Raw genomic sequence first — 115,343 nt, forward strand, 5'->3', positions numbered from 1 at the left:
AATTTTTCTCAGTTTGATTCCGTATTCCTTGCCAGTGTTTCAGTGAACGTCTTTCGTTGTTGCGGGTGCAAAAGTAGCACCTTTATCCAGTTATACAAGCTTTTTTATCCTCTTTTTTTGATCTTTTTTCCATCTTTTTCCTAACTCGCTGATAACCGTTTCTTTACAATAAAGGCTTTTTTGCCTGTTCGTGGCTTTTTTCTGAGTTTCGTTATGATTTCCTTGTTTTTCGGCGCTTTCAGCATGCCGGTTTTGCAGAGTTTTTATTCTTTGAAGCTACTTTTTGAAGATAAATCAAGGTCCGAAGCTTGTTTTCAAAGCGCTTTTTAGTCTCGCAGAGGCGCAAAGGCGCAGAGTTTTTCTGCTTTTCGCTCTCTTTTCTTCCAAAATCATCTTTATTCCACATCATCTCTTTCTGGAAACCGGCCCCATAGCCCCGATAGGAGCGGAAATCCTTTTGTGCCGGGGTTCGGCACAAAAGATTGCAGCGGATAGCGGGATCAGCTCCTGATTAAAAACAAACTCCTAATCTCGAAATTCAAAATTCCTATCAAAAAATCTTCTTCCTTCCCGAATCTTACGGATCGGGACACTCGACCTGGCATCTTATACATATATATATAGGAGAATTGAATTCTCCGAAGCGTCTGCGTTACACAGGAGACGCACTGCTGTGCGCCTCTACGGAAAATTGGAATGTAAATCTTACCCTATACATATATGTATAAAAGCAAACCCGACAGGTTGTGGAAACCTATCGGGTTTGCTTGAGTATAATCTACTTATATTATATATGTATCGTTTAAACTTTCTATTACTCCTTTGTGAAGCTATTATTTATATCTTTAATATATTTGCTTCAATAAATTGTTTTATAAGAACCAAGAAATTCATTATTCTTTGTTTCTTAAATTGTACCTAATATATAATGACCACACAAGATTTAATAGGCAAATATGCTATTTCTGGAAGCAACCAAGAAGAAAACAACGTAATCAGCTATAAAGGGATTTTGACTCTATCCTTAGATAAGAACAACCGAATTATTGCAAACTGGCTTATTAACGATACTCAAAAGCAAAAAGGCACCGGTTTCTTTAAGGACAATATTCTAGTAATTAATTTTAGCTATAAGGGTGATGATCATAAAATTTATAAAGGAGTTGTCGTATACCGCTGTATTACCAAAGATTTTCTTGATGGATTTTGGTCTGAAAAACATGGCAATCCTCTATATCTTGGAACAGAACAATGTTTACGATTGGAAAGTACCGAAGCACTCAACTAAATAAACATTTTATTAAAAACTAAATCACCCCTTGAAGTATGCAGTTTTTAATAAGTTCTGCGGTGTTTTTAGAATTGGATTTTGTCAATATATTATTGCGGTGTTTTTTTACTGTCAAAGGGCTTATGAAAAGTTTTTCAGCAATTTCAGTATTATTTAAACCATTTCCGATCAACTTAATAATGTCAATTTCTCTTTTAGAAAATTCCGTGGATTCATTATTAATTTCGTCAAGACTCAAATTCATAAAAGAGGGTTCGCCATTTAAGCCTATAAGAGATATTTTATAAGTATTAAAACTGCTCAAATGATCAATTCGTGTGTGAATGTTTAACGATTTTCCATAACCACCATTATCATCCATGGTCAACATTAATGCTTGATGGTTAAATAAAGCGTATTCCCCACTTTCCATACGGCATCTGTGACTGTAACTAATCTTATAAGTTAAAAGCTTTTCGCGCCCAATGTTTTCATAAAAGAATTTGGTCAAAAAGGCTTCTGCTTTTATTACAAACTCAATATCTTCAGGATGAATTGCTCCCAATACATCATTAAAAGTTATAGTTTCTGGATCAAACCCATGCATTGTAAACAAGGAAGGACTGATGTGTGAAAGCGACATATCGAAAAAATCAATTATGTAGAACGAAAATGGTCCTGTACTGATAATTGAATTCGTAAGATCATCAAATGAAATTTGATGCTGATTAGTACTTTTAACAGTACGATTGGTTTCCCATACATCGTGAAGGCTTTGGATCTCAGAAAGCATAAATAATTTACTTTAAACGTTTGTTAAAACAAATAAACATAAAAAATTTGAATTGAATATACTTACTCAATTAAAGTTAAGTTACATTTAAATTGCTTTAAATATTACCCTACAGATTTTTTTATGCAATGTGTTTATTGATTTTTTTTCCATTCAAAATTCCCATTTTGACTTACATTAAATTTTGTAACCTTCCCATTTTCCTTTATAAATTCGCATTCTGCACCTAGAATATTCTTAAACTGGAATTTAGTATCAGATTGAAAAATTAAAGGAACTGTTCCTTGTCCTGAAATTTCAGCAATTAAATGCTCATTTTCTCTTTTGATTGTTATTGTTCTTTTAGTATTTATCGATAATGTATAAGTACCTATATATTCATTTAGTAAGGCGACATCTACTTTTACTTCATTTTGAAATGTTTTTCCCAATGCAAGACTGGCAATATCAACTGATAATTCGTCCTTCGGAGCACATTCGCAATTAAACAATGCGGCAACAAACACGTCCTCTTCGGGGTAATATATTTCATTAGTTAGAAAACCTGTTATGGCGCCGCCATGCTCTATGGATTTTATTCCATTTAGATTTTTTAGTATCCAGCCATATCCATATTCTGTTACGCTTCCATCTTTTAACTTAAAAGGTACAAATGCTTTCTCTAGAGTTTCTTTTTTGAGGATTTTATAAGAATACAACCCAATGTTCCATTTAAATAAATCTTCAACATTTGAAATTAATTCACCTGCAGCATATGCAATAGTCATGCTCCAGTAATCAGCGTTTTTAAATGTTGTGCCTTCTTTTCGGTATCCATTAACTCGGTTTGGGATAAGATTATTCGAAGTGTCAAAATAGACATGATTTAAATCTAATGGTTTTAAGATATTTTCCTGCACATATGTTTTATAACTTTTACCTGATGCTTTTTCAATAATATATCCCAACAGAAAATAGCCCGAATTACTGTATTTATATTTAGTTCCAGGCTCAAACTCTAATGGAACATTTTTAAAGAGATTTATAATTTCCGTAGGATTAAAGTCTCTCCTTTCTAAATTAGGTTCCTGATAATCAATCTGCATATAATCTTTTATTCCAGAGGTATGAGTCAGGAGATTTTCAATAGTTATCGTTTTGGACTTTGATGGAAAATCAGCAACAAATTTCTGCAGGCTGTCTTGTAAAGAAATTTTACCTTGCTCTACTAATTGCAAAATTGCAACAGCTGTAAATTGTTTTGTAATAGACCCCAGCTTAAAAACCATTTCAGGAGTAATAGGTACATTTAATTCTAGGTTTGCGCTTCCAAATGCTTTTTTATAAACGATTTTTCCCTTTTTTGCAACCAATACTTCGCAACCAGGTTCCAATTTGCTGAATTTCGAAGAAAGCAGTTCATCTAATTTTTTTTCTAATTGTTTATCTTGTGCAGATTGCCCATAAGTACTAACCAAACATAAAAGGCTGAGAAGAAAATATAATTTATTCATCTGTCAATTAATTAGATATTATGAAATGGGTTAAGATAATCTGATTGTATTCAATACCCTATTTGGCTATTTTTCATTAAAATTAACCAATTTCTTTGTTCCATTATTAAACTCTACACTAACAGTTCCGTTTTTTTCTTGAATTTTTACAGGAACTAACTCTTTATTCTTCCATTTTTCGCCTGACTTCTTCCAAAGCATCAAAACTGAAAAAATATTAGAGTTTTTTGTTTCACAATTAGCAACAACATTAATCACTGTACTTTCACTGCTTTCTGGATGCAATCCTTTAGCCTTTACAATTTCAGTCTTATTCCATCCTAAAAGTGGAATTACTGCAAGCTGGTATTTTCCGTTATCAATAATGGTAACCTCGTATCCTTCGACTTTCTTTTTAGTTGTAATAATTTCTTTGTCTAATTTTGGAAGCGCATAATGACCTAAACGCATTGAAACTGGTTTATCGCTATTATTTTTATCCACTCTCAAAATTCCGTTAGGTAAAGGAATGTCGGTCAAGTCGAACTGTATGCTTTCATCTGTTTCTAAAACAGCATTTCTATAATAAATGTTGTTTTCAAATTTTTTAAAAGTGTATAATCTAAAAGCTTCCCATTGATCCTTTTTATTTTTGATTACATAGTTCATGGCAACTTCACCATTTTCGCCATCGGCTTGCCATGGAAAAGCGCTGTTATAAGATAATCTGTTATAGTTTTCTGTTGATCTAAATTTTTGCCAGTCGCTACTTACCTTTTCATGGCACCACGCTCTAACTTCTGAAGCACCAATATTAGGATAATCTGTAATTAAGATTTTTGAGTCTCCTTGATACTTATTGTAAACCTCGTTTTTTTTGAATTTTTTTTCCCAATCTCCGTTGTTTTCCTTGCTTTTCCAAAACGGATTATCATCAGGAACTAGTAAACCCAAAAAGATTTTCCCCATCCAATATACACTTCCGCGACAGCTGTAATTTTGAACTGCTGGCTCGAAAGCACCATAAAACCCAAGCGTAGGCACATTGTCTTTCATAAAATCAGGATGCGTTAAAAATTGTTTTATTACACCCGATGAAATTCTGCGCATCCATCCGTAATTTGTATTTGGATCGTTTTGAAATCCCATTAAAGGAAAAGGAACTACGGCACCTGTTCTATAACTGATGCTTCTTCCCCACATAATCATTTCACCATCTTTGCTGAATAAATATGGATAATTGTCTTTTAGATCACTAAAATTGGATGCAAACTTAGATGCATATTCAGGATAATGTTTTCTTCCGAAGAACTCTGACCAGATTGTTCCATACATCTGAAAAGCCCACATACTGTAATAATCAAAAGCCGGAGCGTCATTGTACCAACCATTGCCTCGATAATGTTTGAGTGATTTTTCTAAATACTCAACAAGCAATTTTTCATTGACCTCATAACCTTGTTCTTTATAAAAACTTAAGACAAAAATGTTGAAAAATTTCCAGTTTGAATCAACTGTTGGACCGTCGCCGTAACTCAACATTATTTTGGCTAGATCGTCTTTCTGTTTTTGCGGAAGCGGTTTCCATAAAACATCTGGATTTGTCATTAATGAAAGTGCCAAAGCTCCAAATTCGACTAATTTTTGGCTTGGACCTCCATTTTTCCCTCGTGGTTCAATATATGATGAACTTTTTGGATCAGTTAATTTTCCGATTTGATAACGATAATAATCGGCAACTTTAATGTTGTTGATTACTAAATTTGGATTTTCTTTTAATAAAGGTGAAGCAATAAATAAAGTTCTGCAAAGACCTTCTAATTTTTCTGTTGGAACCTGAGATTCATTTGCTGGATAACTTTTTCCTTCCTGTTTTGGGAATTTCATCGGATCATCAATTGAATGAACATAGCTGAATGCACCTTCTAATAAATAAAGTGCTGCATCTTTCCAATGTTGTTTTGTCATTCCTGTATAAGGACTTGTATTAAAATCAGGATTTTTTATCTGAAATATATTCTCAGTATTTTCTTTTTGTTGTGAAAATAACAATTGCCCGAAAATAACAGCCAAAAACAAGAATGTTCTTAATTTATTCATTTTAAAAATTTTGTAATTCTTTTAATACTACTAACTTATCTCCAGATAAATCAACCTCAAAAAATTTCGGAATCCTAACTGTTTTTCCTTCCACTTTTTTATGACTATGAACCGACATCAACCATTTGCCTTCAAATGTTTTAAATAGCATGCCATGACCAAAGTTTGGCGGCGTGATAGGATCTTTTTCCTGAATCCACGGACCATCTAAAGTGCCACTTTTAGAATATGCTACCCCTTGAGTATAAACATCATAAATCCAGCTCGTCCAAATCATTCCTAAACGTCCTGAACCAGTTGTAAACAAATATGGGCCATCTGTAACTTTATTTGGTTTGTCATTTCCTTTTGCGTCTTTTTCTCTGCTCCAAGGTGAATCGCTTGCTTTAAAAAGCAATTTTCCCTCTCCTATTGATCCGCTTAAATCTGGTTTAAGCTCAATTTTTTCAATAGTTCCATTGCCGTTTTGCAACCATTCATAACAATAGATCATATACGGTTTTTCATTTTTATCAACCCAAAATGTACCGTCTAAAGTTGGTTTATTGGGAGGCAAATAAATATCATCTTTCATTGGCACGTATGGACCTTCAGCATTATCGCTGACCAAAATATGACTTGCGCGACGCTCAATAGTATTACCGTCAACTTTGTCTATTATTTTATCTCTATTTGTAAAAGTGGCGAAGTAGTAATATTTATTTTTAAACTGATGAAATTCTGCGGCCCAAATCATTGGGTTTGATCCCATCCAAGAATTTGGGTCTGTTTTGGCAATTTCATAAGGACCGCTCCATAATTTTAAATCTTTGCTTTTCCAAAGTAATCCACCTGTACCCGTCATGTAATACATATTGGTTTTCTTATCTGCTAAAATAGCTGGGTCGCTCAATCGAATTGAGTCTAATGGAACAGCTTCTTTTATTGTTCTCTTTTTTTGAGCATGCGCCGTTGAAAAATATAAAAAGCATATAACCATAGAAAAGACAAGACGTGATTTCTGTTTAAAATAATTTTGCTGTGTTTTCATTTTCCTGATCTTTTAAATAATATACTTATTTAGAAACTTCTAATTTATCAATTTACAGATGTTTACAACTATTTATTTTATTGCTTTTCTGCAAAAGAGTTCAAATTCCATTTATCAGCCCATTCCAAAATGGGTTTTTCGTTGGAAATTTTTATTGGCAACCAAATATATCCTCCGTCAATAGGGTTTTCAGGTTTCCAGCGATCTGCCATAAAAATGAATTGCTCCTTTTTTCCAGAAACAGGAAGAATATACGTGCTTTGCGAATGAAAAGTAAGTTCCGAATCCTTACCCACACATGGATTTCCTAAAGATTTCCATGGTCCTAAAACTGATTTAGACGAAAAAGATCGAGCCTCATTTGGATCCCAGCCCGTACATCCAGAAGTTATCATATAATAAATGCCTTCTTTTTTAAAAATAGCAGGCGCTTCATTATGGCCAGCAGGCGCCATTCGGGTCCATTTTTCGGTAAAATCTAAATAGTCATCTGTAAGTTCTGAAATATGAAGCGTCAAATTATCTTCAGAAGAATGAATCAGATATGCTTTTTCATCATCATCAACATAAACTGTCATGTCTCTGGACATTTGACCTTTATTAAAATCTCGGCGAACAAGCAGACCATTGTTGATAGCTGTCAACCATTCAGGACTCCATGATTTTAACTGATTTTCATTGGCAGAAGCAATTTTGAATTCCTCTTTATAACCCATTGGCCAAACCCTTTTATTTGGACGATAGGATTTTAGAAATTTGAAAGGGCCTTTTGGGTTGTCACTTACAGCAACGGCCGCTTTTGCCGCATTATAACCCTGGCCTTTTAGTTCTAAGTGAAACCACATTATATACTTGCCCGATTTTTTATTGAAAATAACTTTTGGACGTTCCATTACGCATCCTTTTGTTATTTCAGAATTTGGGTCGCTTTCTATTTTTAATACAATTCCCTCATTTTTCCAATTGTATAAATCTTTAGAAGAATAACAACTGAAACCAATTAAAGATGTATTTCCAGACTTTCCACTTGTTTTGTATTCGCCATACCAATAATAAGTTCCAGCATCAAATAAAATTCCGCCACCGTGTGCGTTTATGTGAACGCCATCAGTATCTTTCCATTCTTTTCCTGGCGCAAATTCTTTATTTTGACTGAACATTATAATGCTGATTAAACTTATAATGATTGAATATTGTAATCTCATTTTTTAATTATTTTTTTGATAAACCCTGATATAATCTATTATGTATTTTGACGGAAAACTGTTTTCTGTTAGCTCCCCTCCATTTATGCCGCCAACAGCCAGATTGACCAATAAATAATGCGGCTGTTGAAACGGAAGTGTTTTTTGATCTGAATATTTAGCCTCTTTCACATCAATTTCATTTAACAACTGATCGTCAACATATAATCTGATCCAGTCGGCATCCCAATCCATTCGCCAAATGTGAAATTTATCTGCCCACGAATTATCTTTAAAATCACTCAGTTTTACTGTTTGGCTGTCCCAAGCAACATCACGTTGGTTTGATTTCCAAGCGGCGTTTGCTAAAATTTTTCCGGTATAATATTCCATAATATCAATTTCTCCATTTGCGGGCCAGTTTCCTTCAATGCCCAAAGTCCAAAAGGCCGGCCACATTCCGTTTTTTACCGGAATTTTAGCCCGCATTTCGAATCGGCCATATTGCCAGGAATACTTTCCGCGAGTAATTAAACATGAAGAAGTGACTTTTATAGAATCTCTTTGTTTTTTCCAGTCATGATGATTTTTGGAAATAAAATTTGGGTTTGCTCTATTTTCTTCTCTCGCTTCAATAATCAAAAATCCATCTTTGCAGTAGGCATTTTCTTTTTGATACCATTGGTTTTCTTCATTTCTCACAAAACCCGATTCGTAATTCCAATTCTTTTCATTTGGAACTCCGTTTTTCGAAAATTCATCACTCCAAACTAATTTGTATTCTTTATCTCTAAGCGCTTTTTCTGCATTTGAAACAAATCCAGAAATCACTGTCAGAACAGCAATTACAAGCACAAACCTTAAAAGGTAAAATTTCATTTCTTATTTTTTTTAATTGAAAAAGCGACGTTTAAATTTTGCTTGATTTATTCCAATAAAAAGCTCTGACATTATCTCTATTGATGAAATAATGCGTTACAAATAAATATTAAATCTATTATTTGGAAATAAATCAGCAGTAGCAAATTGCTTAAAAAGCAGATTGCTGATTATATAAACTTTGGCAATACTAATAAACAATACCTCTGCTGCATTTACAGCAGAGATATTATTTAAGTCCAAAACATGACAACCTAATCTAAATAGGTAAAAAACATTTTTTTAAAGCTGACTTTCATTTGCAACAGCATCTTGCCATTTATCCCAAACCTTAACATTAGGATCATAGCCATCATAACCGTAGTTCTGACTCAATTTACCTTTAATATTTGCCGTTATAGCACTGTTTGGAATTGGCCAGTAGTTATTACGTTTATCCATCGTATAAAACTTAGTACCATTTGGAACCACAATTCCGCTTGGGTATTTGTTATATAACGTGTAATGCGCAATACGTTGATACCAATAACTACCACCCGCTGCATCAGTTCCCGATTGTTTATCCCAATTGGCTTTATTGTAAGTCTGACCCCATTCGTCTGGTTTTCCACTCAGTGCTAAACAGTGCGAAATACGTTTTAACTCGACATTTCTCCATTCTTCCAAATAAAGTTCTCTTCCTCTTTCTGCGCAAATATCACCAATCGTTACTGTACCATACATTTGTGATGCGCCTGCTCTAGCTCTAACTGCATTTACATCCTGCGCTGCTCCACCAACATTACCTTGATAAAAACGTGCTTCGGCTCTTAATAAATAAGTTTCAGCCAAACGATATAAGTACCAATGTGCTTTACTTCCAGTACTAGCGCCTTGGAAATCAGTAGCATTTGGATTTGTTTCATTTACAACATCATGCAGATATATTTTATATAACGGAAAATCAAACCATTCACGCAGCGTATCTTTTGACAATAAAGTGGTGCCATTTCTTAATCTAAAATTTTGACCATAAAATGTAGAAGTTCTATCACTATATTTAAGATCTTCCATATTTACCCAGTTACCTACTGTGCTGTTATGTCTAAGATCTTGTTTGTCTTCAACACCATTTACAACCCACATAGGATGTTGTGAATAGTAAGAAGCACTAATTGTAGCAATACCACGCCCAAGCGCTCTTGCGTAATCGTATTTAGCTTGATAATTTGCAGTGTTGTTTGAGGCAAAACGATTTGCTGCTTGTTTTCCATCTGGAGTTGTAACAGTTGCAGAATTCCAGTTAGGTCCAAAAATTCTCATTGAAGCGAATGGCAAAAATGACTGTACTCCACCATTTGGCATTACCATAATAGCTTCTCTATTACCTGCAATAACCTTATTTTCAGGTCGGTGTAAATCCCAGATCACATTTCTATTAATTGTCCATGTTGTCGGATTTCCACCCGGATCAAAAGTTCCAAAACTAGCTTGCATTAAAGAATAGCCAGATGAATTAATCAGTATATCTGCCTGATTTTCTGCATCTTTAAATCTGCCTGAAGCCAAGTAACATTTAATCAATAACTGACGGCATGCTCCTTTGTTCACCACGCCTAAATAAGGCAATTTTGCTTGATCTGGCACCCACTCTACAGCTTTTTCCATATCGGCTGTAATCATTTCAATAATGGCTTCTTTTTTAGTAGAATAATAACTCTGCTTCGGAACTTCTAAAATTTTTGTAATCAACGGAATGTCTCCAAATTGATAAACCAAATTAAGATAACGATAAGCTCTATGGAAATAAGCCTGACCAATATATTTACGTTTAACTTCTTCTGTTAAACTTGTCACATTATCAATATAAGTCAATACAGTATTAGCATGTTTAATACCTGTGTAAGCTTCATCCCAGTAAAATCCCAGGTAAAAATCATCATTTGTTGCTGTTTTAAAACTTCCCGTTGGAACTATCGTATTAGCAAAATCAGAAATCGTACTGCTATTATCTGTTTTTCCATATTTTGCCATATCCGAGAAAACATATTCTGTTCCAATAGGCACACTGTTGCTTGCACTATTATAGTGAATGTAGTTGTTACGAAGTTGTTTATCGGCACTTGCTAAAACCGCCTGCAATCCAGATTCAGTACTAAATGTAGTTTCTGGTTCGTAAAACGAAAGCGGATCTGGCTCCAGAAAATCCTCTGAACAAGAAACCAAAAGAGCGGAAGCCACTACTAAAGGCGCAAGGATTGAAATTTTATTTTTTATATATTTTTTCATTGTTGAATAATTTTTTAAAGTGAAACGTTAAATCCTAAATTAAACATTCGCGTTGCAAGCCCACCTGTTTCCGGATCACCATAATATTTCCATTCACCAGAAGCTGACCATGTTGCAGCGTTCTGAACAGAAGCATAAATTTTGAAATTTCTCACATGCAAACGATCAATAAGATCTTTGGGAAGTGAGTAAGCCAACGAAATATTGTCTAAACGAATGAAACTGCGATCGTATAATTTTGCTACTCCAGCTCCCGCAGGTCCTCTGGCGTCAAGACGCGCCCAGTCATTCGTTGGATTGTCAATTGTCCAATATGGATTTACAAATGGATTGTAGTTGTTTGTATACAAACTTCCATCATTATAATTATTCATATAACGTCCATCAAGTGATTTGTGTCCCATGTACGAATACATATTGATTGCCAAATTCCAATTTTTGTAAATTTTGAATTCGTTGCGCAACGACCAGTTGATTGGAGGCGCTGTTTGTCCTAAAAACTGTTTGTCTTTTTCATTATAAGTTGGTTTTCCATTAACATCATCAGCAGTGTAGCTATTTTCAACTTTTGGGTCACCAGGACGTTGTCCGTATTTTGCAGCTTCTACAGCTTCATCTTTCTGCCAAATTCCGATTACTTTATAATCCCAGATTTGAGAAATCGGTCTTCCAATAAACCAACCATTTGTTTTGTCATCAGCTTCTTTGGTGTCAACGACATTTCCATTGGCATCTTTAACATCTTCCATGTTGCCATACAATCTTTTAATAATATTCTTGTTGTATGAAAAAGCGACCATCGTCGTCCATTCAAAGTTTGGTTTCTTGATGTTTAAAGTAGTAAGGCTTATTTCAATACCTTTGTTTTCAACCTCTCCAAGATTAGTTGCAATTGATGAAAACCCAGTAAACACAGGCAAACGCTGGCTCATGATCATATCATTCGTAACCGATCTGTAAACATCGATTGTACTTGTAATTCGGTCATTTAAGAAACCTAAATCAAGACCAATATTTGTTGCTGTTGTTTTTTCCCATTGCAAATTAGGATTTGCCATACGGTCGATTCCCAGATATTTCATATCAACAATATTTCCTGAAGCATCAAGATATCCCATTGTCGCTCCCGTACCAGAACTTAAGTTTGCTAAAGCCAAGTATGGATCTGCAAGCGATCTGTTTCCATTTTTACCCCATGACAAACGTAATTTACCAGTACTTAGTGGTTCCCATTTAAACCAGCTTTCTTTATTAAAGCTCCATCCTAATGCTACAGAAGGAAACGTTGCGTAAGGATAAGAAGCACCAAATGCCGAATATCCATCACGACGTACCGTTCCTGTTATCATGTAACGATTGTCATAAGAATAGAAAAGCCTTCCCATTAATGCATCTGCTGTTTGGTGTGTATCTGTAGATGTAAACGTACTATTTGCTAGTGTTGCATTAGCAATATTGTGATATCCTAAGGCATCTGAAGGCTGAATATTATTTGCATCAATACGATCTGACCATGTTTTTAGATCTTCGGCTTCTTGAACAAAAGTTGCTATAATATGGTGTTTTCCATTAAATGTGTGATCCCACGCTACTGTATTGTTTATGTTCCAAGTGAATTTTTTACCGTTTTCTCTATCTACTCCTATATTAGCAGCACTCCAGTTTTTATTCCCAGCCGACTGAAAATAGCGGTTGTAAAAAAATTCATAACGCGGTGAAGCATTAAATGAATACGTAATATCGAAAGGCAACGTTACTTTTGTATTAAAAATGGTATTCAGTACAGTATACCCTCTATCAAGGTCCATATACTGGCGATCATAGTAATAATTGTATCCACCTATTGTTGGTCCCATTGGCTGTCTAGCATAATCGCCATTTGCTTCTTTAAAATTAGCAAACGGGCTGTTTCTTAACATATTTGCATCCCAATAATTTGTTCCTGTACCTACAGAAATATCTCCATCTGAACGATCTTGAAAATTTACGTTTGCTCCAAATTCAAGCCAATCTGTAATTTTAGCATCCACTTTCATATTGGCACGAACTGAAGTATAATCATTACCTTGAATAGCTCCCTCTGAAGATAAATAACCCAAAGACATGTAGTAATTTACTTTGTCACTTGCTCCAGAAACACTTAAATTATTATCGCGATTGATTCCAGTTCTAAAAGTACTGTCATACCAATCGTGCGTTTTTCCATCTGTAAAATTCTTCAAAAGCGTAGCATCAGTAATACCTAAACGAAGTCCCCAAACTTCATTTAAACTTTTTCCTGCTATTTGAGCTGCTGGTTGATACGCTAACCATTGCGCCTCAGTAATACCGTACTGACTTAATTGACTAGGATTTGTGTAATAGCCAGGTTTTCCTGCTGCAGTTCCTGTAACCCACGCCTCATAATTTCCAGTTGCAGTATTTGTACCATAGGTTTTAGCAGTTTCCCAATCTTCACGATATTTTACATATCCTTCTGGAGAATACACATTACGATAAGCACTTTCATTTACAATTGTCATGTTTGTAGTCAAATTAATAATAGGCTTACCTGTTTTTCCTTTTTTAGTTGAAATAACGATAACTCCCGCCGCCGCTTTTGATCCATAAACAGCTGTTGCCGATGCATCTTTTAAAACATCAATCTGACCAACATCATCCGGATTAATTTCTGAAAGCTCACCGTAGAACTGCATTCCGTCTAAAATAATAAGCGGTGAATTATGACCCGCACCATCAGGATTGTATACAGAAGTTTGCCCACGAATCTGCAAAGATCCTCCTCCTTTTGCAGCAGGATCATAACCTACTTTTAAACCCGGAACTCCCCTTAATAAATCTTGAACCGTCTGTGGATTTTGGTTTGCTAAAGCATCTGGTTTAACCTGAACAATTGCGCCCGTTAAATCGCTTTTTTTCATTTTACCGTATCCAACAACGACAACTTCATTTAATGAAGCAGCATCTTCTATAAGCTGAATTGTAATATTTGATTTATTTTTTACTTGAACTTCCTGAGTCACAAATCCAATATAAGAAACCACTAAAATTGCGTTTTGATCTCCCTTTAAATTAAATTTTCCGTCAAAATCTGTAATGGTACTAATCTTCGTTCCTTTAATCGAAACTGTAGCTCCTGGAAGCGGCACTCCTTTTTGGTCTTTAACTTGTCCGCTTATTCCATCTTGCTGTTCAATTTTTTCCAGCGCATTTGTTGCTGAAGGTTCACCTGCGTATACCTGTACTTGAGTTAATGAAACCAGCACACAAAAAATGGCAAGTCTCTTTTTAAAATCAAATCCAGATACATAATCAGGAGTCTTCATCTTCCTAATAAAGTTTTTCATTTTCTTGGTTGTAATTTTGGTTAAATAATTAGTTTGGTTTAAATCGAAGTTGTTATGAATTACAGCATTCGATTTGAGCTACAAATCTAACAGAACACTGCTGTTGCAGAGGGGGGATTTATGATAATAAAGAAGGGGCAAATTGGTATATGACCGCTAAAACACTAAGTTTTTAAGACATTCCTAAAAAAATCCACAGCATAAATCAAAAATTCATAAATATATATTCTCTTTTTATCGGAAGTAATATTTGAAGGAAGCACAAAATTTTATATAAATATTAGCAGATTTCATTTTTTAAAAAGCAACTTTTTTGAAGTTTAAAGGGCCCAATGTCTTTTTCTTTTTAGTTAGAATTTATCTCTTTTAAAACTTCTTTTTGTGCATTTTGACAAAAGAAAATCGGCTTAATTTCATTGAAGAAATCAAGCCGATTTAATCATTCTTTTACTGAAGATTATTTCACAAAACGATACATTTCTGAAGCTGCTAATAAAAAAGCGCCCACACCAAAATCGGCTGTAGAATTTTTATCGACCACTTGTCCCGGAATTGCTTTTTCGCCAATAGGCTGTACGTAACCCACAGTTCCATCTGTCTGAAGTGCAAAAGTGGTTAAGTAGTTCCAAGATTTTTCTGCTACTGGCAAATAAGTTTTTTTATCTAAAATTCCATTGTTGATTCCCCATAAAAAACCGTAAGTAAAAAAAGCAGTTCCGCTCGTTTCAGGTCCTGGTGCATGTTCTGGATCCAAAATACTTCTGGTCCAATAGCCGTCTTTTTGTTGCTGTGCCGCCAATGCCTGCGCCATCTCTTTAAAACGAGCGATATATTCATTTCTATGTTTGGCTGATTTTGGCAAATCCTGAATAATTTTAGCATAACCAGCAAAAATCCATCCGTCACCTCTCGCCCAAAAGTCTTTTTTGCCGTTTGCACTTTTATGTTTTGGATACACATATTTAGCATCACGGAAATATAATTTTGACTCCGAATCGTACATTATACTGTCAGCATATTGCAAATAAGAATGTAATTTTTCAAGGTACATTTCATTTCCAGTAACGTTGTACAGCTTCGTCATTACTGGCATTACCATATACAAGCCATCAACCCACCACCAATAATCATTTGCTGGAGTGCTCATTTCATACTCCATAACTTCTTTTGCGCGTGCAATTTTATTCGGATCCTTTTTTCCTGTAAAATTGTATAAATCAATATACGTCTGGAAACAAATCTGCCAATCCCCAAATAATACATGTTTGTCTGTTTCTCCGTAATTGTATTTCCATTCTGATTTATCAGTTGATTTAGCACCCATCCACTGGTTTTTCTCGGCCCAAGCCATCGAATAATCCAAATATTTTTTGTTTTTAGTTACCTTGTAAGCTTCCATATTTCCAGTATGATACGCCGAAACATGCCAAAAAGAATTTCCTTGTTCCGGATGTGTACTTTGCCAGCGGTTATTTACTTTATCGATAATGGCAACAACATCTTTTTTTGATTCTTTTATTGCAGATTGCTGTTTTACTGCGCTGCTTTTACAGCCAACAACTGCAATTGAAATAGCAGATAAAGCAATAAAAATTGATTTTTTAAAATACATAATTATAGTAAGATTAGGCGTTTAGTTATTTTGAAGCGTGGTCAATCGAGATTTCCAGACCACACCATATTTTCTTTTGTGTCCAAGGCTGATAAGCGTCAGCCCAAAACGGGTCAGAAACTGGCAGACCCAGAACTAAAAAGGCTTCTGTACACAAATACAAACTTCCGGTTGAAATATAGCCTTCGCCAATATTTTGCTGATGACCGTATAAACCAATCTGAAGCCAGCCATTTTTATCAAAAGTTCCCTTTGCATTTATCTGATTATTAATCATAAAATAAAGTGCCGAACGAACTTGAGCTGGAGCAATTTCTTTTGGCAATTCCTTCCAAAGTGCAATCTGAGAAAGCAATTGAAATGCACCAAAACGATAGGCCAACGATCTGCCAATTGGCGGATAAGTTCCTTCAGGAGAAATTAATCGTTCCTGAATTGCAGCATATCTTCTAGCTCTATTTAGTTCTATTCCAAAGTCTTTTTTGTACTCTTCACTTTTTTCTTTTAGAAGATTTAAAATATCCAATTGCATTGGGTGAATTACAAAACTGTTATAATAATCCCAGTGAAAATCAGGTCCGTCGCCATAAGTTCCGTCTCCCAAATACCATTTTTTATGTTCTGATAAAGCATAATTCAAACGGTTTGCATCTTCATCTTTATCAAATTTAATAATGGCTGCCTCGATTATTCCGGCAAAAAGAAGCCAATTGCTTTTATAGGGTTCAATTACTCTTGTTGATTTCAAAGCCTTAATCACATTTTCTTTTGTAACGGCATCAAGCGGTTCCCAAAGCTGTTTTGGCGCGCGCATCAAAGCTTGAGCAAAAAAAGCAGCATCTACCAATGGTTGTTTGTCTTTTACAAAATTCATAAAATCTGCTCCGTTTGGATCTGTTGCATTATGAATTGATTTTTGTGCCAAAGCAATATACTTTGCTCTTAATTTTCCTTCCGGAGTATTGTCTGGGCCTAATTCCAACCACGGAGCCATTCCAGAAAGTGTTCTTCCAAAAGCTTCTAAATATGTTACATGCGTTCTATCATCCCACGCTCCTGGCGATTTTTCAACTGGCATCAGCGTTTTCAACTGATTATTGCTCAAAGCAGTCAAAACTGGATCTCCAATTTTAACTAAAGAAGCCACAAAAAACTCCCTAACTTTTTCTGGAGAATCTTTTTCGGGTTTCTTTGATTGTGCTTGAACATTTAGAGCTAGCAAACAAATAAACACTGCTAAAACAGCATTTTTAAAACGATGACTCATATATTTTCTTTTATATTTTCTTTCTTCTTGCTTCTTACTTCTACGTTGATTTCCAAAAACTTTCATTCAGAATATATTTGTTATCCTTCACGTTTTGGTACTTCTTTTTAAATTCTGACGGATTCAGATTGTAAAACTGCTGGAAATGTTTTCTGAAATATTTTATATCACCAAAACCAGCAATTGAAGCCGCTTGGCTTATTTGCAAATCGGTTGTAATTAATAATGTTGCGACTTTTCGAAGACGCACATTTCGGGTAAATTCTAAAACTGATTTTCCTGTAATTTTTTTGATTTTTTTGTAAACCAAAGAATGACTCATTCCTAACTCACTTGCCAAATCTTTAATATTAAAATTATCCACATCCAAATTAGAATCAATGAGTTCGATAATTTTATCGAGCAGTTTTTTATCCTCATCAGAGAGTTTTGGTCCGGCAACATTTTTTGTAACCGAATTAAGCAGGTAATTCTGTTCACTGTCACGGCGGGTCAGGATTCCATTAATTCTCGCCAATAAATAATCGTTGTCAAATGGTTTTGTGATGTAATCATCGGCACCAACTTCGGCACCTTTCAATTTCACATCTTCAGAGGTTCCTCCCGTTAAAAGAATTACGGGAATATGTTTTAAATCGGGATCGGTTTTTATGTGTTTACAGAATGCTACGCCGTTCATTTCGCCCATTACAACATCCGAAATAATTAAATCGGGCTGTACTTTTTTGACAATACTTAAAGCCATTTCAGCATTTTCAGCCGCAGTTACATGGTATTTAGACGTTAATATTCTCTTTAAATAATTTCTGATTTGAACATTGTCATCAACAATTAAAATACTTTTTGCATCCTTAATTAAATCATGTACATTTTCTGGTTCTTCAACAGTTGGCAAAACATTTTCGCGAATTACAGTATCTTCCAAAGCTTCATCTAAAAATAAAGTTCGGTCACTTAAATCCTCACGAATTTCAATATCTCCAAAATGTTCTTTTCCAAGAAGCAGTTTCATTTCAAAAACAGAACCTCCATTTTCATTATCACGACAACTTACTTTTCCGTGATGCTGTTCTATAAACTGTTTTACGAGATACAAACCAATACCGAATCCTTTGCGGTTATTCTTGATGTTTTTACCCGACTGATAAAACAAGTTGAAAATTTTGTCTTTGTCAGCATCTACAACTCCTTCTCCGTTATCAATAACATTTATAATAATCTCATTTTCTGTGCAACGCAAATTGACAGCAACTTTTCCATTTTCTTTTTCAGTGAACTTTAAAGCATTCGAAATCAAATTAAACAAAGCCATTTCTATCTTTTCCCGATCGACATAAACCATCAAGTTTTCTTCTGAAATACTAAAACTGTAATCTATTTTTTTTGATTTAGCATGATGCACAAAACAACTGAAAACCTCTTTGCACAATTCAACAATATCAATTTGTCCTACTTTTAATTTTCCTGTTTCAGTTTCCGTTTTTCTAAAAAGAAGCAACTGATCTACTAAACTCAATAATCTTCTTGAATTGCTGTACACCATTTCAATTGCTGCGGGATCAATCTGCTGTTCAGCGCCATAAATAATATCTTTCAGCGGATTGATAATCATGGTTAATGGCGACCTGAATTCATGAGAAATATTGGTAAAAAAAGTTAGTTTTTTCTCGTTCAGTTCTTTTTCCTGTTTTGCCAAATCCTGAGAAAGTCGAACTTCGTATTTTAATCGCGCCTGTTGACGCTGATATTTATCTACTACATAAATTGCAAGAACAAGTGCCACAAAATAAAAGAAATAAGCCCAACCACTTCTGTACCAAGGAGGTAAAATTGTAATAGGCATTGAAATAGCTTTTGTATTCCAGACACCTTCCGCATTTGTTGATTTAATTTTTAGGACATAATCACCTTCTGTAATTCTAGAATAATTGGCGCTTCTGATATTATCTACATAATGCCACTGCGAATCCCATCCTTCTAAAAAATAAGCGTATGAAATTTTCTCTGGAAGGCTGTATTCCAGCGCAGCAAAATCGATATTCAACATCGATTCATCAAACGACAATTTTAATTTATCAATTCCAAATGCGCCTAAACCCGCTTGATCATAAACTTTGTTATTTACTTTAATCGAAGTGATAACCACCTTTGGAAAAGCGTGAACCTGGCTGTTGACGTTTGTATTGATAATATTAAAACCTTTAATGCCTCCAAATACGATTTCACCAGTAGAAAGTCGCAACGCCGCATTGTAATTAAACTGATTGCTCTGAAGTCCGTCAGCATCATGATAACTTGTGATTTTTCCGGTGTCAACATTATATACAAATATTCCGTTGTAAGTGCTGCACCAATAAGCGCCTTGTTTATCGCGGACAATATTTAAAATGGAGTTATTTGGAAGACCATTTCGCTGTGTCAGAAATTTTCGTTCAAAAGTTTTCGGATTAAAAAGCATCAATCCACCGCCTTCTGTCCCAACCAACATTTTTGTTTCTGAATGGGAAACTATAGAACGAACAGGATACTTTACATCAACTTCTCGTCGTTGCAATGTTTTTGGATCGAACTGAAATAACTTCGAAAAATTCCCAATCCAAAGATTGCTTTTATCTTCTGCCATCGAAATGATACCACGAATTCCGGCATCGACAAAATCAAATTGATCCGTTTTTTCATTGTAGCGATACAAACCTTCTTCGTCTGGAGAAGCAACCCACAAAACATTATTTTTACTTCGAAATAATACCCAAATATTCTTTTGAACTGCTTTGATTTTAGGATTAAAAAGATTGTATTTCTTAAAATTATGTGTCTGTGAATTAAAGAGACAAACTCCTCCTCCGTAGGTTCCAAACCAAGTTCCTTTAGCATCTTTTAAAATAACAGATACGAAATTATTGCTTAGTGAATTTGAGCTATTTGAGTTGTATGAATAATTAGTAAATGTATTCGTTTTTCTATTCCACAAACTTGCGCCCGCGCCATCTGTCCCAACCCAAAGATTTTCTGAATCTTGTTCACATAAAGAAAGAATAAAATCACTCGGAAGGGTGTTTTTTGATTTGTCGTTTTTAGAAATCGTCACAAACGGACTTTTTGTTTCTTCGATCGTATTTACGCCTCCTCTCAAAGTTCCAATCCAAACTCTGTTTTCATTGTCTAAATACAAAGATGAAATCGCATTACTGTTTAGTTTTTCGTCATCAAGACAAGCACTTAAAAGCGAAAAAGAATCTGTGTTGTATTTGTATTTTACAACTCCATTTCCGTTTGTAGCGATCCAAAGTTCATTGGCAGAAGCCTTAAACATTAAGTCAGAAATTGGATATTGAATTTCCTGATTGGTGTAAAGTTGATGCGTTTTATTTTTTATATTGTATTTTAAAAGGCCTTCCTCTGCTGCTAACCAAATATTTGAAAACTTGTCGAATAAAATACAACCACTGCCTACAGTACTCGAAAAAACAACCGAAAGTTGTTTTCCTCCAGATTCCATTGCCACTAAACCTACTCCGGCAACAGAACAATATAATTTGCCTGACGGGTCAAAATCCATTTCTTGTACGTGGAAATCCCATTGCAGTTTCCCGTTTGCCAAAAGCGGAATCTGAAAAATTTTTTCTTGTTCGCCTGTCGCATAAAGCAAACCTTTTCCAGCGGTCGCGATATACATTTTTGATTGATAATCGCGAATTTGATTGACCACAAAATCAATCTTTTCGCTTTTAGAAGTCTTGGCGTTTATGTAACTTTTTGTGATGAACTTATTTCCAAGATAATCGTAAACACTTATTCCTCCTTTTGTTCCAATCCAAATTTCATTTTGAGTACCACAAATACTTACAATTCTATTGTTTACTAAGGAATTAACGTCGTTTGGTTCGTTCCTAAAACTCAGAAAATTATAACCATCATAACGGCTGATTCCGTCATAGGTTCCAAACCACATTAAACCTCTTTTGTCTTTGTAAACTGAAGTTACAGCATTATTTGCAAGCCCATTTTTGATTCCGAGATAACCAATATCATATTTTTTTTGTCCAAATTTTGGAATAGAATTCCCTACAGTCTGTGAATTAGCTGTGAAATAAACTATAAACGCTAAAAAAAATAGAATTTTGGTTTTCAAAATTTCGGATTTGAGATTAAGTATATTTTTTTCTGAATAGTATTATTTCCTTTAAAAAATCAGAATCATAAATTATTCGTGTGAAAAATACAATTATTAAATTAATCTTAAAAAAAAACTATGAAAATAAATCATAGGTTTTTCATGTAAAAAAAACACTTACAATACAATTCTTATCAATTAACCAATGAAATTATATAAGAGTAAGTATATTGTTTATCTGTTAAACGATATTGATCGTGAGGCAAACGTCCCCAACTGTCATCGCCACCAACACCTCTTTGTTTGTAATCTAAATGAAGATAAACTGCTTGTGTAGAATCTAAATCCAAATCAGATGGATGACGTTGCGCCTTTGTTTTTCCTGGGTCCAGCATTTCTGTCGAAATATTCAATGCACTAAAACCAAGTGGCTGTAATCCTTCGATTTTTAAACCTTGGCCTTTTGCATTTTTTAAAGCCAGCCAGCGAACATCCGTTTTATAACCGCCTTCTTGTGGACGAATATAACTTTTAGTGTACTGATTGATAACCTTATCTGAATATTCACCAATGAATGCCGCCGAATTTCTATCTGAATAATTTTCCCACGGACCTCTTCCGTAATAACTCAAATTATCAAAACTTCCGTTTAATTGCGCACGCATTCCAAAACGAGGCATTTCTGGCAATTCTTTCCCAGCCAAATCAATAGAAGCAGTAACTTTTATTTCACCATTATTCTGAATCAAATAAGCTACTGTGTAAGGAACATCAACTGTTGCTAATTTGTAAACAGCTTTTATTGCTAAACCATTAGTATTTTTTTTGTCTAAAACAACACTTACAACTGTTGCATTTTTTGAAGCTTCTTTCCAAACTACTAATTTATTTTCCATGTTGCTTCCAAAGTCATTATCTGTTGGAGCACGCCAGAAATATGGAGTTGGGAAATTCGTGAAAATAACATCTGCATTATTCTTCAAATTGTATTTTAAGATTTCTCCTTTTTGAAGATCAAATTCTCCTGCAACACTTTCTGTTTCAAACGAAACAATATTATTTTTAACCGTATATTTTAATTTTGATTCGCTTTTTTGAATTGCATTATTTTTAAAATAAGAACCTTTTCCTATTGCAAATTGCTCTCTGGCAAATTCATGTCCTTTAGCAACCAATGGAGCATCATTTTTTGAAACCGCATAAACATTCACAAAATACTCCGAATCAGAATCGATTGAACCTAAATTTAAAGCTACTTTTTTGTTTTCTTCAGGCGCAACATCGAGATTAAATTCTCCTGATTTTGCAACAACACCGTTTTTAACCAATTCCCATTTAAAGTTAAAATCAGAAAGATTGGTAAAATTATAAAGGTTTGTCACCGTTAAATCTGTTTCATTACTAAGCTGAAAATGAATATTTTGATATACTTTTTTAATTTCGCTTAAAGCTGGTTTTGGAGTTCTGTTTGAAAAAATTACACCGTCAGCACAACCATTTTCATCATTTTGAAGTTTAGAAGCACCTAAATCACCACCGTAAGCCCAAAATGTTTTTCCGTTTGCATCTTTCGTTTTTATTCCTTGGTCTACCCAATCCCAAATAAAACCGCCCTGCATGTGTTTACTGCTGTTGATGATGTCCCAATATTCCTGAAAATTTCCACCGCTGTTCCCCATTGCATGAGCGTATTCACACATAATATAAGGACGCTTTTTATCTGCCGATGCATAACTTTTCATACTTTTTATTCCTGGATACATTGGGCAAACAATATCTGTATTTCTGTTTTCGCCAGCTTGCTCAAATTGAACTGGACGCGTTGAATCAACTTGTTTTAACCAATCGTAAGCATCGTAAAAAACGGGGCCGTTTCCACACTCATTTCCTAAAGACCAAATAATAATTGACGGATGATTTTTATCAAAAGCAAACATTCTTTTAATACGGTCTAAATGCGCCGGTGCCCATTCTGGCAAATACGCAGGATGTTTTTTCTGGTCAAACCAGTTTTGCCATTCTGCTCCCATTGCGTGTGATTCGATATTCGCTTCATCAACTACATAAAAACCATATTCATCACATAAATCATAAAAATGTGTGTCGTGCGGATAATGACTCATTCTAATTGCATTGATATTGAATTCCTTCATTAACTGCAAGTCTTTCAGCATCAATTCAGGACTTGGCACGTGTCCGTTTACATCATCATGTTCGTGAATGTTTACCCCTTTTACCATCACTGCTTTTCCATTAACCAAAAGCTGTGCATCTTTAATTTCTACTTTTCTGAAACCTGTTTTTTTAGAAACGGCTTCAAGCACATTTCCTTTATTATCTAATAATGTAATGGTGTAACGATATAAATTTGGTGTTTCAGCATTCCATTGTTTTACGTTTTCAATTGTTTTTGAAAAGCTGATTTGCTGTTCTTTAGCATTTACTTTTTTGCTTTCAGAATAAACTGTTTTTCCTTCTTTATCAAACAATTCAACTTTAACCGATGGGTTTTTAATTTTATTATTTTCGAAATATTTCAAAGTAATATCAAGGTTGAAAATTCCGTTTTTGTATTGATTGTCCAAATCACTTTTTACAAAATAATCCCAAACAGCCGTTTTAGGCATTGCTTGTAAATAAACATCACGTTCAATACCACTTAATCGCCAGAAATCCTGATCTTCTAAATAACTTCCATCGTGCCAGCGAAAAACCTGAACCGCAATTAAATTTTCTCCTTTCTTTAAAAAAGAAGTAATATTAAATTCAGCCGGAGTTTTAGACGCTTTGGTCATTCCGACTTCTTTTCCGTTTAAAAAAACTCTGGCATAACCAGAAATAGAACCAAAATGAAGTATAATTTCTTTATCGTTCCAAGAATCAGCAACTGTAAAATTGCGTCTGTAACTTGCTACCGGATTATAATCTCCTGCGATAAAAGGCGGATTTTTAGGAAACGGATAGGTAATATTTGTATAAATTGGAATATCATAGCCTTGCAATTCCCAGTTTGAAGGCACCTGAATTTCTTTCCATTTACTGACATCAAAAGCAGGTTCAAAAAAATCCGTTGGTCTTTGTGATGGCGTTTTTACAATATCGAATTTCCAAGTTCCGTTAAGACTTTGGTACAATGCCGATTTTTTAGGATTGTTATCCTTTAATTCATCTGCATTGCTGAACAAAAGAAATGAGCTTCTTCCTAGTTCTTTTCCTCTATCTAATATTTGAGGATTTTCCCATTCATTTGTTTGTGCAAAATTAATCTGGGCACTTAAAAAAAGTGTCGCTGCTAAAAAAATTTTCTTCATCTAACTATTTTTGATTGTCTAAATTTTAATATTGGAAACAGAAAAAAATTGTCATTCCAAATTGGTTCAAAGCATTTCTTTATAACAAAATCATAAAAAAAGGACCTTCCTAACACTAACCAAATTTTAAAAACGTGTGCCTTAAATAAATAAGGAATGACAAATTCTGGAAGACAAATTTAGATAATCAGCTAAAAGACATGAGGGCCATTTAGATATACTAAAAGGGGCATTTTAGTATGTAGAGCAGTTTTGGACAAATTTACCCCCTTTATTAATGCGTTTTTTGCATCACATGATAAAAAAATAGCATTTTATATCATTACTCGTGTTTTTATCTTTGAGAAAAAATAAAGCACTATTTAAATGAATTACAGCTATACCATTAAATCATTTGATGAATTTACAAACCATGAACTTTATCAGATGCTCCGACTGCGAAGCGAAGTTTTTGTGGTGGAACAAAATTGTCCTTATCTCGATTTAGATAATAAAGACCAGAAGAGTTTTCATCTTTTATATTATGTAAATAATGAATTGGCGGGCTGTACAAGATTACTTCCAGCCGGATTATCCTATTCTGAAATTGCTATTGGAAGAGTTGTAATTGCCCCATCGCATCGCGGATTAGGCTTAGGAAAAAATATTATGGAAGCTTCCATAACGGGCTGTCAGGAAAAATTTGGTGAAGGCCCAATTCGGATTAGTGCGCAATATCATTTATCCAAATTTTATCAATCAGTAGGTTTTATTGAACAAGGTGAAGTATATGATGAAGATGGAATTCCGCATATTGAAATGCTGAAAGCTTAAAAACTAAGGAATTATCAGTTTTAAAACATTGGCCAAAACAGGATTATGATCTTCTGTTCTCCAATTAATATATAAATCCGTTTCCAGAGGCAATTTTATAAATCGGATACCTGAAATTTCATGAAAAAGATAAGAATCTGGCAGAATTGCGATTCCAAGTCCTTTTCGAACCAAAGCTATAATCGCTGATCCGAATTCAGAATGAAGATACGCTTCAGGTGCATTTTCATAAGAATTGAACAATCGCTGAATAAGATCGCTGTAACTGCTGCCTTCATCATTTGTTGGTAATATGAATTTTTGAGAAGCAAGCGTTTCTTTAGTCAGATCTTCGGGCGTTTTATACGGATGATTTTCGGGAACAACAATTGCTAAATTATCGGTATGGATTTTTTTTGATGTAATATCTTTGGCATTATTTATATCTCTGGTTATTGCCAAATCGATTTTATAATTGCGTAGAAAATCTTGCTGATGCTCATAAAGAACTTGAACCAGTTTGATTTTAAGTTTTGGGAAAGCAGCAGAAATTCGGGATAAAATATCTGGCATTAATGAAGCAGAAATAGAATCTGGATGCGCAATAGTAATAGTACCGCTTTCGCCAAGTTGAATCTGACGCGCTGATTGATGAATGAATTCTAATTTGCTTAGCTCGACTTCCCATTTTTCTTTTAGAAAATGGCCCGCAGCAGTAAGTTTGACATTGCGTTTATTGCGTTCAAAAAGCTGAACGCCCAATTGGCTTTCCAAAGATTGAATTTGTCGGCTCAATGCCGATTGTGTAATATTCATCTTTCCGGCAGTGTTCCAGAAATGAAGTTCCTTGGCCAAAGCCAAAAAATATTTGATTTGCTGTAAGTCCATTGATGCAATTTACGCATTTATTAAGAAGAAAAACAGTTTTTAACGCATTAAAAAGAATAAAAAATGAGTACCCTAAAAATAACAAAAGCAACTCTTGCTGCTATTTCAAAGCTCCAAGATATAGGCAGACAAACGTTTTCTGAAACTTTTGCAGAAGTCAATTCAGAGGAAAATATGACCAAATATCTAGAGGAAAGTTTTGCAACGGAAAAGTTGACATCTGAACTTAAAAATGAATTTTCATATTTCTATTTGGCCGAAATCGATGAAAAAGTTATTGGTTATCTGAAATTGAATACAGGCGAAGCGCAAACCGAAATCCAAGAAAAAAATGCATTGGAAATCGAGCGTATTTACGTCGCAAAAGAATTTCATGGCAAAAATGTGGGACAAGAACTATATGTTCAAGCTTTGAAAATTGCTGAAGAATTAAATGTTTCTTATATCTGGCTGGGCGTTTGGGAAAAGAATTTCAGAGCGGTTAGCTTTTATACCAAAAATGGTTTTGTGCAGTTTGACACACATATTTTCCGCTTAGGCGATGATGAGCAAACCGATTTGATGATGAAAAAAATCCTTAGATATTAAGATTTCAAAATGGAAAGGAAACGACTTTTATTATTTTTATTGATTATTGGAACTGCTTTTTGGGGCATTTCCTATTCGATTACAAAACTGGCAATTGGCAATTATTCTCCAGCAACATTTTTGTTCTACCGTTTTTTGATGGCTGTAATCGTTTTGACTATCATTTTTTGGAAATATGTCAGAGAAACAAATTTTGAAGCCATTAAAACTGGTTTTATTCTGGCTGTTCCTATGTTTTTGGGAATTCATTTGCAAACTATTGGATTGAAACATACGGATGCATCACAATGTTCTTTTATTGCCGGATTAACCGTTATTATTATTCCTTTGCTAAAATTGACCATTTATAGAACTAATATCTCTTTAAAGATTTGGCTTGCCGCTTTGACCGCTTTATCTGGTCTGTTTATCATTGCATTAAAGGACAAATTCACTATTAATATTGGCGATTTGTATACCATTGCTGGAGCATTTGCTTTTGCCGTTTATTTGATTACGGTCGAAAAACATTCGGTTGCAAAAAATCTACTGTTTTCTATAGTTCCCATGTTTGCATTTTGCGCCTTATTTACTTTTTGCCTTGCCATTACAGACAGTCACGCCGATTGGTTTCCTACTACTAATACATTTTGGCTCGGCGTAATTTATTGTGCTTTATTTTCTACCGCATATATGTACACGATTTCAAATATTTCGCAACGTTATTTATCAGCGGAAAAAGTAGCGGTAATTTATTTGTTTGAACCTGTATTTGGAGCTATTGGAGCCTTTTTTATTTTAGGAGAAAATCTTTCGTGGCGACTTCTTTTGGGCGGAAGCCTAATTTTTGCCGGAACTATTATTTCTGAAGTAAATTTCAAAAACAATAAGCCAAAACTTTTAGCGAAAAAAATCTGAAATTAAACAAAAAACGCCAATCTGATTATAAATTCAGATTGGCGGTTTTCTTTACTCTTTACTCTTTACTCTTTACTCTTTACTCTTTACTCTTTACTCTTTACTCTTTACTCTTTACTGAAAATCAGAAAGTTTATAATAATTCTGAAGATTTACAATAAACAATCCTCCAGCAAAAAACTCTTTATTTATTCTCGACATAACAGGACTGATTCCTGTACTGACATTATTTATAGTTTTTGGATATGTCATGCTTGAATCGTGATTAAAACCAACGCAATGCCCAATTTCATGTGAAGTAATATCACCGGCATCTTTGCTTATGTAATCACGTAAAATATGTTCGGCGTAGCCCAATGTTGCACCGCCTCCTAAACCTGATACTTTATCGACTTTGCCACAATTAAAACGTGCATGATTTAAAATATCATTATAAACCTTTTCTTTTTCTGCCAAAGTCAATTCAGTCTTTCCATCATTCCCAATAATTGGCTCATTTAAGAAAGCCTGTTTGAATTTATCCGAAACAAAAACGATTCCCATATTAAGCATCAATCCAGAAAAACGACGAATATCTTTGGCGGTTGTAGGCATCCAGTTATTATTCGGGTCATTATTTGGATCATAATTATGGTATTTGATTGTCCATTTTAATGCTTTCAGTTTTTTAAGCTTTAAAATGGTTTCATTTTCTCCAGTAAAATCAAATGTAATTTTGTCTAGCGATATTCCAGTCGTTTTATATTTTGAAAGATCTACTTTTTTATTTTCATTGTCTAGAAATAAAGAAGTTCCGTCAACAAAAGGATATTTCATTTTTTGTGTTGCATGACCTCTAATTTTTTTGATTTTGAAAAGCTGTACCTGGGTAGTGCCTTCAATTGTGGCTAAAATAACAGCATCTTCAATATCAAATGGAGCAAAATTAGAAACTTCAAATGTTTTTTCGTCGATTGGTTTTATTCGTATAACTTGGGCTATACTGTAAGTTCTGGCTTCTGAAGTCATCACTTCTAAAGCTTCATCGTCCTGAAACATTAAAGAAGAATTCTGATTCGTATCAAATGAAACTTCTTTTGGAGTAATTTTTTCTTCTGGTTTGTCATCATCATCTGCTTTACTACAGGCAATGAACAAACTGACAACAATGGCAAGGCTAAAAATTCTTTTAAACATAAAAATAACAAGGATTTAGGTTAAACAGCAGATTGGAATGCGATGTTAATTTAGCATTTTTCCTGCTTTAAATCCTCAAATAGGTAAGATTTTTTTTAACTTGTTTTTCTGTAATTATAAATCGTAAGTCCGTTTAAAACAATAGCAAAAATAACTAGATAGAATAATTCTTGTCCTACTTCATTCAATCCGCTTCCTTTTAAAACAATAAGGCGAACTACTTTTATAAAATGGGTTACGGGAGTAAATTCCGACATTGTTTTGGCCCAATCTGGCATGCTGTCGGTACTTGTGAAAAGACCACTCATGAGCATGAAAATCATCATAAAGAAAAAAGCAATAAACATGGCTTGCAATTGGGTATCAGCAAAAGTGGAAATCAAAAGTCCTAATCCTAAAACCGCGATCAAATAAACTCCGGCAAAAAGATAAAGTACGGCAAGACTTCCTAGCGGAAAAATGCCATAAACCAAATACATCACAGTTAAACCAACCGTAAAAACTATTATTCCGACAATCCAAAACGGTATCAATTTTCCTAAAATGAATTGCCATTTTTGAATAGGTGTTACATTAATTTGTTCTATGGTTCCTATTTCTTTTTCTTTCACAATGTTTAGCGAAGTAATAAAACCGCCGATTAATGTCAACAGCAAAACTAAAATTCCCGGAACCATATAATATTTATATTCGGCTCTTGGATTGTACCAATTTGTACTTGTCAGCGTAATTAAAGAAGGTGAAATTGAAGCCGATTGTTGTGGTAATTTAAATCGTATATCGAGATCACGGCTAAAATCATTTAATACAACATTTAAATAAGCATTTCCAATATTTGATTTTGTTCCGTTAATGGCATCTGCAGCAATATTTACTTTCTGGCTTCCTTCTCGAACTAAGTTTCGTTCAAATCCAGAAGGAATTTCTAAAATTAAATCGGCGTCACCGGTTTCGATCCATTTTAAGCCTTCTAAATAAGAAGCGGGAGTCGCTTTAATATGAAAATATCCTGAAGAACTTATTTTGTTTATCAGTTTTTGAGAATACGAACTGTGGTCATGATCAACATAAACGACATTCACATTTTTAACTTCAAAATTGGCCGCCAAAGGCAAAATAATCAACTGAATCGTAGGAACAAAAAACATCATTGCCAAGATGGTTTTGTCCCGAAATATTTGGCGAAACTCTTTCTGCAATATAAAACGAAGCACTTTCATGACAATCTTATTTTAAATTTTTTCAAAGCAACGGTCAGTAAAAGCAAAGCCATTCCGGCTAATACTAACGTTTCTTTCCACACATACGAAAATCCTAAACCTTTAAGCATAACAGCTTTGACAATAATATAATAATAGTGTGAAGGAAGCAAATGCGAAATCGCTTGAAAAATCCATGGCATATTTTCTAGCGGAAACATAAAACCGGTAAGCAATAACGTGGGCAACATCATTCCCATCATTGAAATCAACATTGCTGTTTGCTGTGAATCGGTGACATTTGAAATTAGTAATCCCAGAGAAAGACAAGTGATGATAAACAAAATGCTTTCGGCTAAAAGCAATATAAAACTTCCTTTTATTTCGACATCGAGAAGATATACGGAAAGAAAAATAATGATTACAAAATTAATTAAGGACAACACTAAATACGGAATTGCCTTTGCAATCAAAACCATTATAGGTTTAAAAGGCGATACAAGCAAAATTTCCATTGTACCAAGTTCCTTTTCTCGAACCACAGAAACAGAGGTTAATGCGGTGCAGACAATCATAAATATCAAAGCGATTACACCCGGAATAAAATTGAGCGAACCATTTTGCTGTTCGTTGTAAAGCTGTCTTAATTCGGGAACAATTTGGTAATTTGGCTTAGCTGACGGATTTAATTCATGCTGATAATCATTGACAATTGCAGTTAAATAATTGGTTACAATTGTAGCTGTGTTAGGATCAGAAGCGTCTGCAATTACTTGAATTTTTGCTCCGCCAATGCGCTGCAAATCCGAACCGAAATTGGCTGGGAAAATAACCGCACATTTTATGCTTCCATCTTTAAACCTGTTCTCAATATCTTTATAATCAAGAATTGGATCAGCGTTATTAAAATAAGAACTTGATTGTATTTTTCTGATAATCTTCTCCGTATGAACATCATGCGAATTGTCTTGCATCGCAATTCCGATATTTTTGACTTCACTGCTCAGTGCATATCCAAATAGAATAATCTGCGCAACAGGAAGTCCAAAGAGAATCAACAACGTTCTTTGATCCCTAAAGACATGATAAAATTCTTTCCGAATGAAAACCAATAATCTTTTCATACTAATCTGCTGCTCTTTTGGCATTTCGTGCCAATTCATAAAAAACTTCATCCATCGAACCCGTATTGAAACGATTTTTTAATTCAGATGGCGAGTCAATTGCTTCAATTTTTCCGTCAACCATAATACTGATTCGGTTACAATATTCGGCTTCATCCATATAATGTGTGGTCACAAATACCGTAATTCCATTGGCAGCAGCCTGATAAATCATGTCCCAAAACTGTCTGCGGGTTATAGGATCAACGCCTCCTGTAGGTTCATCCAAAAAAACAATTTTTGGCCGATGAAAAACCGCTACCGAAAAAGCCAGTTTTTGTTTCCAGCCCAAAGGCAGTCCGCCTACTAATTTTTTAGCTTCTTTTTCTAAACCTAAAGTCGCAACCAATTCATTGCTTCTTTCCTTGATTTCAGCTCGGGAAACGCCATAAACACCGCCATAAAATTCAATATTTTCAAGAATCGTCAAGTTGTCGTACAACGAAAACTTCTGACTCATATAACCAATATTCTTTTTGATTTTCTCCTGTTGTTTGTAAACATCAAATCCTGCAACGCTGGCTTCTCCCGAAGTCGGATAAGAAAGTCCGCAGAGGATTCGCATTGCAGTCGTTTTTCCGGCTCCATTAGCTCCTAAAAAACCAAATATTTCGCCTTCACTGACCTCAAAACTGATTTTATCGACAGCTTTGAAATCGCCGAATTGCTTGGTCAAATCTTTACAAACTATTGCTTTATTTTGCATTTGGAGTTTCTTTTAATTCTTTTAAATCACTTTGCTCGCGCATCAAACGAATAAAACTATCCTCAATTGTCGGTTCTATTTTTTTCACTTCGAAATTTTCTGGATTGTATTTTTCTGCAATAGAATGAACCAATTCTATATTTGCTTCTTCTGACACAAAAGTTACGTGAAGAAACTCTCCAAAAGCATCACAACTTTCAATTGCTTCATCATTTCTTAGATCTTGTAAGAGTTTATAAATATTCTTCGCTTTTACGGCAAAAAGTGGTTTTGGGAAACTGTTTATAATTTGTTGAGGCGTATCGACAGTCATAATTTTGCCGTTTTGCATGAGCGCAATACGATCGCATAATTTTGCTTCATCCATATAAGGTGTTGAGACAATTATGGTAATATGCTGTTCTTTAAGTTTTTCCAGCATTTCCCAAAATTCGCTTCGTGAAACTACATCAACTCCTGTTGTAGGTTCGTCTAAAAACAAAACTTCAGGTTTATGAATCAAGGCGCAGCATAAAGCCAATTTTTGTTTCATTCCGCCCGAAAGTTTTCCGGCACGTCGGTCACTGAAAGGTTTTATCTGATCGTAAATATCTTTAATCAATTCATAATTTTCCTCAATTGTGGTTCCAAAAATGGTTGCAAAAAAGTTTAGATTTTCCTGTACAGTCAAATCCTGATACAATGAAAATTTTCCAGGCATATACCCTACTTTATTTCTAATCTTCTGAAACTCTTTTACAACATCATGCCCTTGAACAGTTGCAGTTCCGCCATCTGCAAGCAGTAATGTTGTCAAAATTCGGAAAATAGAAGTTTTTCCTGCGCCATCAGGACCAATCAATCCGAAGAGTTCGCCTTTCTGCACCTCAAACGACACGTTGTCTACGGCAACAAAATCACCATACTTTTTAGTACTATTTTTTAATGTAACTGCAGGCATAGCATTATTTTATTTTGACCAAAGCACCTCTCCGTACATACCAATTTTCAAAAATCCATCGTTCTTTACCTTAACTTTTATAGCATAAACTAGATTTGCTCTTTCGTCTTTGGTCGGAATTGTCTTTGGCGAAAACTCTGATTTATCTGAAATCCAACTGATTGTTCCTTGATATTCTTTGTATTTTTTTTCACCTTGATCAATTCGCACTTTAACTTGTTGTCCTATTTTAATTTGAGGCAATTGCGTTCCCGTAATATAAGCTCTAAGATTCAATGATTCCAGATTTGCAATTTTGTAAAGCGGTTTTCCAATAACTGCCATTTCATATTGTTCAGCATATTTCGTCAACACAGTTCCTTTAATTGGGTTTACAATGATGCTTTTATTTAACTGATCTTCTACTCCTTTTAACTGAACACCAACTGTATTTCCTTGTTCTGTCAGGTTTTCATTTGTAATTTCTAAAGTATTTTTCTGCGCACTAATTTGAGACTGCAGCGTCGCCACTTTTGCATTGGCATCGTCTAATTGTTTTTGCGAAGCAACTCCTCCTTTTACCAGCTTTTCAGTTCGGTTGCGGTCAAGAAGCGCATTGGCAAGCTGCTTTTTAAGCGCATCTGTCTGAATTTGTTCTTGAGGTCTTCCGCTCAAAATTGCTTTTTTGTTTTGCTTCAACTGCATTTTATTGATCGCCAGCTGTGTACTGTCAATATATCCAACCTTTTGCCCGGCTTCTAATTGCTGTCCTTCCTCAACATTCAATTGTAAAATCCGACCATTTGATTCGGCTGCAAGAATAGTTTCGACAGCTTCAAAAGTTCCCGAAGCGTCAAAATCATTTTCTTTATTATGGCAAGAAACCATGCAAATCATTGGCATAAGAAAATAGAAAAGCTTTATCTTTTTCATAATATATGGTAATTAATTTCCTTTGATTATTTGATACTCATAAGCCGTCATGAGCAATTGAATTTCGTGTAGTGCTTTCTCCGCTCTTGCAGTTCCTTCTTTTTCGGTGGCATTCAGCAAATCGATTAATGGACCAGCGCCAGTGTCGTATTTCAACTGATATCCTTCGCGTATTGTTTGGCGAAGTTTTACAAGGTTATCATCATCTTTCAAAATTGCCGTTTGTCTGTCGATATCTGTTTTCTTCTGATTCATTTGAAACCTCGTATTGAATAAAAAAGTCTCTTCTTGAACTTCAATTTTTTTCAATTCTTGTTGTGTAAGTTCTTTTTCGTTTGAATTCTTATACAAACCTTTTATATCCCAGCCAACACTTAATCCGGCAACGCCAACGGTAGAAATTTTATTTGGTCCTAAATTGACACCGGGAGCAAGTATAACGCCAGCGCCAAGCAATCCAACCTTTGGCATTAAATTAACTTTCTGCATATCGGATTGTGCATTTACAAGATTTCTCTGGCTTTCAAATCGCTTCTGTTCTGGACGATTGATTAAGGTATCAATTCCCATAACATTTACAGGTTTTTCCAGTTGAGTCTGGCTGATATTTTTGCCTGTCAAATACGAAAGCATAGTTTGATAACCCTTTCTCGTATATTGGAAATCTGTTTTTTGTCTGCTGAGATTTAATTGCTCTGCTTTTATTTCATCGACATCTGTTTTGTAGGCAAGTCCATTTTCATGAAGTTTTTTTACTTTATCAATATTATTGGAAAGAATCTTATTTTGTATTTCCAATTGTTTCAGCTGTTCGTCAATCAAAAGCATTCCGAAATAAAGCTGATTCACTCTTGAACGCAAATCATAAAGTGAAACTTCAACAGAAGCTTTATCAACATTTGAAGAAGCCTCAATAATTTTCTTCTGAGTTTTGGTCGCACCTCCATCCCAAATTACCTGATTCACTTGCCCGAGTCCAATAAACTTAAACTTGCTGTCACTTCCTGAACTTCCCATACTCGGAAAATCGCCAAAAACATAACCTTCAATTGCAGTCAAGCTTACTTGTGGCAAATAAGCTTTATTGGCATTGCTTATCGTATATTCTTTGCTTTTGTCAATCAGTTCGTATTGTTTGATTAGAGGGTAATTTTCAAACGCCAACTGGTAACTTTGATCAATTGTCAGGTTCTGAGCCTGAACACTTATAAAGGACAGAATTCCAATATATTTAAGTAAGTATAATTTTCTCATTTTATACAAATAATTAAACTTCTGATTACACATTGCTGAACATCATATTAATCCACATTGGGATTTTCTTCTTGCGCTCTTGCATCAATTCGTTAAACTGCTCCATTTGTAAATTTCTGCTTCCCATAATAATAGGTTTTGCTATAAAAGGAAAAACCACCAATCCTAAAAGGTTCATCAAAAAATGAAGCGGATTTGGTTCTGTTATTACTTTCTTTTCTACCAATTCCTGAAACTGTTTTATGAAAACTGATTCGTTTATAATTTCTCTAATTGGCAATCTTTTTAAAAGTCCCTCAGGATTATTTCGAATTTCAGTAAGGATAAAGGTTGGGATTTCTGGTTCTGCAGTAATGAAATCAATATATCGATCCGCAATAATTTCAACTTTTTGCTGTAAGGAAGTGGTATCGTCATTCAGTATTACTTTCATGCTGCCTATAAAACCGGCAAAAGTTTCAGACATTATTATTTCAAAAAGTTTGGCCTTGCTTCTAAAGTAATAATTGAGCAAAGCAAGATTCAAACCAGCTTCTTCCGCAATATCTCTAGTTCTTGTTGCCGTAAAACCTTTTTTATAAAAGACTGTTTTTGCTGCCGCTTTTATCTTTTCTTCTGTAGTTGTGTCCTTCTTTTTAGACTCTGAAACACTCATCTTTAATAATTTACATGCAAATATAAAATATTTCTAAATACGTTAAACAAATATTTTAATCAAATGATTAAATATTTTGATTAATACCTAATTATAAATAAACGCTGTCATTCTTTTTGAAATAACAGCGCCTCTTTTTATTTTGTTTTAATTTCTTTTACTTTCTTCATTACCTCAATAAATCGGTACTGCATCACTTCTTTTTTTCCATCAGGCATTTCGTTATATGCCCCATAAAATATTTTGGTTTTTCCTTTATCGATTCCATAAAACGTTTTTGCTACTTCAATTTTAACTTTTTCATTTTCTTTTTTCAGAGCTACAGTATCAGCCAATTTAATACTAGAAACATAGCAAATCTCCGGCATAAAACCGTCTTTTGTCATTTGAGGAAAAATTCGAAATACTTTAGGTTTACTTTCAACATTTTCTAGTGTCAAAGGCAAAATAAACTTTGCTTTCGCTTCAGCAAGGACTTTATCATAAAAATTGTTGATTTCCTGTTCTTTCTCATATTTAAAGAATTCACCAGCCGGATTTAAGCATTGTTTAGCCACAGTTATATCGTTCACAGCATCAATCAAGTAACCTTTTTTATAGTTTTCTTGAGCCAATTTATAATAATCTGATGCAGTTTTTTTCAATAAAGTATATTGTCCAAACTGTAAAATATTAATCTTCCACTCGTTGCCGTACTTACCATAAATTACGGTTATCAATGCATCATTGTGTGTAGTTGTAGGCATAAATAACACAGTAAACATCTCTTTATTCAAGGCTTTGTAACTAATAACATAGTCATTGTCTCCCGAAACTCCCGATATCAAAGTATTAGGAATATTTATGTTTGTATTTGAAACATAATATTGATCAAGAATTGTATAGCTTTTAGACGGATAATTAGCGCTCATCGTACCAACTAGATTATTTAAATCAGAACTTGCAACTGTTGTAAGTAATTTATCCGAAAGCAGCGCTTTTACGCCTGGAATATCATTACTCATTATAGCTTTGAATAATTTATCATTTACGACCTTAATTTCTTGAACCTTACTTGCTTCAATATCTTCATTTTTTTGTGTTCCACTTGATCCAAAATTACAGCTTTGAAAAATTACTGCTGTTAAAATAATTAGTAAAATTTTACGCATTGGCTTTGATTATTTGATAGTTTTCTAATTTATAAAACACCTTATTTTTCTTAATAAAGAGAAAAGCGAATATAGCTTTTATTGAAAAATAAATAAGTATTTAATAAAAATAAATTTATCAAAAACAGTTGCTGCTATAAGAGCAAAGTCCAATTAAATGGCGATTCAAAAAACACATTTAAAACATTAATAACAAACAAATTACACATTTTAAAACAACCTTAATTTCTATAAAAAAGAGTATCTTTACTTCACATTGTTTTAATTATTGCCTTTTACCGATTCTAAAGAAATTTATTGTTTAAACTAATTTCTATCGCATATATGAAGAACAATTTTATTTGGATTTTTATCTTTTTGTTTCCAATTTGGATGCTAGCACAAACCGATCAAAAAAAGGAAATCAACCAGCAGCTTCAAACCTGGGTTTCTATAAATACGGTAACAAAATTTGCAGATCACTGGGCTGTTATTGGAGATTTTCACATTCGCCGAAACGATTTTGTGTCTGACCCCAGCTTTTATTTTATACGAGGAGGCGTTAGTTATATTCCTAATTCAAATGTTTCGTTAAACTTAGGATATGCGCATATGTGGCTGGCACCTTCAAATGAAGATTGGAGTACTTTTGCCGATGAAAACAGAATTTACCAGCAAGCACAATTAAATGTAAAAGTGTCAAAAGTGAGTATTTTGCAACGCATCAGAAACGAACAACGCTGGCAGGAAAAAATAGTTAACGATTTACCAAGTGGCGACTGGCGTTTTACCAACAGAGTACGATATTTAATGAGTTTTACTTTCCCGATTTCTGATAAAAAATCTTGGCCTCAGATGGTTCTTTCAGATGAAATTCTTTTACAATTTGGCGAAGAAGCTGTTTATAACACTTTTGATCAGAATCGCTTTTTCATCGGAATAAAAAAACAAATCAATCCAAAATGGAGTTATGATTTTGGGTATATGAATGTGTATCAGCAAAAATATTCTGGTTATCAATATGATATGAATCATACTATTAGATTGTTTTTCTATCTAAGTACCAGCATTCGGAAAAAAGTGCCTTCAACTACTGAAAATTCAGGAGACGAATAATTTTTTTTAACACATAGAAGCATAGAATTTTATTTAAAAAGAGTGTTGAAAGAAACTAGTTTCTAACACATAGCCAAGTATGTTTCTTTAAAACAAATGAAACGGCTTTTTTAAGTATCTCAAATCTATATTTCCATGTGTTAAAATAATTACGTACAAAAGATTTATTTCAAGAAATAATCAGCATCAATTAAACGGTTTCCTGTTTCATCATAAACGGCATAATTAAAACCGCCTTGAACGCAATACGAACCATATTCGCCATTTTTATTCAAAGCAATAAACCCAACCTGAATATCTTTTAAATCTTTATTTCTGTTTTTGGTCAATTTCACGATTCTGGCAACCGCTTCTTCACAGGCTTTTTGAGGCGATTTCCCGTGACGCATCAATTCAACAACCAAATGACAGCCAGCAATTCTGATTACTTCTTCTCCATGGCCTGTTGCAGTTGCGGCGCCAATTTCGTTATCGACATATAAACCTGCTCCAATAATTGGCGAATCACCTACACGTCCGTGCATTTTAAACGCCATTCCACTTGTTGTACAGGCACCGGAAAGATTTCCATCAGCATCTAAAGCAATCATTCCAATCGTATCGTGGTTTTCAATATTAGCAATTGGCTTGTATTTACTGTCTTTCAGCCATTCCTTCCATTCTTTTTCCGATTCTTCTAATAGCAGATTTTCTTTTTTAAAGCCTTGTTCCAATGCAAATTGCAAAGCTCCATCGCCAACAAGCATGACATGAGGTGTTTTTTCCATCACGGCTCTTGCAACAGAAATAGGATGTTTAATATATTCTAAACAAGCAACAGAACCAATATTGGCATTTTCATCCATAATACAAGCATCAAGCGTTACGCGTCCGTCTCTGTCTGGGCGTCCGCCGTAACCAACGCTTCTTTCTTTTGGATCAGCTTCCGGAATTTTTACACCGGCTTCAACAGCATCTAAAGCTTTGCCGTTTTTCTTTAAAACTTCCCAAGCGGCTTCATTTGCAGGTATTCCAAATCGCCATGTAGAAAGTACAATTGGTTTCTTTCCTTTTTTTGAAGGTTCCTTTTCTTCTTTTTCTGAATTAGATTGAAAAGATTGCAATGCCACAGCAACTGAAGCAATTGCGGTTGTTTTTATAAAATTTCTACGATTTGAGTTTGCCATATTTGATAAAATTTAAACCATATAAGGTATGTAAGGACATTAAAGAGTTTTGCATAATTTCTACAAACCAAATAAATAAGAACATTTAAAAGCGATAATTAAATAAACTTATATTACTTATATGGTTCAAAAAATCCTAGTAAATTTAGAAAAACTATGCTTCATATAACATACTTGCAGCGCCTAATAAAGCTGCAATTTCGTTATCTGTAGAAACAGAAACATTAATGTCAATTCCTGATTGTTTTATTCTTTTATTGAAAGCATCCAAGAAGAATTCGCTAGCATTTGCAATTTTTCCGCCAATAATAAATCCGTTTGCTCCAAATTTTTCCAGCCAAGGAATTGCGACTTCAGCTAAGTCTTCTCCCATTTCTTCAAAAACTTTTACTGCGATTTCGTCACCGCTTAAAGCAAGATTATAAAGTTCTAACCCGCTGTTGATTTTTTTTCCTGCCAAAGTTTTATAATTCGCCAAAAGACCTCGTGCTGAAACATAATCTTCAGCCATCCCATCTTTAAAAGCAAGATTCCAAATTTCTCCATCTTGAGGAACTGATTCTCCCGATGAAATTGAAATTCCTTTATCAATAAAACAAGCGCCAAGTCCAGTGCCCAATGTAACTGCCATCACTTTTTTAGAAAGATTATTGGAGTTTTTAAAAACCTCGCCTTTTCCAAAACAAACAGCATCATTTTCAAAAAGAATAGGAAATTCACTTGAAAGATTTAATGTTCCCTGAAATAAATAGCGCACATTCAGTCCGTAAAAATGTTCGTATTTTGACTGGTCTTTTATCCAGCAAAGTCCGTTAGTGTAATCAAAAGGTCCAGGCATACAAATTGTAAGTCCTTTTATTGCTTCAACTTTTGAATTTTCCACCGAAGTTCGGATCACTTTTTCCCAAATCGACATAACTTCATTTACAGGTAAATTGGAGTCGAAAGTTTCTTTTTGCAATGATAAATCAATCACTTTCATGCTTAAAAGATCTATAATTGCTGCGGTAATATGTGTTCCTCCTATGTCAATTCCAACGGCATATTCTTTATTCATTCTTTTGTATTTTGAACCATTAAATCTCTAATGGTATATTTTTTTTTATTCTAGATATTCTTGTCTTTTAAAATCTGCGGATATTTTATGCTTGTATGAACAATCATTTCTCCAAAGAGTGTATTTGCCCATGCAAACCATTTTCGGGTAAATTTTGCAACATCATCTTTATGAAAAGATTCGTGCATAAAACCAGTATCTGCATTGGTTTTAATCAAATTGCTGATACATGATTTGATCTCATTTTCATCAACACTTGTAATGGCTCTCAGTACAATACTCATTGGCCAAATCGTATCGGCTCCAGTGTGTGGGCCTCCAATTCCTTCTCCTGCTTTTCCTTTGTAGAAAAACGGATTATTTTCTGAAAGAACTACTTTACGCGTATTCAAATAAAGCGGACTGTCTGGCGCAATGGCACCTAAATAAGGAAGTGATAATAATGAAGGAACATTTGCATCATCCATCATATGAAAACTGCCGTATCCGTTAACTTCAAAAGCAATTATCTTTCCGAATTTTGGGTGTTCAATGATTCCGTTTTCTTCTAATCCCTTTTGAACTTGATTTCTTAATTCAGTCGCTTTGGCAACTAAATCTTTGTCAGATAAAGCCGGTAAAGAGAAAATTTCGATCAAATAACCTAAAACTTCAATCGCAAACATATTGCTCGGAATTAAAAAACCAAATAAAGTGCTGTCGTCGCTTGGTCTGAAAGTTGAAACAATTAATCCGCAAGGTTTTACAGGATATCCGTAACCGCTCAACGGAACTCCGTCTGTCGCCCAAGCCGTTTCTCTTTGAAAACTGTAAGGTCCTTTTCCGTTAAAACGCTGTTGTTCTTTAAAAGTCTGCAATACTAAAAGCATCGCTTCTTTCCATTTACTGTCAAATAAACTTATGTCTCCGGTTTCCTTCCAATAACCATGTGCTAGCCTAATTGGGTAACACAAACTGTCAATTTCCCATTTACGTTCGTGAATTCCCGGTTGCATTTTTGTTAGGTCATTTTTCCATTCGCTTATTTTGGTAAAATCTTTATAAAAAGCATTGGCATAAGGATCAAGCAAAATACATTTTGTCTGGCGGTTGATCACACCTTTTACCAATTCGGCTAATTTTTTATCTTCTTTTACAAACGGAATATAAGGCCAAATCTGAGCTGTACTGTCGCGAAGCCACATTGCATCAATATCGCCCGTAATTACATACGTATCAGGTTTTCCGTCGATAATTTCGAAATCGACTGTGGTGTCTAAAGTATTTGGGAAGCAATTTTCAAAAAGCCAAGCCAACTCTGGATTTGCAATTTGTTTTTTGATTCTGACAATCGCCGCTTCAATGGCTGGACTTGTAAATTTCCTTTCTTTTAAAGGAGGTCTTTTGCTGATAAAATCTTTAAGTGCAAAATTAAAACTGTCTGAATTCATTGCAAAAACATCGGTTTGAAGCGCTAATAATCCTGCTGAAAAAATGCCTGTATTTCTTATAAATTTTCTACGTGACTGCATAGTATTATTTTGAAGTTGAGTAAGAATATGGAAAAGCGTCTTTAGAAGTTCCTCTTTGTAAATTAGGCTCTGCTGACATATCAAAATTTAATTCGCCTCCTTTTAAAACATCAAAATGATTGATGTAATTTTTTGAATACGAAGCGTTATTCCATTTTAAATCATTTACATATTTATTGGTTTCTGAATTTTTTGAAGCGTTGATGATAAGCTGTTTTCCATTTTCTAAATTCAAAGTCAGTTTTTTAAACAACGGTGCGCCCAAAACATATTCATCAGTCGCTGGACAAACAGGATAAAATCCCATCGCAGAAAAAATATACCAAGCCGAAGTCTGTCCGTTATCTTCGTCTCCGCAATAACCATCTGGAGTTGGTTTGTACAAACGATTCATCACTTCTCTTGACCAATACTGCGTTTTCCAAGGTTCGCCTGCATAATTATACAAATAAATCATGTGCTGGATTGGCTGATTTCCGTGCGCATATTGTCCCATATTCATGATCTGCATTTCGCGAATTTCATGAATAACAGCACCATAATAACTGTCATCAAAAATAGGAGGTGTTGTAAAAACGCCATCTAATTTATCTGTAAATTTCTTTTGCCCGCCCATTAAATCAATCAAACCTTGCACATCATGAAAAACACTCCAGCTGTAATGCAATGCATTTCCTTCTGTAAAAGCATCTCCCCATTTAAACGGATTAAAATTCGCAGGAAAACTTCCATCTTTATTTCTGCCGCTCATCCAGCCAATTGACGGATTATAAAGATTTTTATAATTCATCATTCGTTTCTCAAATAAACTGATTTCTTTTTTTGGACGATTTAAGGCTTTCGCCAATTTCCAAATCGCGAAATCATCATATGCATATTCTAAAGTTCTAGCCGCATTTTCATTAATTTTCACATCATAAGGAACGTAACCAAGTGTATTGTAATAGGAAACTCCTTTTCTTCCAACAGCTTCCAGAGGACCTTCATTATTTGCTCCGTGAACTAAAGCTTCATACAAAGTATTGATGTCGTAACCACGTAATCCTTTAATGCAAGCCTCTGAAACTACAGAAGCCGAATTATTCCCAACCATTACATTTCGAAACCCAGGACTTGACCATTCTGGCAAAAACCCGCCTTCTTTATAATCGTTGATCAAACCTTCCTGCATTTCTTTATTTATCGAAGGATAAACCAAATTCAATAGTGGATATAACGCTCGGAAAGTATCCCAAAAACCAGTTCCTGCATACATATATCCCGGCACAACATTTCCGTTATACGGACTGTAATGTACCGTTTCTCCTTTGGCATTTATTTCATATTGCTTTTGAGGGAAACAAGTCGCGCGGTACAAACAAGAATAAAAAGTTTTTAATTGATCTTCATTACTGCTTTCTACAGTAAGTTTTCCTAAAACTTTATTCCATTCATTTTTAGAAGTTGCAACGGTTTCATTAAAAGAAGCATTTCCTAATTCTTTTAAATTAAGTTCTGCTTGTTCTGGATTTATAAATGATGAAGCGACTTTTACGTTGACAATTTCTCCTTTTTTAGTTTTAAAACCTACAACCGCTCCTGCATGATTATCCTGTAATTCTAGTTTGTCTTTTTCTAAACCTTTATCATTCCACGTCGAATTTGATGCAAAAGGTTTGTCGAAAACCAAAACAAAATAATTCTTAAAATTAGCTGGAACGCCACCGCTGTTGCGTGTTGTGTAACCTATAATTTTATTTTCTGAAGGAATAATTTTGATATATGAACCTTTATCAAAAGCGTCAATTACGATAGAAGATTGCTCATTTTCTGGAAATGTAATTTGAAAATATGCTGCTCTTTCTGTTGCTGTAATTTCTGTTGTAACATCATAATCTGCCAAATAAACGCTATAATAATAGGGTTTTGAAACTTCGGCTTTATGACTAAACCAACTTGCTCTATCCGCTTCCGCAAAAGCCAATTTTCCTGTTACCGGCATAATCGAAAACTGACCGTAATCGTTCATCCAAGGCGATGGCTGATGCGTTTGTTTAAATCCTCTAATTTTCTCGGCGGTATAAATATATGCCCATCCGTCGCCCATTTTTCCAGTTTGAGGCGTCCAGAAATTCATTCCCCAAGGCCTGCAGATTGCCGGATAAGTATTCCCGTTAGAAAGACTGTGCAACGATTGTGTACCCATTAACGGATTTACATATTCTGCCGGATCTAAAGTTTTAACTTGTGCATTTCCTGCAACAAAGCATTGCATTAATCCTAAAAAAATTAAACTTTTTATTTTCATATTATTGTTATTATCCTGCAAGGTTTAAAAAACCTTGTAGGTCTTTATTTTCTTTTGTAAAATTGAAACCTAAAATCATACCTACAAGGTTTTTTAAACCTTGCAGGATCAAAAACTAAAGCGGTCTGTCTACTTTTTTCACTCCAAAAGTTGCCGATGGTTTGCTTCCCATAAACAATTTCAGTTCTCCTCCTTTTACAATCATTTCTTGTGTGATGTATGATTTTGTATAAGGTTTTCCGTTGTATTCCGCTTTTTGAATATAGATGTTTGTTGCGCTGTTATCAATTGCTTTTATTGAAAATGAAATTCCCGCTTTATGATGAATTACTGCCGAATTTACCAACGGGCTTCCTAAAACGTAAACGCCATTTGCAGGATTAACCGAATAAAATCCCATTGATGACAACACATACCAAGCCGACATTTGCCCTAAATCTTCATTACCACACAATCCATCTGGTTTTGTTGAGTAGAATTTATCATCGATTTCTCGGATTAATTTTGCCGTTTTCCAAGGCTGTCCGGCAAATGCATACAAATACGGAATATGATGATTTGGTTCATTTCCTTGCGCATATTGACCAATCAAACCACTGATGTCTGGCGAAATTTCTTCTCCTTCTACTTTATCTGTAATTTGAAAAAGCGAATCTAATTTAGCCAAAAATTTACTTTCACTTCCAAATAATTCAATTAAGCCGTAAGGATCTTGTGGAACAAGCCACGTATATTGCCAAGCATTTCCTTCTACATAATCATCTTTACGGTGCGCCGATGAAAGCGGATTAAATGGCGTTCTCCAATTTCCATCAGTCAATTTACCACGCATAAAAGTGGTTTCTTTATCAAAATAAAGTTTGTACAAATTGGCTCTTTTTGTGAAGTAATTATAATCTTCCGTCTTATTTAAAGCTTTTGCCATTTGTGCAATACAATAATCATCAATCGCATATTCTAAAGCATTTCCAACAGTCTCCAGCATTTTGTCTGCAGGAATGTATTGCAGTTTTTGAACATAATCCATTCCGTCTCGCGTTTGCATGGCTGTTTTTTTCATTGCTTCATAAGCCAATTCCACATCATAATCGCGGTATCCTTTTAAATAGGCATCAGCAATTACAGCTATCGAATGATTTCCATTCATTGTATTGGTTTCGTTGCCCATTAAATGCCAAACTGGTAATCTTCCCTGTTGTTGGTAAATTGCCAAAAATGATTTTACAATATCATTAATTTTATCTGGCTGTGTTAATGTATATAATGGATGAAGTCCGCGGTACGTATCCCAAAGCGAGAAAGTCGTGTAGTTGGTGAAGTTTGCTTTTTCGTACACTTTTTTATCCGTTCCTCTATAATCGCCGTTGGCATCATTAAAAATGGAAGGCGCAAACATGGTGTGATATAAGGAAGTATAAAAAACTTTCATTGTTTTATCATTTCCTGTAATCTGGATTTTATTTAATTCTTTGTTCCATTTTGAAGAAGCCGTTTTAGCCGTTTGATCAAAATCCCAATTCGGAATCTCGGCTTTTATATTTGCAGCAGCGTTTTCAGCACTTACAGGAGAAATTCCAACTTTTACTAAAACTTGTTTGTTTTTTAAAGCTGCAAAATCCAGAACTGCTTTCATTTTCAAGCCTTCGCCTTCATTTCCGTTTACAGCAGTTTTATCATCGTATAAAGCTAAATTCGAAATTGGTTCAGAAAATTCAATTGTAAAATAAACACGTTGATCTGTCGCCCATCCAGCTGAAAAACGGTATCCCGCTAAAGTAGTTTCATTTATCTTTTTGATAAATGTTTTTACAGGTTTGTCCCATCCAATTCCGTCAGCAAGGTCTAATAAAACGTGATTATCATTGGCTGAATTAAAAGTGTATTTATGAAAACCAACTCTTTCGCTGGCAGTTAATTCGGCTTTGATTTTGTATTTATCCAATAAAACGCTGTAATATCCCGGTTTGCTGACTTCATTTTCATGTGAAAAATAAGAACCATAACCGTTTACCATATCTTCTTTTGTTCCTTTAAACAAAGGCACTTTTCCAGAAACCGGAAGCAACAAAATATCATTTAAATCGCCAATTCCGGTACCGCTTAAATGTGTGTGTGTAAATCCTAAAATCGTATTGCTCGCATAATTATAACCGCTGCACCAATCCCAGCCTTCAAAGATATTTACAGGCCCTAATTGAACGGCTCCAAAAGGCACATTGGCACCCACAAAAACGTGGCCGTGACCCGCTGATCCAATCAACGGATTTACATATTGAGTATAATCTGGAATTGCTTGTTTTGCTTTCTTTTCCTGTGAAATTGCAGGATTAGCAAAAAATAGATTTAAAGCTAAGAAACCGCTAAAAGCTATTTTGTTGTATTTTGTAATCATATTATTTTTATTTGACTTGCGTAATTGGCCACAGATGAAACGGGTTGAACTGATTTACGCTGGTATTTTTTTAATCTTTGAATATAAAATTTAATCGCAAAGAGCGCTAAGATTTACGCAAGGTTCGCAAAGTTTTTCCCTTTAGGGAGACGCACTGCTGTGCGCCTCTACGGAAAACCTTTGTCTCTTTGTTACTCTGAACCTTTGTCCCTAAAAATCTTAGAACCTCAGTAACTTAGAACCTTAGTACCTTTGTAAAACCTCATAAAGAGAATAAACCTTCAAAACTGGTTTCTCCATATTTCCTTCAAAAGTGATTGTTTTTTGTTCTCCGGGTTTTAAATCGAAATAATTATCGCTCCATTTTCCTGTGTAGCCTTTTATGGAAACATTTACATATTTAGCCAACTTTGAAGCTTTTAAAACTATTTTATTTCCTTTTATTTCCCAAGTGATTTTTGGGTCTTCCAATTTTAAATTAATCGGGCGCGTTAAATCTATTTCTGGTGTTTTATCATCTCTGTAGGCTTCTTTCATAGCGTACCAAGCCGCTTTTGGCTGACGATCATAATAATCGGTTACGCTCCAGCTTGCTACCGGCCAGCAATCATTAAGCTGCCAAACTAAAGTTCCCATATTATAAGGCGCTTTTGAACGATGAATTCCGATAATATTTTTCAGCGAATAATATTGCAAACATTGTGTGAGGTAGGTATAATCCTCGACATTCATCTTTTTTATTTTGGTCGAATCGATAAAATAACGATTCAAATACGAATCTAATTTCATGAATCCTTTACCCGCTTTTTGATGTGCTTCTAAAATATCCGAATATAAATATCGGTCTTCTGGCAAAGTAATTCTTTCCATTGAAGAATAATTTGGCATTGCCTGCATTCCGTATTCACTCACAAAACGACCAGTTTTTTTCTGAACCGCCTCGACATCTTCTAATCCCCACCAAGTTCCCCAATAATGGCTGTCGCCTTCTGTTAGACTTTCAGGTCTTGACCAGTGAAATCGTGGCGAAGAACTAATATACGGACGTTTATTATCGACTTCTTTTACCCATTTTGGAATACTGTCTTGAAACAAACGAACATAATCTTTCCATAAACGAATCGAATCTTGTTTGGACATGTTCATGCTTTTTTGCCATCCCCAGTTTTTAAAAGCTTCGTCGGCTTCGTTGTTACCACACCACAAAACAATACTTTTATGATGACGAAGGCGCTTTACCTGATACTGAACTTCTTTTTTTACATTGTCAAAAAAGGCATCATCTCCTGGTACCATTGTTCCGGCGAACATAAAATCCTGCCAAACATAAATTCCGTTTTTATCACATAAATCATAGAAATAATCATCTTCATAAATTCCGCCTCCCCAAACACGAAGCATATTCATGTTGGCATCTTTAGCCATGCCAATTACTTTTTCATATTCTTTTTTAGTTACTCTTGAAAGAAAAGCATCTGACGGAATATAATTGGCACCTTTCATGTAAACAGGCTTTCCATCAATTTTAAAAAAGAAAGTTTTTCCGAGATCGTCCGGCTGTTGTACCAATTCAATTTTTCGATCCAAAACATACGGTTTCTCAGGAGTTTTTTCGTCGTAAACTTCTAAACGAGGCGTTTTCCAGATACCACAAGTGGTGAATTTTGGTCCCCAATCCCATCCAAAATGATATTGTGCTTTACGTACATAAGCACGAGGATTGTCCGGAATTACAAAAGGAAGATCTTTTTTTGCCAAAGAATCCACAACATTTTGTGCCGATTTAAATATGACAACCAAATCATTATTTCCAGATTTCAAAAGTTTTTTAACATCAACTCGCCATTGACGAAACATATTATCTGCCTTTAAAATCAATTGATTATTCAGATAAACTGTTGCGTACGTATCTAATCCGTCAAAAACTAATTCGGCGTTTTTCTTTTTTAAAAGTGTTGGCGAAACCTGAAAAGTGGTTTTGTATTCCCAATCTTTTTTCTCAATCCAAACCAGTTTTTTTTCATTGTCTCTATAAAATGGATCTGGAATTGTTTTATTGTTCAACAAATCAGTATGGACTTCACCAGGAACTGTTGCTGGAAACCATTTTGTTGTTTTGGTTTCGCGAAATTGCCAATCTGTTTTTATATTTATATTTTGGGCATTGGCAACAAATGAAAAACTTGCTGCACAAATGCCCAAACACCAATAAACTCTCTTTAAATGTTTCATTTTTACTGAATACTAAATTATTATCGAATCAAATTGATCGCCGGCAGAGCAAGAAGTGCAATCGACCGCAATTGCGCTTCTCTTTTAGGTTTGCATTTTAGAATAAAAGTAACTAACAAAAATATCCAGAAACAATTTCCCTTTTTACGGCTGCCAAGCTTAGTTTATTTTAGATTTCTGATTTCAGATTCATAACTCTTAAAATCTTGATCATTCAATTATATTCTTTTGAAAATAATCTCATCTTTTTCAGCAAACTTTTATCGTCTGCGAAAAAAATGATTTTTAAAACTGGAGAATAAACGAATGATAAAACTCTTCTAATTTAATGAAAATCAAAATAGAAATAAAAAAATAAGCCGGGAGGTACAGGTATTCCTACCCGGCTTAATTCAACTAACTAACCAATATTTAAAAACTATTGCTTATCCCACCAAATTCTGGTTGTCATTAAATCCAAACCTTGGCGCGAAATTGCTTCTTTATAATTTGCAGCGTTTGTAATTAATTCTGATTGATCATAAATTAATCTTCTCGGAATTGTTCCTTTAGTTTCTCCAGTAGGATCATTTACAGGAACTAAAACAGGAAATCCAGTTCTTCTGTATTCAGAAAATGCTTCAAAACCATTAAATAATAATACAATCCATTTTTGAGTAATAATCTGCTCGATTTTTTGTGCTTCAGTTCCGGCAGCTTTAAACGGATTTGCCGTTATGTAAGTGTTATATTCAGCAAGTGAAACAGCAGGTACTTTGTCTCCAAAAATTACCAAAACTTCCATTGCCGCTCGCACTCCATCTTCATATAATTTTTGAGCTGTTCCGCCAACATTCCAGCCTTTTACTGCTGCTTCTGCCAAGATGAATTTTACTTCGGCATATGACATAATCAAAGTTGGAGCATCTAAACGCAATACTGTAGAAGTATTTGGATCTGAAAACAGTTTTTTGTCTCCTCCAGGAAATTCTTTCGCATCATTTGCAAGACCTTGTTGACTAGCAGGATTATTATTTCCAGTCGCTTCCAATTTTGCATAAATTCTCAAACGAGGATCATTTGTGTTTTTCAATAAATCAATAAAGGTTTTGCTGTATTTTGTATTTGCATCTCCTCCATTCAAATCATTTCTAACCCAAGATGACGTAATTGGATTTGTTTTAACTCCTTGTGGTCCTGCATCATGTTTTAAAACAAGGCTGTCATCATTTGAAGTAAAAACACCTTTTGCAACTGCTTTTTCAACATACTGTTTTGCTTTTGCAGGGTTAACTTTAGACAAACGCATTGCTACTCTTAACATTAAAGAGTTTGCAAGTTTTTTCCATTTTGCAACATCACTTTGGTAGTACAAATCGGCGTTGCCTACAAATGGTTTGTTCGCGTCTAATGCATCTCCAGCTTCATCTAATTCTTTTAAAAGGTCATTGTAGATAGCTTCTTGCGTGTCATATTTTGGGGCAAAAACATTTCCATTATATCCTTTTCCAGCTTCAAAATAAGGAATTTCACCGTAAGTATCTGTCAATTTTTGGAACAAGAAAACCTTCATGATTCGGCATGCCTGAGTTGCATTTGAGTTTTCTGGCGCATCTTTTATAACCGACATCAATTGAAAAATCTGGTTCAGTCCTTTTCCATATGATTCTCCAAAAAGAGAACCTGAATACTCAGAAGAATAAGTGTATTTAGAACCTGGTCCTCCTAATGAAGAAAAGTGCTGTACAATTTGAGCTGCATAAGCATTGTTTCCTCTTGTGTTTGAGTAATCCTGACCATCAACATAAATTTCAGCAAGTGTGAACATTGATTTTACAGCCGGATCAGTCAAAGCATTTGGATTCGTATTCATTTCTTCGAATCCTTTATCGCAACCAGTTAATGTCATTGCACTAACAATTGCGACACAAAATATTTTTATATATCTATTTTTCATCTTTCAATTTTTATGATTAGAATTTGACATTAAGCGTTAAGCCATAATTTCTTGTCAAAGGCATAGAAGCTCTTTCAAGACCTTGAGCATTACTGTTAGAGTAGTTAGACTCAGGATCGATGTTAGGCACTTTGTCATAAATTGTCCATAAGTTATGAGCAGAAAATGCTAAACTGATAGATTGAAATGGTGTTTTTTGCAAATATGTTTTTGGGAAATTGTAAGCAAAAGAAATCGCTCTAAGCTTAACAAAATCAGCATCGTAAACAACATTTGATGTTACATCACTGTAGCTTCTCCAGTAATCGTAAGCCGAAACTGTTGTATTTACAGCATTTCCATTCACATCTTTACCGCTTACTGCAATTCCTCCTTCACGTCCTGGAAGTGTGATTTCTGATAATCCGTAACGAGTTCCTAACTGATTTGTAGCCGAATAGATTTCGCCTCCAAATTTCGCATCAACAAAAACAGAAAGTGTAAAGTTTTTATAAGAGAAATCATTTGAAAGTCCCATTGAAGTTGGCGCAACACCTTGACCAGCAATGATTAGATTTCCTCTCATGAATTTACCATTTGTATCAAGAACAATGTTTCCGCTTGCATCTCTTAAATAATCATATGCTTTGATTACTCCAAAAGGTTGTCCTTTTTCTAAAACTACAGATGCTCTAGAATCTCTGTTTCCTTCTAATGATTTTGTTGTGATTTTATCAGAAAGACTAATTACTTCACTGTCGTTGTAAGCAAAATTATATCCAACACTCCAAGAGAAACTTGGTGTTTTCACTGCTTTTACATTCACAGCAAACTCCACCCCTTTGTTCAAGATTTCTCCAACATTGATTTTTGTTGTTCTGTAACCAGAAGCCTGAGAAATATCGGCATCAGCAATATCGTTTGTTGTTCTTTTTTGGTAAAAAGTCAAATCTGTACTTAATCTGTTATTGAAGAAAGTATTCTCAAAACCAAATTCGATTGTACTTACATTATAAGGTTTCAGGAATTTGTTTGGAACTGTTTCTCCGTTAACACCTAAAATTGGTTGTCCTTGAGAATCTGTTTGTCCGTCTGGCGCAGTATATGTCAATGACAACGCATAAGCATCTGGCAATGCACCTCCTACGTTACCCCAACCTGCTCTGAATTTACCGTAAGACATCCATTCTGGCAAATCAATAACTTCAGAATAAATAAAACTTGAACTTACAGATGGATAAAATGTACTATTGTTTGATGGGTCTAAAGTTGAAAACCAATCTTCACGACCAGTTAAACTTACATATAAGAAATCTTTGTATCCAATATCAGCTGAATAGAAAAGAGAGTTTACTTCACTTTCAGAAAACAATTTTTCTGTTTTATCTGGCTGTGTATTTCCGTAGAAATATTTGAACGGAACAATAAAATTATTCCCTTTCATTTTAATACCGCTATATCTGTTGTGTTGACGGTTTGCTCCAATGAAAGCATCTAAAGAAAGATTTTTTGCGATATCGCCTTTGTATCCTAAATAACCAGAAGCATTGTACTCAGTACGTCCTTCTACTCTGTTTTCATAAGATCCACCTGGATTGTAGTTTATTCCAGTAGGCTCAATTTCAGTATATTCATAATTAATATCATCAATACCAATAACACCTTTAGCATAAATTTTTTCTGTAATGTTATAATTTACTTTTGCAGAACCAATGAAACGCTTTCTAAGATCATCATTTAAAGGTTCTTGAGTTGCAAAATATGGGTTTGTATGATAGGTGTTTGCACCAAAATAATCTGCCTCACCTCCATTTTCGTCATAACCATTACTTATCCATCTAATATCTGTACCCGGAGTCATAAAAGTAGTTGGGAAAGAAGGATTTCTAGGAGAATCATTCAAATAAGGTCTGTTATGACTTTTCTCTGTAATATATTGAGCGTTTGTCTCTACACTAATTTTTTTATTTGGAGCCGAATTCAAACTTAATGCCACGTTGTTTCTTGCGAAATTTGTTCCCGGCATAATAGACTCATCTTTAGTATTTCCGAAAGATAATCTGAAATTAGTTGTTTCATTTCCTCCAGAAACTGCTAAAGTATTGCTGAAAGAATATCCGTTTCTGTAAAAATTTTCAACGTTGTCTTTTCCGTATGCTTGGTACGGTCTTGTTTTTCCGTCAAGCGAAAGAGAAGGCGTTCCGTCATATTTATCTCCCCATGCAAAATAGTAAGAATCTCTAAGTTCTTGCAAATCGCTGAATCGTGTAGCAACCCCATTTACAGGTGCTCCCGCTCCATATTGATCTTGCCAATGCAAAAGACTTGCCGGTGTATTAAAAGTAGAGTTTGTACTGAAATCTACTCCTAAACCTGTTCCGTTTTTACCTTTTTTGGTCGTAATCAAGATAACACCATTTGATCCTCTGTATCCATAAAGAGCAGAAGCAGCACTACCTTTTAATACCGACATCGAAGCGATATCATCTGGATTGAATGAAGACATTCCGTCTCCTTTATCAGCTCCACCCCACATATTCGCGTTTCCTTGCTGGCTGTTGTCAATTGGAATACCATCAACAACATACAAAGGCTGGTTTAATCCTGAAGCCGAAGTTGCTCCACGAATTACCACACGACTCGAGCCAGACGGACCAGTAACCGGAGCAGAAACGTTAACCCCAGCAATTTTGCCTTGAAGTGCATTTCCTAAATTAATCTCTTTATTTTTTGTAAGCTCGTCACCTTTCAGTTCTCCAACTGCGTAACCTAAAGCTTTCTTTTGTTTTTTAACTCCAAATGAAGTTACTACTACATCTTTTAATTCTTGTGCATTTTCGATTAATACAACCGAAACTCTGTTTTCGTTTTCCTGAAGCACTACTGATTTTGATACAAAACCGATAGAAGATACATTAAGTGTAACTTTACCTTCTGGAACATTCATTTTAAATCTCCCTTCAGCATCAGTAACTGCGCTAAATGGTTTTCCTTGAACCTCAATGGATGCAGCAACAATTCCCTTGTTCTCTGCATCAGCAACTATGCCTGTTATTAATCGGTTTTGCGCCACAGCTCCCAGACTGCTTAACAATACCATTCCTAACACTGCTAAAATTCGTTTCATAAGCATTTTTTTTGGTTATTTGTTTTGATTTTTGTTTGTTTTAACGTGATTGTTTTTTTAAAATAATTAGTAATAAATTCGAACTCAATTGTAATATGGCACTTAAAGATCTCCACCTTTAAATACTATGCTTCATAATTTTTTGCTACTCTCCAAAAAATCAATATTCTCTATCTAAAAAATAAATTCTACTTCTATTTATTTTTCTAAAATTTTACTAAAACGATTTAGTAAAGTGGGTAAAAAAAAACGTAACGTTTTCTTTCCTTTTTTCTTCATTATCAATCTTATAACTAAACTGATTCTCTAATAATCAAGTTTCCTTTTTTTAGACTTTTTTCAACCTTAAATGTTTCCATATCGGTCATTTGGCTCATCAACAATTGTATCGATTTAATTGCAATATCCTCAATTGGTTGTGCAATAACAGTAATTGTTGGCGTGTGCAGTTTAAAACTGTCATGATCATCAAAACTAATTACCGAAATATCTTCAGGAATACTAATTCCCATTCCTCTAAAGGCCTGAAGACCCGCAAGTCCCATATAATTCGCTAAAAATAAGACCGCATCAATATTTGGATTTATCTGAAAAAAATTCACAATCGCAGTTATTCTAGTTTCTTCATTGCTGTGGTAATCAATATGAAGAACAAGATCTTCATTGTAAATTCCGTTTTCTTTCAAAGCATCTCTGTAACCATCTTCCCTTAATTTCATCTGAACCATTTCAGACGTATTATTGACAACAGCAATGTTTTTACAGCCTTTGTTAATCAAGAATTTTGTTGCCGAATTTGATGCTTCGTAATTATCCATTACCACATGACTCACGCGCTGTCCAGGAAAATACCTATCAATTAATACAACCGGTTTTTTCAGTTTTAAAAGAAGATCAATTTTCTCTTCTAAATTTTGAGTTGGTGTAATTATAAAACCGTCAACATTGGCTTGCAATAAACTATGAATCAATTCTTCTGATCGATCATCATCATCACCCGTACTGCAATAGAAAACCCTGTAATCAATATTTTTAGCTTCATCTTCAATCACACGCGCTAAATCAGAAAAAAACTGATTCGAAATATCTTCTACTATAAGTCCAATTGATCTTGTTTTCCCGGTTCTTAAACTGGTGGCGATCATACTTGGCCTATAATTCAAACTTTCAGCAACGTCCTGAACTTTTTTAATAACCGCCGCACTAATTCCCATTTTCTCGCCTTTTCCATTAATCACAAAAGATACTGTCGATATCGAAACCTCGGCTTCTGTAGCAATATCTTTAATAGTAATTTTTTTCATTTAGCGGGTTAATTTTTTATTAAGCTGTTATTAATTATGTCACAAATATATATTAAAAACAATTACTAAAACGATTTTGTAAATATTTTTTTGAACAAATCATTTTTTTAGAGTTAATATTAAACAATATCCTCAGTAATTACAGGTGTTTGGCTAGAAATTAATTATTTAAAGCTTGCTTTTTCAGCCAAATTTCTGCTAAAACTACTTTATTTTAGGAAACAGAAATATTTTCTTTGCTATTTAAATTGCAAAAAAAAAAGCCGTTGAGTTTTGATTCTCAACGGCTTTTTGAAGTTCTTATTTCTTGTCAATTTTATAGAGTCGGCCTTGATCGGTAACGGCATAAAGTGCGCCATCACTTCCTTGTGTAATATCCCTGAAACGTTGACCTTCAGAAGCTAAAAGCCTTTCTTCTCCAACAACTTTATTATTTTCAATGGCTAATCTAACAATATGCATGCCGCTTAAAGCTCCAATGAATAAATTGTTTTCCCATTCTGGAACACGATTGCCTGTATAAAATGTCATTCCACTTGGCGAAACCACTGGATCCCAATAATAAACTGGTTGCTCTAGTCCACTTTGTTGTTGAATTCCTGCGCCTACCTTTTCGCCGCTGTACTCAATTCCGTATGTAATTGTTGGCCAGCCAAAATTTGCGCCAGCTTTTAATCTGTTGATTTCATCACCTCCTCGAGGACCATGTTCACTTTCCCAAATTTCTCCTGTAACTGGATGAAGTGCCAATCCTTGAGGATTTCTATGACCAATAGAATATAATTCTGCCAATGCTCCACTTCCTGTAAAAACAGGATTCCCAGATGCAGGCTGACCTTCTTTTGTCAATCGTACTACTTTTCCAAGACCAGAAGAAACAGATTGTGCCAAAGGTCTAGTTTCTAAAACCGAACGTTCACCAGTACTTACAACAAGATTTCCTGTTTTATCAAAAAGAATTCGGCCTCCATAATGAAGGTTGCTTGGATTTGCAGGTTTTGCACGATAAATTACTGTTGCTCCTTCAATGTTTTTTTCGTCTGCAGAAAGTTTTCCTTTGGCTACAGCCGTATTATTTCCGCCTGTTGTGGCTTCTGCAAAAACCCAATAAATCATTTTATTTGTTGCATATTCAGGATCAAGACATAATCCTAGCAAACCGCCTTGCCCTGAAGCATTCACAGCAGGAATTCCGGTAATTGGACTACTAACAACTCCAGCGGTAGTCACAATTCGCATTTGTCCTGCTTTTTCAGTAACTAAAAGTCGGCCGTCAGGAAGTGTTTTCACACCCCACGGGCTTGCCAAAGCACTTGTAATCACAACACCTTCAAAACTAGTATTTGTTTTAACGCCGTTAATACGGGTTTGGCCTTCAAATGCAGGCTTGTATGCACTATTTGGAGCATTTGTTTCTACTGGATCAGTTACTGTTCCAGGATCCGCTGGCGAATCTTTGTCATTGGAACAACTAAAAGACATTAAAAGTAAAGCAGAAAATGCGAGAAAGCAGGTTGTATTTTTCATCTTATTTGATTATTTAAAATTTAAAAAATAGTTTGGGTTATTGTAATCAAAGTTCAGAAATTAGAATTGGGTTGAATTACATAATTTCTTTTAGAACTTACAGAATTACATATTATAACGCTGAAAATGTGCAATGTATTTTAAGAACACAGATAAATTCAAATGATTTTACAACTAATCGTTTTATTTTCTAAATTAGATCTAAAATTTAAAAGCTATGGACAAAATTACCAAAGAAGATATAAGTCAGGAAGTATTTGATTTGTATGATGATTATGCACACAATAAAATTGACCGCCGAATATTTATTGAAAAATTATCCATTTTTGCCGTTGGAACCTTGACACTTCCATCGCTTTTAAGTTTTATGACGCCAAATTATGTTGACAGTATTTTGGTTCAACCGACAGATCCAAGATTAAAAACAGGCTACATCAATTATGATTCTCCAAAAGGTGGCGGAAGCATTAAAGGTCTGTTATCACAGCCATCAGATAGTAAAAAGAAACTGCCGGGAATAATTGTTGTCCATGAAAACCGAGGCCTAAATCCTTATATTGAAGATGTTGGACGAAGAGCTGCTGTTGAAGGTTTCATTACGCTTGCACCAGATGCACTATCTCCTCTTGGCGGTTATCCAGGCAATGATGACGCAGGAAGAGAGCTTCAAAAAAAACGTACCCGTGAAGAAATGCTCGAAGATTTTATCGCTGCTTATGAATATTTAAAATCACATAAAGACTGCAACGGCTATGTAGGCGTTGTTGGGTTTTGTTTTGGTGGCTGGATTGCAAATATGATGGCCGTAAAAATACCAAGTTTGTCGGCTGCGGTTCCTTATTATGGCGGACAGCCAACCAAAGAAGAAGCCGAAAAAATCACAACTCCTTTACTGCTGCATTACGCGGGTCTTGATACACGAGTAAATGAGGGCTGGCCAGCTTTTGAAGAAGTACTTACAAAAAATAAAGTTGAAAATACTGCCTATTTTTATCCCGGAGTAAATCATGGTTTTCATAACAATACAACTCCTAGATACGACGAAGCGGCTGCAACTTTATCTTGGACAAGAACAATTGATTTTTTCAAATTAAAACTGAAAAAGAAGTAAATTTGGACTGCTTTTTTAATCCTTTTTTAATTAAAACCGCTGGTCCAGATGTTACGTCCTTGGCAATTCGAAATTCAATTAGACAAAAAATCAGATAAAGCACTTTATCTGCAAATTGCTGATGCGATTATAAGCGCCATACAATCTGGAAATTTAAGCGCTGGCAACGCTTTACCCGGAAGTCGGAAACTTGCGGAATTATTGAATGTAAATCGAAATACGGTTGTTGAAGCTTTAGATGTTTTAATTGCCGAAGGCTGGCTCGTATCAATAGACAGAAAAGGTACTTTTATTGCCGAAGTACAAACTAATATATCTTCTGCAAAACCAGAAAAAAAAGCGAATATAAACAAAGAGGAACTCAAGCCTCATCTCGCTTTTGATGACGGACTTCCGGATAGCCGTCTGGCTCCCATGAACGATTTAGCACGCGCCTATAGAGAAATATTCAATAGAAAATCACGCTGGCAAATAATGGGTTACAGCAATGAACTCGGTGATATCGAATTTAGAAAAGCAATTGTTCAAATGCTGAATTTTAAAAGAGGACTTAATATTTCATCAGATCAAATTTGCATAACACGAGGAAGCCAAATGGCAATGTATCTCACTTCGCATTGTCTTTTTTCAAAAGGAGATTTTGTTATGGTCGAAAATCCTGGCTATAAACCCGCTTGGGAAACTTTTGAAAATGCAGGTGCTACTTTGCTCCCAGTAAATGTGGAAAACGACGGCCTGGCCATTGATGAAGTAGAAAACTATCTCAAAAAATACAAGTCAATAAAAGCAATTTACGTTACGCCTCACCACCAGTTTCCTACTACAGTTACGATGAGTTTGAAGAAACGGTTAAAGCTTGTTGAATTATCGAATCAATATGGTTTTACTATTATTGAAGATGATTATGATAATGAATTTCATTTTGGACAACGCCCTATTCTGCCCATTTCAAGCTACGGCAACGTTCAAAATTTCGTTTATATTGGTACGCTGAGCAAAATTGTCGCGCCGGCATTGCGTATTGGTTATCTCGCCACTTCTATCACAAATATCGAAAAAGTAGCCAAACACCGAAAAATAATTGATGTTCAAGGCGATAACATCATGGAAGAAGCTGTTTTAAATCTCATTAATGAAGGTCAAATCAAACGACATCTTAAAAAAGCGAATCTCATTTATAAATCTAAAAGAGATTTTTTTGAAAAGCTTTGTAAGCAGTATCTCGAAGATAAAATTACCTATACAAAACCTGAAGGCGGACTAGCTTATTGGATTGTTCCAAAGTCAGAAATTGACTTGCAGGAAGTTTGCGAAAATTTACTGCAGAAAGGAATCAAGATAATGAGTCCAGAAAAATTCAGTTTCAAAACTCCTGTTTCTGGTTTACGACTTGGTTATGCTTCGCTTACAGAAAAGCAAATGGAAGAAGGCATTATTGCGCTTTCTAAACTTTTATAATTAATAGTATAAAGACTGAAATCCCCACATTTACAGCCTTTATACCTTTAAAATTAGTTAATTGCAGTTTTCCATTTCAATAATAGAAAAACCGTTTTCTCTAATCTGATTTTCAATTTCAATTGGAGCTTTATCAATATGGCAAAAATTACATTCTTTTGATGTTAAAGGCTGTCCTTCCTGTGCAACTGATTTAAGATAGGTTCTTCCAAATTCAAAAACCTGTTCAGCATCATCCGTATTTTCATCAACCAAAATATCAAAATGCATAATTTTACCGTCTTTTCGGGTTACATAAGTATCCCACACTGCTACTTTCATAATTGTATGTTTTAAACTTTTTTTTATTACTTTTTAATACTGCAAATTTATTGTGGCTTTCAGTTTTGCAGCTCATCCAGTTTTTTGATTTATATGTGATTACTGGTCCAGCTGCTACTTGCAGTTAATAACTGGACTATTCATAATAACAAAAACTGGATCTTTTCCCTGAACCAGTTAATTGTAATTTTGTACTTATGAAAGAGGATATTATTTTTAATTTGAAACAGGTTCACGATCGTATCGAAAATGCCTGCAAACTTTCTGGCAGAAACTCGGCAGATGTGAAACTTTTATTAGCAACCAAAACCGTCTCAGCAGAAAAAATCAAGATTGCAATTGAGACTGGCGAAAATCTGATTGGTGAAAACAAAATGCAGGAACTTCGCGATAAAGATTATGATTTAAAAAATCTCAACATAGAGCGCCATTTTATTGGTCATTTACAAACTAATAAAATCAAAGATGTTTTAAAATATGCTACTTGCATTCAATCAATTGATCGTCTTACTCTTGCTGAAGAATTAGACAAACAATTGAAAAAGGAAGGCCGAAAACTTGATATTTATATCCAGGTTAATACTTCTTTTGAAGAAAGCAAATTTGGTCTTCCTCCCTCTGAAGTGATTTCTTTTATAAATAAAATAAAACACTATGATTCATTGAATATTAAAGGTTTAATGACGATTGGTTTGTTAGATGTTGAAAAAGAAAAAATGAGACCTTCCCTCCGATTATTGCGAGAAATTCGAGATGAAATTTATGGTGCAAAAATAGAAGGAATCAATGATTTGAAACTTTCTATGGGAATGTCGCAGGACTTAGAATTGGCTATAGCCGAAGGTTCAAACTTAGTTAGAATAGGAACTTCGATCTTTGGAAATCGATTTTTAGGGAAAGAAATTTGGAACGAAAATATTGCAGAATAAACTTTAATTTTGCAGCAAATAATTTTCAGATGAATCTACACGAGCTTATCATACACGACACCGAAAAAATTGCGATTGAAAATCTTTTTTTCAGCGAAGAAAACAAAGCTGTTTTAGAGCAGACGATCAAAGAGCATAAATATATTGAGGAATTAAAAAAATACAATCTTCCGGTTGACAATAAAATTTTGCTTCACGGTCATTCTGGCTGTGGCAAAACGACTACCGCAAAAGCGATCGCAACTGCTTTGAACAAAGAAATTATCATTGTAAACCTCAGCACGATTATCAATGCCAAAATTGGAGAAACTTCTAAAAACGTGAAAGCCCTTTTTGACAAAGCAGCGAGAGAAAATGCCGTTTTGTTTTTAGATGAATTTGACCAAATTGCCAAAAGCCGTGAAAATGACGATAAAGATGTTGCCGAAATGAAACGTCTTGTCAATACCATTATTCAATTAATCGATTATTATCCAACGAATTCGCTGTTGATTTGTGCAACTAATTTTTTCAATAGTATAGATACAGCTTTACTGCGAAGATTTCAAATTAAACTTAAATTTGAAATGCCTGATAAAAATCAATTAGATCTTTACTACGATAATATTTTAAATTCGTTCCCGATTCATTTGCAAGACATTGCAAGAAAATATAACCTTTCTTACGCTGAAGCAAAAGATTATGTGCACACGACAATGAAAGGATTGATTATTGCCGAATTAGAATTACAGCAAAAACAATTTTAGATTGTAAGCTGTTGTAATTATATCACAATTTAACCCAAAAAATTGAATTAAAACCAAGACATTTTCATCATTTTGTAGTACTTTTAACCGCTAATTGCAAATTTTACAATTTCTTTTAAATCCCAAATTTACAAGACTTTAACCTTGCTCTTTTATCAGAGCACAAATTAAAATTATGGCAGTTTATTTTAAAAGACTTTACATCTTGATGTTCTTGTTTATTTCCTTTTCTGCGCTGGCTCAGCTTGAAAATGGAAAGAAGAAACTCGTACATAAAAATACTGTCGTTAGCCCAGAAGAAAAAGCGATTAAAGATTTGTATGCTTTATACAATAAAGGCGACGAAAAAAAAGCGTACCGCAAAGCGCATTCACTATTAAAAAATCCTGCGAATAACCGCTCGACAGCCTGCGCCGATTTACTTTTGGCTTATTATTTCAATAAAAGAGCACTTGTCGATTCTTCGCTTTATTACACCAGACAGGCTTTAAAATTTAATACTACTGTAAATGATTCGCTAAAAAACAGGCTTTTTGGACTGAGTTATAATTTAATGGCAATCAATTACAAAAAACGTGGTTTATTAGAAGAAAGCAAAAAATGGCATATTAAAGGAATTGAAGTTTCTCAAAAATACAACGAAAAAAATCTGTATTACACGCACACGCACGGTTTAGCAAAAACATACAGCGATCTAGGCGATTATAAAAAAGCACTTGAACTCTTTAAAAAATGTCTGGAATATAAAGAAGATGAAGAAATTATTCTAGGAAGCTATATCAATATTGGTGATATTTATTCGGAGTTGAAAGAATATGACAATGCGAATTCGTATTACAAAAAAGGAAAAACACTCTGCGAAAAAACCAATAATAATCAAGGTCGAGCAATTATTTTGCTTGGTTTAGGTGCTAATTATCAACTGCAAAACAAACCGGACGAAGCGTTAAAAATGTACCAAGAAGCAATTGTGATCGCTGATAAAAGTGAACTAAATCAAATTGCAGTAATTGCCCGAGGTAATATTGCTGACATTTATATTGATCAAAAAAAATATAACGAAGCCAAACTTATCTTTTCTGAAGGAATCCAAAAAGCAACTCAATTTGGTTTTCTGCAGGATCAAATTCATTTTTATGATGAACTTCGAAAAATTGCAGTTGCTCAAGAGGATTATAAAAATGCTTATACATATTTAGGAAAATCAAATCAGATTAAGGATTCTATTAATAAACTTCAGAAAATAAAAGAGATTAACGAGCTCGAAATCAAATACAATACATCTGAAAAAGAAAAAGCCATAAAGCTTTTGGAGTTTGAAAATGAAACTAAAAAACTAAGTCTTGCCAATCAGGCCGAAGCGATAAAAAATATGAGTCTTCGCGAGGAGATTACGAAGAAAATAAACGAGAATACGATTTTGGGTTTTCAGAATTCAGAAGACAAAAAACGCAATGAAATTTCGCTTCTCAAAAAAGACAAACAAGTAAAAACGCTCGAAATTTCGCAACAAAAGAAAAACAGAGCTTTTACAATTTTAGCCTTTTTGATTATTCTTGTTCCAATTGCTTGGGTTTTATTTCAGTACAGAAGCCGTTTAAAAAATCAGCGTTTACTGAATGCAAAGCAAATTGAAATCAGTACACAAAGAATCAGCGGTATTCTAAAAGATCAGGAATTAAAATTAATAAAAGCCTCAATAAGCGGTCAGGATAAAGAGCGCGAACGCATCTCGCAGGAACTTCATGACAGCATTGGCGGTAATCTTGCAGCGATAAAACTGCAACTGAATAATTTAAATAAATCAAACTTAAATACGGTTGAAAACCTCAGCGCACAACTTGATGAAACGTATCAGCAAGTTCGGAATTTAGCGCATAATCTGATTCCGAAGAAATTCAGCAATCATAAATTCTGTGAGGTTTTAGAATCGTATTTGAAAAATATCAGTGAAGCCAGCAAAATTGAAATAGCATTTACAACATATCCTAAATCTGCAATAAATGAAATGGATGAAACGGTCCAAATTGAAACTTTTAAAATTGTTCAGGAACTTTTGACTAATACTATAAAACATGCAAGAGCGACAAAAATAGAAGTACAATTGAACCTCATCGAAAATTATTTAAACATTTTATTTGAAGATAACGGCGTTGGTTTTAATGTTGAAAATTATGCTCCTGGCATCGGAATTATTAATTTAGAAGCCCGAATTGAGAAACTGAACGGCACTTTTGCTTTAGATTCAAAACCAAAAAGAGGAACAATTGCAAATATTGAAATTCCGGTTTTAGAGGAATCAATTAAGAAGAAATCTGTTGTTCAGGGAATTCAAATAAAAAATCAGCTGGACCAATTGAACAGCCGATTTTAACCCCATAATAATGCTACCAAAATGAAAAAAATAAACCTGCTGATTGCCGATGATCATACGATGTTTCTACAAGGAATTGTTTCTTTATTGGAACAAGAAACCGAAATCAACATTATTGGAAAGGCTGTAAACGGAATTGAAGCTTTGGAAATTATAAAAGCCAAAAATCCTGATTTAGTAATTCTTGATATCAGTATGCCAGAAATGGACGGAATTGAACTCAGCAAAATTCTGAAAAAAGATTTTCCTGAAGTAAAAATTTTAGTAGTCAGCACGCACAGCAATGTCAAGATTATTTCAAGATTAATCCGAATTGGCGTGAACGGTTATTTGCTGAAAAATGCTGAAAAATCAGAATTATTGAAAGCGATTCATACAATTGCTTCGGGTGAAAATTATTTTTCGGAAGAAACAGAGGAAAAACATTTGGCGAATCATTTAAAAATTGAAAAACAAGTTTCTATTTTAACTGAACTGAGTTCACGTGAAAAAGAGATTTTAGTATTGATTGCACACGAATACAATACTGCCGAAATTGCTGAGAAAACTTTTATTAGCTTGAATACCGTAAATACGCATCGTCGAAATTTACTTTCAAAACTAAATGCAAAAAATACAGCCGGACTTGTAAAATATGCGGTTGAAAATGGTTTGGTGGATTAATTTTTAAATTGTTATTTTTTTATTAACCACAAAGTTTTGTCCTTTCGACGAAGGAGAAATCACACACGAAACTCGCCAAAGATTGTCGACATTCTTTACGGAAATACTAGTGTGATTTCTCATTTCAGTCGAAATGACAATATTGCCCTTAAGATGATTCTTTACGAGCACAACGATTTAATTCTATTCAAATCCATTCCCAAATCTATAATTCAAAACAAGACCGAATGTATCTGGAATTACCACATTTTCAAATGATTTATTATACGTGCAAATCACTCTGAATTTTTCACTTAAATGAAAACCTGCTAGAAAATTTACAGTATTTGAAGAACGGTAACCGCCTCCAAATTCCAGTTTATTTTTATAATTGATCAAGATATTAAAATCGGCTTGAAAAGGTGCGCCTTCAACATATTTAAGCAATACACTTGGGTTTATAAGTACTTCTTCAAATCGGTTGGTGAAAAATCGATAACCAAAATAACTGTAATACACATTCTGCAAATTGGTATTATTTTTTGAATTGAAAGTGCTGCTTAACACATTTGGTACCGAAACTCCGAAGTAAATAGCATCTTTATTATACAAAAAACCAAGTCCGACAGTAGGCGTAAAACTATGAACGTTTTCCTGAAATTCGGGATCATTTTCTAAACCCAATTGCGTCAGATTTTCATTGTAGATCATTGCTCCTGCAGAAATTCCGAAGGAAATCACATTTGGGTCGTACGCCCACCATTTTCCATATTTATAATCAGAATCAAATTTAATTTTATAGGAATACGAAGTAAAAAAAGAAGTCGTATTTGTCACCCCAATCTGATCGTGAGATATTCCTGCCGCCAAACCTACTTTTTCCGTCCACGACAATGTATTGACCGAAATATCGAAATTCTTCGGACTTCCGTCAACTGAATTAAAATAACCATTCGTTGTCATCACAATATCAGTATCTGGATAATAACCTGCATGTGCCGGATTTATTAAAACCGCATTGTAATTATAACTTGAAAACACGGGAGTCTGTTGACCGTAAGCGCCATCTATAAATATAATTATGATTACTAATGCAACTAATGCATTCAATTTATTTTTCATGAATTAACGTTTTAAAACAAGGTAACCCTTGAGTTTTTTAAAGTGATGAGGCTGATTAACGCGGATTTCAAAAAAGTACGTTCCTTCTGGAAGTTCATTGGCTCCTAATTTTCGGCTTCGGTTAGCAATTCCGCTGAAGACGTTTGTGGTGTTATTGTAATTTTCGATTTGAAAAACCAAATCGCCCCAACGACTGTAAATCAAAACCTGATTCTGCGGATATTGCGTAATGTCATCAATTTCCCAAAAATCATTTATCCCATCGTTATTTGGCGAAAAGCCGTATTTAGTTTCGTCTTTTTCGAGCGGTTTTACTTCTATTGTTACTTCATCTGTAGCTTCACAACCTTGAGCATTTTTAAATGTGACAGTGTAAGTTGTCGTTTCTGTAGCAAAAAATGACGGATTTGCGATTTTGCTATTACTTAATCCCTTTGCAGGCGACCAAGAATACGTTCCCGTTTCTAAAGCAATTGCATCAAGTTGTACCATTTCTCCTTCGGTTATTTGCTGCTCTTCTCCGGCATCGACAACAACAGGATTTGACTGCACTTTAAAAGAGCATTTTTTAAGATTATTGCTTTTATCGACAGCTTTGATTTCCACAGTCATTCCTTCTGTAAAAAGACTTCCAGCCACTGGCAACTGCGTGACTTCCGGAGTTAGATCATAGTTATCTTTAACTGTAATCATTTTAGTGAAATCGGGAATCGTTTTAGTGTTACAAGCTACCAATTGATCTGCCAAACAAGTAAAATCTGGCGCTTGATTATCTGATGTGACGTTGATACTAAAAGAACACTCTTTTGTGTTTCCGCTATTGTCTTTTGTTGACATCGTTACGGTCATTCCGTTTGTTGCAGGACTTCCGGGAAATGGCGTTTGTGTGACTGTCAAATTTGAGTCGCAATTATCCGTTACCGTTATCATCGAACGATAATCTGGCAGAAGTGCTCCAAAATTTAAATTCTGATTTCCAATGCACGTTATAATCGGTGCCGTAACATCTGCGGAAGCATTAACTACAAAACTGCAATCGGAATAATTTCCTGAAATATCGGTTGCAGTGATTTTAACTGTCATTCCGGATGTAAAAACACTTCCCGCAGCTGGACTTTGTGTAAGTACGGGTTTGGTATCGCAATTATCATTTGCTGTAACTAAAGGCGTATAATCTGGAATTACACTACCACATGATAATAACTGATCTCCAATACAAGCAATTACAGGTTTTGTCAAATCTGCGGAAGCGTTAATTATAAAACTGCAATCAGCATAATTTCCTGAAATATCTGTTGCGGTAATTGTTACGGTCATTCCATCAACAAACGGAATTCCCGCTGTTGGATTCTGAGTAATTACAGGCGATGCGTCGCAGTTATCAGTTACTGAAATTAAATTTCTGTAATCTGGAATTGTGCTGTTACAAAATAATGTCTGATTTCCAATACAAGTTATAACTGGCTTTACAACATCTGCGGAAGCGTTAATTATAAAACTGCAATCTTCATAATTTCCTGAAATATCAGTTGCCGTAATTGTTACTGTCATTCCGTCAACGAAAGCAGTTCCTGATGGCGGATTTTGAGTAATTACGGGCGACACATCACAATTGTCTGTTACTGAACTTAAATTTCTATAATCTGGAATTGTAGCGTTGCACGATAAAGTTTGATTTCCAATACATGTTATAACTGGCTTTACAACATCTGCGGAAGCGTTAATTATAAAACTACAATCGGCATAATTTCCTGAAATATCTGTTGCTGTAATTTTGATTGTCATTCCGTCAACAAAAGGAGTTCCTGCTGTTGGATTTTGAGTAATTACAGGCGATGCGTCGCAATTATCAGTTACGGAAATTAGATTTCTATAATCTGGAATTGTGCTGTTGCAAGATAATGTCTGATTTCCAATACACGTTATAACTGGCTTTGTTACATCTGTGGAAGCGTTGATTATAAAACTGCAATCTGCATAATTTCCTGAAATATCAGTTGCCGTAATTGTTACTGTCATTCCATCAACAAAAGGAGTTCCTGCTGTTGGATTTTGAGTAATTACAGGCGATACGTCGCAATTATCAGTTACGGAAATTAGATTTCTGTAATCTGGAATTGTGCTGTTGCAAGATAATGTCTGATTTGCGATGCACGTTATAATCGGTTTTGTAACATCCGCGGAAGCGTTAATTATAAAATTGCAATCTTCATAATTTCCTGAAATATCTGTTGCTGTAATTTTGATTGTCATTCCGTCAACGAAAGCAGTTCCTGATGGCGGATTTTGAGTAATTACGGGCGATGCATCACAATTATCGGTTACTGAAATTAAGTTTCTATAATCTGGAATTGTACTATTACAAGACAAAGTTTGATTTCCAATACAAGTAATAACCGGCTTAACAATATCTGCAGAAGCGTTAATTATAAAACTGCAATCGGCATAATTTCCTGAAACGTCTGTTGCTCTAATTGTAACCGTCATTCCTGCTGTAAAAGGAGTTCCGACAGCTGGATTTTGAATGAAAGTAACTGTTCCTGCGCAATTATCTGTTGCGGTTACAAAACTTCTATAATCTGGCAAAAGACTTCCGCAGGCCAAAATTTTATTGCCTGTACAACTAATTACTGGTTTGGTAATATCGGGAGTTGCGTTATGAACAATGAAATCACAAAAGGATTCATTTCCAGATTCGTCAGTGTATTTTATATGAATTGGAATTCCGTCATAAAATGGAGTTCCGTCTGCGGGTGTCATTTCGTAATGTACAATGTCGCTGCAATTATCGGCAAGATTCATTATAGGATCAATCGCGTAATTGGGAATTACATCGCCACAATTCAAAGTTACGTTTGTTGGACAAGTAAATGTTGGCGGTTCAGTATCAGCGCCCGAAGCATGAAGAATAATACTGCAATTGCTTTCATTTCCAGCATCATCTTTTGCGGTAAAATCAATCTGCATTCCGTCAAAAAAAGTAGAGCCGGCGCCAGGAAATTGAGTAACATCTATACTTAAATCAGTATCATCTGAAACTATTAATTGGCTTAAATAATTTGGCACCAAAGATCCACAAGCCAACTGCTGATCTGCTGGGCAAGTTATTTGAGGTGCTTGTGTATCAGTACCTACAGAAACTGTAAAACTGCAAGTCTGAAAATTCGTTTTGGCATCAGTTGCTTTCAACGTTATGATTTGCGTTCCTCCGGCATAAATCGTTCCGGGAAGCGGTGTTTGCTCAATCAACGGATTTGTATCGCAATTATCCGTAACCGTTATAACCGTTTTGTAATCTGGAATTGCATCTCCAATGTTTAAATTTTGATTAGAAGGACAATTTGTAATTACTGGTTTTTCTGTGTCTTCTATTTTTTTTCCGAATATAACATAAGCATTACCCGGCGAATAATTTGGAGCAATGTCATAATAATGTACTCCTCTTCCCGCAATCACATCGTCAATTCCGTCATGATTGATGTCTCCCGCAAAATTCAAAGCATCGGGATAAAACGAATACATTCTCATACAGTCTTTTTCTGTCAGCGTATTAATATCAACTGTTGCTGTCCATGTACTTTTTCCGTAATAAATTGCAAAACCGTTTCCGAATCGGTATAAAAAATCATCAAAACCATCTTTGTTAAAATCCCCGTCTCCGCCAAAAACTTCTGAAAAACCGTTATTTAGGAATTTAGTTCCGTTTGTTCCGTTTAAGTTTTTTAAATCGACTAAGGCAGAAAAAGAATTTTTTCCGAATAAAATATAGCTTCCTGTAATTGCAATATCATTTAATCCATCGCCATTTACATCTCCGGCGGTATCGATTCCAATACTTTCATACAAAGGATCAGCAGAATTTTCAATTGCGAATCCGTTTGTACCATTTAAATCTAAAGTACTGAGAGAAGCCGGAAAATTGGAAGAACGCCCAAAAACAACAAATTTTCTAATTAATGAAGAATCATCACCGCTTCCTACTCCAATATCTGGAATTCCATCACCATTCACATCGCCTAAACCAGCAATTTGCCTTCCAGTTGTTCCTGCGGTTGCATCTCCTTTTATAATAAAACCATTGGTACCATTTATCTGATTGGTTCTTACTACTGCCGGAAAAGCCGAATGTGATCCATAAATCACAAAAACATTTCCTGCCAGCCAGCCGTTTCCATTATCAACTGTTCCCAAATCATCAATTCCGTCGCCATTGATGTCGCCTAGTTTGGCAACATTAATTCCAACTGCCGAATAACCTGTAGTTCCAATTAAAGCAAATCCGTTTGTACCGTTTAGAGAAGACAAAAAGAATTCGGCTGGAAAACCACCTGATTTCCCAAAAACCACATAAACATGGCCAACTTCATTTCCGTAAGTTGTATGTCGGTACGGATCGCTGATCATAAAATCTCCAATTCCGTCGCCGTTAATATCTCCTGCAGCGCTCACATCGTAACCCGTTACAGGAAAATTAGTCTGAGGCAAATCGTTTCTGATGATAAAACCATTTGTACCATTTAGCAAAGCCAAGTCAACATTTGGAGGAAAACCTGCAGAAGTTCCATACACAACATATCCTGCACCATTTATAGTTCTATAAATATTTTCATATTTACCGCTGGTACTATCATAAGTTCCCGGTGCACCAATAATAAAATCGGTTATTCCGTCACCATTTACATCGCCTGCTGTGTTAACGCTTGCACCTGCTCCACCTGCCGCTTTTTCTCCGTAAACTGCAAAACCAATTGTTCCGTTTAAATCGGTTGTTCTTAAATATGGTGTTCTACAATCTAAAACGGGAGTATTCGTTTTCAATTTTACTAAAAAGGAACATGAATTTGTATTTCCAGATTCATCTTTAATAGTTATCGTAACATTTGTATCGGCTGTAAATAGAGTTCCTTCGGGAGGATTTTGAGTAAAAAGCAAATCGTTGACATCTGTACAATTATCTGAAATTGTTACCAAAGAATGAACGTAATTTGGTAAAGTAGAATTCGCGTACAATTCTATTCCTGACGGGCAGTTTATTATGGGCTTAACAGCATCTGTTCGATCTGATTTTTCTCCGTAAAAAACATATGCTTTCCCTTTGATATTGTAAATCGAATTTGAGCCAATTGATCCTACGGCAAAATCGTTGGTTCCATCCGCATTAAAATCACCTAGACCGGTTACGTCGGTTCCGAAATTATAGAACGAATAATAACTTTCATCATTAAAAACCTGATAACCTTTTGTACCTGTAATTTGATTTGCGCCAATAATGCCTGCCGCTGTTGTTCCCCTAAAAACAACATATGCGGCACCATTATTTGCCCGACCACCTTTTTTGGCCGAAATTATAATATCATTTTTTCCATCGTTATTTACATCTCTAACCGAATTTACCTTGTATCCAAAATTCTCATAAGTGTTTTTTCCTTGAAAAATCACCGAATTAGTAGCATTTAAAGTGCTATTAGAAAACAGAGCTGGAAAAGGCGTATTTCTGCCAAAAAGCACAAAGGCTTCTCCTGCTTGTGTTGCACCATTTACGGTTCTTCCCTGTCCTGAAATCAGAACATCATCGATTCCATCATTATTAAAATCACGCACTCCTGCAGCAGAAGCACCTAAATAATTATAATCTCCGGTTCCTGTAACGGCAAAACCTTCTGTGGGTCCCATCGTATCTAAACTATATAAAGATGCGTAGGCTGTATTTTTTCCGAACCATACAACTGCCCTTCCATTGCTTGTAAATCCTCCGTCACTAAAACTCGGAATTCCAAAAAGCAAATCGTCAATTCCGTCATTATTGATATCTCCAGCGTTTCTACCAATTGCAGATGTTCCTAAAAAAGTAATATGATAACCTCCAATGATAAATCCGTTAGAACCATTTAGCGTACTTGTATTAAGATTTGTCAATCCGGCTTTTCCAAAAATGACAACATAATGAGCGTAGAAACCACCATCAATAGTTAAAAGGACATCGCTTATTCCGTCATGATTTAAATCTCCAGCTTTACTGACATCAACAACATCTGTATACAGAGCAGAATCAACTAGAAAAGCGGCACTATTTGAAGTATTTAAATCGGTTCTGTTATAAAGCGCCAGAAATGGCGAAGAAGATCCGTAAACCACATATGCAGTGGCTTGTGTTCCAAGATCACTCCCAATAACGATATCGTCAATTCCGTCGTTATTTAAATCCCCCGCATCGCTAATTACACCTCCCAATTTTTCATTAGCAGCAACACCTCTAATTACAAAACCATTAGTTCCGTTAAGCGTTGTAACATCAAAATTGCTAATCGAAAGTCCTGATTTTCCGAAAATAATGTAGATTTCACCCACATTTGCCACACCACCAAAATCAGCATTTGGAGCGCCAATCATTAAATCATCAATTCCGTCATTATTGATATCTCCGGCACTTTTTACACTTTTTCCAAAATCATCTGCGCCGGCTTTTCCTTCTGAAGAAAAACCGTTAAAACCATTTAAAGCCGACTGTGGTATTTGCGGACAGCCATTTTGACTGTAAGAAGTTATAATTCCTAAAAAGAAAATTATGTATACAAATTGGGTCGTTTTTTTGAAAACAGTTTTGTTATTTTTCATTCTACTGCTATATGTTTTACCTCTTTTCATAAGTGGCAAAACTATAATTCGAATACATTTTACACATCACTATAAATAGTGATTTTTGCTTGCGAACTTCTTTTCGCTTTTAACAATTATTCCAATGTAAGCAACTGTTAATTATGCAGCTATAACAACAATTTGTGTAAGGTCTTCCTGTGATTTGCTTGGTAAATTTGTAAATCACAACTTTTAATAACTAAACATAAACGTTATGAAAAATGAACACAACCTAGATAATTATCAGAACGATCCTGATTATATCGATCAAAATATTCTTGTTGATGGGACTTCAATTGAAGATCAATACAAACAAGATTTAAAACCGCATACTAATCTCGAATTTGGCGAAAGCGATCCAGATTATATCGATCAAAATACATTGGTCGACAATGATAATTATGCCAAAGATGAAGATCCATATCAATATCAAGAAGAATTTATTGGAGATCCACAGCATCATGTAACCGATTTTGAAAGCAATACGAATATACGTGCTGAAAACATTCCGAATCAGGAACGCATTGTAAACGAGGATGATGCCATTACAAACGATGATCGAAAAAACGATTTTGACGAAGATTATAATCCTGATTTGGATTATGAGAATGATGTAGAAAAAGATGGCGATCTGGACGATGATGACACAAAAGATCTAAATGATTTTGACGCAGAGCATTTTCCTGAAAATCATCCAAGAGAATAATCAATTTCTTGCACATGGATTTGACCACACAAATTATCTGGCTTTTTGTTTTAGCTCTTCCAATTTCTTGTATCAGCTGGACTGTTACGCATGAGGAAATTTTTAGAGAGCCTAGAGAATGGTGTATCAAACATTCCAAATTTGACAAGACAATTTTGTCAAGAAAAGTATTTTATCTCTTTACTTGCGAATATTGTTTCAGTCACTATGTCACAATTGCATTTTTAGTGCTTTGTAATTATAAACTTTTGTTAAATGACTGGCGGGGCTACATTTTGGCAGGATTCTCGCTGGTTTTTATGGCAAATATTTACATGAGTCTTTTTGCTTTGCTCCGGCAAGCAATTAAAAAAGAAAAGGCAGAAATTGAAAAAATTGAAAGTGATACGGACACTGAAAAATCGTCCAATTAAATACAAACAAGTTTAAACAAATAAATTATTATAATTATGGAAAATTTGAATTTTATAGATCCTTTATTGCATGGAATAACGCCAAATCCGGCGTCAAAATTATCAGTGAAAAATTTAGTTTGCGCAGGACTAGGCGCATTGTTTGTTGGTGCCGTTTTGAAAAAAACAGGACATACTAAATCGGCAGCAGTGGTTGGAAGTCTTGCATTACCATTGTTAACCTCAGCATGCTACAAACAAATTTCAAAATCATACAAAGCAAAAAAAGAATTAACTGAAAGTAGCGGAATCGAATATAATCACTAATTTTTTGTTTCAGGTTTCAAGTTTCAAGTTGAAATGCGATAATTCCTGTGCTGTTTTTAACCGCAAAGTTCGCAAGGTTTTTTGTCAAGTTTTATATTTACAAACGCAAAGTTCGCAAGGCTTTGCGTTCTTTAGCGTTTTTAAAACACAGTCTGAACAAAAAACCTTGCGAACTTCGCGGTTAAATTTACAACGAACTTGAAACCTGAAACAAAAATCAAGAAAGATTAATATTCCCCTCAACCCAATTTAAAGCTTTATTGAAATTTTCTTTTTTAAATCCGTGGAATTCTCCTGGAACTACAAAACTGAAACCGTTTGTGAACTTGATAATTTCTTCAGAATCTGTAATTATTGCGGCGCGGTTCCATTTTCCTAAATGTTTTAATCCGAGTAATGCGTCTTCGAGCCACGCTCCTGCTGTAAAATTTTCAAGATCAGTATCAAGAACTAGCAAAAAATTAATTTCATGAGTCTGATTCACCAAGTGTTCAACTGCTGGAACAACTACTTTTAAAAAATCATCTTTTGTTACTTCTGCCAATGCTCTAAATGCGACTACATTATCTGTTGTGTCAATTTGATGTATCATGATAGTATTAGTTTTGAATGTTATTTAATAGTGAGATTATACAGAAAAAAGCTTGCATAAAACTCCAATCAAAAATACTTCTCGAATACTGTTTTTGTCTTATAGCATCTCTTGCTATTTTTACAAAATAACAATGTTATTCATTTAAATATTAATTAGTTGAAAAGCTATTAAAGACAAAAAAGCGACAATTCGTTATCTGAATTATCGCTTTTTAAATATTAAATCTTACTATTGATTTTTGTTTTATCAATTTCATCAATAAAAGGAATTGAATTTTGAATTTCGCCTCTTATTGTTACTTGCAGATATTGTTCTAACTGAACAAATTTTGCTGCGTTGCGTCCGCCGATTGCTTTTTTGACTTTGCCATAAGTCTTGGTTAAAAGTTTATCATAATCGGTAACGTTTTTTAAACTTGCTTCGGTTAATGATGCCGCTTTTGTATCATCAAGTGTTGCATAATTATTTCCGTAATCATTTATTATTTGCACTTTTTGTTGTCCTAATGCTTTACGAGAAACTTCATATTCATCATATATCTTTTGAAATTCTGTTGCCTGAGGTTCTGACAAATTCATGTATTGTCTAACCAAATCAGCTTTTGATTTCCCATAAATAGATTGTATAACTTCTACATCTTCTTTTAAACTCGATTGAGCAAATGAATGTGCAGAAAAAAGTACAAGCGCTAATAAAACTACTTTTTTCATAATTTAAATTTTAAGAATTAAGGTGTTTTACCGCGATTTTACTTTTTAAAATCATAACTTAAAACAGCTCCTAAACCAAATTGAAAAGTAGAGGCATAATCAGTAACTGCGATTGGTCCCCAATAGTAATCCCAGTAGTAGTCATATCCAACAGCTGCTGACATCGATTGCAAATAAGCATTCAGATTTATTGAGAAAGCAGAATCTGTTTTTATTTTTACACCACCTTTGATTTCCCATGCAAAATAAGTTCCGTTACCGCTTTGTGGAGATTCAAGAATTGAAATACCAGCACCAGCTCCTAAGAATGGTAGGGCTTTTTGAGAACTTGATCCGAAATAATACGTATAATCTGCCAATATATAATTGATCGCACCTTTATCATCTCCAGCATTAACCTGGCCTCCAGCAGGAATACCGTAAGCAGGTATAGGTGCTTTTGTGTATAAAGGCATATTTGTATCAAGCCTGTTATATTTTAATTCTATAGAAGCGTTATCCATAATAAAATATTCTAAACCTGCACCATACTCAAAACCATCTTCCACTTTAGCATATGAGGCATCAAAATCTACTTTATCCGAAAAGGTATAACCTCCATACAGATTAAGCAAAAATGAACCTTGACTTTGCGCTGAAATTGTCAGCGAAAACAAAAAAACAACGAATAATAAGTGATACTTTTTCATAATTTGATTCTTTAATTTGTTTGTAATTTGGTTTCTTAACTAATAGATTTTGAGACAAATAAAAAGGATTTCACTGCTCTCTCTGTTACAAGAGTAGTTTCTTATTATCAACAGTTTTAAACTGTTATTTTGATTGAGCTCAAAATTATCTAAATTGGTAAAGACAGCTCAAATTTTGGTGGCGATAATGGTTTCAAATTATAATTTGAAACCAAAAAATACTACAAAAATTAAATAACGAAACCAACTTTTTTTCAAAAACAAATTTACATCTATCTGATTTTCATATATTTACACACAAAACTATTCAAAAAAGCTTTATATATCATTAAATAAGCGAAAATCCGTAAATCTTAAACAAAAATAATATGGCAGACCTTTATAAAGTAGTAATTAGTCTTTATGCCGATGTTTATAAAAGCATTGGTACTGATGGAAAACCAAAGGGAAAAAACAATACCATCCTGATGGGATCATTTGTGAAAATTTTACCCGAAGAAACTGGAAATTGGCAAAAAATTTTAGCTTTTGGAAAAGAAAGCTGGATTGACAAAACCTGTTTAGGACTTTCGGCAGCTTTAAAATGTTTTTATGTTGATGTTGGTCAGGGCGACGGTGCCTTACTTGAAGTAGGAAATGACGAAAACGGACTTAAAATAATTATTGATGGCGGTCCAAATGATAATTTAAGTCATTATTTGAGCAAATGGCAGTACAAATACTATTTTGACAAAAACCAAAAAGTGCATCTTGATTATATTTTTATCAGTCATTTTGATAAAGATCATTATCAGGGATTAATTGATATTATTAATGATAGTCACTATACCATTGGCACCATTTATCATAACGGAATTGCAAAATTCAATAATAAGAAAATCAATTTTCCCAAAACAGAATACAATACCGAATTAGGAAAGAAGTCAAAACACAACGGTGAGTATTATCTGGAAACTTCTTTCAATACTTTGGCCGAGTTTAATGCGCTCCAAGTGAAAGGCGGTATGCTTGATTTACAAGAAAAATTTCTGAATGCGGTTAATACAGCAACCAGCCAAGGGCGTCTGGGTGATTTTGTTCGTATAGATCACACTAATGGCATAATTTCTAACAAATCAATAAATAACAGAGATTTCAAGATTGAAGTTTTAGGACCTGTAACATCTAAAATCGATAATAAAACGGCTTATAAATATTTTGATGACGAAGCGCATACTATAAATGGACATAGCATAGTTTTGAAAATAACTTACGGAAATCGTTCTTTTTTATACGGAGGAGATTTGAATATTCCTGCCGAAGATCATTTATTGGAACATTACAGCAATTCAAATCCGTTTGAGGTTGATGTTGCAAAATCCTGCCATCATGGAGCATCTGAATTTACGACCGATTTTATGGCAAAAGTAAATCCGTATGCGACAGTTATTTCATCGGGCGATAATGAAACCTATTCACATCCGCGTGCAGATGCTATTGGCTGTGCCGGAAAATATACAAAATCAAAAAGACCTTTAGTTTTCTCCACCGAACTCGCTCGTTCAACTGCCGAAGGAAGCACCAGAATTAAATACGGAATGATCAATATGCGCTGTGACGGCGACAATATTATCATGGCGCAAATGAAAGAAGCGGTCAGCAGCGGAAGTGTCTGGGATTTGTACGAGCAGAGTTTTTTTAATGTTTGATTTGTTACAGGTTTCAAGTTGAAATGTAACTTTTGGATTGGGCTGAATCTAACCGCAAAGGTCGCAAGGTTTTTTTATCTCAGTTTGTCTACAATAAACGCAAAGTTCGCAAAGCTTTGCGTTCTTTGCGTTTGTAAACACAATCTATGCAAAAAACCTTGCGACCTTTGCGGTTAAACTACAACGAACAGGAAACCTGAAACTTGAAACAAAAAATAGAAGCCTGTCTTTTGCAAGACAGGCTTTTCTAATAAAAAATAAATAAAAAAATAAACTAACTAACACAACTTAGTTATACCCTTGATTCTGTGTAAATTGTTTCGTTACGTCGATCGTTGACTGCGGAATTGGAAATACTCTTCTAAATGGTTGTGAAGCTGCTTTAGCAGTTCCTGGCAAGTCAAATTTCCCGAAACGAATCATTTGTGGCCTTCTGTATAATTCCCAATACAATTCGAAACCTATTTCGTTATACAATTGTGTTGCATCAAGTGAAGTAAGTGCTTTTCCTGACACACCTCCAAACAAAGCTTCTCTCTTTCTGCTTGTACGCAATTTGTTTAAATCATCCATTGCTAATCCTGCGCTTCCTTTTCTGAAGTAAGCCTCAGCTCTCATCGTGTAAATTCCTCCTAAACGGAATAACGGAATATCAACATTACTGTTTCCATTTCCTCCTTCTGGATCAAATTCATATTTAAAAATACGCGCTCCTTGATTGATTTCATTTTGAGCAAAAACCGCCTGAGCTGGATTTTTAAACGTTAATGACGGCGTAAAATCCATTCTTGTAGTTGTACTTTTTTCCATGAATAAAGGCGAAACTTTTATACGACCGTTGATCATTTCTAAAGAACCTGACGATAATAAAATTGGTCCGTATTGAGGCCCATATTCAATTCCTCTGTTAAAGTGGAACCAAGGTAAATTAGCACTTTTCGGAACAATATCAGTTGCTGGAACACTTACATCTGTACCGTCATTTTTAAACCATGTTCCATCTGAATATTGGTATTTTTGTTGGAATCTTGGGTCATCATGATTTCCATCCCATGTAGCGAAAAATTCAGGAGTAGTACACGCCGCATTTGTTCCTCTGTTTGCTGCAGAAGTTCTCTGATTACGCTCCATACATACATAAGCAAAACTGTTTGAACCGTTACGGATGTAATCTATCTTTTGAGTAATCGCAAAAATAAGCTCTTTCCCTTTGCTATTGTCTCTTGCAAAGTTTTTGAAATAATCACTTTCTAGAGAATATTTCCCAGAATTAATCAATAATGAAGTATAATAAATTACACGATCCATATCGGTTCCACCTCCTGAAACTGCAGCTTCGCTAAAATTAAAGTTCGAAGATGCATTGTAGCGGTCTTTAAAAACAGCACGGTTCAAATACATTGTTGCTAAAAAACCATAAGCAGCTTCTTTTGTAAAACGCCCATTGTGTGTTTGTTGTTCGCCCATGCTTGCCAAATCAGGAATTAAAGCTTCAACATCTGTAATTAATTTATCAATTTGAGTATCGGCTTTTAAAATCTGTAAAGGCGCATTTGGATTCATTGGATCTCTAAAAGGCGCTTGTCCGTACAAATCTAAAGTCGTGTACAAATAATACGCTAAAAGTCCTTTAGCTTCTGCCAAAAACAATTTCTTTTCCGGAATTGAGCTTTCTTCAACTGATTGAATTGCAGTTAACGAACGCGTAATTCCATTTGTCAATTTGTTCCAGTTGTCCCCTACAATCGCGTTATCCGATTTCCAAGTAAATTCATGCATATCTCTCCATTTTCCACCATCACCCCAGTCACTTCCACGCGTTGGTAAAATAGCCTCATCTGTTGTGTATTCCTGCAGAGAAAAAACACCGCCATGATCTACAAAAGTTCCGTCTCCTAGCCTATCATAAGCTGCCGCAAGTGCTCCCGCAGGATTTGATGTATTTCCTCCCAAAACCTCATCTAATACAACTTCATCAAGATCTGTACAGCTGGCAAAAAGCCAAATAAACGAGAACAATGCGATTAATTTTATACTAAAAAATGTATTTGTCTTCATAATAAATTATAGTTTTAAAGTTGCTCCAAAACTGAACGTTCTAGAAGTTGGGTAAGCCGCATAATCAATACCTATTGACTGGTTTCCTCCGTTTGATTTTGGACTATTGATTAATGGATCGTAACCTGAATAATTTGTAATTGTAATTAAGTTTTGTCCTGTTACATACAATGTCAATCCGTTGATCCAGTTGATTCCTTTTAGATCAAAATTGTAACCTACACGCGCAGTATTCAATCGGATAAAATCAGATTTTTCTAAGAAAAGTGTCGATAAAATTGGTGAATTTGTTGGGTTTGCTCCCGACTCATAATAACCTGTTGCTACATTTCGGTCAGAAGCCAAGTTGTTAATGTTTAATGCATTTAATCCTGTGTTATTCAACAAATAACCACCTGTTTGCCCGATAATAGAGAATGAAAACGTAAAGTTTTTGTATCTCATATCACTATTAAATCCGTAGTAAAAAGTTGGCAAAGCGCCTTCGATAATAATTCTGTCGCTATTATCAATTTTACCATCTCCGTTTTGATCTTTAAAAATATTACCTCCATTTGCATCAAAACCAATGTGTTGCAATAAATAGAAAGATCCCGCTGCATAACCGCTTTTGTAGATATTTGCATTAACTCCAGATTGTCCAGGTCCTGAAATAGTTCCCGTTAAAATTTCTGAAACTGGCAAATCTTCAATTTTATTATTCAAAGTCGCACCGTTCATATCAATGTTCCAAGAGAAATCTTTATGGTCAATCAATTTTGAACCTAACATAAATTCAAAACCTTTATTGATAATTTTTCCGTCAATATTGGTCCAAATTGTAGTTGTTGGACTTAAAGCTTGAGATGGAACATTCAAAATTGCATCCGTTGTAGTTTTGTTGAAATAATCAAAAGTTCCGTACAATTTATCTTTCCACAAATTAAAATCTAAACCTAAATTGTATTGCGTCACAACTTCCCATTTTAAATCAGGATTTGGGGTTCTGTTCACTGAAACTCCGTTTACCAAGTTTAAATCATTGTATAAATAGTATCCATCAGCACCAGAAAGTGAATAACTTGCCTGTGTAATTTTGTTCTCAACTTCTTGATTTCCTGTTTGTCCCCAGCTCGCTCTTAATTTTAAGTTGTCAACTGCAGTTACATCTTCTAAGAATTGTTCTTTAGAAATATTCCATCCTAAAGCAGCTGACGGAAAATAACCGTATTTGTTGTTTTCTCCAAAACGAGTCGAACCATCGGCTCTCATCGAAGCTGTCAAAAGATATTTGTTGTTGAAAGTATAATTTACTCTTCCAAAATAAGACTGAAGCTCATTTTCCTGCGCATATCCAGAAACTCCAGATTGTGTTCCTGCAAAACCAGGATTAATTGCTGGCGGTACACCAACTCCTTGATTTGAGATTCCGTCAACGCTGAAAGCAGTTCCAGATCTTTCAAATTTTTGATATGAAAATCCGCCTAAAGCTTCAATTTTATGTTTATCCAAATTCAAGTTATACGTCAAGTAATGCTCAATCAATGAATTTCTTGAATCTAAATTATTCTGAACATATTTCCCTTTCGGATTCAAATCGGTTAAGTTTGGAAAAATAGTCGTATTTCTTTCAGCTGCTGAACGATCAAAACCAATGTTCAGTTTATATTCCAATCCGTCAACAATTCTTAACGACGCTTCTAAATTTCCTAAAACTCTCAACGTGCGCGTTACGTCATCATAAATGCTTAATAAATAAGCTGGATTGTAATGCGCATTCATGTTGAAGTTGGTGTAATTTCCTTTTGAATCAAAAACCGGTCTTGTAGGGTTTGCCATTAAAGTATGAACGATAAGCTGTCCGTTCGAACCTCCATCATCACTTGTAGGAACGCCATCGTCTTTCGTTTCACTCGCCGTAAGATTCATTTTTACTTTCAAACGTTTGTTATCCAAAAACGATTCAGCTGCATTAATTCTCCCCGACATACGTTTGAAATTACTTGTTCTAATTACACCTTCTTGATTCATTTGTGCCACAGAAGCATAGTAATTTCCAGTTTCTGTTTGTTTAGAAAAGGCTAGTGAGTTATTTGTAGTAATTGCAGTTCTATAAATTACATCTTGCCAATCTGTATTTCCGCCGTGGTCAAAAGCTGGATCTTTAATTGCTTTTCTATATTGATCTGCGCTTAAAACGTCTAATTTATTAGCGACAGTCGAAACTCCCGTGTACGAATCAAAAGTTAAAGTTCCTTCGCCTTTTGAACCTTTTTTAGTTGTAACCAAAACCACTCCGTTTGATCCTCTCGCACCATAAATTGCTGCTGCCGAAGCATCTTTCAAAACGGTAATCGATTCGATATCACTTGTATTCAAGAAGTTCAATGGATTTTTAGCCGATGAATTTCCGAAACCAACATTACTTCCAGACGGACTAACATCATCATTTGACAAAGGCACACCATCAACAACGAACAAAGGCGTACTTCCACTTCTGATCGATCCAACTCCTCTAATCGTAACGTTTACTCCCGCTCCCGGCTCACCGCTTGTATTTACTACACGAACTCCGGCAATTTTCCCTTGCATTAAATTGTCTACAGAAATATTTACACCTTGCTTAAAACTTGCTGCTTCAAGTTGTGTAACAGCTCCAGTAACATCTTTTTTAGACTGTTTTCCGTAACCTACAACTAAAACTTCGCTTAATTCAGCAGTATTTGGTTCCAATTGAATCGTCATAAAACCTTTTTGTACAGCAACAACTTTAGTTTTATATCCTAAATACGCTACTTCAATTGTTTTTCCTTCTCCAACAGTAATTTCAAATTCACCATCAAAATTCGAAACTGCACTGTTTGATGAACTTGTTTCAGTAATTGTTGCACCTGGAATAGGCAATTTGTTTTCGTCAATTACTTTTCCTTTTACTTTAACTCTGTCTACAGCAATGTTTGTTGCCACTTTTGGCGAAGCTGTTTTCTGAATCAGAACTAATTTTCCGTTAATGTTGTAATTAAAATTTGCTTTTTTTGAAAGATCATTCAAAATGGCCGAAACGGTTTCGCCAGCAAAATTTACTGTATAAGTTGTGTTATCAGCAATTACAGCTTGTCCGTAGCTGAATTTATAATCAGTTTGCTGACTTAATTTTGAAAAAATAGAAACAAGAGTTGCTTTTTCTATTTTATTTTCTATTTTTGATTTTTTTACTAAAACTGTTTTACTAAAACCGGTCTGAAAGGTCAGTAAAGCCAGAACTAAAAAGAAAATATTCTTTAGGTTTAAATAAGAATTTTTAAAATACATGATTTAAGTTATTGGTTTTTTTACGATACTTAATTTATTCAAAGGCAGTTGTTCTCAGCAACTGCTTTTTTGTTTTAATCCACTTTTACTATTTCGCCATAAACTTTGAATTTTAGGTTTGTGATATAATTAATTTGCTCTAAAACATTCTCTAATGTTGCGTCTTTCTTGATGAATACCGTTAACGGCGTTGCTAATACGTGCTCATTATCATATTGAAATGAAACTCCATATTTATATTGTAAAATGGTAATTACCTGTTTAAGAGTAGTTTCGTTTAAAGTCACATCGGTTGTATACCAATTCACTAAAAGCGATTTGTCTGCCAATTGTTTCGTTAGTTTATTTGATTCGAATAAAGCTTCGTCATTTGGAACCAAATCCACACTCTGCCCTTTCGAGCTCACATTCACTTTTCCGGTTACCACAATCACTTCACATTTTGATTTTGACAACTGAATGTGAAATGATGTTCCTACTACTCTAGTTTTAATTTCTCGAGACGTGATTATAAAAGGATGTTTTTTGTCTTTGGCAATTTCAAAAAATGCATTTCCTTTTAGAAGAGTTACTTTTCTTTCATCTCCTTCAAATTTTTCAGGATATTGAAATAATGAGTTTGCTGCCAGATAAATCTTCGAGCCGTCACTTAATTGGATAGATTTGGGAATCGATGACGTTTTAAACGATAATTGCTTGTCGACAGCAATTTCTGGTTTAAACAAAAAGCCTAAACCGGCAAGAAAAAGAATACTGGCAGCTGCTATATATTTTAAGTAAGGAGTAAAGGTTTTCTTTTTTCCTATGTGAAGTTGAATATTGTCATATATATCTTGAGAAACTTCTTCAGAATTTCCCATCGAAAGTTCATCCCATTTTGATTTTTGATACTGCGTAAAAGCGAAATCATTTAGCAGATTTTCTTCTGCAATTGAAGTTTTATTTCTCGAACTTTTATCGATAAGATGTTCTAAACTATGCTTGATTCTTTTTATCATAATACTTATTGTTACCTATAAGTACCAGAATCTTGAAATCGTACTATCCAGAAATATTATGAAAACATCAACAGAAAGTTATCTTAAAAGTTTTTGTAAAAAATGATAAAAGGCGCCAGCCAAGCCAAGTCTTTCAAGCCTTCGCGCAATTGTTTTATTGCCGATGAAATTTGGTTTTTCACCGTTTGTTTCGAAATTCCAAGTTCATCTGCAATCTGATCGATCGACATATCTTGAAATTTATACATTAATAAAACTTCTTTTCTTTTCTCTGGAAGTTTATCCAATAAGGAATAAAGCAAATCCATTAATTCTGGATCAATCGACGCAAAATTGTCAATAATGTAATCTTCAAACTGATCTTCCAAAATCGTCTTGTCAAACCGATTATTTTGATAATGTTTAAAAACCTGATTTTTTACCGCGCGAAATAAATACGGTTCAATTGCATTGATGTTCAAATCGTCTTTTCGTTCCCATAAATCGATAAAAACATCTTGAACTATGTTCTGAGCCAAGTCTTTATCCTGAGTCATCGTATACGAAAAAGCATTAAGCTTTTTCCAGTATTGAGTATACGTTTGTTCAAAAATTTCAGGGTTCTTCATGGTGATTTCTGGTAGTATTTGGTGATGTAAAATAATGAAATACGACACCAATACTTTTTGTTTGAAAGTTATCTTTAAATTAAATTTCGAATACACTTGTTTTATTAATACTACTATTTTCGACTAAAAATGACATTTGTTTTGCGATTTCTTTTACTTTAGCTAACATAAAAACGAACTACCAAGTTTACTTTAGTAACCTCTAAAAAAGCAATTTCTCTTTTGCTGCGTCTCCTTAATTCAATAATCCTAATTTCATTCAAAATCATGAAACAAATTTTGTTTACATTATTATTTGCTGGAACTTTTCAATTGAGCCATGCGCAAGATGACAATTTAAAAATCAACCAAATACAAGTTATCGGTTCACACAACAGTTACCGTCACGCCATTGAAACTGATTTATACAATACGATTCAGGCAAAAGATACTACGCGTTCGTTAAAAGGACTTCAATACACGCACATCAGCCTTACAGATCAATTAAATAAAGGTTTGCGCAATTTAGAAATTGATGTTCAAGGCGATACTCAAGGTGGAAAATTTATACACCCAAAAGGTCTTGACATTGCAAAATCACAAGAAGCTTACGACCCAAACGGAGAAATGAAAAAACCGGGTTTTAAAGTTTTTCATATGATTGATATCGATTTTAGAACTTCTTGCTACACACTTCAAGGTTGTCTTGCTGAACTAAAAAAATGGTCTGACGCAAATCCTGATCATATTCCGGTTTTTATCACTTTAGAACCAAAAGACGATGACAGTTTCTTGGGGACAAAAGCAGAGAAATTTACACCTGAACTTTTTGATGCTTTAGACAAAGAGCTTCGTAAAGGATTAGGAAATAAACTAATTACACCCGACATGGTGCGCGGAAAATACAAAACACTTGAAGAAGCTGTTTTAAACAATAACTGGCCAACGCTGAAAAAAGCAAGAGGAAAATTCTTGTTTCTTCTGGATAATAACGGCGCAAAAAGAGATTTGTACGCATTAAATCATCCGTCTTTAAAAGGGCGCGCCGTTTTTATAAATGCTGAACCTGGAAAACCAGAAGCAGCGTGGCTATTTAGAAATAATTCTGAAGATGCATCAATTACTGATTTGGTTAAAAAAGGCTATTTAATAAGAACTCGCGCCGATTCTGATACGAAAGAAGCCAGAGCAAATGATTATTCGCATTTTGAAGCAGCAAAAAAATCAGGAGCGCAAATCATCTCAACCGATTATTATTTACCGAGTACTTTCTTTACTTCTCCTTATCAAATTAAATATGATGATGGAACTTATGTGAGAGTTGATCCGGTAACTGCACCTTAAATTTTTAACCGCAAAGAACGCAAGGTTTTTTTTCAAAGATTGCGCACATAAACGCGAAGTTCGCAAAGCTAAATGGATAAGCTTTGCGAACTTTGCTACTTAAATTTGCTCGCAAAGACGCAGAGTCGCAAAGATTATAAAAACTTTGCGACTCTGCGTCTTTGCGAGATTAAAAAAACTTAGCGTGCTTTGCGTAAATCTTAGCGCTCCTTGCGGTTAAGCTCGCCCGTTTTCAAATCAACTGTAAAATGATCTGCAGGAACTTCATGCATAAATTTATTGAAGATAGTCAAAAACAATTTCATCTGTTTTTTCAAAAGAGTTTCATTTGAAGTGGCAGCATTTTCTAAAAACAATTTCGATAAAACTTTATATTGTTTTGCTCTTTCCAAACCAACATCGGCAAGAGCCAATTCATCGGCGCTTCTAAAACGGTAAAAATCAATTAAAAGATCATTTCCTCTCCAATTAAAATCTTCTTTTTTGAGATTATTTTGAGCTAAAATTTGTTCCGATTTTGTTTCAGCTTCACTCCATTCTTTCTGAAACTCTGATTTATTTTTCAGAATAAAATCAAAATCTTTATCTGATTGGATATTTGCCAAAACCAATAAATCTTGAGCCGAAACATTCAAAATAAAAGAGGCAAAATCAGCAGGCCAATCGTCTTTTAAAAAGCGAAGACGCACTAATTCTTTTAAATGTAAATCTGTAAAATCGTGATAATTTTTGGTTTCTAAAATAGCTTTATTCCAAATATCCTTCGTATTCTGACTTTCCAAAAACTGATATTCCATTTTATACAAATCAAAAAGTTCATCAAATCTCGGAACATTATCAATTGTGATCGTTTGAATATCGACCAGATTATCTTTTTTGATCGTCAATAATTTATAAGCCGGAATATAAGCTGCAAGTGATGGCGTTTGAATATTAACCAAAGTATTGCCTTTTGCAGTCGTTCGCATTCCCGTATCATTGATGTGCATATGACCGCCAAAATGAATTTTCAAACCGGCATCAGCAAAAACCTGCGCAACTTCTTCAACAGGAACTCGGTTCAATTGCCATTTATTCGGGCCTAACAATTCTTTAATTTCCGCGGAAGCGTCATCATTAAAATCAATCATCGGAAAATGACTGAAAGCAACTAACGTTTTGCCTCGTAGTTTGGCTTCCGCCGAAATATCCTGAACCCATTTTATAAGATGCTTTTTGTTTGAAAGTACGTTATTATAACCCGTACTAGCTTCAGAATAATTTTTAGGATCTTTAGGATCACCATCTGTTTTCTTCGGAATATAAACATTCCCGTCAATTGCCATTAACCAAAGTCCGTCAATTGGTTCAACGACATAACTTACATCTGGAACTTCGAACCCAGGTGCAACATTATAAACTCTATTTGTTAATTTTGAAGCTTCAACAGCTTTTTTGAAATCGTAATTCTGAGAAGTGTAATTGGCGAAAGGAGTTGACCAAAACTTGTATTTTTTATTTGGATAAAAACCGAAATTTTTAAGATCTTCTGTGATGCCAAAATAACCCATTTTAGCAATATCGGCTGTTATGACAACTGGCTGTTCGATATTCATGTTTGGCTTATACATGCCTTCTTTGCTAAAAATGGGTTGGCTTTTTCCTTCTTTTCCTAAAAAATCTTCTTTACCCGATTCCTGAGCAAATGGTCCAACCGGATCGTGATTTCCAGTGGTTATAAAAAATTCAATTCTGTATTTCTTTTGGTATTGATCTAAAATTTTCTGTAATCCTTTCACGTGAATTGGCTGACCGTCATCCGTGTAATCACCCGGAAGCGCAACGTATTTTATCTTTCTTTTTGCAATATCTTCAAGAGCGGCGATGAAGGCAAAATAATTTTCATTGAAAATTCTCGTCGAGTGCAACTGCGAGGCCATCGTTCTTATTAACGCATATTTTCCGGTTTTGGTATTCAGAATTCCTTTAAAATCGTTGTCTGAGAATGTTCCGAATAAATCCTGCAAATGAACATCAGATAAAAAAGCGACTTGAACACCATCAAGATTCTTAGTTTTTTGTGCCGAAATGGTATAATTGAAGAAAATAAAAACCAGAACTGCCAAGCAGGTTTTATATTGAGTAAAGAATTTAAAATTCATGCTAAAATTCAGATTTTAGGGAGTTTAAAATGATGCACAATTTTAAGCATTAAAAGCCTTATTATCTTTAATTTATTGTTACCGAATAATAATTTTAGTGGTTTAACCGCAAAGGACGCAAAGGTTGACGCAAGGTTCGCTAAGTTAAAAAAACAATGCCACAAATTATAAGCATTTGCACAGATTTTAAAAATCCTTTTAATCTGTGGCAAAAAAAAACTTGCGTCCTTTGCGTCCTTTGCGGTTAAATTTTCATTATAAAAAAAGGCTGTCATATCTGACAGCCTTCCACCACATTAAAACCAAAAAATGTAATGTATCTAAAACCATTATGGCGAATGGATTAGAATTACTTTTTAATAAAACGTCTTACTGTTTTTATTCCATCTTTTTCCAATGAAATCAGGTAAATTCCACTTTTTAAACTAGAAACATCGATACTGTTGTTGTTTACAGTTTGAGAAGAAACTGTTGCGCCACCTTCAGAATTGATAACACTTACATTTGCTCCAGAAACCTCAGAACTAAAGAAAAGTGTTTCTTGTGTTGGGTTTGGATAAATCGTAACGCTTGCAATATCTGCGGGAGTTTCTGCGGGAGCAGCTGATTTTGCAGCTAAACCTGAAGCCGATTTAGTAATTCTGAACCAATTAATATTGGCTCCTGAAGCTTGAATATAAATTCCGAAATTATACGTTCCTGCATTTACATTTACGGTTTGAGAAACCGTTTGCCAGTTTTGCCAGCCTCCAGTATTTGGTACATTAACAGCTCCTAACTGAATTGTTCCTGCATTTAAATCAGATGAAATCCTTGCTCCATTAACAGCACTTGCAACTCTATATTCAATAACATAATTTCCAGAAGTTGGGAAATTAATATTGTAATATGCCATCCAGTCTCCTGTGTCACAATATCCAACATTTAATCCGCCGCCAGTATCGGTAGTAGCTTCTGTTTGAACACCGCTCATAGTATTGTAACTTTCAGCCTGAATTAAAGTTCCTGTTCCCGGAGGATTACTTCCGGTAATAACTTGATTAATTGCAGTTAGTAATGATTTAGAACCTGTTGCATCCTGAGATAATTCCCAAATCATAACGCCTCCTGCGTTTTGAATCGCAAAAGTTGTTTTTGCTTTGATTGTTGGAATTCCGTTATAATAAATCGTATTTCCAACCTGATCCTGATTTTCTGCTCCCGGATATTGCGCTACGATATTAGCATAAGAAATTCCCTGATTTGCTGATGCTCCAAAACCGTATCCGTAAAAAGGCAATCCAATAATGGCTTTGCTTGCAGGTAAACCTCTTCCTGTCCAGTAATTAAATTGATTTACAGCCATACTGTATGGAGAATGCTGACCAGGATTGTTTGGTGCCCAAGGTCCTGTTGCATCATAAGCCATGATATTGATCCAGTCGTAAGCAGCAAAAGTAGATGAAGGTACATTTGCACCACCATATCCTTCTGAAAGCGCTGCTGAGATCAGTTTACCATTGGCATGCAACTTATTTGCCAAGGCAATAACAAACCCGCCATAATCGCCATTGATTGCCGGACCTTCTAAATCTACATCAATTCCATCAAAGTTGTGAGCCACAACATAATCGTAGAGTTTTTGAATAAAAGCCGTTCGGTTTGCGGGTGTAATGAGATTAAAATAATTGTCGCGAATGGCGCCTCCTTCTGAAACAGAACCTCCTCCAAGTGAAACAAAAACTTTAATGTTTTGTGCATGTGCAGCATTGATGATAGCATTGCTTCCAGAATTAAAAGTTAAATATCCGTTGGCATCAGGATTTTCAAACGCAATATTAATATGCGTTAATTTACTGTACTGAATTGTACTTGAAAAAGCATTTAAGTCTATCCAATTTGGAATGTAGGCTATCACTTTTTTTTGTTGAGCTGTCGCTAAGTTAAAAACGCCCAACGCTAAAATAATCACGCATTTCTGCAGCATTCTTTGGTAATTGTTTTTCATAATAATTGTTTTAATAGATTAATAAACTCGTAAATAAGGGACGGTTATTTGAGTTGTATTTTTTTTGTCCCGAAGCCTCGGGATAGATTTCAGACTTTAAATTTTAGATTTGACTGTCTATGCGATCTAATTTCGTAGAACTAACACTACCAAATTATTATCTAAAACCTAAAGCCTGAAATTGCAGATTTACATGAAGTTATTTGCTCAATTTTAATCTAAACTCTAAAATTTGAAATCTAAAATTATTTTTTTATGAAACGTTTGATCGTTTGTTTGCCATCTTTTTCAAAAACAATAAAATAGATTCCTTGTCTCAAATGCGAAACATCAAAACTGTTATTACTGATTTTTTGAGAAGCAACAGTAGATCCCGTTTGTGAATCGACAATTTTTACACTTCCGCCAGAAAGATCTGTAGTTACATAAAGTGTATTTTCAACCGGGCTAGGGTAAACATTTAAAACTGTTTCTACTGGAGCTTCTTCTTCTGGAGCTTTCGCTAAAGCAGTTTTTGCTGTTGAACCTGTTTTTGTAATTCTTATCCAGTTGATGTTCATTCCGGTATTTTGAATGTAGATTCCGAAATTATAGGTTCCCGCATTTACATTTACTGTTTGAGAAACTGTCTGCCAGTTTTGCCAACCGCCTGTGTTTGGAATATCAACATTTCCTAACTGAATTGCGCCTGCATTTAAATCAGAAGATAATTTTCCGCCGGTAACAGCACTTGCCACTCGGTATTCCATTAAATAAGAACCTGTTGTTGGGAAATTGATGTTGTTATATGCTAACCAATCGCCAGTTTCTGTGTAACCTACGTTTGATCCTCCACCAGTATCTGTAGTAGTTTCAACCTGAATGCCATTCATTGCTGAATAATCTTCTGCCTGAATTAAAACTGAAGTTTGAGAACTTGTAGCAGGAATCAGTTTCCATTGTCCGCAAGTTTGGTTGTTGTTATCCCATTGCTGAATAATAGCTCCAGAAGCTGTGCTTGCTCCGGCAACTTCTACAATTCTTCCGCTGTGTCTTGCAACGATTTTGTAATATCCATCTCCAGTTGAAACCAATACAAACTGTTGATTTGTAGTTGCATTATATGGATATTGCTCTAAACGTGCTCCGTTTGCTTTATTGAAATTGTTGATATCTAAAGATTGTCCGCTATGATTAGCAATGATTTTATATAATCCATCACCTAAATGCGTAAATACAAATTTTTGGTTATTACCAGAATTCAATGCACCTTGATTGATTCCCGCAGCATTTGCCATACTTGAATTCCAAACATCCATGTATAAACCGCTGTTTCTGTTTTGTAAAAAGAAAGTCTGATTTCCTAAAGTCGTAGTTCCGTTTGCAATAACTCTGATAGAACTTACTTTGTCATTCCATGTTGTGTTTAAACAAGAATTATCAGAATTAATTACGGTTGAAGTTCCTGTAAAATTATCATCTTGGTATAAAATCGCCTGATAACCTTGAGTAATTTTTAATGAAGAAATATCATCATTTAAAACTCCTAAAGAATTTAAACGAGCCAGATTATAATCTCCAATAGTTAATCCACCTGAGAAACCTGTGTAGTTGCAATCTTTATAAACCGTAATAACATCTGTCGAAGCTGGAACCGAAGGCGTAGTAAGTCCGTAATAACCTCCAAAAGTAGCAATGACTTTTGTTGGTTGCGGCGAATGTAAAGATGGCGACTGATCTGCAACATCATCATAAGCAAAACCATAAGCCAGATTATCAACATTAATTCCCGGTAAATGCCAGAATTTAGAATAATGATTTGTTGGGTTTACCTGATAATATTTTGATGCATCATACCAGTTTTGCTGTCCAGGATTTGTTGTTGTAACATTTACAACATGTCGGTTAATTGCCGCCGTTAATTGTGCCTGAATCACAAGATCTAAATCTCCATCGACCAATCTTCTGTCTAAAACACCTTTTCCTTCAAGAGCTTCCTGAGTACTTGGTCTGTACTGAACTCTTCCTGTACGGCCAACAAATCCTCCAGATTGTCCAACCATTTCAAGCTGTTCGCCAATAACTTTTCCTTTAAAAACGCCTGCATCTCCGGCATAAAATATTAAATCTTCATTTTTGTATTTGTTCCAAATCGCATCGATATACGATTTTAAGTAGTTTTCGTATGGGCCTCCTTGTGCATAAGCTGGTGTTTTAGATGGCGCTGTAATTTCGCCTGTTGCATCGTTTACACAACCTTGAAATTCTGCCGGAACATTGGCTTTAAAAGCAGCAACGATATCAGCATGTTTTTTTAAATCTCCAACTCTTTTTTGGTAACCGTTTGCACCAAATAATTCTAATCCCATTGGATATTTATAGGAATCTACGCGTGTTGGATTTCCGAAGAAACCATATTGATTGTTAGTCAATTCGATCATTTCATATAAAATTCCCTGATTAGGATCTGTAGCATTCTGCGGATTTGGCGAAGCATATCCGGACGGAGCGCCGTTTGCACCAAAAAAGTAAAAATACAACTGCGAACCTTTAGAAATAAAAACTCTACAACCTGCAATTAAAGGCAGTGTAAAAGTTTTATTCGGAATTTCGCTCAGCTTTGTAAAACACGTTGCATACTTTGAGTTTTGTCCCGGTCCGGTATTTCCTCCATAAGTTGGACCTGTAACCGTATTGTAAGAAGCACTCATTGGTAAAACCTGGCTTGTTTTGGCATTTACCCAAACATGGTTTCCGGTTGTATAATCGATCCCTACAATCGCAACATACAAATCGCTATCGGCGAAAGTTGAATTATTACTAATTGTAAAAGGAATAGCACCTTGTCCGTACATTAAAACAGATAGGAATGTCAGCATTACTGCTAAAAAAAACTTCTTTTGTAACTTAAAATTTCTCATTGTTTAGATTTTTTGATTAATAAAATTTGTTTCTAATTAGTAAGAATGAGAAAATAAAATGTGTAAAAAATTGGGTGCAACTATTTAGGATCATCACACCCAATTTGTTTTTAATTATTTCTTAATTAGCTTTTTAGTCCAGATTTTTTGATCTGATTTGAAATTAAGAATATAAATTCCTTCTCTCAGTCTGCTCAAATCAATTACACTTTCATTGGCTTCTTTTTCCAAATTATTCTGAATAACTAATACTCCTGAATTATCATAAATTGTAATAATTTTGTTGTCTAAATTTTCAGGAATTGCAACCTGAATATAGTCACTGGCCGGATTTGGATAAATAGCAAAAACAACATTTTCAGGAGTACTTTCTTCAACTGTAACATTAGCTTTTTTAGCCGATGATGCTGAACCGTAAGCTTCAATTTCATACAATGAATATCCGTAAGGAGCCAAAGCTTTTGCTGTACACAAAATTCTAAGATATCTACCAGTCCCGCTTACGGCTAAATCATCAGTTCCTCCGTCGCTAGCTGTTTGTGTATTAATAGTTTCATTTTCTGTGAAAACATTATCAGTAGAAAGCTGTACTTTGTATTGCGTTGCATAAGCTGCTTCCCATTTCAATACGACGCGGTTTAGGTTGTAATTACTTCCCAAATCAACATAAATCCATTCTGTAGCATTTGCAAAAGAACTCGCCCATCTTGAAACTGTTCCGTCTCCGTCAGTTGCTTTACCAGCTGATAACGTTGGATTTTCTTCTGTAGAAGCCGTTGCAGTTTTAGCTAAAGCCAAATTCACATTAGGATTTGGTGTAATATTTCTAACAATAACATCACTGAAAACTCCTGTTCCTAAAGTTCCGTTTGCGTGAGACGTAATCGCCATTCCAACATAAATGGTATTTGCCATTGCAATTGTTTTTGGAGTTCCAAGCTGTGTCCAAGTTGTTCCATTATCAGACGTGTAAGATGTAAATACATTTCCTGCACGAACTACACGAACCCATTTTGGCGCCGTTCCTGCTGCAACATCTGCAACTGTTACTCCTGACGTCGCATTTCTTGATAAAAATTCAACTCCTGCAGCTGGTGTAACATCGGTCATCGCATGTTTAGAAGTTGGTGTAAGCGTTTCACGAAACATTACTCCAGCTTTTGCATAAGTATTTGTATTAGTAAGCGAATTTACTTTGGCAATAATTTCAGCATCACCTGTAATGGATTGATTTACAAATTGAAATTGATCGCTTGTTTCCCAAATATCTGTTCCAGAACCTTTAATGGTGAAAGTTCCGTTAGAATGTGTTGCTTCTCCCGCTGGGGTTACTGCACCTAAATCTGTACTAACCCACGGCGAAGGCAATCCTGCTGGAGTTTCTGTAGAAACTAAGTTTAAAGCTCTCAGATTATCAAAATAATACGTGTTTCCAGAATTTGTTCCCGGCTCGTATAAGAAAACAAAACGGTTTACTTCATTATCTGCAGTAGATGCATCTGGCGTACTTACATAGGTAAAAGTTACTGTATACCAAGTATTCGTTTGTTTTACAACTCCCTGATAAATACTGTGTCTTCCAACAGGATAGTTTGACGGAACTGAAGCACTGCTTTCTGCCTGCCATGAAATAATTGATCCAACCGGAGCTGATGTATAAACATCCATAGCAAATTTTTTAGTTCCCGCTTTGAAATCTCCAATGTTTGTTATAGTTGTATTGAATGAGAAATTATCATACATTTCTGTTGATTTACGAACATATCTTCCAACGTTTGCTGAAGTATTAATTCCCGTTGCGCTTGGATTTGCTACGTTTGCTGTATAAGTTCCGATAGCATCTCTAAACGTAATATTGTGAACCATTTGATAATCTTCGAAAACAACTCCAGGCGTATAAGTGTCTGGAAGTTTTGTCGACCCAATTCTGATGTTATCAATATAATACGTATCGCTTGTGTAAGAACCAGAGTTAAACAATAGAACCATTTGGTTAATTGCTAAATTCGAAGTTCCTGCATCTGGACTAGAATTATAGTAGAATGTCAGCGTTTCCCATTGATTTTGTTTCGTTGTAATCGCTACATAATTACTATTTCTTCCCGTTGGATAATTTGCCGGAAGCGAAGTCGCGCTATTTTCAAAATTCATACTTACAACCGTTCCAACCGGAGCTGTTGTATAAACATCAATCATGATTTTATTGGTTTGATTTTTGAATAAACCAGCATCTTCAATCGAAGTTTGTGTATTAAAGAAAAGTACATCGTATTGCTCGGTTACATTTCGAACATACTTCGCCACATTTGCAGACGAGTTAACAGAATTTGAACCCGGATTTGCAACAACAGTATAAGTTCCTGTCGTAGTTCCTTTTATAATTTTATTGATGCCATCGTAGTTCTGTAATACATCTGTGGCAACAATTGGTTTTTCTGGTGTAGCTCTTGTCAACAAATTATCAAAATAATAAGTTGCACCAGAGTTTGAATTCGATTCAAAAAGTAGCGCCACATTATTGATCGTCAAAGCACTTGTGTTTGGATCAATAATTTTTTCAAATTCAAATTCAATTGTTTCCCATTTATTCTGAACTGTTGTAGTTGCTTTATAACCGCTGTGTCTTCCTGATGGATAATTTGTAGCCGTTGTAACATTACTATTTTCTAACTGCATAGAAATTTTTGTTCCAACCGGTGCCGAAGTATACAAATCAAAAGAGATTCTTTTTCTTCCTGACACATAATCATTTGCATTGCTGATTACGATATTCTTAATATTGAAAACATCGTATAATTCAGAAGAATTGCGAACATATCTTCCAACCAAAGCCGAAGTATTAATTCCAGTTGCAGATGGATTGGCAATTGCTTCTGTTAAAACTCCCGTTTTATTTCCGTAAACAACATTTCTGTTCGTTTGAAAATCTTCCTGAATTTTCTCAACCGGAATTGCAGCTTCAGTCGCTACAGTCAATTTATAAGTATTTGCAGTACAGCCAGAAGTTGTTGCCGTTACCGAAACATCTCCGCCTGCAGTTCCCCAATTTACTGTTACAGCATTTGTTCCCTGTCCAGCCGTAATTGTAGCTGCCGGAGGAACAGTCCAGTTGTAAGTTGCTCCTGCAATAGCATTAATAGAATACGTTTTGCTAGTTTCGTTTTGATACACTTTTGCGTCACCTGCAACCGCATATTTATAACTTCCGTCATAAACACGAACGTAATCCACTTGTAATTTTGCAGGGAAATCTCCAGGAATTGGCGCAACGCCCGCACCATTTACACTTGTATAAGGCGTTCCTGCACTACCTACAGCAAGATTTAAAATGATATAAAACTGACTATCGTTAAAAGGCCATCCGCCGTTTACAGTAGTATTTGGAGTTGCGGTGTGAAATAAAACATCATCAACATACCATTTTATAAAATTTGGTCCCCATTCTACCGCATAAATGTGAAAGTCTGTAGATAAATCTGTTGGTGAACTATAACTTCTACCTGTAAAATGATATCCGTTTCCGTCATAATGAATCGTTCCGTCTACAGATTGCGGGTTTCTATGTTTGGCTTCCATGATATCAATTTCACCTGTATACGGCCAATTTCCGTTAACCGGAAGCATCCAAAATGACGGCCATGCGCCTTGTCCGTTTGATAACTTCATACGAGCTTCAACTCTACCGTATTTAAGGGAATACTTTCCTTCTGTCGTTAATTTTGAAGAAGCATAAGGCTGATCTGGAAAAGATCCGTTTGGCTGATATTTAGCCTCAATGTTTAAGTAACTGTTTGTTCCTTCTTTTACAATTGTTGCTTGATTTGGATCGTAACGCTGCGCTTCGGCATTTCCGAATCCGCATAGTGAAGGACAACCGTTTCCTGAAATACTCTGCCATTTGGTTAAGTCGACCGTAGTACCGTTAAATTCATCAGACCAAACCAATGTTTTACATTGTGCCTGAACTTTTAAAGATGGAAGCAGCACAAATAATGCTACAGCCAAAAATTGCTTAAAATAATAGAAATTGTCTTTCGGTGGTCGGCCGAAAAAAGAGTCATTTTGTTTCATTTTTTTTAGTTTTTTGTTAGTAAAGCTTATCACCATAATAAAACCCGTTTTGCAGTAAACAGGTTATTATCTTAATAATAATCCGACAATATTAACAAATAAATCAGGCTAGACTTACATTTTTGAGTACGGTTTGACTACGGTGATTTTAAAAAAATGAAGAAAAAAATCGTAAAACTACTTAGGATTTTACATCATAATTAAAAATTAAAAATTTAGAATGAATTCTGTGATATTTGCGTCAGAAGGAAGCTGAAGTTTTTTTCTAATTCGGTATCGAGTATCTTCAACGCCACGAACAGAAATTCCTAAAAGTGGAGCAATTTCTTTTGTATTAAAGTTCATTCGCAGGTAAGCACACAATCGCATATCGCGAGGAGTCAGTTCCGGATAAGTTGTTTTCATCCTCTGCATAAAATTATCATGAAGCTGATTGAAGATTTCTTCAAATTCGTTCCAGTGTTTATCGCCCTGCAATTCGTGATCAATCAGTTTATTTATTTTCGTCAATAAACTAAAGTTCACATTTGGATCATTTTTCTTGTTCATCTGTCCGATCAGTTCTTTTATCGAAAGCAGAATTTCATTTAAATGAATAAGATTCACGGTATTTGAAGCTACTTTGGCATTTTTAAGATTTATTGTTGTTTCGAGATTTTCCCGAACAATAGCCATATTTTCCTGTTCATAATTCAATCTCTGTTCGTTAAGTTCAGCACGGGCGCGCAATAATTCTTTTTCCTGATTCAGAATCAATTGCTGACGATCGCGCTCAGCCATAGATTTTTGATATTTAATAACCAAATAAATGACAACACAATAAAGTACAAAATACAAGATATAAGCCCAAATTGTTCTGTACCAAGGCGGTAAAACTTCAAATCGAAAAACCGCTTCCTCACTTACCACATCATATATATTTTTTGCCCTTACGTGAAAAACATATTCTTTTTCAGGTAAGTTTGTATATTCTTTTTCGGTTTGCAGACTATATTCCGACCATTTTGGCTCAAAACCTTCCAGCCAGTATTCATATTTTGTAGCATCTGCTTCATCGTAAAAAAGTGATGAAAAGGAAAAGTGTAAAGCATTATTAGCATGTGATAAAACATGCGAGATTTTTTCTCCTGCTTCTTTTGTTTTATTCGGAAGCACATCATAACGACTTGAAAATATCAAACTGTCTTTCGGAAAAATACATTTCACTTCTGAAATTACCGCTTTATATTTTGTTTTGTATTTCTTGGTTTTAATGGCATTATAATGAATTAAACCATCTTGTGTTCCAAAAAATACATCACCGCTCGTTGTCGTTTGAATATTCTCAAAACCTGGAACATATGAATAACGAAGTTTTCTAAACGGCAGTTCTTCAACCTCAAAACTTCCGTTTGGCTTTTTCGTCATTTTTCCGGTATTTTCTCCAGAAATGTACCAAATATTATTTTGATCATCGGATTTTAATAATCGAATATGATTTTCCATGCCCAGATATTTCCTAAAAACTGGTTCTGGAATCATTTTCTTCGAATGAAAATCTTGTTTGTAAACTCCTTTTGTTGTACCAAAAAGAATCTGATTATCAATTTTAAATGTATTCAAAAACAAACTCGACGGGAAACCATTCTTTTGATTGTAAAATTCAACTTTTGAAACCGCATCAAATGTTTTATTAAACTGAATTTTATAAATCCCTTTGTATCCGTGGGCAATCCAGAAGTCGCCATTTTTATCCGTTTCAATGACTCGGCTACTTTCTTCAAAACCTTTTATTTTATTTTGATAAACCCACGAATTATTTATTTTTTTTAAAAGATACATTCCGTTATAACCGCCTACAATCAACAAATCAGGGTGATTAGGAACTAAAATTCCTTTCCATGCGCCATCTACTTTTGCCAATATTTTTGCCGAATTGCCGGCAACTTCAAATATTCCGTTTTTTTCAAAAGCCAAAAGAGAGTTTCCAAAAATACCAATATTCCAAACATTTTCAGACATTCCTGAAACGTGCTGAAAGTTCGCGTTTTCATGCTTGCCGTTTTTATAAGACTGCCAATCCATCCAAAACAAACCGTTGTCTGTTGCGATATATAGTTTATTCTGACGAATCTGACTACAGTAAATTTTGGTTTCTGAATTTGAAGCATCTAAAACTCTGGACAATGGCGAAGAAATCTGAATAAGCGAAATTCCTTCCTTAAGCGTAACCCACAAATTGCTTTCTTTATCAACCTTTAAATTGGTTACATAATCATTTTGAAGCCCCATTTGTTTATCAATATGCTGAATCAAACGTCCCGAACTATCTATAACTATCAGCCCAGACTGTCGGGTTCCAATTCCAAAATATCCATCAGAAAGTCCAACCGCGACCGAGATTTGATTTTGCTTTAATAAATTGTCTGCTTCCGTTAAAAATGGTTTTAACTGATTGTTTTTAAAAGTAAAAAGTCCATTTCTTTGCGTAAAAAGTAAAAGTCCATTTTGAGTTTCAAAAATTTTTCTGATTTTCATTCCGCCAAACTTTTCGGCATTAGCAACCCGAATTAATTTGTTGTTTTTTAATGTCAATAAACCTTTTACATTATCTGAAATATAGATTTCTTTATTGACTTCGAAAAAATCATCAAATTTCCCTTTAGACTTTAAAACATTGATTTTATTGTTCTTATAAATAAAAATTTCTTCATAAGAGAAAAAAATCACTTCATTATTTCGGATAACGGTATGTATAACATCACCAAAATTTCGAGCTGATTCGGGAAGTAATTTTACTAAAGATGTATATTGATATTGTCCGTTTGGCAACTGAATAACATACCCAAAATCGCCCTGAGCGCCTACATACATTTTATCCTTTTTGTCAATCGCCAGCGATCGAACCATACTCCTATTTTCGGGTTGTGTAACAATGCTCCAGCGCACGCCGTCAAACTGCAAGATTCCAAAATGATTGGCAAAAAACATCATTCCTTTAGAATCCTGTAGAACATCCCAGTTTTCTGAAGCCGCTTTATAAGTTTTCGGATTATAATTGGTTATAAAAGGAATACCAATTTTTTTAATCTGCGCATTTAAAATTGGAGAAATGAGTAATATCGATAAAATAAAAATTCTTATAAATTTCGTCATTTTTGTTTTTGTCTGTAGGTTATCTTGTGATTTTGAGAATCACAATTTTAAAAAATAACTCTTTGGGAGAAGTCATTTTTTTTTTAGGCAAAAAACATTCAACTTTAAATGTACAAATAACAATTATTCATAATTATTGAACTAAAAAAGAGAATGTCGAAACTCAAATATATAAAAATTTATTTTAATGCAACAAATTACATTTTAATCAAACAATTTTGTAATTATAAGATAAAATTTAAACTCTAACGTTAGAGATCAACTTTGGCAAAATTTAAAACTTTGCCAAAACGATCAAAAGCTACACACCAAGGATTTTGCTTAATTCGTCAAATGATTTAAAAAGCACCGCTCCCTCCTCTTCTAAATCAGCATTATTGTAGCCGTTTGCAAAACCGTACACTTTAAATCCACCGCTCATTCCCGCTTTTACACCCGCTTTACTGTCTTCCAAAACTATACAGTCTTTGACCTCAAAACCCATTTCTTTTGCTGCGTGCAAAAATATTCCCGGCTCTGGTTTCCAGCTGTTGATTTGATACGAGCTGAATATTTTATTTTCAAACTTATCTAGCAAACCAGCCACTTCAAGATTCAGTCGTATTTTTTCTACCGGACCGCTTGAAGCCACGCAATACGGGATTTTCAATTTTTCAATAAAATCCACAACACCTTCCATTGGTTTTACTTGAGTTTTAAAAGCTTCAAAACTTTTGTTTCGGTATTCTGTTTCAAAATTTTCAGGAAGTTTTTGATTAATAGCTTCTTCAATATGACGAAAACAATCCTTCAAATTTCGGCCGTTGAAATCGCGGTAAGCATCTTCAATATCCATTTTAAAACCATATTCGGCCGCCATTTCAAGCAAAATTCCGTTGCCAATTTTTTCTGTATCAACTAAAACTCCATCACAATCGAAAATAATACATTTAACTTCCATACTCTTTTTTTACTTTTTAATAGGCCAACAATTCATTGCCGACTCACAAAATGAAAAGTACAAATTAAAATAAATCCTAAAAGCACAGGCGATAACAAATTAACAGAATTTTGTACATTTTTATACCTAAGATTGTATCTGCAATTACGATTTGCAACGTATCTTTATGACTTGAACTTTATTAACAGACCAACAATAAATATTACAAATTGTGAAAAAAAATCTTTTGCTAACCGCCATTCTGGCAAGCAACTTCGCCCTTTATTCTCAAAATAAAACTATTACAATTACCAATACTTTAGCGACTGACAGAGAGTTTGAAACTGTTGAACTAACTAAAAAAATACTTGGTTTGCCAGCCACTGTAAAACTTGAAAGTTATATTATTAAAGATATCAGTGCCAATTCACTTTTAGAAACCCAAACTGTTGATAACGACGGTGACGGAACTATGGATGTGCTTTTGTTTCAACCAAAAATTAAAGCGAAGTCAAAACAAAATTTTGAAGTTTTAGTGGGAACTAATCCGAATGCATCGCAAGTTGCAAGCTGTTATTCTAGATTTGTACCGGAAAGAATAGATGATTATGCTTGGGAAAACAACAAAGTTGCTTTTAGAGCGTATGGTCCTGTAGCGCAAAAAATGGTTGAAGATAAAATTTCCGGAGGTGCCTTAACAAGCGGAATCGATGCATGGCTAAAAAGAGTTGAGTATCCAATTATCAACAAATGGTACGATAAAATGACTACAGGAAAAGGAACTTATCATAAAGATACTGGCGAAGGTCTAGATAATTTTCAAGTTGGCGATAGTCGGGGAATTGGCGGAATTTCGGTAAATGTGGATGGAAAATATTATTTTTCGAAGAATTTTGTCAGCTGGAAAACTATCACAACGGGGCCAATCAGAACCAGTTTTATTTTGACTTACGCCGATTGGGATGCAAAAGGCAATAAAATAACCGAATCAAAATTGATCAGTCTGGATTATGGAAGTTATCTTTCACGTTATGAAACATCAATTACCGGAACTAAAACTATTGCTGTTGGAATTACACTTCACGATAAAAAAGGGATTACTAGCAATAACTTAAAAAACGGTTGGCTGAGTTATTGGGAACCAATCGATGATTCTGAAATTGGAATGGGCTTAGTTGCTCCAAAAAATACGATGACAAGCTTTGATAATCACGTTACAAACGAAAAAGAATTAAGCAATTTGTATGGCAATATCTCAGTTAAAAACGGAAAAGCAATTTATTACACTGGTTTTGGATGGAAAAAAGGAAGTCCGTTTCAAACCAAACAAGAATGGGAAAATTACTTGACTTCTTTTGCTGAGAAAGTAAATAATCCTCTTGTTGTTAAGGTGAAGAAATAATTATCTGATTTTTGTCATTTCGAGGAACGAGAAATCACAGTAGTGAATCGACAAATATCGGCCATTCTGATTGTCGATTCACTTTGCGAGGGCTTCGACTTCGCTCAGCCTGACAACAACATAAACTTACACATAAAGTTTGTCATTTCGAGGAACGAGAAATCTCCGCAAGTAGCTCTACAAAGATTGGTGACTTTCTTTACGTAGTTACTCGCGGAGATTTCTCGTTCCTCGAAATGATAAGATTGTGTTTTTACCTAGCTTTTGAAGGAAAATAATTCTCTTTCAGTATAATTTCTAAGGGAATATAATGAACATCTTCAACAGTTTCTTTAAGCACTAATTTCTTATACAAATAATCAATCCCCAAATATCCCTGCTCTTCAGGTCTTTGATTGATCAAGAAATCAATTATGCCTTTGTTTAGGTATTCTATGTTATCTTTTAATAAATCGAAACCAATAATTCGGACACCTTTTATATTATTTTCTTCTAAAAATCGGGCTACGATATAAGCTCTAGAATTGGGTACAAAAACGCTGTTAATGTCTTTAAACATTTCTAAACACAGCTGATCAATTCCTGAATCTTTAATGGTAATTTCAGAAAACTTAAAATTAGTCAGTTCATCATGATCTTTAAAATATGAATAGAATCCGTCAATTCGTTGTAAATAAACCGATGTACTTTCGATTTCTCTGGCTATTTTAAATATCAAAACCTGTCTCTCGTTTTTTACCGCAAAACTAATCAGTCGTCCGGCAAGATAACCGCTCTGAAAAGCATCTTGGCCAACATAAGCATGTTTGTTTTCTTCAGAAATATTAGAATCGATCATTACAACAGGAATTTCTTTTTTATGATATTCCTTTAAAAACCGAACCGAGTCTTCATAAAAAATAGGCGCAAAAAGAAGTCCGTCGCAATCAAATGCAATAACTTTTTCAATCTCTTTCTGAAAAGATTCTCTATTAAAATCATAGAAAAAGTAATCCAGTACAATTCCAAATTTCGCAAACTCAGCAGCTGCTTTTTCTACTCCAGTAATCTGGCTTTTCCAATATTCAAGATTTTCATATTTGGGCAAAAAAACAGCTATACGAAACTTCTTGTTCAATGCTAGATTACTTGCAAGAATATTTCGTTTGTAACCATATTCTTCAATAATGGCATTTACCTTATCTACATTTTCTTGAGCAACTTGTCCGCGGTTATGAATGATTCTGTCAACCGTTCCAGGCGAGACATTTGCTAGCGCCGCTATTTCTTTTATCGTTATGATATCGCTGATTTTTAAGTTAAAAAATTTTCTTAGCCACGTAAAATTATTATTATTTTCATCAAATATAAGTTGTTTTACTTAACTTTTTATATACATTTGTAAAATACCGTGTGCGTACACGCAAAAATAAACAAATGATAAAAATAAACGATCATTCCGCTATTTTTTTTCTGATTTAATTGATTAAAAAATCGGAATCGATTGGTAACAAATGAAATAAGTAATTATTTAGTTTTCAATATATTTTGTTCTTTAATTTAAATTAAAGCTTTAAATACTATTAAAACATAATAGGTACTATTTCAGGTGTTTAGTTAACCGTGAAATCGATTTTATTCAACAACATGACAACACACATGCTAAACAACTAAAAACCAGTATATTAAATAAATTTATTTCAATAAAAAATTAAACAAAAAACGTCTCAATAAAACCAAATAAAAATGATAATAGACTCATTACATAATGCAGCAAAATATTACAGTCTGCATTCCAACTTCAAAAAGGCTTTTGACTATGTTAGTCAAACTGACACCAGCAAACTTGAAGAAGGAGTTTTAGAAATTTCAGAAGGATTAAAACTAATCGTAATCACTGGCGAAGGAACAACCAAAGAACAAAGTATAAAAGGTTTTGAATGCCACGATAAAAACATTGACATTCAAATTGTACTTAAAGGCCCAGAAACGTATGCATGGAAACCTAGAGAAAAATGTGTAAGTCCAAATGGTGATTACAGTGACGAAAAAGATGTTCGTTTTTTTCATGATCAGCCTGATATGTTTTTTCAATTGCAGGAAAAACAATTTGCGATTTTGTATCCAGAAGATGTCCACGCCGCAATGATTGGCGAAGGAGCTCTTAAAAAACTTGTTTTTAAAGTAAGAATCTAAAGATGAGCTCCAAAAATTCAATAGAAATTATTGCTCAACAAGGCATGCTTCCTTTGTATTTCAATTCAAAGGAAACGGTCAGTGTTGAAGTACTTCGCGCTTTATATAATGCCGGAATAAGAGCGGTAGAATATACCAACCGCGGTTCAGAGGCTTTAGTGAATTTCAAAAAAATGGTACAAGTCAGAAATGCCGAAATGCCAGAAATGCTTTTAGGAATTGGAACAATAAAAAATAAATCACAAGCCAAAGATTTTCACGAAGTTGGTGCAGACTTTTTTATTAGCCCCGGTTTTGTTCCTGAAGTTGCTGATTTTTTAAAAAGCAAAAACGCACTATATGCTCCCGGTTGCATGACCCCAACAGAAATAATTGCTGCAGAGAATGCGGGCATCACTTTCATCAAGCTTTTTCCGGGCAATATTCTTGGCCCAGAATTCATGAGTAGTATCAAAGATGTTTTTCCCGATTTAACCTTTATGGTAACGGGAGGCGTAGATACAACATATTCTAGCATCGAAAGCTGGTTTTCTGCTGGCGTATCTGCTGTTGGACTTGGCAGCAAATTGATTACTAAAAAACGCATGGAAGAAGGTGACTATGCGACAATCGAAAGTGAAACTAAAAAAGTATTGGACACGATTCAGACTTTAAGAAAACAATCATAATTTATATGGATTCACTATTTAATTTAAAAGGAAAAATTGCACTTATAACAGGCGGTGCCGGCGTATTAGGAAGCAACTTTGCAAACGTTTTGGCTAAACAGGGCGTTATTGTCGGAATCGTTTCTCAATCACTTGAAAAAGCAGAAAAAACCGTAAAGAATATCGAACAAAATGGTGGTCAAGCTTTTGCTGTTCAAGCCAATGTTTTAATTAAAGAAGAAGTAGAAAAAATCAAAGATCTTATTGTTGACAAATATGGCCGTCTGGATATTTTAATTAATGCCGCTGGAGGAAATATGCCGGGTGCAACAATTCAGCCAGATCAAGCAGTTTATGACATGAAAACCGAGGATTTACAGCAGGTTATCGATTTAAATATCATTGGCACAATGTTGCCTTCTCAGGTTTTTTCAGAACTTTTTGCAAAACAGAAATCAGGAAACATAATCAATATTTCATCGGCATCTGCACAAAGACCTTTGACTAGAGTTGTTGGATATTCGGCTTCAAAAGCGGCGATCGATAATTTCACACAATGGATGGCAGTTGAACTGGCTTCAAAATATGGCGAGGGAATTCGTGTAAATGCGATTTCACCGGGATTTTTCATTGGCGAACAAAACCGCGCTTTACTTCTGACTCCAGAAGGAAATTTGACTCCAAGAGGCGAAAAGATTATCGGCCAGACTCCAATGGGAAGATTTGGAAAACCTGAAGATATTGACGGCGCGCTTTTATATTTATGCAGTGACATGTCAAAATTCGTAACAGGAACTGTGTTAAAAGTGGATGGCGGTTTTGCTGCTGCAAGTATTTAAAATAAAAACCATAAACCAAATACCTAAAAGGTTTTGAAAACCTGCAGGAAATCAAAATAATAAAAAATGGAACAAACATTACGCTGGTTCGGACCAAATGATCCTGTTTCTTTACAAGATATTGCACAAACGGGAGCAACCGGAATTGTAACCGCTTTACACCATATTCCAAACGGAGAAGTTTGGAGCATTGAAGAAATTATTAAACGAAAAGTCGAAATTGAACATCAAGACGGCGATCCTAAAAAAGGCGCTTCAGGTCTGATTTGGTCGGTTGTTGAAAGTGTTCCGGTCCACGAAGACATCAAAAAACAAACCGGAAATTATCTTCAATACATCGAAAATTATAAAGAAAGCATTCGGAATTTAGCTTTATGCGGTATAAAATGCATCTGCTATAATTTCATGCCTGTTTTAGATTGGTCAAGAACCGATTTATCTTATACGGTTGAAGACGGTTCAAAAGCGTTGCGTTTTGACATCAATGCTTTTGCTGCTTTTGAATTGTTTATTCTGAAAAGACCAGGCGCTGAAAAAGAATATTCTACAGCACAAATTCAGAAAGCTACAAGCTATTTTGAAGCCATGACTTCAGAAGATAAAGTAAAATTACAACAAAATATTTTGGCTGGGCTTCCGGGTGCTGAAGAAGCTTATACTGTTGAAGACTTCTTAGTAACCTTAAGCGCTTACAATCATATTGATAGACAAGCTTTAAAGAATAATCTTTTCTCATTTTTAAAAGAAATCATTCCGGTTGCCGAAAGCAAAGGCGTTTTGATGGCAATTCACCCTGATGATCCGCCCTACCCGATTTTAGGTTTGCCGAGAGTTGTTAGTACTGAAGAAGATTTGATTGAATTAATGAACGCAGCGCCTTCTAAATCAAACGGATTTACAATGTGTACAGGTTCTTACGGTGTTCGTTCCGATAATGATTTGCCAGGAATTGTAAGACGTCATGGCGATAAAATGAATTTTATTCACTTGAGAAGTACGCAAAGAGATGAAGAAGGAAGCTTTTATGAAGCGAACCATCTTGAAGGCGATGTTGATATGTATGAAGTTGTAAAAGCGATTCTTGAGGTTGAAAAAAGAAACAACAGCAAATTGCCTATGCGACCAGATCACGGTCACCAAATGCTGGACGATTTAAAGAAAAAAACAAATCCGGGATATTCTGCAATTGGACGTTTAAGAGGACTGGCTGAATTGCGAGGACTGGAATTAGGGATTAAGAGATCTTTATAAAGGTTTTGCCACGAAGGCGCTAAGGCACTAAGTTTTTTTTAAAGCTTTATGTTCATAGTCTCGCAAAGTCGCAAAGACGCAAAGTCTTTTCCGTTTTTGTCGGAATGACAAACTAGTCTTAAAAACCTTTGTGCCTTAGCGCCTTCGTGGCAAACAAAAAAAACTAACTAACCAAAATACCACAAAAAACCATGATTCGTTCAGCCATTTTTACCTTTTGCAGTCTGGTTGTAAATATTACAATGGCTCAGGAATTACCTAAAATCATTACTTCAAAAACAAACTATCTTCCCGATTTTAGTTTTGCAGGGTATCATTTCGGCGAAAGCCAACTTCCTGAAAATAAAGGAAAAATCATTAACGCTACAGATTTTGGCGTAAAAGCAAATGATAATTTAGACGATTCTAAAGCTTTGCTGAAAGCTCTAAAAGTAGCCAACGCGATTGATGGAAATGTAATTCTGCAATTGCCAGAAGGCCGAATTATACTAAGTGATATTTTATACATTGAAAGAAGCAATTTTGTACTTCGTGGCGCTGGTTCTGGCGAAAACGGAACTGAAATCTACTTTCCGAGACCGATGATGTACTTAAAAGATCCGGAATCTCTTGCTGAACTTCGTGAATATCTAACCACTTTTGACAAAAGACAACGCGAAAACGAAAACAATATCGACTTGCCTTTTTCACAATATGCTTGGTCTGGAGGATTTATTTGGACACAAATTCCAGGTGAGCGTGTAAAATCTTATTTAGACAAATACGAACCCGATTCTGCTGTTTTAGCTAAAGTCAGTTCTGGGAAAATGGGCGAATTTACAATCAATGTTTCCGAAGTTAAAAACTTAAAAACTGGAGATATTGTCGAACTGCAATTGTTTAATAAAGATGGTGAAAGCGGAGAAATCATAAAAGATTTATATCAAGGTGCAAATGTAAAACCAGGCTCGCATCATTGGCAATTTCCAAAACTTCCTATTGTTAGGCAACAGGTTGAAATTCTAAAGATTTCCGGATCAAAAATCACGCTTAAAACTCCATTGACAATTGCTGTTAAACCAAGTTATCAAGCACAATTGGTTGAATGGAAACATTTAAACGAAGTCGGAATTGAACATCTTCGCTTTACATTTCCAGATATTCCAAGAGTCGCACATCATGTTGAACCGGGAAATAACGGTATTTTCTTAACCCGTCTTTTTAACAGTTGGGTTAAAGATGTAAAAATCACAAATGCTGACAGCGGTATTTTAGCCGAAGAAGTTTCAAACGTAACGATTCAAGACATTACAACTGACGGAACACATTTGGCACATTATACAGTGACTTTAGGCGGTGTTCACAATGTTTTGGTAAAGAATCTGAAAATATATAACTCGGCGGTTCATCCTTTAAGTTTCAACACTTTTGCTACTAAAAACGTCTATCAAAACTGCGAAATATTTACAGATCCTGTTTTAGATCAGCATTCGGGAGCCAATCATCAAAATTTGTTTGATAATGTCACTGTACATCTAAAAACGACTAAAAATAATAGTTATGCCATATTTGGAGGCGGAGGAGCTGAATACTGGAAACCATCGCACGCACCTTTCAGTACATTTTGGAACTTAAATGTACAGGTCGAAAATCCAGATTCATCAAAACCCGTTTTACTATATGGAATGAAAGACGGTGCTTTTGCGCGAATCATTGGCGTACACGGAAATACAAAATTCGAAATCAAATACGACGTCGATCCCTATATAGAATTTTTGAACACATCAATTGATAAAATTCCATCACTGTATGATTATCAACTAAAAAAACGATTAAAATAGATACGAAGATACAAAGGTACAGAGAGTTACAAAGGGACAAAGGTTTCTTTGCGCCTTTGTCACTTTGAAACTTTGAAACTTTGAATCTTTGAATCTTTGAATCTTTGAATCTTTCTAACCATAACCTAAAAATAAATGCTATGAAATACACGAGCGTCTTTCTAGTTTTACTTTTTATTTCAGGAAATTTGTTTTCCCAAAATAAATACCGCCTTAAAAATTTTTCAACAACTGACGGACTTTCTCAGAATTCTGTCATCGCTATCCATCAAGATAAATTTGGTCAAATGTGGTTTGGAACCCGTGACGGACTTAATAAATATGACGGCAGCCGATTCACCATTTTCAGGAATGATGTTGCTAATAAAATGTCTATCAGTAATGATATCTTGGCTATTGAAGAAGACAATTCTGGAAAACTATGGATTGGAACCTATAATGGTCTGAATTGTTATGACCCTGTCAGCAATACTTTCAAAAGATATTTGACTGACAAGACCAATCATACTATAAACAGTAATACCATTTGGTGTATAAAGAAAGTTGGAGATGAAATGTGGTTTGGAACTTCAAAAGGGTTATCTATTTATAACAAAAAAACAGGGCAGTTTGCCTCTGCTGTACATTCTGCCACTGATAATACAACGCTTCCGAGCAATAACATTCTGAGTATTTTTAAAACCAAAAAAGGCCAAATTTGGATTGGAACAACAAAAGGATTGTGTGTTTTAACAGGCAGAAAAAACGGCAAATTATCTTTTAAAAATTACACGCTAAATAATATTGATGTATTGAACGTGTCAGCAATTGCCGAAGACCGCTTCAATAACATTTGGGTTGGAACAAAAAACAAAGGGCTTTTAAAATTCGATTCATCAACAAAAAGCTTTGTTTCATTTTTACCTGACGAAAAACGCAAGGAAATTCACAGCGAAATACGTGCTTTGGCAATTGACCGCAAAGGCTCGATCTGGATTGGTGCTTATGACGGAATTTATATTTTAGGTGAAGATAAGAGTATTCAAAAAATAAACAATAATAACAGTTACAGCAGTAGTAATCATAACACCGGAATCGAAAAAGTAAAATCAATTTTCATCGATAGAAAGGGTTCTGTTTGGGTTGGCTGTTATTACAAAGGCGTAAATATGTGGGATATTTCGAGTGTAAATTTCTTCAATTACGATCAAAATTCGAAAAAGATTCCGATGAGTTATGATGTGGTGAGTTCGATTGTAGCCGACAAAAATCAGAATCTTTATTTTGGGACCGAAGGTGGCGGTATCACCATTTACAATAAAAATACAGAAGCTACGAGTTACCTTAACAACAAAGTTGGACAAACGCCTGTAAATGATATCAAATCAATGTGCGTTGCAGAAAATAATATTTTGTGGATGGGAACTTTCTCTAAAGGAATTTCAGCTTATAATACTCTGACTAAAAGAATTGAAGGCGACAGAATTTCAACTCAATTAAAAGATTCAATAAAAGATGTTGGTGTTTATTCTATCAAAACAGAAGGAAACGGCGTATTGTGGATGGGTACTTTCAGCAAAGGATTAATTCGTTATAATACGGTTTCTAAGGCATTTCAATTTATTAGAAATGATAATACAAAAGCAAATAATCTAACCAATAATTATGTACGAACGGTATTAGTCGACAAACAAAAAAGGCTTTGGGTAGGAACATTGAACGGACTGAATCTTATTAATCTTAAAGATTTCCAACCTAATAAGTACACTGTAAAACATTTTCTTTTTGACGACGTTTCTTTATCGGGAGATGATATTCTAACATTGTTTCAGGATTCTCAAAATAAAATTTGGGCAGGAACAAAAGCGAAAGGATTGCATTATTTTGACGGAAAAAAATTCAATAGAATCAACCTTAAAATTGGAAATACAGTTGTTACATCAATCCACTCTATTTTAGAAGACAATGATAAAAACCTTTGGATTAGTAGCAATCAGGGAATTCTAAAATACAGTACTACCCGAAAAACAGTTATCAATTATGATCAAAAAGACGGGATAGCAAATAATGAGTTTAATGATAATGCGGCTTTAAAACTTGATGGCAATAAATTTTATTTTGGAAGCCCTTCTGGAGCAACTTATTTTGACTCCCAAAAAATTTCCAAAAATTTATATGCTCCGCAGGTTTTGATTACTGATTTGAAAATCAAAAATAGAACGACAAACCCAAATGATTCTTTAGGCATTTTAGAAAAAAGCATTGGATATACCAAAACCATTACTTTGGATTATGACAAAGCTAATTTCTCGATCAATTTTGCGATTCCGAATTACATTCGATCAAAAAAGAATCAGTATAGTTATCGTTTAACCGGACTGGAAAACAACTGGACAATAACGAAAAACAGCGAAGCCAATTTTGCTATTCAAAATCCTGGAACTTATACTTTTGAAGTTCGCGGTGCAAATAATGACGGCGTTTGGAATAAAAATCCAACAACTTTAACAGTGATTGTAAATCCGGCTCCGTGGCGCAGTATCTGGGCATTTTTGTTGTACGGAATAATAATTGGTTTAGGATTGTATGGCTTGATCTGGATTATGAAATCGAAAGCCAGACTAAAACAAAAATTAGAGTTAGAATATCTGGAAACCAAACGTATTGAAGAAAACAACAAACTAAAACTAGACTTTTTTACGAATATTTCACATGAATTCAGAACGCCTTTAACACTGATTCTAGGTCCGTTACAGCAAATTCTAGCCGATTATAATGGAACGAATGAAATGTACAAAAAGCTCTTGGTTATTGAAGGAAGTGCCAATCATCTTTTAGGTCTGATTAACCGTTTAATGGATTTCAGGAAACTTGAAAATCATCAGGTTGCGCTTGAATCGGCAAATGGAAATATTGTAAAATTTACCAAAGAAATCTTTTTATCATTTATAGAATATGCCAAAGATGGTGGTTATGATTATACTTTTGAAACTTCAGACGAAGAAATTCTGGTGTATTTTGATCGATACAAATTGGAACGTGTTTTTTATAATTTGATTTCTAATGCGTTCAGATACACTCCAAAAGGCGGTTCAATCAATATTAAAATCAATCACGACAGCGAAAATCTTTTTATTGCTGTTGAAGATTCTGGAGTTGGAATCTCAGAAGAACATATTCATAAAATCTTTGATTTATTTTTTGAAATTCCGATGCACAATCAAGTTCAGAAAAACTACAATAAAGGCACCGGAATTGGGCTTTCGATTGTAAAAAACATTGTCGAACTGCATAAAGGAAAAATTGATGTTACCAATAAACCTTCAGGAGGCGTTATTTTTACAGTTGCATTGCCACTTGGGCACGAACATCTTTTAGAAAATGAAATTATTTCAGATTTCAAAATTAGTGATGATATTGGTCAATATCAGGCGCAATTAGCATCGTCGGAAACAATTGAAAACGAAGATCTTGAAGATTTAATTGTAAACGAAGAAAAACAAACCATTCTGATTGTTGAAGATCACAAGGTTTTGAGAAAGTTCATGAAAAATCTACTCAAAAAAGATTACAACATTATTGAAGCCGAAAACGGAAAAATTGCTTTTGAGAAAGCTTTAAAATATACGCCGAATTTGATTATCAGCGATGTTATTATGCCTGAAATGGTTGGAACTGAACTTTGTTCTAAAATAAAAGAAAACATCAAAACAAGTCATATTCCAGTTATTTTACTGACTTCGAGATCGTCATTGGTTTATAAATTTGAAGGTTTAGAAAGTGGTGCCGATGATTACATCAGTAAACCTTTCAATTTAATGGAATTTAAACTTCGCGTGAAAAATCTATTAAATACGCAAGAACGTTTAAAAATCAAGTTTTCAACGGAAGACAGTTTTATTCCGTCAGAAATTACAGTTTCATCTTTAGATGAGGAACTTTTGAAAAAAGCGTTTAAGATTGTCGAAGAAAATATTTCGAACGAACAATTCGATATTCCGTTTTTCTGTTCTGAATTAGGTGTCAGCCGAACCATGTTATTTTTAAAAATCAAAGCATGGACAAATTGCACGCCAAATGAATTTATTCATGAAATTAGACTAAAACGTGCTGCCCAATTTTTGGAACAAAACAAATTAACCGTTTCAGAAATCAGCTACAAAGTCGGCTTTAATAATCCGAAATATTTCAGCAAATGCTTCCAGAAAAAGTATGGTGAAACTCCAACACAATATGCTGACAAGTTTTATAAATCTACTGTCGTAATTTAAAAAACGCACTGTTTTAAGGGCTTAAAAAGGGTATCTGTATTTTTAGATACCCTTTTTTGTATTTCTATATCGTTTTCGGCATCTACATTTGCCGTATGAAAATAAAAAAAGGAAACTTCTTATTGCTTCAAATTTTTTTTGTCGTCCTCATAATAGGAATGAGTCTTTTGATTTTCTACTTTATCTAACACTAACCTTAAAACCAAAAATGAATGTTTACAAACCAAAAAACCAAATTCCTTACATGATGTGTTTTTGATATGTGTGTTTTTGACACATAGACACATAAGAACTTAGATAGTTTAATTACATTTAATAAAAAAATAGAAATGATTCCAAACCCAAATTTAGAGCCAAGCAATTTTGGTTTTTTAAAAAAGATTAATTAGTAGTATGAATAAAGTTAGTTTCATTTCTTTAATTCTAGGGTTTGCATCTCTTACAATAGGGTGCAAATCCGGAATTAGTTCTCAAAAAATCACTGTTTCTCCAGCTTCAGAAAAACTGCTGGAATCAAGGTACAAAATGCTACTCGATTATCCAGTCGATTCTCTTTCGATGCCGAGAAGCATGAATATCAAAACCAATGAAATACACAAAGTTCCATCACGCGACTGGACAAGTGGTTTTTTTGCCGGAAACCTTTGGCAATTATATAAACTAAAAGGTAACTCTCAATACAAAGAGCAAGCTCAAAAATGGACTGTTTTCAGCAAAAAAGAAAGCGTCAACAAAAACTCGCATGATGTAGGTTTTAAAGTGTATTGCAGTTTTGGAGAAGCCTTAAAAGTGGAAAAAAACAAAGATTACGAAGCCGTAATTATCAAAGGTGCTGCAACTTTATGCACTCGTTTTAATGAAAAAGTAGGTTCAATTCGTTCGTGGGATTTCAATAAAGAAATCTGGGATTTTCCAGTTATCATAGACAATATGATGAATCTTGAATTGCTTTTTGAAGCTTCAAAATTATCTGGAAACCCAAAATACCGCGACATTGCCATTAAGCATGCCAATACCACTTTGAAAAATCAATTTAGAGACGACAATAGCTGTTATCACGTTATTGATTATGATCCAAAAACGGGCAATGTAAGAAAGAAAACTACACTTCAGGGCTATAATGATGATTCTGTTTGGGCGCGAGGCCAAGGCTGGGCCGTTTACGGTTTTACGATGTGCTATCGTTATACACAAGATCCTGTCTATTTGAAACAGGCCGAAGCCACTGCAAAGTTTTTTATGAACAACAAAAATCTGCCAGAAGATGGAATTCCGTATTGGGATTTTAAAGATCCAAGTATTCCAAATGCTCCACGTGATGTTTCGGCTGCAATGGTGATGGCATCTGGTTTATATGAATTGTACAGTTATACTAAAAATAATAGTTATTTGGCTTTCGCCGATAAACTAATGACTTCGGTACAAACTGACAAATACATATTAAGTGCAGACATCAAAGCTCCATTTCTGCTCGACCACAGTACTGGTAACTGGCCAAAACACGATGAAATTGACGAACCAATAATTTATGCCGATTATTATTTCCTAGAAGCATTACTTAGAAAAAAGTAACGGAAAAAAGTAACAAAGGGACAGAGGTACAAAGTGACAAAGGTTTTCAGCCTTTGAGCCTTTGGCACTTTGTAACTCTGTCACTATCTCAGTCACTTTGAACCTAAAAAAAAATAATTTATGACTAACCGACCAAACCACTATAATACATTTCAATACTTTGCGCTTTTTGTTTTTTTTCAGATTTGTCTGAGCAGCAGTTTTGCTCAGGCAAAGCTGAATATTAACAATGATTGGCTTTATTTAGAAAACCACACTGCAAACCTCAACGAAGCTCAAAAAAATCAAAATTGGGTTTCCCTAAACTTACCACATACTTGGAATGCCGAAGATGCAACTGATTTATATCCGGGTTACAGACGCGATGCCAGCTGGTATCAAAAGAAACTTACTATTTCACAAATCGATAAAAACAAAGTATATTCTTTGTACTTTGAAGGATCAAATGTTACGACAAAAGTATATGTAAACGGTAAAGAAGCCGGAAGTCATATTGGCGGTTACATTGGCTTTTCAATCGATGTTACAAACCTTATTAAAGAAGGAAATAACGACATTTTTGTTCGTGTTGATAATAGTTATGATATCGAAATTATTCCGTCTCAAAAAAGTGATTTCTATATTTACGGAGGAATCACGCGCGATGTTTGGTTAGTTTCAAAATACAAAAATCATATTGACAATTTAAAAGTTTCAACACCTGAGGTTTCTGCAAAAAAAGCCTCAGTTCAGATTATTTCTTCAATTGTAAATTCAGATAATTCAAATGATTTATCGTTAACCGTAACTTTAAAAAATCCGAAAGGGAAAAAAGTCGCGAGCAAAACCATTGCAGTTGCTGACAAAACTTCGACGATTACTTTTGAAAACATCAAAAACCCAGAACTTTGGGATACTGAGAAACCAAATTTATATTCAATAACTGCTGT

Annotated in this window: 74 protein-coding genes (1 of these 74 running past the window's edge); 25 read left to right on the top strand and 49 right to left on the bottom strand. The window is 34.7% G+C overall.

All coding sequences use genetic code 11. The annotated features are described in order from the left end of the window. The first annotated feature begins 928 nt into the window (after nucleotides 1-928). Nucleotides 929-1,288: a hypothetical protein gene (locus RB619_RS13010; RefSeq protein WP_308098068.1), complete on the top strand. Its 360-nt coding sequence runs from the start codon at nucleotides 929-931 to the stop codon at nucleotides 1,286-1,288. 19 nt (nucleotides 1,289-1,307) lie between these two features. On the opposite strand, the gene RB619_RS13015 is transcribed toward RB619_RS13010, so the two are convergent. From RB619_RS13015 to RB619_RS13070, 12 genes are all read right to left on the bottom strand, one after another. Continuing rightward, entirely contained in the window at nucleotides 1,308-2,063 is a 756-nt protein-coding gene (locus RB619_RS13015; RefSeq protein ID WP_308098069.1) for a LuxR C-terminal-related transcriptional regulator, read from the bottom strand. 134 nt (nucleotides 2,064-2,197) lie between these two features. After that, nucleotides 2,198-3,556: a serine hydrolase gene (locus RB619_RS13020; protein ID WP_308098070.1), complete on the bottom strand. Its 1,359-nt coding sequence runs from the start codon at nucleotides 3,554-3,556 to the stop codon at nucleotides 2,198-2,200. 66 nt (nucleotides 3,557-3,622) lie between these two features. Then, a complete protein-coding gene (locus RB619_RS13025; RefSeq protein WP_308098071.1) occupies nucleotides 3,623-5,635 on the bottom strand; it encodes a DUF2264 domain-containing protein in 2,013 nt (670 codons plus the stop codon). A gap of 1 nt (nucleotide 5,636) precedes the next feature. Further along, nucleotides 5,637-6,665, bottom strand: a complete 1,029-nt coding sequence (locus tag RB619_RS13030; protein ID WP_308098072.1) for a glycoside hydrolase family 43 protein — start codon at nucleotides 6,663-6,665, stop codon at nucleotides 5,637-5,639. A 77-nt stretch (nucleotides 6,666-6,742) separates the two neighbouring features. Beyond that, complete coding sequence (locus RB619_RS13035) at nucleotides 6,743-7,870, bottom strand: glycoside hydrolase family 43 protein (protein ID WP_308098073.1); 1,128 nt, start codon at nucleotides 7,868-7,870, stop codon at nucleotides 6,743-6,745. 3 nt (nucleotides 7,871-7,873) lie between these two features. Further along, nucleotides 7,874-8,728 carry a glycoside hydrolase family 16 protein gene (locus tag RB619_RS13040; RefSeq protein ID WP_308098075.1) on the bottom strand — a complete coding sequence of 285 codons (855 nt, stop codon included), beginning with the start codon at nucleotides 8,726-8,728 and terminating at the stop codon, nucleotides 7,874-7,876. A gap of 282 nt (nucleotides 8,729-9,010) precedes the next feature. Further along, nucleotides 9,011-10,996 carry a RagB/SusD family nutrient uptake outer membrane protein gene (locus RB619_RS13045; protein ID WP_308098077.1) on the bottom strand — a complete coding sequence of 662 codons (1,986 nt, stop codon included), beginning with the start codon at nucleotides 10,994-10,996 and terminating at the stop codon, nucleotides 9,011-9,013. Nucleotides 10,997-11,010: 14 nt separating this feature from the next. Further along, the gene (locus RB619_RS13050; RefSeq protein ID WP_308098079.1) at nucleotides 11,011-14,343 is read right to left on the bottom strand and encodes a SusC/RagA family TonB-linked outer membrane protein; all 3,333 of its coding nucleotides are present in this window, start codon (nucleotides 14,341-14,343) and stop codon (nucleotides 11,011-11,013) included. 457 nt (nucleotides 14,344-14,800) lie between these two features. After that, on the bottom strand, nucleotides 14,801-15,955 hold the full coding sequence (locus tag RB619_RS13055) for a glycoside hydrolase family 88 protein (protein ID WP_308098081.1): 1,155 nt from the start codon (nucleotides 15,953-15,955) through the stop codon (nucleotides 14,801-14,803). A gap of 25 nt (nucleotides 15,956-15,980) precedes the next feature. Next, nucleotides 15,981-17,288: a DUF2264 domain-containing protein gene (locus RB619_RS13060; protein WP_308098083.1), complete on the bottom strand. Its 1,308-nt coding sequence runs from the start codon at nucleotides 17,286-17,288 to the stop codon at nucleotides 15,981-15,983. Next, nucleotides 17,263-21,354, bottom strand: coding sequence for a two-component regulator propeller domain-containing protein (locus RB619_RS13065; RefSeq protein WP_308098085.1), 4,092 nt, complete (start codon nucleotides 21,352-21,354; stop codon nucleotides 17,263-17,265). Before RB619_RS13065 ends, RB619_RS13060 begins: the two co-directional genes overlap by 26 nt. A 176-nt stretch (nucleotides 21,355-21,530) precedes the next feature. After that, nucleotides 21,531-24,647 (bottom strand): glycoside hydrolase family 2 TIM barrel-domain containing protein, encoded by a 3,117-nt coding sequence (locus tag RB619_RS13070; protein WP_308098086.1) that lies wholly within the window; start codon nucleotides 24,645-24,647, stop codon nucleotides 21,531-21,533. A gap of 366 nt (nucleotides 24,648-25,013) precedes the next feature. On the opposite strand from RB619_RS13070, the gene RB619_RS13075 reads away from it, so the two are divergent. Continuing rightward, entirely contained in the window at nucleotides 25,014-25,460 is a 447-nt protein-coding gene (locus tag RB619_RS13075) for a GNAT family N-acetyltransferase (protein ID WP_308098087.1), read from the top strand. A 3-nt stretch (nucleotides 25,461-25,463) separates the two neighbouring features. Here RB619_RS13075 and RB619_RS13080 read toward each other — a convergent pair whose 3' ends face one another. Beyond that, entirely contained in the window at nucleotides 25,464-26,327 is an 864-nt protein-coding gene (locus tag RB619_RS13080; protein ID WP_308098089.1) for a LysR family transcriptional regulator, read from the bottom strand. A gap of 63 nt (nucleotides 26,328-26,390) precedes the next feature. Here RB619_RS13080 and RB619_RS13085 point away from each other — a divergent pair, with 63 nt between their 5' ends. Both RB619_RS13085 and RB619_RS13090 read left to right on the top strand, forming a co-directional pair. Next, a complete protein-coding gene (locus tag RB619_RS13085; protein ID WP_308098090.1) occupies nucleotides 26,391-26,915 on the top strand; it encodes a GNAT family N-acetyltransferase in 525 nt (174 codons plus the stop codon). Between the two features lie 9 nt (nucleotides 26,916-26,924). Beyond that, entirely contained in the window at nucleotides 26,925-27,812 is an 888-nt protein-coding gene (locus RB619_RS13090; protein ID WP_308098091.1) for a DMT family transporter, read from the top strand. Nucleotides 27,813-27,926: 114 nt separating this feature from the next. Here RB619_RS13090 and RB619_RS13095 read toward each other — a convergent pair whose 3' ends face one another. The 9 genes from RB619_RS13095 to RB619_RS13135 all read right to left on the bottom strand — a co-directional run bounded on the left by RB619_RS13095 (nucleotide 27,927) and on the right by RB619_RS13135 (nucleotide 36,968). Continuing rightward, nucleotides 27,927-28,988 (bottom strand): hypothetical protein, encoded by a 1,062-nt coding sequence (locus RB619_RS13095; RefSeq protein ID WP_308098093.1) that lies wholly within the window; start codon nucleotides 28,986-28,988, stop codon nucleotides 27,927-27,929. Nucleotides 28,989-29,083: 95 nt separating this feature from the next. After that, entirely contained in the window at nucleotides 29,084-30,208 is a 1,125-nt protein-coding gene (locus RB619_RS13100) for an ABC transporter permease (RefSeq protein ID WP_308098094.1), read from the bottom strand. Beyond that, entirely contained in the window at nucleotides 30,205-31,311 is a 1,107-nt protein-coding gene (locus tag RB619_RS13105; protein WP_308098096.1) for an ABC transporter permease, read from the bottom strand. The genes RB619_RS13100 and RB619_RS13105 overlap by 4 nt, the downstream gene beginning before the upstream one ends. Before the next feature lies 1 nt (nucleotide 31,312). Further along, nucleotides 31,313-32,056, bottom strand: a complete 744-nt coding sequence (locus RB619_RS13110) for an ABC transporter ATP-binding protein (RefSeq protein WP_308098098.1) — start codon at nucleotides 32,054-32,056, stop codon at nucleotides 31,313-31,315. After that, nucleotides 32,046-32,996: an ABC transporter ATP-binding protein gene (locus RB619_RS13115; RefSeq protein ID WP_308098099.1), complete on the bottom strand. Its 951-nt coding sequence runs from the start codon at nucleotides 32,994-32,996 to the stop codon at nucleotides 32,046-32,048. The genes RB619_RS13110 and RB619_RS13115 overlap by 11 nt, the downstream gene beginning before the upstream one ends. 9 nt (nucleotides 32,997-33,005) lie before the next feature. Next, nucleotides 33,006-33,908, bottom strand: coding sequence for an HlyD family efflux transporter periplasmic adaptor subunit (locus RB619_RS13120; RefSeq protein ID WP_308098100.1), 903 nt, complete (start codon nucleotides 33,906-33,908; stop codon nucleotides 33,006-33,008). Between the two features lie 12 nt (nucleotides 33,909-33,920). After that, complete coding sequence (locus RB619_RS13125; protein ID WP_308098101.1) at nucleotides 33,921-35,162, bottom strand: TolC family protein; 1,242 nt, start codon at nucleotides 35,160-35,162, stop codon at nucleotides 33,921-33,923. Between the two features lie 25 nt (nucleotides 35,163-35,187). After that, nucleotides 35,188-35,817, bottom strand: a complete 630-nt coding sequence (locus tag RB619_RS13130) for a TetR family transcriptional regulator (RefSeq protein ID WP_308098103.1) — start codon at nucleotides 35,815-35,817, stop codon at nucleotides 35,188-35,190. A 137-nt stretch (nucleotides 35,818-35,954) separates the two neighbouring features. Continuing rightward, nucleotides 35,955-36,968, bottom strand: a complete 1,014-nt coding sequence (locus tag RB619_RS13135; RefSeq protein WP_308098105.1) for a hypothetical protein — start codon at nucleotides 36,966-36,968, stop codon at nucleotides 35,955-35,957. A 324-nt stretch (nucleotides 36,969-37,292) separates the two neighbouring features. On the opposite strand from RB619_RS13135, the gene RB619_RS13140 reads away from it, so the two are divergent. Further along, nucleotides 37,293-38,063, top strand: a complete 771-nt coding sequence (locus RB619_RS13140; RefSeq protein ID WP_308098106.1) for a DUF2490 domain-containing protein — start codon at nucleotides 37,293-37,295, stop codon at nucleotides 38,061-38,063. A 164-nt stretch (nucleotides 38,064-38,227) separates the two neighbouring features. On the opposite strand, the gene RB619_RS13145 is transcribed toward RB619_RS13140, so the two are convergent. The 10 genes from RB619_RS13145 to RB619_RS13190 all read right to left on the bottom strand — a co-directional run bounded on the left by RB619_RS13145 (nucleotide 38,228) and on the right by RB619_RS13190 (nucleotide 56,581). Beyond that, on the bottom strand, nucleotides 38,228-39,229 hold the full coding sequence (locus tag RB619_RS13145; RefSeq protein ID WP_308098107.1) for a N(4)-(beta-N-acetylglucosaminyl)-L-asparaginase: 1,002 nt from the start codon (nucleotides 39,227-39,229) through the stop codon (nucleotides 38,228-38,230). A 154-nt stretch (nucleotides 39,230-39,383) separates the two neighbouring features. Continuing rightward, the gene (locus RB619_RS13150; RefSeq protein ID WP_308098109.1) at nucleotides 39,384-40,286 is read right to left on the bottom strand and encodes an ROK family protein; all 903 of its coding nucleotides are present in this window, start codon (nucleotides 40,284-40,286) and stop codon (nucleotides 39,384-39,386) included. A gap of 50 nt (nucleotides 40,287-40,336) precedes the next feature. Then, on the bottom strand, nucleotides 40,337-41,797 hold the full coding sequence (locus tag RB619_RS13155; RefSeq protein ID WP_308098111.1) for a glycoside hydrolase family 125 protein: 1,461 nt from the start codon (nucleotides 41,795-41,797) through the stop codon (nucleotides 40,337-40,339). 4 nt (nucleotides 41,798-41,801) lie between these two features. After that, nucleotides 41,802-44,084 carry a GH92 family glycosyl hydrolase gene (locus RB619_RS13160; RefSeq protein WP_308098113.1) on the bottom strand — a complete coding sequence of 761 codons (2,283 nt, stop codon included), beginning with the start codon at nucleotides 44,082-44,084 and terminating at the stop codon, nucleotides 41,802-41,804. 115 nt (nucleotides 44,085-44,199) lie between these two features. Then, the gene (locus RB619_RS13165; RefSeq protein ID WP_308098115.1) at nucleotides 44,200-46,476 is read right to left on the bottom strand and encodes a GH92 family glycosyl hydrolase; all 2,277 of its coding nucleotides are present in this window, start codon (nucleotides 46,474-46,476) and stop codon (nucleotides 44,200-44,202) included. Between the two features lie 243 nt (nucleotides 46,477-46,719). Then, nucleotides 46,720-48,708 carry a glycoside hydrolase family 2 protein gene (locus tag RB619_RS13170; RefSeq protein ID WP_308098117.1) on the bottom strand — a complete coding sequence of 663 codons (1,989 nt, stop codon included), beginning with the start codon at nucleotides 48,706-48,708 and terminating at the stop codon, nucleotides 46,720-46,722. 418 nt (nucleotides 48,709-49,126) lie between these two features. Continuing rightward, on the bottom strand, nucleotides 49,127-50,644 hold the full coding sequence (locus RB619_RS13175) for a SusD/RagB family nutrient-binding outer membrane lipoprotein (RefSeq protein WP_308098119.1): 1,518 nt from the start codon (nucleotides 50,642-50,644) through the stop codon (nucleotides 49,127-49,129). A 16-nt stretch (nucleotides 50,645-50,660) separates the two neighbouring features. Beyond that, complete coding sequence (locus RB619_RS13180) at nucleotides 50,661-53,750, bottom strand: SusC/RagA family TonB-linked outer membrane protein (protein ID WP_308098120.1); 3,090 nt, start codon at nucleotides 53,748-53,750, stop codon at nucleotides 50,661-50,663. Between the two features lie 293 nt (nucleotides 53,751-54,043). Continuing rightward, nucleotides 54,044-55,054: a LacI family DNA-binding transcriptional regulator gene (locus RB619_RS13185; RefSeq protein ID WP_308098121.1), complete on the bottom strand. Its 1,011-nt coding sequence runs from the start codon at nucleotides 55,052-55,054 to the stop codon at nucleotides 54,044-54,046. A 300-nt stretch (nucleotides 55,055-55,354) separates the two neighbouring features. Next, nucleotides 55,355-56,581, bottom strand: coding sequence for a PQQ-dependent sugar dehydrogenase (locus RB619_RS13190; protein WP_308098122.1), 1,227 nt, complete (start codon nucleotides 56,579-56,581; stop codon nucleotides 55,355-55,357). Between the two features lie 217 nt (nucleotides 56,582-56,798). On the opposite strand from RB619_RS13190, the gene RB619_RS13195 reads away from it, so the two are divergent. Together RB619_RS13195 and RB619_RS13200 are read left to right on the top strand one after the other, a co-directional pair. Continuing rightward, nucleotides 56,799-57,692 carry a dienelactone hydrolase family protein gene (locus RB619_RS13195; RefSeq protein WP_308098123.1) on the top strand — a complete coding sequence of 298 codons (894 nt, stop codon included), beginning with the start codon at nucleotides 56,799-56,801 and terminating at the stop codon, nucleotides 57,690-57,692. A gap of 48 nt (nucleotides 57,693-57,740) precedes the next feature. Beyond that, entirely contained in the window at nucleotides 57,741-59,150 is a 1,410-nt protein-coding gene (locus RB619_RS13200; protein ID WP_308098124.1) for a PLP-dependent aminotransferase family protein, read from the top strand. 57 nt (nucleotides 59,151-59,207) lie between these two features. Here the strand turns inward: RB619_RS13200 and RB619_RS13205 are convergent, their stop codons facing one another. Next, nucleotides 59,208-59,471 carry a DUF2024 family protein gene (locus RB619_RS13205; RefSeq protein WP_308098125.1) on the bottom strand — a complete coding sequence of 88 codons (264 nt, stop codon included), beginning with the start codon at nucleotides 59,469-59,471 and terminating at the stop codon, nucleotides 59,208-59,210. Nucleotides 59,472-59,668: 197 nt separating this feature from the next. On the opposite strand from RB619_RS13205, the gene RB619_RS13210 reads away from it, so the two are divergent. From RB619_RS13210 to RB619_RS13225, 4 genes are all read left to right on the top strand, one after another. Beyond that, the gene (locus RB619_RS13210) at nucleotides 59,669-60,400 is read left to right on the top strand and encodes a YggS family pyridoxal phosphate-dependent enzyme (protein ID WP_308098126.1); all 732 of its coding nucleotides are present in this window, start codon (nucleotides 59,669-59,671) and stop codon (nucleotides 60,398-60,400) included. Between the two features lie 29 nt (nucleotides 60,401-60,429). Continuing rightward, entirely contained in the window at nucleotides 60,430-61,146 is a 717-nt protein-coding gene (locus RB619_RS13215; protein ID WP_308098127.1) for an ATP-binding protein, read from the top strand. Between the two features lie 175 nt (nucleotides 61,147-61,321). Then, complete coding sequence (locus RB619_RS13220; RefSeq protein ID WP_308098129.1) at nucleotides 61,322-63,520, top strand: sensor histidine kinase; 2,199 nt, start codon at nucleotides 61,322-61,324, stop codon at nucleotides 63,518-63,520. A 21-nt stretch (nucleotides 63,521-63,541) separates the two neighbouring features. Continuing rightward, nucleotides 63,542-64,183, top strand: a complete 642-nt coding sequence (locus tag RB619_RS13225; protein WP_308098130.1) for a response regulator transcription factor — start codon at nucleotides 63,542-63,544, stop codon at nucleotides 64,181-64,183. Between the two features lie 183 nt (nucleotides 64,184-64,366). Here RB619_RS13225 and RB619_RS13230 read toward each other — a convergent pair whose 3' ends face one another. Beyond that, complete coding sequence (locus RB619_RS13230) at nucleotides 64,367-65,284, bottom strand: type IX secretion system membrane protein PorP/SprF (protein WP_308098132.1); 918 nt, start codon at nucleotides 65,282-65,284, stop codon at nucleotides 64,367-64,369. 3 nt (nucleotides 65,285-65,287) lie between these two features. After that, the gene (locus RB619_RS13235) at nucleotides 65,288-71,899 is read right to left on the bottom strand and encodes an HYR domain-containing protein (protein WP_308098134.1); all 6,612 of its coding nucleotides are present in this window, start codon (nucleotides 71,897-71,899) and stop codon (nucleotides 65,288-65,290) included. 235 nt (nucleotides 71,900-72,134) lie between these two features. Here RB619_RS13235 and RB619_RS13240 point away from each other — a divergent pair, with 235 nt between their 5' ends. Genes RB619_RS13240 through RB619_RS13250 form a run of 3 tightly spaced genes read left to right on the top strand, consistent with a single transcriptional unit; the run spans nucleotide 72,135 to nucleotide 73,345 of the window. Next, nucleotides 72,135-72,626, top strand: coding sequence for a hypothetical protein (locus RB619_RS13240; protein ID WP_308098135.1), 492 nt, complete (start codon nucleotides 72,135-72,137; stop codon nucleotides 72,624-72,626). Between the two features lie 14 nt (nucleotides 72,627-72,640). Then, the gene (locus RB619_RS13245; protein ID WP_308098137.1) at nucleotides 72,641-73,039 is read left to right on the top strand and encodes a hypothetical protein; all 399 of its coding nucleotides are present in this window, start codon (nucleotides 72,641-72,643) and stop codon (nucleotides 73,037-73,039) included. Nucleotides 73,040-73,075: 36 nt separating this feature from the next. Further along, entirely contained in the window at nucleotides 73,076-73,345 is a 270-nt protein-coding gene (locus RB619_RS13250) for a PrgI family protein (RefSeq protein WP_308098139.1), read from the top strand. A gap of 217 nt (nucleotides 73,346-73,562) precedes the next feature. On the opposite strand, the gene RB619_RS13255 is transcribed toward RB619_RS13250, so the two are convergent. The 3 genes from RB619_RS13255 to RB619_RS13265 form a co-directional block, all read right to left on the bottom strand. Next, nucleotides 73,563-73,937, bottom strand: a complete 375-nt coding sequence (locus tag RB619_RS13255; protein WP_308098141.1) for an STAS/SEC14 domain-containing protein — start codon at nucleotides 73,935-73,937, stop codon at nucleotides 73,563-73,565. A gap of 221 nt (nucleotides 73,938-74,158) precedes the next feature. Continuing rightward, a complete protein-coding gene (locus tag RB619_RS13260) occupies nucleotides 74,159-74,650 on the bottom strand; it encodes a hypothetical protein (RefSeq protein ID WP_308098143.1) in 492 nt (163 codons plus the stop codon). A 38-nt stretch (nucleotides 74,651-74,688) separates the two neighbouring features. Next, nucleotides 74,689-75,339: an outer membrane beta-barrel protein gene (locus tag RB619_RS13265; RefSeq protein WP_308098145.1), complete on the bottom strand. Its 651-nt coding sequence runs from the start codon at nucleotides 75,337-75,339 to the stop codon at nucleotides 74,689-74,691. Between the two features lie 368 nt (nucleotides 75,340-75,707). Here RB619_RS13265 and RB619_RS13270 point away from each other — a divergent pair, with 368 nt between their 5' ends. Beyond that, nucleotides 75,708-77,027 (top strand): hypothetical protein, encoded by a 1,320-nt coding sequence (locus RB619_RS13270; protein ID WP_308098147.1) that lies wholly within the window; start codon nucleotides 75,708-75,710, stop codon nucleotides 77,025-77,027. 288 nt (nucleotides 77,028-77,315) lie between these two features. On the opposite strand, the gene RB619_RS13275 is transcribed toward RB619_RS13270, so the two are convergent. The 4 genes from RB619_RS13275 to RB619_RS13290 form a co-directional block, all read right to left on the bottom strand. Continuing rightward, nucleotides 77,316-79,085, bottom strand: a complete 1,770-nt coding sequence (locus tag RB619_RS13275; RefSeq protein ID WP_308098149.1) for a RagB/SusD family nutrient uptake outer membrane protein — start codon at nucleotides 79,083-79,085, stop codon at nucleotides 77,316-77,318. A gap of 6 nt (nucleotides 79,086-79,091) precedes the next feature. Continuing rightward, nucleotides 79,092-82,376: a TonB-dependent receptor gene (locus RB619_RS13280; RefSeq protein WP_308098151.1), complete on the bottom strand. Its 3,285-nt coding sequence runs from the start codon at nucleotides 82,374-82,376 to the stop codon at nucleotides 79,092-79,094. Between the two features lie 74 nt (nucleotides 82,377-82,450). Then, nucleotides 82,451-83,374, bottom strand: a complete 924-nt coding sequence (locus tag RB619_RS13285) for a FecR family protein (protein ID WP_308098153.1) — start codon at nucleotides 83,372-83,374, stop codon at nucleotides 82,451-82,453. An 83-nt stretch (nucleotides 83,375-83,457) separates the two neighbouring features. Next, on the bottom strand, nucleotides 83,458-83,982 hold the full coding sequence (locus tag RB619_RS13290) for an RNA polymerase sigma-70 factor (protein ID WP_308098154.1): 525 nt from the start codon (nucleotides 83,980-83,982) through the stop codon (nucleotides 83,458-83,460). 267 nt (nucleotides 83,983-84,249) lie between these two features. Here RB619_RS13290 and RB619_RS13295 point away from each other — a divergent pair, with 267 nt between their 5' ends. Further along, on the top strand, nucleotides 84,250-85,305 hold the full coding sequence (locus RB619_RS13295) for a phosphatidylinositol-specific phospholipase C1-like protein (protein ID WP_308098156.1): 1,056 nt from the start codon (nucleotides 84,250-84,252) through the stop codon (nucleotides 85,303-85,305). Nucleotides 85,306-85,505: 200 nt separating this feature from the next. Here the strand turns inward: RB619_RS13295 and RB619_RS13300 are convergent, their stop codons facing one another. From RB619_RS13300 to RB619_RS13325, 6 genes are all read right to left on the bottom strand, one after another. After that, nucleotides 85,506-87,446: a metallophosphoesterase gene (locus tag RB619_RS13300; protein WP_308098158.1), complete on the bottom strand. Its 1,941-nt coding sequence runs from the start codon at nucleotides 87,444-87,446 to the stop codon at nucleotides 85,506-85,508. Between the two features lie 349 nt (nucleotides 87,447-87,795). Then, nucleotides 87,796-89,433, bottom strand: coding sequence for a glycosyl hydrolase family 18 protein (locus RB619_RS13305; protein ID WP_308098159.1), 1,638 nt, complete (start codon nucleotides 89,431-89,433; stop codon nucleotides 87,796-87,798). 245 nt (nucleotides 89,434-89,678) lie between these two features. Beyond that, nucleotides 89,679-92,333, bottom strand: coding sequence for a beta-1,3-glucanase family protein (locus RB619_RS13310; protein ID WP_308098161.1), 2,655 nt, complete (start codon nucleotides 92,331-92,333; stop codon nucleotides 89,679-89,681). A 114-nt stretch (nucleotides 92,334-92,447) separates the two neighbouring features. Beyond that, nucleotides 92,448-96,404: a family 16 glycosylhydrolase gene (locus tag RB619_RS13315; protein ID WP_308098163.1), complete on the bottom strand. Its 3,957-nt coding sequence runs from the start codon at nucleotides 96,402-96,404 to the stop codon at nucleotides 92,448-92,450. Nucleotides 96,405-96,611: 207 nt separating this feature from the next. Further along, the gene (locus tag RB619_RS13320; RefSeq protein WP_308098165.1) at nucleotides 96,612-99,539 is read right to left on the bottom strand and encodes a triple tyrosine motif-containing protein; all 2,928 of its coding nucleotides are present in this window, start codon (nucleotides 99,537-99,539) and stop codon (nucleotides 96,612-96,614) included. A gap of 301 nt (nucleotides 99,540-99,840) precedes the next feature. Continuing rightward, entirely contained in the window at nucleotides 99,841-100,479 is a 639-nt protein-coding gene (locus RB619_RS13325; RefSeq protein WP_308098167.1) for an HAD family hydrolase, read from the bottom strand. A 211-nt stretch (nucleotides 100,480-100,690) separates the two neighbouring features. On the opposite strand from RB619_RS13325, the gene RB619_RS13330 reads away from it, so the two are divergent. Then, nucleotides 100,691-101,860, top strand: coding sequence for a DUF4861 family protein (locus RB619_RS13330; RefSeq protein ID WP_308098169.1), 1,170 nt, complete (start codon nucleotides 100,691-100,693; stop codon nucleotides 101,858-101,860). Nucleotides 101,861-102,113: 253 nt separating this feature from the next. Here the strand turns inward: RB619_RS13330 and RB619_RS13335 are convergent, their stop codons facing one another. Further along, complete coding sequence (locus RB619_RS13335; RefSeq protein WP_308098322.1) at nucleotides 102,114-103,208, bottom strand: LacI family DNA-binding transcriptional regulator; 1,095 nt, start codon at nucleotides 103,206-103,208, stop codon at nucleotides 102,114-102,116. A 377-nt stretch (nucleotides 103,209-103,585) separates the two neighbouring features. On the opposite strand from RB619_RS13335, the gene RB619_RS13340 reads away from it, so the two are divergent. The 8 genes from RB619_RS13340 to RB619_RS13375 form a co-directional block, all read left to right on the top strand. Beyond that, nucleotides 103,586-104,035: a YhcH/YjgK/YiaL family protein gene (locus RB619_RS13340; RefSeq protein ID WP_308098171.1), complete on the top strand. Its 450-nt coding sequence runs from the start codon at nucleotides 103,586-103,588 to the stop codon at nucleotides 104,033-104,035. Between the two features lie 2 nt (nucleotides 104,036-104,037). Beyond that, nucleotides 104,038-104,703, top strand: coding sequence for a bifunctional 4-hydroxy-2-oxoglutarate aldolase/2-dehydro-3-deoxy-phosphogluconate aldolase (locus RB619_RS13345; protein ID WP_308098173.1), 666 nt, complete (start codon nucleotides 104,038-104,040; stop codon nucleotides 104,701-104,703). 5 nt (nucleotides 104,704-104,708) lie between these two features. Beyond that, a complete protein-coding gene (locus RB619_RS13350; protein WP_308098175.1) occupies nucleotides 104,709-105,521 on the top strand; it encodes an SDR family oxidoreductase in 813 nt (270 codons plus the stop codon). A gap of 66 nt (nucleotides 105,522-105,587) precedes the next feature. Continuing rightward, nucleotides 105,588-106,772, top strand: a complete 1,185-nt coding sequence (gene uxuA, locus RB619_RS13355) for a mannonate dehydratase (protein WP_308098177.1) — start codon at nucleotides 105,588-105,590, stop codon at nucleotides 106,770-106,772. A 191-nt stretch (nucleotides 106,773-106,963) separates the two neighbouring features. Then, entirely contained in the window at nucleotides 106,964-108,592 is a 1,629-nt protein-coding gene (locus RB619_RS13360) for a hypothetical protein (protein ID WP_308098179.1), read from the top strand. Nucleotides 108,593-108,732: 140 nt separating this feature from the next. Continuing rightward, entirely contained in the window at nucleotides 108,733-112,842 is a 4,110-nt protein-coding gene (locus tag RB619_RS13365; RefSeq protein WP_308098181.1) for a two-component regulator propeller domain-containing protein, read from the top strand. A 393-nt stretch (nucleotides 112,843-113,235) separates the two neighbouring features. Continuing rightward, on the top strand, nucleotides 113,236-114,414 hold the full coding sequence (locus tag RB619_RS13370; protein ID WP_308098183.1) for a glycoside hydrolase family 88 protein: 1,179 nt from the start codon (nucleotides 113,236-113,238) through the stop codon (nucleotides 114,412-114,414). Between the two features lie 120 nt (nucleotides 114,415-114,534). Next, nucleotides 114,535-115,343: the beginning of a glycoside hydrolase family 2 TIM barrel-domain containing protein gene (locus tag RB619_RS13375; protein ID WP_308098185.1), read on the top strand. 1,612 nt of this gene lie beyond the right edge of the window; 809 of the gene's 2,421 nt are visible here — the first part of the coding sequence; its start codon is at nucleotides 114,535-114,537; the stop codon falls past the right edge of the window.

The organism is Flavobacterium sp. LHD-80 (assembly GCF_030929605.1).
In the GTDB taxonomy this organism is placed as follows: Bacteria; Bacteroidota; Bacteroidia; order Flavobacteriales; family Flavobacteriaceae; genus Flavobacterium.

What these genes read in the sequence shown, in the direction of transcription:
- RB619_RS13010 (WP_308098068.1), top strand. Translation starts at nt 929, where the DNA reads ATGACCACACAAGATTTAATAGGCAAATATGCTATTTCTGGAAGCAAC.
- RB619_RS13015 (WP_308098069.1), bottom strand. Translation starts at nt 2,063, where the DNA reads ATGCTTTCTGAGATCCAAAGCCTTCACGATGTATGGGAAACCAATCGT.
- RB619_RS13020 (WP_308098070.1), bottom strand. Translation starts at nt 3,556, where the DNA reads ATGAATAAATTATATTTTCTTCTCAGCCTTTTATGTTTGGTTAGTACT.
- RB619_RS13025 (WP_308098071.1), bottom strand. Translation starts at nt 5,635, where the DNA reads ATGAATAAATTAAGAACATTCTTGTTTTTGGCTGTTATTTTCGGGCAA.
- RB619_RS13030 (WP_308098072.1), bottom strand. Translation starts at nt 6,665, where the DNA reads ATGAAAACACAGCAAAATTATTTTAAACAGAAATCACGTCTTGTCTTT.
- RB619_RS13035 (WP_308098073.1), bottom strand. Translation starts at nt 7,870, where the DNA reads ATGAGATTACAATATTCAATCATTATAAGTTTAATCAGCATTATAATG.
- RB619_RS13040 (WP_308098075.1), bottom strand. Translation starts at nt 8,728, where the DNA reads ATGAAATTTTACCTTTTAAGGTTTGTGCTTGTAATTGCTGTTCTGACA.
- RB619_RS13045 (WP_308098077.1), bottom strand. Translation starts at nt 10,996, where the DNA reads ATGAAAAAATATATAAAAAATAAAATTTCAATCCTTGCGCCTTTAGTA.
- RB619_RS13050 (WP_308098079.1), bottom strand. Translation starts at nt 14,343, where the DNA reads ATGAAAAACTTTATTAGGAAGATGAAGACTCCTGATTATGTATCTGGA.
- RB619_RS13055 (WP_308098081.1), bottom strand. Translation starts at nt 15,955, where the DNA reads ATGTATTTTAAAAAATCAATTTTTATTGCTTTATCTGCTATTTCAATT.
- RB619_RS13060 (WP_308098083.1), bottom strand. Translation starts at nt 17,288, where the DNA reads ATGAAAGTTTTTGGAAATCAACGTAGAAGTAAGAAGCAAGAAGAAAGA.
- RB619_RS13070 (WP_308098086.1), bottom strand. Translation starts at nt 24,647, where the DNA reads ATGAAGAAAATTTTTTTAGCAGCGACACTTTTTTTAAGTGCCCAGATT.
- RB619_RS13075 (WP_308098087.1), top strand. Translation starts at nt 25,014, where the DNA reads ATGAATTACAGCTATACCATTAAATCATTTGATGAATTTACAAACCAT.
- RB619_RS13080 (WP_308098089.1), bottom strand. Translation starts at nt 26,327, where the DNA reads ATGGACTTACAGCAAATCAAATATTTTTTGGCTTTGGCCAAGGAACTT.
- RB619_RS13085 (WP_308098090.1), top strand. Translation starts at nt 26,391, where the DNA reads ATGAGTACCCTAAAAATAACAAAAGCAACTCTTGCTGCTATTTCAAAG.
- RB619_RS13090 (WP_308098091.1), top strand. Translation starts at nt 26,925, where the DNA reads ATGGAAAGGAAACGACTTTTATTATTTTTATTGATTATTGGAACTGCT.
- RB619_RS13095 (WP_308098093.1), bottom strand. Translation starts at nt 28,988, where the DNA reads ATGTTTAAAAGAATTTTTAGCCTTGCCATTGTTGTCAGTTTGTTCATT.
- RB619_RS13100 (WP_308098094.1), bottom strand. Translation starts at nt 30,208, where the DNA reads ATGAAAGTGCTTCGTTTTATATTGCAGAAAGAGTTTCGCCAAATATTT.
- RB619_RS13105 (WP_308098096.1), bottom strand. Translation starts at nt 31,311, where the DNA reads ATGAAAAGATTATTGGTTTTCATTCGGAAAGAATTTTATCATGTCTTT.
- RB619_RS13110 (WP_308098098.1), bottom strand. Translation starts at nt 32,056, where the DNA reads ATGCAAAATAAAGCAATAGTTTGTAAAGATTTGACCAAGCAATTCGGC.
- RB619_RS13115 (WP_308098099.1), bottom strand. Translation starts at nt 32,996, where the DNA reads ATGCCTGCAGTTACATTAAAAAATAGTACTAAAAAGTATGGTGATTTT.
- RB619_RS13120 (WP_308098100.1), bottom strand. Translation starts at nt 33,908, where the DNA reads ATGAAAAAGATAAAGCTTTTCTATTTTCTTATGCCAATGATTTGCATG.
- RB619_RS13125 (WP_308098101.1), bottom strand. Translation starts at nt 35,162, where the DNA reads ATGAGAAAATTATACTTACTTAAATATATTGGAATTCTGTCCTTTATA.
- RB619_RS13130 (WP_308098103.1), bottom strand. Translation starts at nt 35,817, where the DNA reads ATGAGTGTTTCAGAGTCTAAAAAGAAGGACACAACTACAGAAGAAAAG.
- RB619_RS13135 (WP_308098105.1), bottom strand. Translation starts at nt 36,968, where the DNA reads ATGCGTAAAATTTTACTAATTATTTTAACAGCAGTAATTTTTCAAAGC.
- RB619_RS13140 (WP_308098106.1), top strand. Translation starts at nt 37,293, where the DNA reads ATGAAGAACAATTTTATTTGGATTTTTATCTTTTTGTTTCCAATTTGG.
- RB619_RS13145 (WP_308098107.1), bottom strand. Translation starts at nt 39,229, where the DNA reads ATGGCAAACTCAAATCGTAGAAATTTTATAAAAACAACCGCAATTGCT.
- RB619_RS13150 (WP_308098109.1), bottom strand. Translation starts at nt 40,286, where the DNA reads ATGAATAAAGAATATGCCGTTGGAATTGACATAGGAGGAACACATATT.
- RB619_RS13155 (WP_308098111.1), bottom strand. Translation starts at nt 41,797, where the DNA reads ATGCAGTCACGTAGAAAATTTATAAGAAATACAGGCATTTTTTCAGCA.
- RB619_RS13160 (WP_308098113.1), bottom strand. Translation starts at nt 44,084, where the DNA reads ATGAAAATAAAAAGTTTAATTTTTTTAGGATTAATGCAATGCTTTGTT.
- RB619_RS13165 (WP_308098115.1), bottom strand. Translation starts at nt 46,476, where the DNA reads ATGATTACAAAATACAACAAAATAGCTTTTAGCGGTTTCTTAGCTTTA.
- RB619_RS13170 (WP_308098117.1), bottom strand. Translation starts at nt 48,708, where the DNA reads ATGAAACATTTAAAGAGAGTTTATTGGTGTTTGGGCATTTGTGCAGCA.
- RB619_RS13175 (WP_308098119.1), bottom strand. Translation starts at nt 50,644, where the DNA reads ATGAAAAATAGATATATAAAAATATTTTGTGTCGCAATTGTTAGTGCA.
- RB619_RS13180 (WP_308098120.1), bottom strand. Translation starts at nt 53,750, where the DNA reads ATGAAACGAATTTTAGCAGTGTTAGGAATGGTATTGTTAAGCAGTCTG.
- RB619_RS13185 (WP_308098121.1), bottom strand. Translation starts at nt 55,054, where the DNA reads ATGAAAAAAATTACTATTAAAGATATTGCTACAGAAGCCGAGGTTTCG.
- RB619_RS13190 (WP_308098122.1), bottom strand. Translation starts at nt 56,581, where the DNA reads ATGAAAAATACAACCTGCTTTCTCGCATTTTCTGCTTTACTTTTAATG.
- RB619_RS13195 (WP_308098123.1), top strand. Translation starts at nt 56,799, where the DNA reads ATGGACAAAATTACCAAAGAAGATATAAGTCAGGAAGTATTTGATTTG.
- RB619_RS13200 (WP_308098124.1), top strand. Translation starts at nt 57,741, where the DNA reads ATGTTACGTCCTTGGCAATTCGAAATTCAATTAGACAAAAAATCAGAT.
- RB619_RS13205 (WP_308098125.1), bottom strand. Translation starts at nt 59,471, where the DNA reads ATGAAAGTAGCAGTGTGGGATACTTATGTAACCCGAAAAGACGGTAAA.
- RB619_RS13210 (WP_308098126.1), top strand. Translation starts at nt 59,669, where the DNA reads ATGAAAGAGGATATTATTTTTAATTTGAAACAGGTTCACGATCGTATC.
- RB619_RS13215 (WP_308098127.1), top strand. Translation starts at nt 60,430, where the DNA reads ATGAATCTACACGAGCTTATCATACACGACACCGAAAAAATTGCGATT.
- RB619_RS13220 (WP_308098129.1), top strand. Translation starts at nt 61,322, where the DNA reads ATGGCAGTTTATTTTAAAAGACTTTACATCTTGATGTTCTTGTTTATT.
- RB619_RS13225 (WP_308098130.1), top strand. Translation starts at nt 63,542, where the DNA reads ATGAAAAAAATAAACCTGCTGATTGCCGATGATCATACGATGTTTCTA.
- RB619_RS13230 (WP_308098132.1), bottom strand. Translation starts at nt 65,284, where the DNA reads ATGAAAAATAAATTGAATGCATTAGTTGCATTAGTAATCATAATTATA.
- RB619_RS13235 (WP_308098134.1), bottom strand. Translation starts at nt 71,899, where the DNA reads ATGAAAAATAACAAAACTGTTTTCAAAAAAACGACCCAATTTGTATAC.
- RB619_RS13240 (WP_308098135.1), top strand. Translation starts at nt 72,135, where the DNA reads ATGAAAAATGAACACAACCTAGATAATTATCAGAACGATCCTGATTAT.
- RB619_RS13245 (WP_308098137.1), top strand. Translation starts at nt 72,641, where the DNA reads ATGGATTTGACCACACAAATTATCTGGCTTTTTGTTTTAGCTCTTCCA.
- RB619_RS13250 (WP_308098139.1), top strand. Translation starts at nt 73,076, where the DNA reads ATGGAAAATTTGAATTTTATAGATCCTTTATTGCATGGAATAACGCCA.
- RB619_RS13255 (WP_308098141.1), bottom strand. Translation starts at nt 73,937, where the DNA reads ATGATACATCAAATTGACACAACAGATAATGTAGTCGCATTTAGAGCA.
- RB619_RS13260 (WP_308098143.1), bottom strand. Translation starts at nt 74,650, where the DNA reads ATGAAAAAAGTAGTTTTATTAGCGCTTGTACTTTTTTCTGCACATTCA.
- RB619_RS13265 (WP_308098145.1), bottom strand. Translation starts at nt 75,339, where the DNA reads ATGAAAAAGTATCACTTATTATTCGTTGTTTTTTTGTTTTCGCTGACA.
- RB619_RS13270 (WP_308098147.1), top strand. Translation starts at nt 75,708, where the DNA reads ATGGCAGACCTTTATAAAGTAGTAATTAGTCTTTATGCCGATGTTTAT.
- RB619_RS13275 (WP_308098149.1), bottom strand. Translation starts at nt 79,085, where the DNA reads ATGAAGACAAATACATTTTTTAGTATAAAATTAATCGCATTGTTCTCG.
- RB619_RS13280 (WP_308098151.1), bottom strand. Translation starts at nt 82,376, where the DNA reads ATGTATTTTAAAAATTCTTATTTAAACCTAAAGAATATTTTCTTTTTA.
- RB619_RS13285 (WP_308098153.1), bottom strand. Translation starts at nt 83,374, where the DNA reads ATGATAAAAAGAATCAAGCATAGTTTAGAACATCTTATCGATAAAAGT.
- RB619_RS13290 (WP_308098154.1), bottom strand. Translation starts at nt 83,982, where the DNA reads ATGAAGAACCCTGAAATTTTTGAACAAACGTATACTCAATACTGGAAA.
- RB619_RS13295 (WP_308098156.1), top strand. Translation starts at nt 84,250, where the DNA reads ATGAAACAAATTTTGTTTACATTATTATTTGCTGGAACTTTTCAATTG.
- RB619_RS13300 (WP_308098158.1), bottom strand. Translation starts at nt 87,446, where the DNA reads ATGAATTTTAAATTCTTTACTCAATATAAAACCTGCTTGGCAGTTCTG.
- RB619_RS13305 (WP_308098159.1), bottom strand. Translation starts at nt 89,433, where the DNA reads ATGAAAAACAATTACCAAAGAATGCTGCAGAAATGCGTGATTATTTTA.
- RB619_RS13310 (WP_308098161.1), bottom strand. Translation starts at nt 92,333, where the DNA reads ATGAGAAATTTTAAGTTACAAAAGAAGTTTTTTTTAGCAGTAATGCTG.
- RB619_RS13315 (WP_308098163.1), bottom strand. Translation starts at nt 96,404, where the DNA reads ATGAAACAAAATGACTCTTTTTTCGGCCGACCACCGAAAGACAATTTC.
- RB619_RS13320 (WP_308098165.1), bottom strand. Translation starts at nt 99,539, where the DNA reads ATGACGAAATTTATAAGAATTTTTATTTTATCGATATTACTCATTTCT.
- RB619_RS13325 (WP_308098167.1), bottom strand. Translation starts at nt 100,479, where the DNA reads ATGGAAGTTAAATGTATTATTTTCGATTGTGATGGAGTTTTAGTTGAT.
- RB619_RS13340 (WP_308098171.1), top strand. Translation starts at nt 103,586, where the DNA reads ATGATAATAGACTCATTACATAATGCAGCAAAATATTACAGTCTGCAT.
- RB619_RS13345 (WP_308098173.1), top strand. Translation starts at nt 104,038, where the DNA reads ATGAGCTCCAAAAATTCAATAGAAATTATTGCTCAACAAGGCATGCTT.
- RB619_RS13350 (WP_308098175.1), top strand. Translation starts at nt 104,709, where the DNA reads ATGGATTCACTATTTAATTTAAAAGGAAAAATTGCACTTATAACAGGC.
- uxuA (WP_308098177.1), top strand. Translation starts at nt 105,588, where the DNA reads ATGGAACAAACATTACGCTGGTTCGGACCAAATGATCCTGTTTCTTTA.
- RB619_RS13360 (WP_308098179.1), top strand. Translation starts at nt 106,964, where the DNA reads ATGATTCGTTCAGCCATTTTTACCTTTTGCAGTCTGGTTGTAAATATT.
- RB619_RS13365 (WP_308098181.1), top strand. Translation starts at nt 108,733, where the DNA reads ATGAAATACACGAGCGTCTTTCTAGTTTTACTTTTTATTTCAGGAAAT.
- RB619_RS13370 (WP_308098183.1), top strand. Translation starts at nt 113,236, where the DNA reads ATGAATAAAGTTAGTTTCATTTCTTTAATTCTAGGGTTTGCATCTCTT.